This is a genomic window from Brevibacillus sp. JNUCC-41 (assembly GCF_014844095.1).
In the GTDB taxonomy this organism is placed as follows: Bacteria; Bacillota; Bacilli; order Bacillales; family DSM-1321; genus Peribacillus; species Peribacillus aracenensis.
Map to the genome: position 1 here is coordinate 3,675,590 of NZ_CP062163.1, position 115,343 is coordinate 3,790,932.

Here is a 115,343-nt window from a genome sequence, read left to right on the forward strand (position 1 = left end):
TTATGTGGCAGATATTCAAAGAGTATTAAAGCAATATGAAGAAAAGGGAGAAATCCGTTTTCAACTGACTCCCATGAATACAATCATTGAAGGCGACCTGCCTAAGTTGTTTGAAGTGATCCAAGCGATGCACGAAGTACCTTTTGAAAAAGGTCTTGCTAGAGTTTGTACGAATATCCGAATCGATGACCGTCGTGATAAAGAACGCAAAATGGAAGACAAAGTAAAGCGAGTGAAGGGCATGCTTGAGGAATAGTGAAATGTATAAAATGGCATAAGGTCAAGAAAATAGTTCAATTATACAAACACCTCGATTTTCGTCGATATAGTGCCGACGGAGATATATCTTGAATTTCGCAGATATATTGTGTTTTTCGGAGATATATCCTGAATTTCGTAAATATAGTGCTGTTCTTCTGAGATATTTCCCTAGTTTTGTGTGATTTTCAATTCAATGTAAATTTATTGATGGCTTTGAAGCCTTGGTATTACTGATTTATCAGTTCCCAAGGCTTTTTTTATTTGAAAGGAAGATTTCATACATTTGCATATTATATTTTGCATAGGTGATTAGGTCGTGATAAAAATAAGGTTCCAAAAAAGATACAAACAGTTGTCTAGATAATTTATAAACGTTCGCCATAAAGTTCTTTTTCTTCATTCGGATGAAAAAGAGTGAATCCTTTTGAACAAAAAACAAACCTTCTATCTATCTCGAATCCAGCCTTGTTCAAAATTTCAACAGTTCCGTTCGCACCAGTGCCAGCATACCCGCAACTACAACCCGATAGGTGTAGCTCATTTCCTTTTTTGTCTATAAGGATGAGATCACTATCGAGCAAAAGATTGTCTTTATTCATTTCTTTAACAATTTTCGCAATTTTAAAACGGTCAAAATGATGTTTAACTGCTTCGAATAACTCAATACTTTTATTAGTGATACCGCGGTCTTCACCGTAATCTTTTATGACGAATACTTCCCGATTGTATGGTTTCTTATATAGATTGTACTTTTGGTAAGTGACGTCATTAGTTTTATAAATAAGTGGACTATTACTTTCCAGTTTTTGATTAAACATTATACCCCTCCTAAATAGTTAGTTTATTAATTTTATTAGGAGAAAAAGAGATTAGTACCAAGAACGTGTTAAGAGGGCGAAATTTTTTCATTTTTGATACTCGTTTAATTGATATGGATGGGGCTGGTAGGAGGAAGTGAAATGGTGAAGTCAAATTAAAAAGCACCAAAATAGGTGCTTCCTAGTTATATATCTTCTTAAAGTAATGAACAAACATAATGTTCATGATAATTTCGACTATAGCATTAATGCCTACATCAATAATATTAGTTTCCTCAAGTGAATGATAAGGGGCAAATAAGACAATATAAATAGAGCCAAGGATAGTTAAATGTATGGTCCATAAGCTGTTACGTATAAATAGTGGTATATTAAGCCGAAAAAGGGCAAGAAGAAATCTAATTCTTTCCTACTTCTCTTCACTAGCGTAACAAATGCAAGTGAAAGTAACTTATTTCTAGCCCCTGCTCATAGGGCTAGAGAGGAAGCTATTTTAAAAACTGGTATTCCATACTCGTTTTTACGAAACAATTGGTATTTTGAAAATGAAATGGGGAGTATACAAGGTATGATGGCAAGAGCACCTTGGATTACATCTGCAGGAACAGGAAAGGTGGGCTGGGCACTTCAACAAGATTATGCGGAGGCAGCAGCAAATGTCTTAACCGGGAGCGGACATGAGAATACTGTATACGAGCTTTCCGACAAGCTTATGACTCAAGAGGAATTAACATCTGCTCTTGGAACTGTATTAGGAAAAGAAGTACCTGTACAACAAGTCGATGATGCGACGTATACCGATATTATGAAAGGTGCAGAGGTGCCGGAAACCTACATTTTCTATGCTCGTGAACATGCAAAAAGGCATTAGGGATGGTGAATTAGAAATACCGAGTAATGATTTGGAAATAATATTACTTGGTCGCCCTTCTACACCAAACGAGGCTTTGAGCCAAATTATTATTCAGAGCATCCAAACAGGAAAGTGAGTTTAATCAAAAAGGCCTCCTCATATTTAAGAAGCTTGTTATGCCCGATACTAACAGAAAGCAGTTTTATTAAATAAGTAAGTCATGATCCAGAGAATATGACAAGCCATCATTGTCATACCCTTTACCAATTCGTTATTTATGTAGTAAAAGGCTCAACAATTAAAAGGTTTTTAATCCTAGATCTAATTATTGGATCAGGAATTTTTTATGTGGTCAAATTCATTTCTTCAAGCTTATTAATTGCGAGTGCGAGCAGTTTAATTGGAACAGAAGGAATTAAAAAGGCACCGAAAGTTCTAAAAAATGCAATTGGGTTAATAACATAAGGACTAATTCATTCCACAAAATGGAGTGTTGTTTAACAAGAAGTAAAAGGAGAATGCATATTATAAACGTCCGATATGTATTCACCTTTTTATTCATTGGTGGTAGGATTGTAGGCTTCGTATTGTAAGTCCTTATCTTGAGATAGTAAACTTACAATAACTTTTTCGATAGCTGGCTTTTGTTAATAACCTACATAATGCTGTCCTGGTGCCGACATAATTGATTTACTACCCTGGTTCACTTTGATTCGGACCTTGGAAAAGCTGCTGAGTCGGCTCTATAAATTCCAAAGAATGCGTGGGATTCTGCTGATAAGAAGCAGGTAAAGTGAAGCTCAAAATAAATCAATAACCTAATTAAGCTGTAACAAACGTATACATCTAAATGATTCATTTTCATCAGGGGGAATTATTACAAATCCTCATAAAGTGAAACATTATTTATTGACTCGTAGTTTGCTGCCGGAAAACCAGGAGACACCGGTTCAATTTATCAATAATGATAGTATGTAAAACCACTTATTTTATAGAAGGAACCACTTTTCTTATCTGCCTCTTTCTTATTCAACCTATTGGCTACCTATAAATGATTTAGTATCCGCTCCTTTACTCCTGTCCATGCAAGACATTCTTCAATACCCATCTAAAACGCTGGAAGTTGTCCTTGAATGCTCGGGGAACAAGCGTAATCTATTCGAAACTAAAATATTTGGGGAACAATGGGGAAAGGGAGCTATTGGCCAAGGTAGGTGGAAAGATGTACCATTAGGACCTTACTTGAACTATCTGGACTAGGGTAAAAGAATTTGTCGTGGAGGGTTATGATTACGGAAATAGGACCGATCTAGATGAGGCTTACACCTACACCAGGAGTTTGCCTGTCGAGAAAGCACTGCATCCGGATACCATTATTGCATATGAGTATAATAATCGGTGAATTCCATTTAATAATGGTTATCCACTGAGGTTAATAGTTCCGTAGTGGTCTTTGAATTTAATTTAAGGAAAAGAAAACGGCTGAAAAGAGTTTTGTTACCCTGGTAGTTGTAATCAAGAAGAAATATAAGTTATCCAATCGAGACCAGGGATAGAATCAGCCCTGATTATCTTTGAAATTGGTTAAATCGATTGAGTTAATCCATGAAAAGAAAAATTAAAAGTAAACGTCGGCCAAAGAGTTGCTCGTTTCCTGTATAAATAAAATCCTTCATTGGATATCCGTGAAATAAAATGAGAAAAGTCGTTCGGGGATTTAGCCAAATAACGGTTTTGTGATTCAGAGAAAGACCCTTCCAAAAGAGTTATGGAGGGTTATTTGGCATGGCCAAATAAGTACTGAAAAAGGAAATGCATCTTATTTAGGTTGGGATGGGTGGTTGCCATTTGGTGTTTTTTCTTTTAGTCAAGGGAAAGTCTTGGACTACAGTTGTTACTGTAGTTTTTTTAGTAACTGTAATGGATTTCTAATGCTTTGTTAAAGAGAGCTAACTTTCAAAATATTAATTGACGGTTATTCGTAGAAATATTATGATAATTCTATTAACGACTATTTAGCGACGAGTCATTTGTTTTTAAATAGTCATCAAATAATAGAGTCATGAAAATTAATCACAAAGGGGATGCTTTATGAAAAAAGAAATGTCATTCGGTGTTGCAATAATACCGCTCTTCGTCATGATCGTAATGATGGCAATTACGGTGGTCTGGCTGGAACAGGGTCCGCATATTCCACTTATTGTAGGCACATCAGCTGCGGCTATTGTTGCTTGGAGTTCAGGTTATAAGTGGAACGAAATAGAAGAGTCTATGTACAAGGGAATACGTCTCGCCCTGCCAGCAGTTGTCATCATTATTCTAGTAGGGATGACAATCGGGGCTTGGATGGGCGGAGGAATTGTTGCCACCATGATATATTATGGTCTTAAAATCCTCACTCCTTCATTTTTTCTTGTTAGCATCTCCGTTATTTGTGCAGTGGTATCATTGGCAATCGGCAGTTCTTGGTCAACGATGGGGACAATCGGTGTTGCTGGGATGGGGATTGGTCTAAGTATGGGAATACCAGCACCAATGATTGCGGGGGCTATTATTTCAGGCTCATATTTTGGTGACAAAATGTCACCGCTTTCAGACACGACCAATCTTGCATCCGGACTTACAGGGACAGATTTATTCGTACATATTCGCCATATGCTTTACACGACGATTCCAGGATTTATCATTGCCTTGGTTATATACGCCATTCTTGGGAAGGATTTTGGTAAAGGAGATATGAATGCTGAGAATATTGAACAAACGATGCGTGTATTGCAGGATAGCTTTGTCATTTCTCCGTTTCTATTGATCATTCCGTTAATCGTCATTATTCTAGTTGCTAAAAAAGTTCCAGCCATTCCGGCGTTGATTATAGGGGTATTGCTCGGCTTCTTATCACAAATTTTCATTCAAGGAGGCAACATGGCTGATGCAATAGCAGCATTGCAAAGCGGCTTCGTGATTGATACGGGCAATAATATGGTCGACAAGCTGTTTAACGGCGGCGGATTGGATTCAATGATGTACACAGTGTCCATGACGATTGTTGCAATGACATTTGGTGGAATCCTTGAAAACACAGGCATGCTTCAAGCAATCGTAAAGCAAATATTAAGATTCGCAAAAACATCGAGAAGCGTCGTTGCATCAACAGTTTTATCATGTTTTGCGACGAATGTAACATGCTCAGAACAATATATTTCCATCGTCATTCCTTCACGTATGTATGTAAAAGCTTACCGAGATAAAGGACTTCATTCGAAGAACCTATCCCGTGCACTTGAGGATGGAGGAACATTGACTTCAGTATTTGTTCCTTGGAATACTTGCGGAGTATTTATCCTTGCAACACTTGGTGTGCATGCATTCGATTATGCACCATATGCGATTCTGAATTTCATCATCCCAGTTATTTCTATCATTTATGCGATGACTGGCTTTACCATTACGAAATTGACAGAAGCCGAAATTCAGAATATCAAGAAAGAAGAGGAAGCAACTTTACCTATATGAACAACTTGCCAAATTTAAATATGACCTGCAATAAAGCAAGAGACCTCTAGCGAAGAAAGGTTCCTTCCAAAAGAACCTTTCTTTACATTTAAATCTAGTATACTGGCAAATTAAGTTCATAAACAGCTCTGGGGCGTCCCTTCGAATAGGTCATTTCTTCGCCGACGATGGTGACATGCCCATGATCGGATAGCTTTTTTAAAATTCTTTCTGTAGTACGGCGGGTCACCTGTAAATAATCCTCTAGTTCAGCAGCCGTGAATTGGACGGATTGGCGGGAATGACTGAACTGGATGATTTTAGATATGTTTGCAGGACTCAATTTTGTCTGTTTGGCAACCTGAAGTAGTTCGGGATGATCGTTTTTCAAGCGTTGCTGTTTGGTTTGCTGTGGAAACGGTCCAAGCAAATCTTTGTCTTCCGTGAGAATGTATCCGCATTTGTACTCACTATGTTTTTCAGCAAATCCGAGGGCAATCTTTGCATGACGATCGGCATCCATAATGGTTGAACCATATCCGAAACCAACTTTACTCTTCTTCTTGAATTTGTCAAAAAAATAATTCAGGCCGTTTTTCTTTATTAACGATTCGATTTCACCACGAGTGCTGTACAGGATGAAGTGGAAGTCTTCAAGAAGCTGGACCGAGGCTTGTATTTCATGTGCTAAACCATCTACCAGTTCATGAGCGTTCACTTCATCCGATATGACATAGCAAACGGCAATCTGTGAAGATCTGCTTTTAATTAGTTCTGTATTGGCTTTAATATCCTGCAGCGCATTAAAGATGGAGCTTCGAGGATCAACCATGCGCATGGCAGGTACCCCAATAAGTTGCAGTTGATCAAATACAGAATGGATGCTTGTTAATGCAAGATCAATGAAACCCTCCTTCCAAAGTTCATGATGGTAAGAAGTGATCAGTGAAATATCAAATGAGTCATTCAGCATCTCCTGATAATCCATGATATAACTCGGGTCCATCTCGATTTCGAGGTCAGTTAATACGTTCTTTACGATCAAGGCGTTACTAACATCGATGGAAATTCGATGTGGAGAGATTTTTTTATGATAAAGCACGGATAGTATGGAAGAAGCGACCGACATTTCATCTTGTTCTAAATAAAAAGAAGGAATCGGAAGGTGCTCATGATATTTTTTTGAAAAGTAGTATGGCAACGCCCCGGAGAACAATACAGCATCACACGGCTTGAGTTTCTTAACAAGGATACCTGCCTCAGTAGGTTTCTCATATACATAGGCGTCGAAATCAATTCCAGCAATTTCGGATGTGATGGATTCAATTCTTTCGATAAATTCAGTGGAACCAATGACAGCAATTCTTGTATTCATTGTTAACCTCCAAGTGAAACAGCTAATGTATTAAATAACGGATTATTAACGACAACTATATCAAACTCGTACAATCTTGTGAATCGAAAGGGAGTAATAGAAATGAAAATTACAGCGATCCACCTATATGCAATCCATCTGCCTCTTAAAGAGCCCTTTGTGGTTAGTTACCATACTTACGAATTTATGCCATCGATCATTGTCAAAATTGAGACGGATGAAGGATTTGTTGGGTACGGGGAAGGTGTGGCAGACGAACATGTGACTGGTGAGATTCTGGAAGGGACCTACCAGGTGTTGAAAAATACGTTGGGACCCATACTGTTAGGCAAGAATCCATTTGAAATCGAAAGGCTTCATGATTTGATGGACAAAGCGATTTATGGAGCTCCTACAGCTAAGGCGGCCATTGACATTGCTTGCTTTGATATCATGGGAAAGAAGCTGGGGCAGCCAGTCTACCAGCTAATCGGGGGACGTTATCATGATGAGTTTCCAATTACCCATGTCTTAAGTATAGCTCCTCCTGAAAAAATGGCCGAAGAAGCGGCAGTTATGGTCGAGCAGGGCTATCAGTCATTTAAAATGAAGGTTGGCACCAATGTCAGTGAAGATGTGGCACGCATACAAGCTGTCCGCGACCGTGTAGGTGGTGATAGTATCGCTATACGTGCAGATGTTAATCAAGGATGGCGGAACAGTGCGGTAACTCTTGTAGCGATTGATCAATTGCTTGAATGCCAGCTTGATTGGCTTGAACAACCGGTAGCTGCCGATGACATCGATGGGATGGTTGAAATAAAATCGAAGTCTACGATTCCGCTGATGATTGATGAGGGATTGAAGGGTACACGGGAAATGCGCGAAATTATCCAGAAACGAGCAGCTGATAAATTGAATATTAAACTGATGAAATGCGGTGGTATATATCAGGCAATAAAGCTAGCCCACCAAGCAGAGCTTGCTGGGTTAGAATGTCAGATTGGCTCAATGGTAGAATCATCCATTGGTTCTGCAGCTGGCTTCCATGTTGCATTTTCAAAAAAGGTGATCACAAGCGTGGAACTCACTGGTCCATTGAAATTCTCCAAGGATGTAGGGAATCTTTATTATGATGTCCCATATATTAGGTTGAATGAAAAACCAGGATTAGGTGTAGAGATAAATGAAGAAACGCTAGTTGAATTAACAGTTTTTCAGGATGTCATCCAATAAAAGGGGGAGCAACTTTGGAATTGATTTATGAGGGTACCATCAGTAAGGATAAAAATCATAAACGCTATGAGGTCAGAAAATTAGTGTTGGAGGATTTAACCGATATTTTACAAGTTCAAGTACAGGTCGTTCACCATTTGACCGATAAAGGTGTACTTCAACCGCTTACTAAGGAAGAGTTTCAATATATTCTAGAAGGAAATGGGCTCATGATTGGAGCGTTCGTTGGTGAGGAACTCATTGCATTCCGGGCGTTGCTGGCTCCGCCTATTGATGAGGAACATCTAGGGAGAGATTTTGGAATGATGGAATACGAGCTGTCGGAAGTGATTTATCAGGAAATTTCAAACGTACTGCCTGCATACAGGGGAAACAAACTGCAACAAACACTTGCAACGTTGATCATGAAGGATTTGAACAAGCAGGAGTCGCCTTACCGATATGTATGCTGTACAGTTGCGCCTTTTAACATTCCCAGTTTAAAAGATAAATTTGCCCAAGGAATGGAAATTGTGGCGTTAAAAGAGAAATATGGCGGGCAATTGCGTTATATATTTGTCAAGGAATTGTCTGAAGTGGACGCATCTCCATGGCAGGAAATCCAGATCATTGAGATGAATGATATAGCATCCCAGCAAGGAATTATCGCAAATGGTTGGCGTGGATTTAAAATGGAAGAACAGGAAGGAAAACAGTTAGTCTTTTATGGTAGTAGGCATACGATTTAAATTTTAAAGATGTTTATCCTTGCAGTACTGGCATGATCGTAAGTGGTTTTGCCATGCCGAAAATGCTGATGGAGATAGATGTTGAAATTATGATTGCTGAAAGAAGCAATGAAAATTAATAGGTTAACGCTTTCAGCAAACCCATGAAACGTAAAGGTTTGCGTTTTATGCCTGTAATGGATGTACCCCCTAGGGGGAAGGCCCATATGCTGAAAGTATGTAATTTAATTGTTATGAAATTTTAGGATTATCATGCTTTAATAAAATTTATTGGGCATACGATATTCATAATTCTATTATCTGGAGGTACAGAAGAGAGGGGATTTAATCCCCTCTTTTTGTAATTGGTATATTAATAGGAAGAAATACGTCATTGTTACCAGAAAAAGATGTATATGCGGTTAAAAAGCTTGTTACAAAGTAATCAAAGTAGAAATTTCCCATACTGGAAAAAATAACTTCATTGTTTAATTATTGTTATTGAATTATAATTTGTTAGAAACATATGAAATGTTATGAATAGGAGAAAAGTATGAAAAAACTGTGGACCATTTTAGTTTCATTTACTTTGTTAATTAGCTTATTCCCGCAATTAGCATGGGCAGCACCAAAGAAAAATTTTGAGCAAGAACTCACAAAGTATTTAAAAGAGGTAAGCCTTGTCAGGGGGTTTGAAGTGACGAAGGATGATATTGAAACGTCTCTTTCTTTTTACGATGAGAGTATTGAAAACTTTGAATCCATTGATGATCTTAAAGATGCCTTGGGCGAAGTTATTAAAGCAGATTTAAGTAATTTAGATGCCATTTATGAAGATTATAATTTAACTAATGAGAGTCTAAATAAACTATTGCATGAGAATGGCGAAGAACTAGACGATTATATCTTTATCTGGGATCTCGATGAAGCTGTTTATTTCTATGCAGAAGAGGGCGATTTTGAACGAGATCCAAACTTTGACAAAGAATTTGTCAATTATTTAGCAAAGGTTAGCAAGGTAAGAGGCTTCGAAGTAACAAAAGAAGATATCGAAGCGGCATTGGAACTCTATGATTTTAGCACGGAAGAATTCGAATCTGTCGAAGAGCTTAGCGAATTCTTAGGTGACGTCATAAAGGCAGACCTAAGCAACTTAGATTATTTTAATAAGAATTATGGATTGGATAAACAAGCGTTGCTTCAATTGTTGGAAGAAAATGGTGAAAATATTAACGATTATATTTACATAGATGATCTTGAAGAAACTGTTTGGAACCTTACTGGTGGGGGGATAGATGGTGAAGTTGCCGAAGATCTCCTTCCTATTTTCGAGGAAGAACTCGGTTTAACGGAAGAGGAACTACAACGGCTTGAAGACCACTTAATGTCTTTGGAAGAGCATCTTTCCAATCCGGAAACAGTCAAGCAACTTGAAAAATTGGGCAACCGCATGATGGCTTTCGAGGAATTTGATGTAGCAACCGAGCTTACAGCTGAACAGATAGCTGAAATGGCATCAATCTATGAAGAATTACTTTCCATCTTTAAGCTTAAGGTATCCTATTCCCTTGTGAAAAGTGGCTCGGAATCACCTGTATCCCTTTTGGATTTAATGAAACTGGAAGAACTGAAAGGTGCTAACCTGAAAATATCGATATACTCTATTGACGGAAAGTTCTTGGCTGATCTTTTAATAACAGGTGATATGGTAGACTCTGACACTATTATTAATGCAGGCGGACAAATAAAGGAATCTGCTAAAGAGGTACAAAAGACCATTGAAAAGGCACCAGTTGCTAAACCAGTAAAACAAAAAATCAGCACTAATGCTAAATCGGAACATCAAACTGTAAAAGGGGCTAAACTACCAAATACCGCTTCAGATTATATCCCTAATGCCCTTTTAGGACTATGCATTGTCTTGTTCGGGAGCTTGATGTATCGAAAAATCAGGAAAGCTTAATATGAAACAATTAAAGAAAAGGCGGTTGCTTCTGCTTTCTTGCACAATTGCCATCATTTTATTAGGGGTTTGGTTTTCCACATCCAATATGTATAAGTTTGCAAAAGGTTACTTTCTTTACAAGACTCATACTCCAAGTAGCCAAGTGAATGAAACTGTACAGAAACCACCCAGCAGTGAGCCAATAAGTAAAAAAACAACAAAGAAAAAGCTATATCCTGTCCGCCCTGAAACGGGTGAAGAAATCGGGGAACTGTATATACCCAAACTAAAAGCCAAACTCCCTATTTTTCATGGCACAAATGAGGATGAATTGGAAAAAGGCGTTGGTCACTTTGCAGGAAGTGTACTACCAGGTGAAAATGACAATTCCGTTCTTTCCGGCCATAGAGATACGGTATTCCGTAAACTCGGGCAAGTTGGCGAAGGAGATTTGTTGATTGTAAGAACATCGGCAGGAGAGTTCACATACAAAGTCAACAAAGTTCGAATTGTGGATGAGGATGACCGAACCGTAATCGTACCAAAGCCACGGGCAACGCTAACCGTCAGTACCTGTTATCCCTTTGATTATATCGGGGCGGCACCTGAACGCTATATACTTGTCGCTTATTTGTCTTCAAAAAAAGTAAGTTAATAAGCAACTTTTTATGTTCTAAAAAAAGAGTTCCGATAAGGTAAACCTTATCGGGACTCTTTTAATTTCCAATTCTTCATATGAGACGAGTTTGTAGCCAATTTATTATATTGTTAAGCTATCTTTATTGCTCAAAGTACCAGATGAAACGGATTTTAATATTTTATGATGGTAAATATAAGAGCCGGCTATCAATATATATCCGATGATGAAAAGCAGCCATCCACTGGCAGGGTCGCCCACTGATATGCTTGAATACATAGCACCCGTCAAATCAAATACAAAACCGGCATAAGCCCATTCCTTAATTCTCGGAAAACCTGGAATGAGTATTGCCACGACACCTAATAATTTGGCTATACCAATAAAGGGCAGGAGGTAGGTAGGATAACCTAAATGATTAAATAAAGCGACTGCATCGGGAACAGACATTATATCCGGAATAGAACCCAAAACCATTAGTGCCACTAAAAGTCCTGTGAAAATCCAATATATAATTTTTATTTTTTTCATTTATACTCATTCCTCCCTTAAGTTGACAGTTTAATCATATTCCAATTTCCTTTTTTTAATACATCCTATATTATTGAACCTCAATGTCGTAACGCGATTCTTTAATAAGCATCGCGCCACAACTGTAGGCAAACCCGAAGAAAAACGAGTTTGCCTGCAGTGTTTTCTAAAATAATATTCAGTTGATTTCAGAAATCCGCTCCATTTCCAATGCCAATAGCAGTGGTGGTACTTCTTATTCGTCTGTTGAAGAATGGAAGAAATTATATCCCTTCTTATGTTTTAGACGGATATAGAGAAGGGATGAACTGTGTATTGAGCCAAACGATTTAAAACAAATTGTTTTATCTTAGAACCTAACTCATTTAATACAATGATCTTTTCTGGATGTAGGGACGAAAAAAACAAGAGAGGCCTTACTCTAGGTAGAGAAAGACCTCTCCCGTTACCTTAGGAAAGATATTCAGACATCTATCATCAATACTCTGATATAAATTAGCTTGCAGAAACATTTAAAAAATGTTCGATCACAATTGAAACAGCTCCTAATGCAGGTGCATTTCTTCCTAATGAAGAGGGCAATAGTTCACACGTACTTTCCAAATGAGAATATACCCTAGAAGAAACCTCATTCTTGATGGTATTTAACACAATCGGGTGAGATTCGATAATGCTATTTCTCAGAATAATAGCCTGTGCGTCAAATGTATTGAGAATATTAGTCAAGCCAATACTGACGTAGAAGCCAAAGTTCTGGAGTGCATTTAAGACGGCTACATCATTTTTATTTGCACGCTCAACAATTTCTTTTCGTAACATGTTCTTTTCGCCTAAAGAAAAAGAATCCAGTAATGCTTTTTCTGAAGCATATAATTCCCAACAGCCTCGGTTCCCACATCTGCATTTGGGACCGTTAAAATCTATCGTCATATGACCCATTTCTCCTGAAAAGCCATTTACTCCTTTATATAATTCATTATTAATAATAATCCCGACTCCAATTCCTACGTTAATACTGATGTAAATGATGTTTTCATAGTTTTTAGTAACCCCAAATACTTTTTCACCGCATGCGCCTGCATTAGCCTCATTTTCAACAAAAACAGGTACATTGAACTCGCTTTGAATTAAGAGTTGCAAATCTTCAATATACCATTCCAAGTTGGGCATAAAAATAATTTTTTGATTGCCATCCACAAAACCTGGTACACAAATACCTATTCCCACCAAACCGTAAGGAGAGTCGGGCATATGAATTATAAAATCATGAATAAGTGCAATCAGAATTTCCTTCACTTCACCAGCTGAAGGACTAGACAAGTCAGAAGCCTTTTCAAGGATAATGTTGCCTTCTAAATCGGTTAGAATTCCATTAAGGTAATCAACACCTATATCGATGCCTATTGAATAGCCTGCATTTTTATTAAAAACTAGCATCACAGGTCTTCTGCCACCTCTAGATTGTCCTGCTCCAATTTCAAAAATAAAATCTTTTTCAAGTAATGTATTTACTTGGGAAGAAACAGTAGATTTATTTAACCCCGTGATCTCAGAAAGGGTTGCTCTAGAGATTGGTGAGTTTTTTAAAATTTCATTTAATATCAACTTTTGATTCATTTTCTTTACTAAAGCTTGATCTGCTATCGGTATGATAATCGCTCCTTTGTTTTACCATTGAACTAAGTGTTGTTTTATCTTTTATAAAATCCAATCTAGAAATAGTATATTTAATATTATAACTGAATTTTATAAAAGAAAATATTGAAATAATCATTTATTTTGTATATCATGATATAAAGTTAGTTTATTGCCACAACAAACTTTCTTAGGTGGTATTTTTAATATTATTAATTAGGGAAGTTTTTCACTATTAAAGGGGGAAGTAGCACATGATTCAAACTGATACTAATAAAATTAATTATTTTGAAAGCGTAAACAAAGTTTCTTATGAGGGGAAAAATTCTAAAAATCCTTTTGCTTTTAAATACTACAACCCAGAAGAAATAGTAGGCGGTAAAACAATGAAGGAACAACTACGTTTCTCTGTTGCTTACTGGCATACATTTACAGCTGATGGGACAGATCCTTTTGGTGCAGCTACGATGCAAAGATCATGGAATAAATATGATGGAATGGACTTAGCAAAAGCTAGAGTAGAGGCAGCTTTTCAACTTTTTGAAAAATTAGACGTTCCTTTCTTTGCGTTTCATGACCGAGACATCGCACCTGAAGGAAACACATTAAAAGAAACCAATAAAAATCTTGATGTAATCGTTAGCATGATTCAAGAGTATATGAAAACAAGTAACGTAAAGTTATTGTGGAACACAGCTAATATGTTTACAAATTCTCGCTTCGTTCACGGTGCAGCTACTTCTTGTAATGCAGATGTATTTGCTTATGCAGCAGCTCAAGTAAAGAAAGGGCTCGAAACGGCTAAGGAATTAGGAGCAGAAAACTATGTGTTCTGGGGCGGTCGTGAAGGTTATGAAACACTGCTCAATACAAATTTAAAGTTAGAGTTAGATAACTTGGCTAGATTTATGCATATGGCTGTAGATTATGCTAAGGAAATTGGATATACAGGTCTATTCTTAATTGAGCCAAAACCAAAGGAACCAACAACGCATCAGTATGATACCGATGCAGCTACGACCATTTCGTTCCTAAGACAATACGGGTTAGATAAACATTTTAAACTAAACCTTGAAGCTAACCATGCTACTCTAGCTGGGCATACGTTTGAACATGAATTACGCGTAGCCAGAGTTCAGGGCTTCTTAGGATCAGTGGATGCAAACCAAGGTGATCCTCTTTTAGGATGGGATACCGATGAGTTCCCAACAGATTTATATTCTACAACTTTAGCAATGTATGAGATCCTGCAAAATGGAGGATTAGGTAGTGGAGGATTAAATTTTGATGCTAAAGTACGCAGAGGTTCCTTTGAACAAGAAGATTTAGTATATGCTCATGTGGCAGGGATGGATGCGTTCGCTAGAGGTTTAAAAGTGGCTCATAAATTATTAGAAGATCGTATTCTTGAAAACATCATTGATGAACGCTACAGCAGTTTCAAAGAAGGAATTGGTCTTGAGATTGTTGAAGGAAGAGCCAACTTCCATACACTAGAGCAGTATGCATTACAAAATACAAACATTACGAATAAGTCAGGAAGACAGGAACGATTAAAAGCCATCTTAAATCAATATATTTTAGAAGTTTAATGGATAAAAGAGAGTGGAAATAATTTCTGCTCTCTTTTATAAAAGTGGAGGAATCAAGATGAAATATATAATCGGAATTGATCTAGGAACGAGCGCTGTCAAAACTGTTTTAGTTAATACAAATGGTGAGATCTGTGCAGAAGCTTCTAAAAATTACCCTCTTCTGCATGAAAAAACAGGATATAGTGAACAAAATCCTGAGGAGTGGATTCAGCAGACTGCTCGTGCTTTAAATGAGTTAATCTCCAAATCCGATGTAAGACCAGAAGATATAGAGGGAATTAGTTATTCTGGACAAATGCACGGTCTAGTACTGTTGGATAAGAATCATAATCTTTTACGTCATTCTATTTTATGGAACGATACAAGGACGACAGCACAATGTCATCAGCTATATGAAATGATTGGAGAAAAGCGTCTTTTAGAAATAACAAAAAATCAAGCTTTGGAAGGGTTTACACTACCTAAGCTGCTATGGGTTAAAGAGCATGAGCCAGAGATATTTGATCAAACAGCTGTATTTATGTTGCCTAAAGACTATTTACGCTTCAAAATGACTGGCTTTATTCATAGTGAATATTCAGATGCTGCCGGTACATTATTGTTGGACGTGAGTGAGAAAAAATGGAGCGAAGAGATTTGCCGATTAGTGGGAATTGATATCAGCATTTGCCCATCGCTATTGGAATCTAGTGATTGCGTGGGAACAATTAATGAAGAATTCTCTCAAAAATCTGGGCTAGCATTATCGACTAAGGTATTTGCGGGTGGAGCTGATAATGCTTGTGGAGCAATTGGAGCTGGCATTCTATCATCGGGAGAAACGTTATGCAGCATCGGAACATCTGGTGTCGTACTTTCTTATGAGGAGCAAAATGATAGAGACTTTGGTGGGAAAGTGCATTATTTCAACCATGGAAAAGAAAATGCTTTTTATACGATGGGAGTTACATTATCTGCTGGCCACAGTTTAAGTTGGTTTAGAGATAATTTTGCTGAAAATGAGTCATTTGAAGAATTACTGGCTGATATAAACAATGTTCCAATTGGCTCAAATGGGCTTTTATTTACTCCATACTTAGTTGGGGAACGAACGCCACATGCAGATGCTACTATACGTGGAAGCTTTATAGGAATGGATGCTTCCCATAAAAGGAGTGATTTTACAAGGGCAGTTATTGAAGGAATTACCTTCTCATTAAATGAATCGATTGAAATTTTTCGGGAAACTGGAAAAGAAATTTCGTCTATTGTATCAATTGGCGGGGGAGCAAAAAATGATAGTTGGCTTCAGATTCAAGCAGACATTTTTAACACAAAAATTATAAAGCTATCTACTGAGCAAGGACCGGCGCTAGGGGCAGCCATGTTAGCCGCTTATGGATGTGGGTGGTACAACTCATTAGAAGAATGCGCAGATGTATTCATATCTACTTCAAAAACATATCAACCTAAATTAGAAAATGTTCCAGTGTATAAACAACTTTATGCTTTATATAAAGAGGTATATTACCAAACAAAAGACTTAAGCAAAAAGCTGAATCAATTTAGCAGAAAATAACAGGTTACATTCGAGTCATGCATCCCTTTCTTCGAAAAGGAGATTAACATGAAAATAGAAGAGGGAATATTCGGTGAAATAAATGGAGAAGTGGTAAAGTCTTATTCAATCATGAACAATCAAAACATAAAAGTAACCTGTATTGATTTTGGATGTACGATTACTAGAATCGATGTACCAGACAAAGAAGGAAATATAGAAAATATCGTGTTAGGGTTTGATTCTGTAGAAGATTATTTACATTATTCTCCTTATTTTGGTGCAGTAATCGGTCGAGTGGCAGGGAGAGTTAATCCACCAAGCGTTGATATAGAAGGGGTTACCTACCGGCTTCCTGAGAATGAAGGGGGAACTCATTTACATGGTGGACCTGATGGATTCCATAACGTGGTCTGGAAGTCTTCTACTAGTGAGAGTGTAGATGAGGCTAGTGTGACATTTACTTATATGAGTCCTGATGGAGAAGCTGGTTATCCTGGAAATCTTGAGGTAAGTGTCGTTTATACTCTCACTAATAATAATGAGCTTATAATCACCTATCATGGTATTTCAGATAAAAATACGTTATTAAATTTAACCAATCATACTTACTTTAATCTGAGTGGCAATTTAAAAGAAGATATCTTACAGCATGAATTAACTATGAAAAGTGATAAGTTTTTAGAGCTTGATCCGTCCTTACTCCCTACAGGCAATTTAATAGACGCTGAACATACACCTTTTGATTTTAGAAAAGGAAAGCGAATTATTGAAGGAGCAAATTCCACACATCAACAAAATGAAATAGTAGGAAATGGGTATGACCATCCATTCTTATTAAGTGAAAATCATCAAAAAGAAATTTGTTTGGTTAATCCTTCTAACGGACGGAAAATGATAGTGGAGACAGATGAGCCATATGTTGTTTTATATACTGGAAATATGCTAGAAGATACTTTTCGAATTAGAGGAATTCCTTGTCAAAAACATCTTGGCTTATGCCTTGAGACTCAACATCCGCCTAATGCCATTCATAATCAGCAATTACCTTCTATTTTATTAGAAAAAGATAAAGATAAAGAGTATCATTCTAAAACTCGTTTTACTTTTTCCGTCGATTAAAAACCTTTGGTTTTCATTGGTTTAATGTTTTTTAGTTAAATGAAATTCTACAATGGAAGGGAGGATAAAAGCAGTTAGTAGAATGGGTGATGGAAGAGAGGTCCTTCTTTTATTAATTTTGAAAGCGCAACCAAAAGTGTGCGCTGTTATAATAAATGGACTTTCACATAGCCCGTCATTCTTAACTGTTTTTAGTAAAACATGAAGCAAAAAAGAAACTCATTATATATCTTTTCTATTACCTTAGTTGCCGCAATTGGAGGGTTACTATTTGGATATGATACAGCTGTAATATCCGGAGCTGAAAAATCATTAAAGGTTTATTTTATCGATAGCTTAGGGTTAGGCTCTTTGGCACATGGCGTCACCGTATCAAGTGCTTTAATAGGATGTATTATCGGGGGATTAATATCCGGCTATTTTGGATCAAGACTAGGACGTAAAAAATCACTTTTACTTGCAGCGATTCTTTTTATAGTATCAGCATTAGGTGCTGCTTATCCTGAATTTTTATTTTTTACAAAAGGTGAACCAACACTTTCTTTATTACTAGCTTTTAACTTTTATCGAATTATCGGGGGAATTGGTGTTGGATTAGCGTCAGCTATTTGTCCAATCTATATAGGAGAAATTGCTCCGGCAGATATTCGCGGCAGATTGGTATCATTTAATCAGTTTATGATTATTTTTGGTATGTTAGTCGTTTACTTTGTAAATTGGGGTATTGCAAATGGTGAAACGTTAGAATGGATAAATGATGTAGGATGGAGATACATGTTTGCTTCAGGAGCTATACCAGCCTTACTCTTTGCTGTACTTTTGTTTTTAGTTCCTGAAACACCTCGCTATTTGGCAATACAGAATCAAAATCAAAAAGCTTTAGCAATACTTACAAAAATTAATGGATCTTCAGAAGCGAAAGCGATTCTGAGTGATATTAAACAAACGATTGCTATCAATATTACTTCGGAAAAATTATTCACATATGGAAAATTAGTTATTATTGTAGGTGTACTGCTTTCTGTATTTCAACAATTTGTAGGTATAAATGTAGCTTTATACTACGCTCCGCGTATCTTTGAAAGCATGGGAGCAGCTAAAGATTCTTCTATGCTGCAAACCATTATTATGGGATTAGTAAATGTTATCTTTACAGTCATCGCGATTTTAACAGTTGATCGATTGGGAAGAAAGCCTTTATTAATAGTAGGTTCCATAGGAATGGCAATTGGAATGTTTGGTGTAGCAAGCATGGCTTTTTCTAATATTATTGGAGTATGGACGCTTGTATTTATCATTATTTATACAGCTTCATTTATGATGTCGTGGGGTCCAATCTGCTGGGTGCTAATTTCAGAGATTTTCCCTAATAAAATTCGAGGTCGGGCTGTAGCCATTGCTGTAGCTGCACAATGGGCGGCTAACTATTTTATTTCTTCTACGTATCCTATGATGATGGAATATAGTGGCGGACTAACATACGGTTTTTATGGTTCAATGAGCGTACTATCTGCATTATTTGTATGGAAAATGGTTCCTGAAACCAAAGGAAAGACTCTTGAACAGCTGGAGAATATATGGAGAAGAAATGTCAAAAAATCAGAAGATAGTCAAATTATTTGAATAGTAAAATACACTTAAACTGGAGATAGGTATAATATAAAAGGATTCTTATTGTTGGGATAGTAAGTATTGTTATTTCAGGTGTTTTTATCGGAGCATGGACAGGTGGACAACAACAAAGAGCAAAGTTTCATTCAGAAACATCTGTTTGGGTATTTCTTGAATAATAATACTTTGCTCTTCAATAATAGGTCTCTTACTTTAAAAAGGAAGGTTGCTGAGGCAGCCTTTTTCTTATGGTACTAACGGGGTAGTTTTGTAGTGTTAAAGAACTGCACAGTAAAAACTATGGCATAACACCAGTAATTGTGAAGGAAGGGATTAATTTGAATATTGGTGAGATGTTATTTCAACTAGTTTTCCTTATTTTTATATTCGGATTATTTTCAGGTGTATTTTTTCTTGTTCGTTCTCTCGTTACTAAACAACCAAGAAAATCAGAAAGCATCGAACAAAAGCTTGATAAAATTATTGATTTACTTGAAAAGGATAAGAAAAATTAAACCTTTTCTCTTTTGGCATTAATCCTACCTGCACTATTTATTTCAACTTCACAATAAGTCTTAATGAACAAGCAGGAGTGTTAGTTCATCAAGAAGAAGTAAAAGAACTGCCCTCCAATTGTTAGTTGTGTCTAACGATTGGGGGGGCAGTTCAAATTTTACTGGCTGACCTTTTATTAATAGAATCCATTATAACAGTAGGAGGGTAGGGCGCACGGGGGCGTGAGAATTGATTCCGTGAACTAAACTGTCTGCCCCCTACTTGTATATGTTTGAGGCTGGGTAGGAAACTTCGACAGACGTGGCGCGATTCTTTATTATGAGTCGATTGACTATATGTAAACTTGAAGAATAGCGGGTTTGCCTGCAGTTTTTCCAAAGAAATATTCAGATGATTTCAGAAATCGCACCGAAGATTATACAGCCGAAATCATGGTTGCAACACAAATTCACGAGTAAATAGTCCAAACTGACGAGTAAAACAGCAAAACTTACGAGTAAAAGAAGCGAAATCACGAGTGAACGACGCGAAATCATGGGTGCAGCACGGGCAAAATATCCAAAGGCGGGATATACTTGATCAGAATCCCTGTTGCAGCACTGTAGATATGGTTTTATCGTATAAAAATGTTTATTGTCTTAAAAGAATTGATAAAAATGACGCATATGCCGACACAGGAAATCGTGAGGAGTGAATATATTAGCTTTAGGTCATTCAATATAATAATTCCCGCAATTACTATGAGTGAATCGATAATAAAAATAATAATTCCAGGGTTCGTTGCTGTGGTTTTAGAGATTAATAGTGCTAGTAAATCCACTCCACCGGGGCTAATATGCTGTCTCAGCATAAAACCCACACCAATCCCAATCGTCATTCCACCTATAATGGCACTCGTTATGATCGGTAGATGAACTAAACCGTTTAGTGGTGTTAGCCAATCAATAATGGTTGAAGTAAAAGCTAACCCAAGGATGGCATTGAAGAAATAAGACTTATCGTATAGAAGAGATAGAAGGTATATGGGAATGTTGATCATGATCATGGTATGTCCAACTTGGATTCCCCAAACATATTTGATTAACAGACTTATTCCAAATATCCCGCCATTTATTAGATGAATGGGGACAATGAACAGGTTAAGACCTACTCCAATGCAAAAACTTGAAAAAAGCAGAGTAACAAACTTTTTCATAAAAACATTCCCCTTGTCCAAATCATTATCTTAAAATATATGAGAGCAATGTAAATATATACTTAGCTGTTTTTGAAATTACGATTGCTATTTGTGTATTGGTGGCTTTCCTCCCCAAATGAAATTTTAGATGCATGTGAGTATGCAGCAGGATCAAAATGAATGCCTTACCTTGAGCACATGAAGTAATTTGACCAAAAAAGGAGACACTCATAATAAGTGTCTCTTTTTTTTTGCTTTAATGGGGCAAGTCAGTTTTATAGAATTTTTATTCTTTGGAAAATAGGTTGAGTTTAAGCCTTGTTTATTCAAGCTCTTTTTTTCGATAGGCGATTTGTAATGGTATCTTCTTGCGGTGAAGTTTGCCGTATATAAAAGGCCAGTATGAATGCAATTATGGTCAAACCTGTTGCAATCATGAATGCATCATCCACTCCCATTACGCTACCTTGTTTAATGGCCATGGCCATTTGTGATGTATTATCTGGTGATATGTTCCTATGAGATAAGATTTCCTGAACATGCTTCGTTCCCTGGTTTGTCATGATGGAAACAAAGAATGCCATGCCAACAGCACCTGCTACCATTCTCAATGTATTGACCATTGCTGTTCCATATTTATTTAGGCTAAGTGCCAATTCATTTAATCCAGCTGTGAAGATAGGCATCATCAGTATCGACATTCCGAACATTCTAATAGTATATACCCACACCACATAAGAATAGGACGTATCTGTTTCAAGCCGCGTTAAAAGATAGGTTGTAATGATAGTGATGGCAAGTCCGCTCACCGCAAGCCATCTCGCACCAAATCGATCAAACAGCTTACCTGTGATAGGAGACATGATCCCCATTAAAATCCCGCCAGGCAATAGCATGAGACCGGATTCCATCGGGGTAAACCCACGGATATTCTGCATATAGATTGGCATGATGATCATTCCAGAGAACATACCCATAGTTGCGATGATGTTGATAATTGTCGTTAAAGTGAACATCCGATACCGAAAAATTCTAAATTCCAAAATAGGATGAGATACAGTAAATTGCCTCCAGACAAATAAAACTAAACTGATTCCTCCAACAAGGAACATCGTCAGTACTTCGGGATTGCCCCAGCCCTTGGTACCCCCTGTAGCAAATCCATATAGAACTCCGCCGAATCCGATAGTGGATAGAATTACACCAATTTTATCGAGTTTAGGCCGACTCGTTTTTCCTACTTTTTTGATGATGAAAATGGCAAAGATGAAGTCAAGCAGTGCAAATGGGAAAATGACAAAAAACAGAACCCGCCAAGAGTAGTTTTGTATAATCCATCCTGATAACGTCGGTCCTACAGCAGGGGCAAAATTCATCGCAATACCAAATATACCCATTGCGAAACCGCGTCTGTTAGATGGAAATATAGTAAAAATCACATTTGTGATCAAAGGGAATAAAATCCCCGCCCCGGCGGCTTGAACCACACGTCCGATCAATAAGACGGAGAAGCTGGGGGCAATTCCACATAGGAAAGTTCCTAAAGCGAAGAGTCCCATCGAAGCAAGATATAGTTGTCTTGTATTGAAACGTTCCATTAAGAAAGCAGTGATAGGGATGACGATCCCATTGACCAATAGGAAGATTGTAGTAAGCCAGTTAGCTGTTGCAGCTGAGATTTCAAAGTGATTCATTAATTGAGGCAATGCGATATTAATTAAAGTCTGATTTAAGAAAGCGACTAGAGCCCCAGCCAGCATCACCGCAAACATGGGACCCGTACGAATTTTAGTGATGGCTGTTTTGTTGTGATTCATTATTATGGTACGTCCTTTCCGCTAAGGTAGTACGTATTGTACTGCCTGCTATTTTTAAAAATTATAGAAATTAAAGCGAATTCATTAAGAAACCAGCCTATATTTTCCAAAGATATACAACATCTTAAGGAGATTAACCTCAATTCACGGATTTTGGAGGCGTTATTCTTTATTAACAACTTACTTGACAATAACCAGGGTATATTCTTATTTTTAGGAAATCCCCCAGTTTAACAACCATTCTATAGGTATACCATACTTCAAACAATAATCACCAATATAATACTTACTACGTATCAGAAAAGTTGTTCCACTTAAGTTAAATACTTTAACATTCTATCATTCGTATTCACTAAAAAATAGTTAATTGATAAAAAGGTGTGATGGACAATAAAAAGAACTTTCTGAAACCTATAACGTAAGTTGCTTTACCATACGAAAAGGAATAGAGGAATTGGTGAAGGAAGGGACACTGACACGGATTCCGCGCAGGGGTACCTTTGGCATCTAAGAAGTTCCATAATGAATTGTTATCCATAAGTGGATTTTCGGAGTTTAGTCGATGAATCAACTTATAAAATCCATACAGAATTAGTCAGTAACGATAACATTATAGACGTGATTGGTGCTACAAAAAACTATGCTGAATTTTTAGAATGCGATATTAGTGCCAATTTATTTAGAATATTAAAGATCGCTTCCTATACAAACGACCGGCATGCAACTCACAACGTTCATGTGCGAAACCAACAAAGTCAATCTGACTGTTCATCGGGCAAAATAGGTCATGCCAAATTATTGGCATGACCTATTTTGGTGTATTACTCCTTTAACTCTCATCTTCCATTCTTTTTTCTTTGATCATTGCATATAAAATATCCTTACAATTAAAACATAAGATTTTCTTGTTATCTAATAGAATACCGTTCAGAAATCCAGCAGTACAATACATTACGTGCACAGCGAACACAAGTGCCAACTAGTTCGTCCATCGATACATCCCCTTATTCAGGAATCGGATATAGTTTGGTTTTTTATTTTGAATAAAGGTAAAGGCCAAAATCTTGCATAACGGAAGTGTGCCCCATTTGCCGCAACATGGTAGCAATATTGCCACGATGATATGATCCGTGAGTGACAACGTGTAATACCGATTCGGAAATGGAAGTTTCAAGAAAACCAGCATATGGGTTATCCACGATAATTACCTTTTCCATATCCGCTGTACTCAGTAGTGCTTTGTTTCTGTCGTATAAGTCCAGAAATATTATTTTCATTTCCTCAATACTTTTCTTTTCAACCTCTTCTCTTAATTGATTGGAAGATGCCATTGCTTCATCCATACTTTTACCTGTGATAATGTCAAACCACGCATAATCCGTGAGATAAATATGAGACAACACTTTTGATATGGACGAAAAACCACTCTGAATTTCCTTATGATAAATGTGCTGTGGAAGCTCATTTAACCGGTCGATGATGACCCCATTTGCCCACGAGTGATAGTTATACAAATCTAATACTGGCTCGGGATGTTTCATTAAAAAACCTCCATATACACTAGTTTTTTCGTCTTGAACAATTTATGCAGTAAAAACAAAAAAATTCTGGTGAATTCAATAAAGGATATTTATTAATAGGCTGTTCCTCCTAACGTGCGTGGCGCTCATCGCGTATTTCCAATGTATAAAGGTAATGAGAACTACTTATCATCCTGAGTATTTTTTCTTGCAGGAAAAAAGCTCCTTATATCGAACTGATAGTAAAGGAGATGGTATTTTTATGAATCTGAGGATCAAATATAGGCTTTATATCCATGTAGACGGAAAACTTATTCCAGAACAGTATGACCGATACGAGATACTAAACGTCAGGGAAGGTATAGATCCAAATGATACTAAGGATTACCAAGAGCTTATTAGTAAACTGAGTAAGTCGATTAATCGACCACTAAGTGAGTTTGAAATAAAAAACTATGAAACAATGTAAGTGCAGTTACGTATTCTAAAGTTTTCTCCTTCGTTAAAACGTAAATCAAAATATAGAAGTGAAAATATTTAAAGTGATGAACCTCTGGAAATATGTAATAGATACAGCATCCCCAAATAACGTCGGTGGTATTGGGTTGCTGCGGTAGAGGTCAAGGAGGCACAGACATGATTGAAGTGCATGATAAATAACGCCAATTAAGCGCGCCATTTCTTGGAGCGCTTAATTGGCGTTTACTCATTAAAATCAGATATTGGTCGAATCGCTTCATCTAAATGGGCTGGCATTTATATGTCTGAGATCTTAAAAATAAACAAAAATCAACCTTGACTTTGTAATATTTATTTCATATTATATTTTATAATGAAATGTTTATTTTAATAATTAGAAAATTCACTATGGGTACAACAGGAAGTGAGTGAGAAGTTTGGAATGATGGTTGGTGGAAGCAATTTCAAAGTGGATACTTAATCATCTTTTATCTTCTTATGTCGGGCTGGACCTGGTTGCTTAATCAAGGTTTGAAAAATATCTACATTTAATAGAAGTTTTGATTAAATTAAAAAAATCGCTTCTATTATTTATAAATACTTCGCATGAAAAAAATCTATATTAAGGGGAAATTCATTATGATACTACACGATAAGGGTTTATTATCAGAAAAAACGAAAAAATCAGCTGATTTATTTGAAAAAGCTTGTGACGTGATTCCGGGCGGTGTCACAGCACATATTAAATATTTTCCTCCACATCCAATAATGATGGAAAAAGGAAAAGGCAGTAAGTTATATGATGTAGATGGCAATGAATATATCGATTATTTATTATGTTATGGAGCTCTTATATTAGGGCATGGTCATCAACAAGTATTCGATGCCGTGACAAAACAAATGTTAGAGTCTGGAACGACCATATTCGGTACGCCTCACAAGATGGAAACAACAATGGCGGAAAAATTAGTAGGGTTATATCCTGGTATTGAAATGGTTCGTTATACGAATTCGGGCTTGGAAGCAACACTTCTTGCAATTCGTACCGCGGTTGCTTATACCGGAAAACCGAAATTGGCGAAGTTTGAAGGACATTATCATGGAGGGTATGATCAAGTATTAGTGAGTGTTAACCCTGATATGGATCAGGCAGGTATCGCAACAGCCCCTAAAGCGGTAGGAGAATCAAGAGGAATACCAGATTACTATATTGAAAATACCGTCATTCTTCCATTCAATGATTTAGAATCTACCGAGAAGATTTTACGTGCCCATGCACATGAATTAGCAGGTGTTATTTTAGAGCCAATTCAAGGAGGGTTCATACCTGCTGAACAAGAATTCATGGAAGGACTTCGTAGAATAACAGAAGAACTTAATATAGTGCTTATTTTCGATGAAGTAAAAACAGGTTTCAGGATATCGATTGGGGGAGCTCAAAAAGTATATGGCATTAAACCGGATATCACTACCTTAGGAAAAGTTCTGGGTGGCGGATTCCCAGTAGGGGCCATTGGAGGTAAAAAAGAAATAATGATGATTACCTCTGCTAGAGGCGGACGAGATATTTTAACAGCTGGAGCAGATAATGCAGATAAACAAAATCCGTTATATCATAGTGGAACATACAATGGTCATCCGACCATATTGGCTGCCGGTTTAGCAACTATTGACTTATTGGAACAAGAAGGAACAATGGAAGATTTGTTTGCTAAGACGCAATCTTTACGTAAGGAACTTGAGAATGTGTATAAAAAACATGGCTTAAACATGCAAACAGTCGGTATGGGCAGTATCTTTAACATTATCTTAGCTGAAGGCCCGATTAAAAATTATCGTGATATGAGCAGGGCAAATACGAAATTAAGAAAAGAGATTGACTATGAGTTATTAAAATTAGGTATTTATACAAAGCCGCTTAATCGTTATTCGATGTCTGTTGTACACACGGAGGAAGATATTCTTCGAACTGTGGAAGCGCATGACGAAGCCATTGGACGGATCCTGAAATAATTCAGCTTAACTGAGTGTCAGATGAGAAAGCAAAAGGCCCGATCAAAGCGATTTTAATTGATCAGGCCTTTTTAATTCCAGCATGGCACTTGCAATTACCTTGACAAAAAAGGATGAAAAAACCTATTGTTAAATTATAATCCTTCACAAAAAGGAAATAGATACTCCTACAATGCATAAATAAAATTAAAGGGGCGCTCTTTTTAATGTCAAACGTCTATCAAAACATCGCTGGACAAATAGGGGAAATGAGCAAGTCCCACGTGAAAATAGCTACATATATTTTAGAGAATCAAACGACCGTTCCTTTTTTTACAGTTGGGAAATTAGCAAAAATGGCAGGGGTCAGTGATGCCACCGTTGTGCGGTTTGCAACCTCGCTTGGCTATTCAGGCTATCCGGAGATGCAGCAGTATATGCAGAATTCCGTTAAGCAGCAGCTGACAACGACAGAGCGATTGAAGATGTCCCAAAAGGTATACAATAAAGAGTCTTCAGGGGTATACGAAGTTTTCCAAGATGACATCGCAAACATAAAATCCACAATGGAGAAATTGGATGAAGATGCATTCCATGAAGCAGTGAAATGCTTATTACAAGCGAGAAGGGTTTATGTTATCGCAAACCGCAGTGCCACATCATTAGGCGTGTTTTTGGAATATTATCTTCAAATTGTTCTCAATAATGTGGAACTTCTGCAGTCATTGGAGAATTCATCGGAAAAGTTATATAATTTAAGTGAAAAAGATGTAGTGATTGGTGTCAGTTTTGCACGATATACGAAAAGTACAATTCAAATGTTTTCTTTTGCAAAGGAAAAAAATGCCACAACAATAGCCATTACTGATAATCTACTCTCACCGCTTATTCCTCATGCGGACATTCCGTTGACAGCATCCAGTCAGATGCCTAGCTTCATTGACTCTTTCGTTGCACCATTAAGCTTGATTAATGCTTTGATCATGTTTGTCGGAAAAGAGAAGCAGGAAGATATACACGAGCGATTAGAAGTTTTGGAAGACATCTGGAGTCATTTTGATGTTTTTCAAAGAAAGAAAATGGAATAAAGAGAAGCCTTACTTTCCCAATGTGGAAGAGTAAGGCTTTTTAATTTATCACATAATGATATTCCGCCATAGCTTATTTCAATGGAGGCAAATTACTGGTTAGTTTACTTTTCTCCTCTGCGCTAATGATTTTCTTTTTTCCGAAAAAATGAGTCAACACAATGATTACCCCGGTTAGTAATAATGTTGAATATAGTTGGCTTCTTGTAGAATCGATAAAAGCCATGGAAATTAAAATGATGGAAATCCCCACGATGGTCGCATATGTTAAATATGGGAACAACCACATCTTCACTTTCAGGGCATCAGGATTCTCTCTTTCCAATCTATTTCTCATCCTCAACTGAGAAATGGAAATAACCAAATAAACTAGTAATATAATCGCTCCTGATGAATTAACGAGAAACAGAAAAACTAATTCAGGCGAAACATAACTCATCACTACAGCAATATAAGAAAATATGGTAGCTGCAAAAACAGCTCTGGCAGGTACTCCATTTTTATTCAACTTACTAAAATATTGTGGGGCATCCCCTTTTTTTGCTAAAGAGAAAAGCATTCGGGATGTTGTATATAATCCAGCATTTAGACATGATAAAACAGCAGTTAGTACGATGAAATTCATGAGGTGAGCTGCAAAAGGAATGCCTAGGTTTTCTAAAACGGCAACAAATGGACTTTGTAATACATTAGCAGAATTCCAAGGAAGTAATGTCACAACTACCGCTATTGATCCTACATAAAAGATCAAGACACGCCAAATTGTACTATTAATGGCTTTAGAGACGGACTTAACAGGATCCTTTGATTCAGCTGCTGCAATGGTCGCTACTTCTGTACCGGCAAAAGAGAAAAATACAGTGATGACTCCCACGAAGACGGAACTTACACCATTAGGGAAAAATCCCCCGTTTTGTACAAGGTTAGATATTCCAACCGTCGATTCTCCTGAAAATCCGAATATATAAGATACGCCTAAAATTAAAAAGGCGATGATGCTCGCTACTTTAATCATGGCAAACCAATATTCAAATTCTCCAAAGGATTTCACTGAATAGATATTTGTTAAAGTCAAAGCGATTGTCAAGGCCAAAGCAAGAAACCATAAAGGAATACCTGGGTACCACATATTGATGATGGCTGCACCTGCAATGGCTTCAATGGCAATAACGACAACCCATTGAAACCAATAAAGCCACCCAACCGTAGTACCTGCCCAAGGGCCAATTGCGTCCCGGGCATATTCTGAAAACGAACCACTTGATGGATTGGAAGTGGCCATTTCACCAAGGCTCTTCATAATCAAGAACACTAAAACACCGGCAATTACATAAGAGACCAAGATGCCAGGCCCGACCTTATGTATGGCAGCTCCACTACCTACAAAAAGACCTGCACCAATGACGCCTCCGATTGCAATCATTGACATGTGACGAGAACTGAGTGATTGTTCTAAATCATTCTGTGGTTTTTTCATGTAAGACCTCCCTGAAAAATGTTGTGTAAAAGCTTACAATTACCCTAACCGAAACTGGATTGATTATAGTTTACACAATTTTTAGATTTTTTGAAATAAAAAATTCAAAATTATATACTAAAAGAAATAATCGTTGCTTAATTAAATGAAATAAAATATTATTAAATTAAACACAGGTTTCTAAAAAATCTGATAATTTCCATTTGCAGAAAAGGATGTGCTTTTGTTGATTAAGGTTGCTGCAGTTCAAATACAAGCTATCCCTGGTGAAAGGGATAAAAATATTAAAAATTGTATAGAAATGGTTGAAGAGTCGGCTAAACAGGGAGCTGAATTAATCGTATTACCTGAACTTTGGGTGAGTGGTTACTATTTATCGAAGGAGCAATTCGAATCGTTGCAGGAGGTTTCGACTGGAGAGACTGTTTCATTATTTCAAAAGCTCGCTAAAGAGTTAAAAGTAATACTCATCGTCCCATTTGTTGAGGGGGAAAATGGAAGCCTTTACATATCTTTGGCTGTAATTGAGTCAACAGGGGAAGTCATTGCCACTTATCGAAAATCATTTTTATGGGGAAGAGAGAAGGAGATATTTACTCCTGGTGAGAAAGTCTATAATGCAATAGAAACATCGAAAGGGAAAATAGGTGTTCTTATTTGTGCAGATATTGAATTTCCTGAACCAAGCCGAATTCTAGCTCTTCAAGGTGCAGAACTTATTATTGTTCCTTCAGTATGGAGTTACGGAGCTGAAACAAGATGGGATATTCAACTTCCGGCACGTGCACTCGATAATACGGTTTATATTCTTGGCGTAAACACGGTTAATGAGGGAAGTTGCGGAAAGAGTAAACTTGTTGCTCCGACCGGTGAGGTTCTATGTGAAGCTTCAAGATCAGAGCAAAGTATTCTCATTCATGATGTGGATTTTTCAATTATATCAAAGGTACGAAATGAAGTTCCTTATCTGGATGATTTAGACAAGAAATTGTGGCCAAATGTTTCGTTATTTGCATTGGAAAAATAGATTTTTTCAAAATTCATTAAACGAATTATGTGGGTCTATAACTAGAATCTTATAAAAGTTTATTAAAATCCATTTTTCATTATTAAATGATTAATGGATTTTTTGATTTTAGGAAACATAAGCAAAATAATTTTTGAACCATGAACCATGAATCGGCTTTCTCGAATTATCGTTAAAGAACTTACTAGATTACAATATTTCCTATCAAAAGGTCAATGTGTTGATCTCGGTGCAACTACTGTTATCACAAGAATAATTATTATCGTGGGTAATTTTCAGAAAATTATTGTTTTTCCGAAAAAACCGCTATATAATTTACCTAATAAACGTTAGGTGGGGATGAATTGAAAAAGCAAGAATTGATAGATGCAGCCCTTTTGCATTATTCACTACATGGATATCAAGGAGCTACCATGAAGAAAATTGCGGATGAAGTGGGAATAAAACCAGCATCCATTTATTTTTTTTATAAAAACAAAGAGGAATTATTTATTGCCGCTTTTCAACAATTACTTGATAACCATTTAGCCGAAATGAAACGGATTTTAGCTAAAACAAGTTCACGATCAGTTGATCAGATTTTTAGTGAAATGCTTCATGGAATCGTCAAGTATCACAAAGATGATGAGCGAGGGACCATGGCGTATATATCTTTAGTTACGTCACCCATTCCGGAAATCAAACTATATTTACAAAAGTATTTGTTGCATTTTAATGACTGGATGGCGAGTTCACTTGAGGATCTATTGAGGCAGCGGTATCCGAGCATTTCCGCAGACGAAGTGGACCAAATCATTAAGCAATTTGTTTTACTCGGGAATGGATTGTTCTGGGGTATAAACTTGTATGAGGGCCAAGACTTAATGGAACAGGTTCATATTGCAGATCGATTCATCGGCTCCATGTTTAGTGATATAGAAAGGAAATATGCCCAAGAATAATAAAAAGGTGAAGTCATAATTATGGCAGGAATGGATTAGTTGCTAAAAGGGGGTGATATAAATAATGAAATCATGACAAAGAAATAAAAATGGTTAGCGGGTCTATTAAAAACAAAGGAGTGTATTCCAATGAAAATTAAAGTGATCATGCCGGTTATATCGGATATTTTTAATGAAGAAATTAGAAGAGAGATTAAATCTTATGTTTCTGAAAACACTGAAGTAGGAGTTTGCAACCTTGATTATGGACCTGAATCAATTGAAAGCGAATATGATGAAGCACTGTGTATACCTAATTTCCTAGAAAAAGCAAAGCAGGCTGAAGAAGATGGGTATGAGGGAGTAATTAGTGATTGTTTTGGAGATCCAGGTGTGAAGCCTGCAAGAGAAATATTGGATATTCCCGTTGTTGGGCCGTGTGAGTCTTCCATGCTTGTTGCGAGCTCATTAGCAAAATCCTTTTCGATTGTAACGGTGCTGCCTAATGTTGTGCCCATGATTGAGAACATAAGTAAAACTCTAGGTGTGGATGGGAATGTCGCCTCCATTCGATATGTAAATATTCCTGTTCTGGAAGTTCAAGACAAGGAAAAGTTAAAATGTGCGTTGTTTGAAGAAATGATAAAGGCGATTGAACATGACAATGCCCATGCTTTAGTGTTAGGGTGTACAGGATTTATGGGTGTTGCAGCGGAGCTTCAGGAACGATTATCGCAAAGAGGTTATGATGTTCCGGTTATTGATCCCGCATTTGCAGCTACAAAGATGCTTGAAATTTTAATTGCTATGGGGGTTAAACAAAGCCGCTTGACCTACATGACTCCACCTTCTAAACAGAGAGTAAAAAATCCATAAACTTTTTTAAAGAAAAAGAAAACCACTGACTCTTGCAAAGTGAATTAACGGAATATTCTTGATATTAAACTTAAAAAGGCAAGGAAATCTCCAAGTTGATCGATAAAGCTAAGGAGTAATTCATAGGGGGTGAATTTATGGAAGATCATACAAAGTTGGGTGACGATTACTCTCTATCGAGAGTTCCACAAAATGCGAGATTGCCAATGTGGGATATCATGATTGTCAGAGTCGGTGCTCTAGCTACACTTTCTCAATTTATGCTAGGAGCGGCATTAGGATACGGAATGACTTTTTGGCAGGCGTTTTGGGCCATGATGTTTGGAAGTGTCATTTTACAAGTTATAAGTTTTCTAATCGGTTATGCCGGTGCACGTGAAGGCCTTTCAACTAGTCTATTGTCGCGTTGGACAGGATTCGGCAGGTATGGTTCAAGTATCATTGGCGCAGTCATCGCTTTTTGTACAATTGGCTGGTTTGGAGTACAGAACACTGTTTTTGCTAATGGATTGGTTGAAGCCACCAACGGTAAATTGACCCTCCCAATTGCAGCTGCCATTACCGGATTAGGCGTAACTGTACTGGTTATATTTGGCTTTAAGCTATTAAGCATGACAGCCAAGATTACCGTTCCTGCTTTTCTATTGGTGGTAGGGATTGGCATCTATCAAGTTCTTAGTGATCATTCCATTTTCAGTTTAATGGGGACGCCGCCTCCGGGAGAGAGTCTTTCTTTGGGCGTGGGTGCAACAATGGTTGCTGGAGGATTCATTATAGGTGCCGTAATCACACCTGACTTCAGTCGGTTTGCCCGAAACGGTAAGGATGTTTTTTGGATGACTACCATTGGTACACTTGTGGGTGAACTTGGTGTAGGAATGATCGCTGTGTTAATGGCCCATGCAGCAAAAACGAGCGATGTTGTCAGCATCATGCTACAAACGTCTGGCTGGCTTGGTGCTGCAGTTGTCGTTTTTTCTACAGTGAAAATTAATAACGTAAATTTATATTCCTCTTCTCTTGGCTTTACTAATATTTTCGATTCAGTTTTTAAGGTCAAGATGAATCGAGGACTCGTTACACTTGTAATTGGTGCTATCGGTACTTTGCTTTCCATTATGGGCATTCTCGATAGATTTGTAGACTTCCTTGTTTTACTTGGAATCATGATACCTCCAATAGCCGGAATTATGGTGGTTGATTACTTCGTGCTTAGAACGTATCGAAAAGCCCTTGATGAAAGCAGGGAGAAAGGAACACTGCCATCTGAGCCTGAAAAATTGAATCCAGTTACATTAGTTGCCTGGGCAGCAGGATTTGCAAGCGGCTATTTCATTACAGTTGGCATACCATCTATCAATTCCCTACTAATAAGCGGCATTATCTATTACGCAGGTGTGTTATTTATTAAATCCATCAAAGGGAAAAAAGAGAATAGGGATCATATCGCATCATAATTTTTGAAAATAGGGGGTTTTGAGAATGAGGAGATTAGGTAAACAGGAAATTGAAGATATTGCAGTAGGTGCGGCTTTACTCGGAACGGGTGGAGGAGGAGATCCTTACATTGGTAAACTAATGGCTTTACAGGCAATTGAAGAATACGGGGAAATCACATTGTTGGATGTGGATGAAGTTCCTGATGACGCATTAGTAGTACCTTCCGCGATGATGGGAGCGCCGACGGTAATGTTGGAAAAAGCTCCAAGTGGTGAAGAAGCAACAGCCGCTTTCAAAAACCTCGAAGCTTATTTAGGAAAAAAGATTTTTGCAACGATGCCGATTGAAGCAGGCGGAGTGAATTCGATGGTGCCACTTGCACTTGCTGCCAAGCTTGGCTTGCCTGTAGTGGATGTTGATGGAATGGGAAGAGCATTCCCCGAATTGCAGATGGTCACTTTTTATTTGGATGGAATTGCAGCCACTCCGATGGTTCTTGCGGATGAAAAAGGCAATACGTCACTGCTCTCAACCATAAACAATGTCTGGACAGAAAGGATTGCCCGTGCAGCAACGATTGAAATGGGCGGTTCCACAATGACAGCCATCTATCCAATGACAGGAAAGAATATAAAGGAAAGCGGAATTAGAAATATACTAAGTTTAGAAGAACAAATCGGCAAGACAATAAGGCTTGCAAAGCAAAACAATGTTGATCCAATAAAAGAGGTGTTGAATAAGGCGGACGGGTTTGAATTGTTCCGTGGAAAAGTGAGTGATATCAACCGCAAGACAGAGGCCGGATTTGCTAGAGGTGTGGCAACATTCGAGGGAATCAATGAGTATAAGGGAGAAAACCTCGAGGTGCGATTCCAAAATGAACATTTAATTGCACAGACAGAGAAACGCTTGCTTTGTGTCACTCCAGATTTGATCGCCGTGCTTGATGCAGAAACAGGCTTGCCAATCACTACTGAAGGAATCAGATATGGAGCAAGGTGCGTGGTAATCGGAATGCCATGCCATCCTAAGTGGCGAACGGAAAAGGGAATTGAAGCTGTAGGCCCAAGATACTTTGGCTATGAAGTTGGTTATGTACCTGTTGAAGAACTAGTGAAAAAAGGGGGGATAGCATAATGGGTGTTTATCGAATAGGAATTGATGTCGGGGGAACCCATACAGATGCCGTGCTTTTAGATCAATATAATCAGGTCATTTCGGAAACAAAATCGCATACAACGGAGGATGTTTCCATTGGCATCTATACAGCAATGAGAAAAATAATCGATGATGCAAAGGTTCCGGTGGAGCAAATTAAATATGCAATGCTTGGTACGACACATTGTACAAATGCTATCGTTGAACGAAAGAGATTAAACAAAATCGCAGCAATCCGTATTGGTGCACCGGCTACTTTAGCAGTTAAACCGCTGATCGGCGTACCTGAAGACCTCTGCGCAGTACTCGGAAAATACGTATACCTAATCCGCGGCGGACATGAATATGATGGCCGTGAGATTGCTGAATTAGATGAAGCTCGTTTGTATCAAATTGCCGAGGAAATCAACGGGAAAGTGGATTCGATCGCGATTACTTCTGTCTTCTCACCTGTATCGCAAACACATGAACAAAGAGCAAGTGAAATTTTCAAAGAAGTGCTGGGAGAAGAAATTTCAATTTCTTTATCTTCAGAAATTGGTTCAGTCGGTTTACTGGAAAGGGAAAATGCGACGATTCTTAATGCTGCTGTCGTAAATGTCGCTAAAACGACTGCTGACGGATTCATCAATGCCCTGAAGAATGAAGGAATTGAGGCAAAAGTATTCTTTTGCCAAAACGATGGGACATTAATGTCAATTGAATATGCGGTTAAATACCCAATCTTCACTGTTGCTTGCGGTCCGACTAACTCATTAAGGGGAGCATCCTATTTGAGTGAGTTAACAGATGCAATCGTTGTTGATGTTGGGGGGACAACAACGGATATTGGTGTTCTGGTTCAATCGTTTCCAAGGGAATCTTCTTTGGCAGTAGAGATTGGAGGAGCCAGAACAAACTTCCGGATGCCTGATTTAATTTCGATTGGACTTGGCGGAGGGACAATAATCCGCATAGGAGATAATGGAGAGTTCACAATTGGACCGGACAGTGTCGGTTACCGACTGCCAGAAAAAGCCTTGATTTTCGGAGGTGATACTTTAACGACAACTGATGTTGCTGTGGCACTTGGAAAGGTGGAACTTGGTGATGCTTCAAAAGTGGCCAACCTTGATAAGGAATTATTAAATAGAGTCTATTTTAATATGGTCAATCTGGTCGAAGAAGCCATTGATAAGATGAAAACAAGTGCTGCACCAGTGCCTGTCATTCTCGTTGGAGGTGGAAGCATCCTTTTACCTGAGGAATTAACAGGTGCATCTGAAGTCATACGCCCATTACATTCAGGTGTAGCAAATGCCATTGGATCGGCTATCTCCCAGGTTAGCGGGCAGATTGAAAAAGTATATGCACTAGCTGAAATAGGAAGGGAAACAGCATTGGAACAGGCAAAGGGCATAGCGATGTCAGAAGCGATCAGCGCCGGAGCCGATCCCGAAACGCTTGTTATTGTCGACATAGAAGATGTACCTTTAGCATATATGCCTGGGAATGCAACCCGTATTCGTGTGAAAGCAGCTGGTGATTTAGCCCAGTCTGAATTGAATGAACTGGTGTAGCAGGCAGGGACTGTAATTTAGCTATCTATTGTACAGAAGAAGCTTTGTTTTTTCTAGTAAGTGGAAAAAGCGGGGCGCTATGAATAGTGGAGTTCACGAATTATTGTACTTGGTATTGAGATTAGATTACAAATTACCAACAACAAACCATGGCTGGCATCTCTGAAATAGTAGATATATGCTAACACAGATAAATAAGCTCATACACTAACTTGTTGCCGAATAAAAATGAATATAAATGTATTCGTTTGGCGATAATTATATTATTGTACTACCCCCTAAGTGGTACTCCTCCATTGTTAAAAGCCCCTCTCTTGATCGAGGGGCTTATTTTATGTTGGGGTTTGTTAAATGAATTTATAGGAGTTTTTTGGACTGTATTTAGATGGAATTGGATTTTTTATACTTCTGTCCAACCAAAAATATCAGCGGTGAACCTATAATGCTTGGAAGAAACCAAAAAATTAATGGGTTCCATTCATTCAAGATAGTTATATTGGGTACATTCACTACAAGAATTGCAGTACAAATAGCGATATAGGAACCGAGCATCCCACTAATATGAAATGCAATCCAGTTTTTCCATTTCTTCTTAGCAGCAAGATAGCCTATAAACGCGAAAGAATATGAAAATATCCCAATGAAAAATAAATATGCGCTGCTTTCCCAATTCAATATTGCCATTGTCAGGGAGGTGACAAAGAGTACAACATATGCACTGTGATAAATTTCACCGCAAATTGTATGCATACCTCTTTTTTTCTTTGAAGACATAGCACCTATTCCACTAATAAGACATATTGCTCCAGCGAAAATATGAATGAATAGGATGATCTTAAAGATAAGCATCTTTCCCTTCGTTAAATAATCATTATCATAACGTAACAGATTAAATATTTATTTTATTATAATACAAATATTTACCAAAAAAATGAATGTTAATTTGCAAAAAAACAAAATCAATTTAGTTAGGGAAGATGAGTTTCCATACTATGGAACATCCTTTGCAAAAATTCTTCAGGTGCTGTATGCTCTGCGGAAAACCGTCAGTCAATCTGTTTTTATTGAGTTGAAAGTGCAGTGCCCCTCAAAAAGGCAGTATGCGTAGTCCTTTTTAAGGATAAAGGAGGATTTTACGTTTCATTTGAAGAATGTTTTGACCAATGGGGGTGGAATAATTGCGACAACATATTGAACAGGACTTATCTAAAGATGACATTTTTAGAATGATTGTTAAGCACCTTGATGTATTTCCGTTGACTAGTCTAGAGGCTATTAGAGAAGTGATCAGAAGTTCATTAAAACAAAGAGGCTTGATAGGGGGGATGAATAAACAAACAGGAACCGCTAATGTAACATATAACCGGAAAATATCAGACCAGGATATCCAGTTATTAAATGATTGTATTTGTGACCTATTATATAGCCGCGTTATCCAACCTGGTATTGACGATGATAACCTGGATTTACCATGGATTCATGTTTCTGATAAAGAGAAACTTAAAACAATGGTGAACTCCCTTTCTTAACTTTTTACATATAAAAGCCCTTCTCTAATCGAGAGGGGCAATTTTTATTTGAATTTATTAATCCATAAAAGCAATTTTATAAAAACCATTATTTCTCTATATCCTTCATACTCAATTAATTGTATGTTTCACCTGTAAGGTGGGTTTCAAACATATCGATGATTTCAAGGAAACGTTCAGCTTCACGGAAAACGTGATCTGCCAATAAAGGATGGATAATGCTCTTGATTTTGCATTCTTCGATTAAATCTCTGGCGGTTTTCTTAAAGTCTCTAAGTGATACGACGGAAACACGGTTCTGATCTAGAAATTGATCCAAAAGAGGAGCGGTTTGAGATTGCGGTTTCATTGACTCTAAGTCTACAGCTTGAAAGACTAATTGATCGAAATCATTGCTAAAATTACGCGCCATATCCACCAGCTTTCTTTCCGACGGATCAAGGAGATGTCCGATGAATTTTGCATGATCCGCCATGATCCTTAAAAAGAAAACATTTTCTTTGATGATGGCGTCTGCAAGTGGTTTCAATTTACCCTCATTTAATTCTTTTAATCGTTTTCTGAAATAATTGGCTTCCCTGCTTGTATGGTCGACTAAAAGTGGGAAATTGTTTGCACCAGGCAATTTACAGGTGAGTATCAGCCCCAATACCTTCCTTTTGAATAAAAATATTCCTGTAGCAGCTTGTTGCACTTCCGAGTTAAATATCCTGATCTGTTCAGGATCAGCTTGATTTGTTAATGTATGGGATTGTTGTTCTATCCGTTCAAATAAATGATAAAACTGATTAGCCTCCTCAATTAGCTGCGTATCTTCACATCTAAAACCTAGTCTTAAAAATAGCGAGTGTTCCTTCATAATTCTTGACCAAAAACGAATCTCATCCAAAGAGCGTGCAACAAACATTCCCGATTTATCCCTCATAGTTTCCTGTATGTCCTCATTCATAACTAAAGCCCCCTTTTAAAACAAAACCATCATTAAATCTTATTAACAAAGGGACATTAGTATGCTGCTCAATTTGAATATAAATAAAATTTCTAATACCCCTTTAGCACCTCAAACCATTGGTACTTGATGGCGTTTTTTTGAGTTCTTATTGGAATCTCTTGAAGGGGAGTACCATTCCCTCCATGTTCTTGAAGAAAAACAAGCGGGTATATGTGATTTTTGCATTTTAGCGAAAAGGGGAAATGGATATTGAACATAGGATGGCACCAAAAGCATGTAACAATGGAGATTCAAAGGGGGAATCGTATACGATGGACTTTCTAAAAAAACTCGGCAACCATTCTGTATAAAAAACCCTTAGACTTTATCTAAGGGTTCTCGCATTTTAATCCAGCAGTTACATTAGGCTACAATGGATTAGTCATTTGTCACTAAGTTCATTTATTTTTTTCGTAAGCTCATTAAACTTCTGATCGAGTTCTGTGTAGGCTTTATCGTTTGGAGTCATAAAGCTAAGCTTTCCTAAAACTTCCTGTCTTTCTGTTTCAAGTGTTAATCGTAGTTCTTCCAGATCATCTCTTTTTGAGGGTGATTCATATAATTGCTTTTGTATGTGATTATTTGAAATGATAAGTTTGCTGCTTGTGATTTTTTCGAGAAAATATCGATCATGCGAAACGACGATTAGCGTTCCAGTATACTGTGCTAAGGTATCTTCAAGTTGTTCCCGTGAAGCTAAGTCCAGGTGATTTGTCGGTTCATCCAAAATAAGCACATCTTTTTCTTCCAGGATATATTCCATTAACTTACATTTTACTCGCTCACCCATACTCATGTTCTTAATGGGTTCTGTCCATTGAGATGCCGTGAAGCCTAAATGCTTCATTAAAGTTTGAACGTTCCCTCTCGACTCGAAAGTTTCTTTATGAAATAGCTGGGAGGGTGTTAGTTCAAGTGGTAAATCAAACACCTCTTGCGTCAAATAGCCAATTTTTGCAGATGGCGAAATCCAAACATTGCCCGCAAAATTTTCTCGTCCAAGAATTATTTTTAATAATGTCGTCTTTCCGCTGCCATTGGGACCTATTATGGAAACCTTCTCACCATGCTGTATCGTGAAATGGACGTTTTTAAATAGTGTGCGCTCGTTAAATGCCTTAGTTAAATTCTTGACTTCCAAAAAACGTTTTCCCGACTTGTTTTTTGCTTTAATTGAAAAGCGTACAGTATATTCGGATTCAACAGGTTCAGCTTTTACTTTTTCAAGCTCTTTTTCAAGACGCTTTTGTTTTGATTTTACCTGTGCATCCATTCGTTTTGCTTTTACGCGATAGTATTCCTTAACTCCTTCTTTTTTCGTCGATTGGGAATGGGCTTTTTTCGACCAAGAAGTGATTTCATTCATTTGTCCCTCAATCCGTTCAACTATTTTTTGCTGTTTTTCATATTCACGTTGTTGTGTAAGTCTTTTCTGTTTGCGAACTTCCATATAACTAGAATAATTCCCTCTGTGTTCAATTAGCTTTTTATCTTCAATCGACCAAATTTTCGTTGCAACAGCATCCAAAAAATAACGATCGTGCGAAACAAAAATGATGGTACCTCTATAATTTTTTATTTGTCCCTTAAGGAATTCTATACTGTCTTCATCAAGGTGGTTTGTCGGTTCATCTAATAGTAAAAGGTCTGCATCTTTAGAAAGTCCTTTTGCAAGGCGGGCTTTTAGTTTTTCTCCCCCGCTCAATTGTTGGAATTCATGGCCTGGTACATGCATTTTATCAAGTAATTTAACTTCGGAAGGGGTCTTATCTTCGGAAGGATGCGATACGACTTCTTGTTCAACCATAAAAACTTTCAAGTCTTGCTGCAGCCATTGGATTTGGCCGCGTACAGGCTCTAAAGTATTGTTAATTAATTGCAGCAACGTAGACTTACCGGCACCATTTTTTCCAATGATACCGATGATTTCCCCTTGTTGTACACTTGCATTTATATTTTCAAAAATGTTTACGTCCATTACTTCATAGCTAATATTGGTTAATTTTAATAATTCTTTCATATAATTCATCCCTCTCCTTAATGGGAGGATAAAAAAATCCTCCCAATTCATATGGAAGGATTAGCCGTACCTGTGCATTGTCAAATAAGAGCTATTTTGAGTATAGCTCTGTAATTTATAGAAAATGGGCAGACTAATCCTATTTCGTTTGATTTGAAATATGCGATTTCAAATTTTAAAAAATAAGATTAGTTAATCATCGGCCACCCATCATCCCTTCTGATATTAATAAAATCAGTATAGCATAAATTCATCTTTGAAAACAAAAGGAAACAGCATAATTTTTCCCATTCATTCCCAAAGATTTATTATTGTTTTAACTCCATCAAATATCTTATTATAAGGTGGGCAATAGGACTGCATTTTTCCTAAATGATGTGTCTTAGTTAAATTCAATAAACATTTACCGCCATAGGGTTGTTTCCGTAAGGAGGACATTAATATGGAATATATAAAGGGAATCGATGTTTCACATTGGCAAGGTGCCATCCGTTGGGGGGAAGTTGCAAAGGCAGACGTGAAGTTCGTGTTCATTAAAGCAACAGAGGGAACGAGTTATTCTAAGTTATCTTATTTCAAAGAAAACGCACCACAAGCATTGGCAGCGGGATTGAAAGTCGGGGCCTATCACTATGCAAAGTTTGCAACTGTTGCAGAAGCAAAGGCTGAGGCAGCTTATTTTTTGGATTCAATCAGATCTTTTGCTTTAAATTACCCTATTGTACTGGATCTTGAGGAAAATAAAAAAAAGGCAAAGAAAAAAACGTTGACCGATGCAGCAATAGCTTTCTTAGAAGCTATTGAAGAAGCTGGATACACGGCTATGCTGTATACCGGTAAATATTTTCTTGAAAATAGTTTAGATGAATCAAGGTTGACGAATTACGCTTTGTGGATTGCCAGATACAACAGCATGTTGGGACGTAGCGCAGATATTTGGCAGCATTCTGATTCGGGTAAAATAAGCGGCATCAGTACAAAGGTGGACTTGAATATAGCTTATAGGGATTTTACAAATACAATAAATACTATTAGGACACACAACACCCGTGCATGGGAAGCCGAAACTCCCACAACTTATACAGTAACAAAAGGCGACACACTTAGCTTCATTGCAAAAAAACATAATACAACGGTAAAATCTCTTGTTAGTCTTAACGGAATAAAAGACCCCGACAAAATTTATATCGGTCAAAAATTAAGGTTGAAATAAGTAAAGGCTCTTCTCATGACGAGAGGAGCTTATTTTTAAATATATTCCTTATATTTCTTTAAGTTCGCCAATTGCTACTTCTGATCTTTCCTCTAATGGTCCTCTCAAATGTACCGTAGCCGTTTTTCCATCTTCATTTAAATTATCAATCCATATTGAGGTGCCATTATATCTCACCTCAATGTCGGATGAAGAAGAAAGTATCTGTTTTACACGCTTAACATCCACATATATCCCTCCCTGCTGATTAGTCTACCTATTATTTGGGGAGAGGCTTAATTTTATTCGTTTATTCAGGGATTAATGTTGTAACTAAATCATTTAAGTACGATGATGTTTAACGCTTTTTAATTATGTTTGTTATGAAAGGTGAGAATTCTTAATCTTAAAAATAAGTATATCTGCCGAAATGGATAGGATTGTAAAAAGAATCTTGAGGTGATGAATTTGAAAAAAAGCAGACTGGAATCCCAGTTTATTTCAATGGGCTAAGAATAAGCAAAAAAGAATATATTATAAAGCTAACGGCTGCCTTGCTTTCAATAGGGGATTCGCCACCTACTCAAATGAAGTTAATGTGATGGAAGGGCTGAATAAGGAAGTAAATAAGATGGGACAATATTGGAGGAGAAGATATTGTTTGGTTTGAAGTCCATACGCATTCATATACATGCTTTTAGGGGGGTATCATGGAATTATCGTTATTATTGGAATATGGCTGGGTGTTAATTATTCTAATTTTTTTAGAAGGCTTATTATCTGCCGATAATGCATTGGTTTTAGCCATCATGTCAAAGCATTTACCAAAAGAACAGCAAAAAAAAGCGATTAATATTGGGTTGCTTTTGGCTTTTATATTTAGGATTGGTGCAATCTTTATTATTTCGTACCTTTTCCATGTCTGGCAAGTTCAAGCAATTGGGGCTGCATATTTGATTTTCATCTCATTAAAGCATTTACTTAAAAAGGACCACGGGGAGAATGAGGGAAAAGGGAAGAGCTACCGTATGACCGTTGCACAAATTGCATTGGCTGATATTGCTTTTGCTATCGATTCCATTTTAGCTGCAGTCGCCCTTGTCATTGCCTTGCCAGATACACCAATGGGTGAAATAGGAGGTATGGATGGGGCAAAATTCATTGTTATTTTAGTCGGGGCGATTGCAGGTTTAATTGTCATCCGGTTTGCAGCAGGATACTTTGTTAAGATACTGACGGAGCGACCTAGCCTCGAAACAGCAGCCATGTTAATCGTTGGTTGGGTAGGGGTTAAGTTATTAATGCATACCCTTGCACATCCAGCCGTGCACATTATCCCACACGATTTTGTTGAAGGACCGATTTGGAATATTATCTTTTGGTCAGTCATGCTTCTTATTGCTCTAGGCGGATGGTTTTTATCTGGAAAAACAGTGAAAAATGATAAGCAAAACGACTAACGTTATCCGAGTTGAAATACCTTATTGTTCATTTTTGTAAACCTTATGTTTGCTAAATAGGATTTTAAGACCGAATTCCAATTTCGGTCTTTTTGCCTCCAGGCACTTGCTTTCCGCGGTGGTCCGGGAGCCTCCTAGGCTCCTTTGCGCTTTTCTAAGCAGAAGTCAGGTACATCTGTTCCGATCAATTTTGAATTAACTTTAAGAACCCTTTTTCCTACAAACTGAGGAGACCACAATAAGTGATCTCTTTTATTATTGTTTTACAAATCCTGTTTGTAAATCATGTATGAAACAAATATCCTTGATTTATTTATCCACTGCTAAAAACTGTGTACTGTGCACCGATGATGAGGATGTTAGAAGATTTATGGGCAATGTCCAAAAAGACCAGATGGAGCACTGCCGAAATGTAAGAAAGGATATTACATCGTTTTTAAATCCAACCCGATGACCAGTTTGCGGCAGTATAGCCTTGTTTGCGATTATGATTATCACCCTTATTTTTCTTTTTGCTACACTGGACTCTTCATCATTCACATTAACAAGCGCTGCATCAAAAAAGTTGTCATTAGATCAAGAACCAGCCGATGGCACAAAATATTTTGGGCGTTGGTCATAGCGCTCGTAGCGTTTTCCATGATGTTCGGTGGGGGACTGCATGCTCTTCAATCAGTAGTAGTCATTACTTCCGTTCCACTCATCTTAATGATGGCGATGGCATCGATATCGCCAATTAAATGGATAAAAGAGGATCAGGCAAGAAGCAGCAGTATAGAAAAAAATGATAAATGAAGAACCTACAAAACTAACATCTTAAAAGTATCATTCAAACTGGGAGGATATTGTATAAGGGAATAAACGCCAGCAGGCATCAGCTAAAAAAACAGCTGGTGCCTGTTTGGCGTTCGATGAAACCGTACAATCGATTTGTTTAATAAACCTTAAATAATGAATGAGAATATCATAGATAGGGCGGTGTACCATGTACAAGGCATAATGGTCTCTGTGCGAATCCGTTCACACTCATGCCTGGTGGTATTGCAAGTGCATCACTAAGTGTAATGGATATAGCTAATAGGACTTTATTGAAAGCGGCATATGAAATTGAACAATGGTCCGAAGGTTGGGACATACTTCTGATTGTACCGGGGAAAACGTTACAACGTAATTGATTTGTAAACAAAAAATATCACCGAATTATTTATCGCAAAGTCGATGATAAATGGCAGATGATCCAGCGGAGCTTTTTGACGGTAGAAGACCTTCAAATACCTATCTGTCCATTAAAGAAATGATGACCATATGAATAAAAACAAAAATGCCTCCTCATATTAAAAGAGAGGGGATGTGTCACATGATAAAAAGTATATCAACTTTTCAAGCGACAATGGTGCTGATTCTATCCACTGGATTAATGAGCCATGTTATCGTTTTGCCTTCATTGCTTGGGGCATCCGGAAGAGATTCATGGATCAGTAATTTAATCACTGGGATGCTTTTTCTAATATGGCTTCCCATGGTTTATAGGATCATAAATAAAACAAAGCAACAGCATATCATTGGCTGGCTTCATACTCACAGTCACCCGCTCGCCGCCTGGTCCATAAAAATCCTTCTTTTCTTCTATATTTTAATAAACTTGTTTGTCACTTTATTTAGCACATTTTCCTGGGTAAACAGTACTTATATGATTCAAACGCCAGAATATGTATTATTTATACCTTTCATCATCCTATGTTTTATTGCTGCCGAGGCTGGAATCAAAACAATAGCGATTGCCGGGGGATTGGTTTTGCCCCTTGTTGTGGCGCTTGGGTTTATGATAATGACGGCGAATATACAGTTTAAGGATTACTCCTTGCTTTTTCCTGTTTTTGAAAATGGGATTACACCTGTTTGGGACGGGGTCGTAATACTAGGTGGAGGTTTTACAGAGATATTTCTACTCGTTTTGATTCAACAGTTTATAAAGACAGAAATAAAGTTCAGGAGTTTACTTTTTTTAAGTTTATTTCTTTTGTTTATCAGTATGGGACCCATAATAGGCTCCATTACAGAGTTTGGTCCGGTACAAGCTGCAAAAATAAGCAATCCGGCATACGCTCAATGGCGGTTACTAACCATGGGTAAATATTTGAACCGGCTGGATTTTTTATCAATATACCAATGGCTTTCAGGTGCATTTATCCGTGTATCGTTATCGATATTCCTAATGGGGGAACTGTTTCAATTTAAATCAAAGAAAATAAAAAATATTGTATTGCTTGCTATAACAGTCTCCTTAATCATTGCGCTTTGTATACCAATCGACATTCCAGCATACAGGGATTTTACGGAACGATATTATTTTAAATTCAGTGTGATTAGCATTTTGGTCATAACTTTTTTCATTAACATGGTCATTTTTCTAAAAGAAAGGGTGAAAAAGAATGAAGCCTCTATTGAACAAGGCAAATAAGGGGAGTTCTTCGGAGATCCAACTGAAGACGGAATATTTCATTGAATTATTCGGAATGAGCTCGGATGTAAAATTCAAAAAGCATACCATTACATCTGAAGGGAAAACAGATTCGCCCCTTATTTGCACTTTGATTTATTCAGAGGTGTTGGTCGATGTCAAAAAATTGTGGGAATCAGTAGCACGGCTTGATAGTGCATTCATAAATTCTAAACTGAAGGAAGAAGAGGTTATAGAGGATCCGCAAGAAGAATTTAAAGTCAGTAGGGTTTTCCCTTCCTCCACTTTAAAAGAAAATGTGGAGGAAAACGTATTTTCCGGGATGGTCCTGATGCTATTTGAAGAATTGGATTTATTATTGATGTTTTCCCTACCAAGCATCCCGAATCGAAGTCCCGAGGAAACAAGTAGTGAAACTTCCATCCGAGGTCCACGTGATGGATTTATCGAAGATATCTCTGTTAATTTAGGGTTGATCAGAAAAAGATATAAAACTGCATCACTCGAAAATCAAGCATTTACCATTGGGAATAGGAGCAAGACAAAAATCAATTTATTATATGTGAAGGATGTTGTAAATCCAGAAACCATTGAAAAAGTAAAAAGGAAAATCTCCTCAATAAACACAGATATTTTGTTGGGAACTGCTGAACTTGAAGAATTTTTATCAGGCAGTAAGTTCAACCTGATCCCGTTTTTTGATTATACAGGGAGGCCGGATTATGCTGTAGCCAGTTTAAACAATGGGCGCTTTGTCATTTTAGTGGATGGGTCACCAACTGCCTTAATTGGGCCAGGTAATATTACACTCTTGTTAAAAGCCGCGGAAGATCGTCATACTCCTTCTTACTATACAAATTTCGAATATTTCTTTCGCATTATCGGACTGCTAGTATCAATATTTCTGCCAGGTTTTTATATAGCACTAGTATCATTTCAATTAGACCAGCTCCCTTTCTCATTTTTGGCGACGATAACCGTATCTAGATTTGGATTGCCTATATCACCTCAACAAGAGGCTTTCTTGATTTTGGGTTTATTTGAGCTGTTTCGAGAGGCAGGGGTCACACTCCCAAAACCAATCGGTCAATCACTGGCTGTTGTGGGTGGGTTAATCATTGGTGATGCGGCAATTAGAGGCGGGATTACATCCCCGACGATGTTGGTGGTTGCAGGTACTACTGCGGTAGCCACCTATACATTAATCAATCAATCATTAGGTGGAATTGTAAGCATGGCCAGGTTTTATGTATTATTTCTCTCTTCTATTTTAGGTTTATTCGGATTTTTTCTCGGTGTTTTCTCTATTGTCCTTTATTTATCAAGGCTGCAGGTTTATGGTTTACCCTACTTAGCGCCTATTTCACCAATATCCTTGAAAGATCTAGGGGGCGGTGTCTTTGTTAAACCATATCTCTTTAAAAAGAAACGAGCCGAGACGCTGAATACCAGGGACAATACAAAAGGAAATCGCTAATGAAAGTGATCCTTAGAATTATACTATTTGTATTGAGCATCGCTCTTTTAAGTGGCTGCTGGGATACAAAGGATATTCAAGATATTCAATATATAAGTGCAATGGGAATAGATTATCAAAATGGTCAGTATGTCATTTATGTCCAGGTGACGTCTTTTGCCGGTGTTGCTAAACAAGAAGGTTTGGAACCAAAACCAACAACTGTTTGGGTCGCCAAAGGGCGAGGGGAAACAATGAACGAGGCCATGAATGACATTTATAAAAAGGCAAACCAATATATATATTGGGCCCATGTTAAAGTGATCATTTTCTCTGAAAGCTTACTAAAAAATGGATTGGTCAACGTAAACGATCCCATTTTAAGATTTCAGCAAATTAGGGAAACAACTTGGTTATATGGAACCGATGATTCCTTAGAAAAGATCCTTTTTGTCAATAGTCTATTCGGCTCATCGGTACAAACAAGCATTTTCAATCCGGATGATATTTATAAATTAAGGTCCTTTGTCGAACCCATCCGGATCCAAAGATTTTATACGCAAAATTATGAAACAGGAATGACAATAAAACTACCGAAGATTTCGTTGAGAAATGAGGTGTGGAAAGCAAAAGGAAAATCCCAGAACACCGTAAAACTATCAGGGTCCTACCTTATTAAAAATAATAAACTGATGGGGGAGGTAGCAAATAAACATCTAGGGGGATTGAGGTGGTTGACAAAATCAACAGAAAGGTCCCCAATTAGAATAAAAATCAACAACAACAAGAATATTCAATTATCGCTAATGAGGCCCAAATTCAATATAAAGCCAATCTATGTAAATGATGAAGTCGAATTTGATATTTCAATTGAAGTAGAAGGTGCCATAATGGATATGGAAGAAAACATCTCCTTTCCCCACCTTAAAGAAAAAATACAACGGGCATTGGAGAAAGAAATTAGGGATACTTACAAATATGCTCTTAAAAAAAATATAGACATTTATAATTTAGAAGGAGTTATCTACAGAAAGGATTTGAAAAAGTGGAAAGAAGTTTCCAAAGAGGGTTTTAGCCTTAATGAAGAATCCATTCGTAATATTCAGGTGGATGCTACGATTAAAATAACAGGCGATTATAAATATGAGTACATGAATTGATACCTTCAGTAGTGAATCGTAGGCTGCCATGACAGAATCTTCCTTCAAAGCCGTTTCCAATGATTATGATATGGCAGCTACTGTATATGGTATACCCAACAACTAACTATGTAAGGATTTATTTTAACTTACATAACGATTAAAGGAAACTCGATTTTACTTTAATAGACCTAAGCGAAATCCATAGACTACGACTTGTGTACGGTTCTTGGCTTTAAACTTTGTCATTAAACTGCTTATATAATCCCTTATAGTATGCTGGCTTAATTGCAATAATTCGGCCATCTTTTTATTGTTATGCCCCTCCGCCAGCAAATTTAAAATCATGGATTCCCGTTCCGTTAATTGTAGATCTGTATCAATGGATACCTCATCATCCTGTCTTGATAAATATAAGCCTAACCGTTTTCCGACCTGTTCAAGTAAAGTTAGTTCATCTTTTGAATAATCGAATTCCTCTCCTAATTGATCAAAGGTCAGCCAGCCGAAGACTTGTTGGTCATGAACAATCGGCACAAATATGACAGATGAAAGATTAAACAACGTAATATGTTCCTTTTTAATATAATGATTGGGATTCTTTAAAAAAACAGGCTTTTTTGAATTGAAAACAAAGGATTGCTTCAAGCTGAGTTGCCCTCTCATGCTTTGAACCTTGGGGAGCTCCTCTCCAATGGTGCCATAAAATTGATTGGACCAAGGAATATAAGCATAAAAAACACATCTTTTATAGTGAAAGAACTCTTCACATTTTTTTAGGATATGAGCAAAGTCCTTAATTCCTGATGAATTAATTAGAAGCTCATCTAACTGGTCTAATAGTTTCAGCCTTTTCAGTTCAGCATTTTCTTCCTGGGTTTTTGAAAGTTGCGTTGGCTCGACATCCATCCATTTGTTATAGCTATGGATGAGATGAGAGAAAATGGATAATAAGAAAAGTAGAATGGGAATGGTTTGGGCCTGTTTCAGGTTGGCCATTAAGGTAACGATGGACTTTTCAAAAATTAATCGGAACATGCTGAAATGTTTCACATTTAAAATGGGTAGATGTGATTGAAGCCAAGTTTCCAGATGCTTATCGTATGTTTCATTTATGTCTTCGATTTTTGGAGCGGATAAAAATAGTAGGAATGATTCAAGTAATGTTTGTATCACCTTACGTTCATTTTCTAATATAAGGGGCTCAAGATTCAAATAAATATTGAAATTTTCTTCAATTTGTTTGTTATGGCTTTTTATGAATAATATGAATTGCTGAAACGATATTTCTTCATAAGCATGTGAGGGCTGGATCATACGGGTCTCTTCTCCTTAAACAAAATACCCCTATATAAGGGGGATACTTACTCTATTATTATACAGCATATTATAGGATAGTATTTCAAATTACGAGGAGTAAAATAAAGGCATAGACAGACAATGAAGCTTTTTTTAGCGGCATTCCATATAAAGGGATGGACAATTGCTTAAAAGTCAGCTTTCATTACTTGTATAGGAATACTAGACTAGTGAGAACCTCTAAGGAAGAGGATTTCAGTATCAGAAAAATAAGAAAAGGAGATCTGGTGCAATCATGAGACTTGAAAACAAAGTGGCAATCATTACTGGTGGGGGTACAGGAATCGGGAAAGAAACAGCTTTGCTATTTGCCAGGGAGGGAGCAAAAATCGTCATCACTGACATAAACCAGGAATCCGGTGATCAAGCAGTGAAAGACATTAAGGCGATCGGCGGAGAGGCCCTATTCATTCGTCATGATGTCAGTAATGAAGAAGATTGGAAAAAGGTTGCAAAGGAAACGATCGATACTTTTGATAAGGTGGATGTTCTGTTCAACAATGCGGGCATTTATATCATTAAACCGGTTGCGGAGATTGAACTGGAGGAGTGGAATCGTCTCATGTCGATTAACGTGACCGGCGTATTCTTGGGAATGAAGCATATTATGCCACTGATGGCGCAACAAAATAAAGGTTCAGTCATAAACGCTTCTTCCATAGCAGGCTTGATTGGCGCCCCTGGTCATGTATTATACGGTGCAAGCAAGGGAGCGGTCCGGACAATGACTAAAGATGCTGCTATCGAGTATGCTTCAAAAGGGGTCCGTGTAAACTCGATTCATCCAGGATATATCGATACCGGGATGGCGGACTATGCATCTGAACAAACGGGCAGTTCAAAAGATGCATTAGGTAAAGAATTCCCATTGGGACATCTGGGCAGCGTCAACAATGTGGCGAATACAGTGCTTTTCATTGCCACGGACGAATCTTCCTATACTACGGGTACTGAATTTGTAATAGATGGCGGAGCTACTGCTCGCTAAAATCCCCTTCTAACGGATAGTAGAAACTAAAAACTAAGGAGTGTTTAAATATGAGATTGGAAAATAAAGTGGCGATCGTAACTGGGGGAGCAAGTGGGATTGGAGCAAGTACGGCTCAATTATTTGCAGAAGAAGGAGCAAAGGTGGTCATTGCTGATTTTGCTGATCATGGACAAGCTGTGTCAGAAGAGTTAAATGTAAAAGGGTATGATACTCTTTTTGTTAAAACTGACGTGACAAATGAAAATGACGTAAAGAATATGATCGAAGAGACGGTTAATAAATATGGAAAACTGGATATCATGTTCGCAAACGCAGGGATTGCAAGAGACGGAAACATCCATGAGTTAAGCTATGAACAATGGCAAAAAACAATTGATATTAATTTATCCGGTGTCTTCCTATCCGATAAATACGCGATAGAGCAAATGCGAAAACAATCTACAGGCGGCGCCATTGTCAATACAGGTTCCATCCATAGCCATGCAGGGAAACCGGGGGTAACAGCCTATTCTGCTGCGAAAGGCGGGGTCAAACTATTGACACAAACGTTAGGTTCGACTTATGCCAAAGATGGCATTCGTGTCAATGCAGTTTGCCCAGGATATATTGATACACCACTTATTGCAAAAGCACAAGGTGAGATCAGACAAGGTTTGATCGACTTACATCCAATCGGCCGTTTAGGCAGAGCGGAAGAAGTGGCGAAAGCTGTTCTCTTCCTTGCAAGTGACGATGCATCATTTGTTACAGGCACAAGCCTTATTGTAGACGGCGGTTATACGGCCGTATAATAAGGGCAAGTCCAATGATTATTCGCTAGTTCTCTCAAACAGTCAAGTTCGTTTGATGCGTAATTGCATGATAGAGCTTCTTCCGTATGATGTGGTGTTCATTTACCCAAATCATGCTGGAGGGCTCTTTTTTTTTGTATATAATGAAAAAATCCCCGGAATGCTAAAAACATTTCCTTGGAAGATGAAACGATACAATGTCTATCGAGGATACATTTAAACTCTTTTTGAGTATGCGGCGATAAATAAGGCCAAACGGATAATTCGATTACGATCTAGATCGCTGAATAGCTCTCTATAACTTTTATATACGTCCGGGTATCTTCCAGCAGGTATATACACCATTTCCTTCCTCTTTATATAAATTATATTAAGTTCAATAATATAAGTGGAAGTAAATCCAATTACTAGTATTTTTATGATAAAGTTATAAAGTTGATATTTTATTACTTAATTTCATTACAAAATCTGTTGATAAAGGAAGGGTTAAATGGCGAAAAGAATATTGGGTAGTATGTTGCTTTTATTACTAGGCATGGTTAGTTTCTCTTTTTTATCTGGCTTAAAAGTTGAAGCGGCAGATCGAGTGCATACTGTATCCTCTCAAGAAACGGTAGAATCGATTGCAGCGATCTATGATATATCGACAGAGCAATTAATGAATATGAATGGTTTACCGGATGATAAGTTATATATTGGCCAGAAGTTAACCATTCAGACTGCTTATACTCCTTCGAACTATCAGTGGTCAGAGAGAGGGAAACAAATTGGGAATTATGCGAAATCTTTTACAGGATTTAAAAAAACGGCTGGAGAAGAGACACCAATCAAAGGTTTTGATTCTAGCGGATTGATTCATTGGGTACTCTCCCGACAAAGGGTGCCTATCGACCGTTTGTCAGTTGAAGGCTATTATAAGCAAGGAATGGATACAAATACGCCTAAGGCTGGAGATATTATATTTTTTCTGGAAAAGGGAAGTTCAAAAGCCGTGACCGCTGGGATCTATCTGGGGGGAAATCAGTTCATTAATTCTGGATACGGAGCAGAGACAGTTCAGGTGAGATCTACCACAGAAAAATATTTTGCACAATACCAAGTCGAGTATAAAACGTATACACCAAAAGGAGAGCATGTCGTTCAAAATAATGAAACACTTAAAAGTATCTCGGATCATTACGGTGTATCGGTGGATACAATCAAAAAGCGTAACGCATTACCAACTGATAGCTTGATGCAGGGACAGTATCTTCAAATATACAGCAATCCCTTGTATCCATTTTATACAAATCAAGAGGCTTCCTATGATAAAGCTTATGATGTCATAAAGTATGCCTATACTCTACGTGGATTTACCTATGTTTTTGGAGAATATGATCCGATGATTGGAATGGATTGCAGCGGTTTTATCTATTGGGCCATGAAGGAGCAGGGCATTTCCCTTAAACGTGGTTCGGCAGAGGACTACTATTCCACGCTGCCGAAACTCAGCGATCCAAAGGCAGGGGACTTAGTATTTTTCAGAGATACAGACTTAAGTCAAGAGATAACCCACGTCGGTATTTATCTAGGGGATGGTCGCTTTATTCATACAACAAGGAATACTGGAGTTCATATATCTGATCTTACTTCAAGTTATTTTACTCAGAAGTTCGAAAGTTTTGGGCAAGTCCAAGTCAATATGGACTAAGATAGCCACGAGAGTTAGACTATTGGAATTTTCTAGTCATATTATTCATTTAAGGTTAACCTTAAACACAAATCCCGTATACTTTATTGAATACGGGATTTGTGTTTGATCTTCTTCTCCTTTAGTTGAAGAAGGGGGCACCATTAACGAACGTTTATGGTGAGAGCGTTTTTAAAAGTTTTCACATTATGACAGGTTAATTGAAGTAATAATTATCTAGATGAGTTTTGGTTTATGTGTACTCTCATCATACTGAGGGGCTCCGTTTTTTTAAATCCGATAAATAATGCTCTACAGGATTGCTAACGGGGCAGAATAGCTCAATAAAAATAGTAAATCCAATTGCACCCTTCCATTTTATTAGCATTCTTACAAAAATAAAAAGTCCCATAAGGTTTTTTTGAAATTAACTGAAAATTCAATATATCCTCTTTAAATACTAATTTATAATTGTTATACAATTGTAAAATTATACAGTTTCATTTTTGGTATAATGGTAATTATTAGAAAATTATTATGGTGTATGAATATTTACCAATAGGGAGCCTCCACCATACAAGGCTATTGAATCTTTAGCTTGGTAATTGATCGTCCTTTGAACAGATCTACTTTTTTGGCCAGTTCTGGAGAGCTTTTGGAGACAAAGAGTGTTGTCAATTCCTGTGAACTACCCCTTAAATAAATGTCGAATGTAGTTATGATACCCTCAAAAGAATCAACTATTAGAAGTAATGTTTGAGGGAAAAGGTATTAAAAGGGAGGCGAATTGTTTTTGACTATAATAGATATTGACCAATTGCTTTTAGCTACTGAAGAACTTGCTGAAGAGTCAATTCCATTTCATCTCGATGCATTTGATATTGATCAATTATTAGATAAAACGGATAACTGGTAAAGAAAAGCATACCCGAATGAAGTGAACCCCAAAAGATGATCCCGGCAATATCGTCGGTTATGTACTGGATAAAATGAAAGTTCGTCGGGAAAATTGGATAAGGGGCTTTAGTGGCCTAGGTCTAGCATTATTCGTTTATCTCATGTTTCATGCAGAAACGGTAACGGGAGTTATCATCTTCAAACCATTTAACCTATATTTCCGCAGTCTTTTTAGTCTGTTGCTGAAGTATTTACCGAAGCAATAGGAGGTTCGGCAGTGGGTGTGGTCAATTTAGGGATGCAAGTGGCTGGCTTCATCGCTCCTTTGACGATTGGCTTTGTCATAGACGCTTTCGATGGTTCATTAAATGGAGCAGTTTGGTTATTGGTTTCATCATTCGGAGTCGTATGTTTTATCGTTTTTATGGCCTCGAAATTGGGAAAGGAAAGTTTCATGAATGAAAATCCCCAAACGATTCCTCTGTGAAATAGATTGAAATAAATGCAGGTTAATAGTGGAGTTCACATAAAATGAAATACTTCATTTTATTACTAATTATAAAAGTTTGTTAGTTAAAACAACGCGTATATAGAGAGTGGAATAAGTCTTCTTGTAAGCCTGATGTTACTGAATTTCAGTAAACAGGGCTTTTTATTTTTTTATACGACTTTAGCAATAATGTGCTGCAATTAATCTAAATGGTGGAGTGTTAAGCCCTATATCCGGAAAAAGGGAAATGCATGTACCAGTATCGTGCAGAAAGCACTGAAAAAAAAATATTCAGTCGAACCTATCCGTATTGATGGGTTTACAGGAAAAAGGTTTACTTTTTTTGTGATTCAGATGATTTGCCTCCTTTGATGGGAGGGTAAAACTTCAAGAATTGAAGTTGATTTCAATAGATGAATACGAAGATTTAAAGAAGTTGGGCAATTAAACGATAAGGATTCCAGGATGTGTAGATACTATTTAATTTATCTCCACTTGTATTCCATATTTCGATGATAACTGAAATAATCACCAGCTATAATATCTGTAGATAGTTTAAATATGTCAGGAGATAAAAAAATGAATGTTTACAAATTTACACTGTTGATACTTTTAACGACATTTTTAATGGGCTCTTCTTTTGCGGTGGTTAAAATGGGTCTGCCTTATTCATCGCCATTATTATTAGCAGCATTACGCTTCACACTTGCCGGATCCATAATGGCCATGATCGTAATCTTATTAAAAAGACCGCATCCAAACTCTAGAGGGGATTGGATAAAAATGCTCATTATCGGCACTTTTCAAACAGCCGGAGTCATGGGGTGCATTTTCCTGAGTTTACGCACGATTACAGCAAGTGAATCCTCCATACTTACATTCACGAACCCGCTACTTGTTGTTGTTTTCGGTACCATCTTTTCACAAACACGCTATAAACTATATCAATGGATTGGAGTTTCATTAGGAATAGTTGGAGTAATTATAACGATGGGAGCTCAACTTGAATTTAAGGTTGGTATTCTTTTCGGCATTCTTTCTGCTGTTTTCTGGGCCATTTCCACTTTATTGGCGAAAAAATGGGGAGCGATTTCCGATACATGGGTATTATCTGCTTATCAGATGCTTTTTGGCGGTTTACTGCTTTTACTTGGCAGCTTAATTCTTGAAAAACCATTTTTCATAATGAATGGTCATTCGTTGTCCATTTTATTATGGTTAAGTATCATGTCATCGATCGTGCAATTCGCTGTTTGGTATTACCTTTTACAAAAGAGTGATCCAGGAAAAACAAGTGCCTTTTTATTTTTGGCACCTTTTTTCGGAGTATTATCAGGGTGGGCACTATTAGGTGAACCGATATACACTTCACTCCTAATTGGCGGACTGTTTATTATCATTGGCATCTATCTTGTAAATAGCAATTTCCAAAAGGAAAATAAATTTGTTAAAAGGGCTTTATAGTAATCGTATGGATCGTCCTAAGCTGCTAAGGACAGAAAATCCCTCGTGAAAAAGAAAAGAGCATCTTTACTTTTTCACGAGGGATGATTAAATTATACCTCTATGCAAAAAACTTCCTTAAATCCTTCTTTCCCTTTAGCCGTTACTTTTACTGCGCGAATAGATGGAACACGGACTATCCAGCCTAAATCAAAAAAATGTGTAAGGAGTCCTTTACCTAAAGCACCGCCAAGATGATGGTGACGTTCACTCCAGTCTAAACATGAGTGGGAAAAGGAACGGCGTTTTTTTCTTAATTCAAGTAAATCTATGCCGAACTCAGAAAAAAAACGATCTCCTTTGGGTGTGACTGTAAACTCTCTCTCTTCTTCTTTCAAATATCCGGCTTTCAACATCGATTCAGTTAATTGGACTCCTAGTTTTCCTGCCAAATGATCATAGCAAGTCCTGGCTTCCTTAAGGAATTTGACTTGGCTTGATTGTTTCAGCGACCGAACTTCAGGAGGTGGGGAAATGGCCAGAAATGATTCTAAAATGCGCGCAATTTCTCCATTTGCTAGCTGATAGTAACGATGTCTTCCGTGCTTTTCAACTTTAACAAGATTTCCTTCCACTAATTTAGAAAGGTGAAAGCTGGCGGTTTGTGGTGTTATTACAGCCATCAATGCTAATTCACCTGCCGTATGAAAACGCCCATCCAGTAAACTTGCAAGAATTGTTGCACGTGACTTTTCCCCAAGAAGGGAAGCTATCTCCACCATATTTGGATGTATACTCAAAATAGTTACCAACCTTTCTACCGATGTTTTAGTTTGAATAAACTGAACGCAAAAGTAAATGGCAAAAAAATGTGTAAACTTATTTTTCTATTATACAGTACCGCTGCCCTGCTGTATGTTCACGATTCCCGCTTTAAATATTTTTGAAAAGGCTGATAAAATGACCATATCGCCAGCGCAGGGAGAAATTATAGATTTTAAGAGAATGGACCTTGAAGCCTTAAAATCCTTGCGCACCCCCGTTTGAATTTCACTTCAACGAAAAGCTTGGACGGGTAATTATATAGATTCAATTGTTTCCTGAATACTGGAAGGTTTTTTATTGATGTTAAAGGGGCATCCGTAAAATTGGATGCTTTTTTTATTGGGGGGAGATTATGAAATCAGGAGAGGTTATTAAGAAGACTGTAAAGAAGAAAGACTGTCTATCCTTTGGATAAGCGGTTTTTAATGAAGTATATTCTTTGTGAACTAGGCATACATTTTTACATGTTCACTAACAGGAAACGTTCCTTAATAGTCTTGGAATAAATATCGGTGAATAGTCCCTTTTGTCGAATTTTAGTAGTCAAATAGGAGGGAATGGAGAGTATGAAAATATCAGACATTGGATTTAAAGGCCAAGTTTTTGGATTTATAAAGTTCACACCTTTTGTGAAAAGTTTCTTATCCGGAGATTTATATATGAATAATTTCAAAAAGTATATTGATATGGAAAGTGCTTCAGGAGAAAAAGGTGTAGGGGACAAATTTGAAGCAGCACATGTTTTTACGGAATTAACAATGAATTTCTTTACTCAAGATGCCCATGAATTAATCATGTCGGGGCGAACTAAAAAATTGAATTTCAGAAAAAATATAAATGAAAAAAGGCCATTATACTGTATGTTTGCAATTGTCGGCGAAATGTTAAAAGTGGTTAAGGAGGATGAAAAGTATTACTATACCAAATTTGATTTACCTAAAGAACAAATCGATAAAATGATCAGGGAGTTCGGAGATAGCTTGATTTTTGTTACCCCATCACAATTTATTGACAGAATTACTAGAACACTCAATGAAAAAGGATATGCTTACAGAGGGGGCTTGGTAAAATATGATGATTATAACATCAATTCCTCAGCTAGGATGAGCTCTTATAAAAATCAAGGGACTGATATTTATTTTTGGAAAGATAAATATTTTGAAAATCAATATGAATATCGCATAGTCCTCACAGATCAAGAAGTTGACGAAGCTTTAATCGTGAACGTAGGTGATATTTCAGACATTAGTACTATATTTAATGCAAATGAATTTTTCAGTGATAAATTTGAAATAAGATTACGAAAGAAAGGAAATCTAAGCATCCATTAAATTGGGTGCTTTTTATTTATAGGAGGAAAAATATTTGAACTTTTAAAAGATTAAGGAGTTAAATTAACCGGGAATTCCAGGATTATCGCATATACAAAGGGGTTAATACTTCATTTATATTCACTAGTATTGGTCTTGTCTGTTTGGTTTATATCAGTTTCAGAGAGGTTTTTGTTGAATGTTGGAATCTATAGAATGGCGCTCTCTTAAAAGATCCATATATGGTTTAAAGTCAAAACGCGGAAAACATACTATAAGAATGTTTTGATGTCTACTGCGGCTATTTGATCTGCCCTTATAGAGGAGTGACTTTTGAAGGTGCTTCCGTATTTGGCTCAACCGCAACCTGTTTTCTAAAGGGAATTCCTTTTTTTGTAGGGAAAGTAATGATTTAATGCCGACTTTATTTCTTTTTTTAAACAGCAAATAACTGGATATCTGATGTAAATTATTGTAATCTACAAAAGTATGTTTTTCCTAATCGTAAAGGGGGACCATAATTGAGTTCAACAAATAGTAAACAGACAACGATTGTTGCCCTTTTGCTTGCGGGTACATTTATTGCGATCTTGAACCAAACATTAATGATTACCGCGATTCCTCCTGTAATGGAAGAAATGAATATAACGGCAAATAGTGCACAATGGCTAACAACCGTTTTTATGCTGGTTAATGGGATCATGATTCCTGTGAGCGCGTTTTTACTGGAGCGCTTTACCACCAGACAGCTCTTCCTTTCAGCCATGGGGATTTTTGCTACCGGTACATTGGTTGCGGGGCTAGCTCCTAATTTTGGAATGCTGCTGCTTGGAAGGATGATTCAGTCGGGCGGAGCCGGAATTATGCTCCCGTTAATGCAAACAGTCTTCCTAATGATTTTCCCTGTTCATAAACGGGGTGCAGCCATGGGACTGGTCGGACTGGTCATTTCCTTCGCGCCGGCTATTGGGCCCGCTTTGTCGGGCTGGGTTACGGAGACCTACTCATGGAGGGTATTATTCTTTATCATTCTTCCAATTGCCATTATTGATATCATAGTTGCGTTCTTCGCTTTAAAAAATGTAACAGAAGTTACACGGCCAAAAGTGGATGTGCTTTCGATTGTTTTATCTTCCGTAGGTTTCGGTGGATTATTGTATGGATTTACAGCTGCAGGTAATTATGGCTGGACAGACGGGAGTACCATCTATCCCTAGGCATTGGAACAATTTCACTTGTTTGGTTTATCAAAAGGCAATTGCGATTGAAGCATCCAATGCTGGAGTTCCGTGTGTTCACGTATTCATTATTCCCGATTGCTATTATTATAGGTGCCATTACCTTTATGGGTCTGATAGGTGCCGAAACGCTCATCCCGCTATTTATGCAAAACATGCGGGGATTTACTGCGTTTGAAGCTGGATTGGCGATACTCCCTGGAGCACTTATTACCGGGTTAATGTCCCCGTTCATCGGACGTATTTTTGACCGGATTGGGGCCAGGTGGCTGGTTATTGGCGGATTACTCCTCATAACCGCTTCATCCTTTACTTTTATAGATGTTGGTCCTTCGACAAGTTTTACATTTATAATGATCATGTACAGTATTCGGATGTTCGGATTAGCCATGGTTATGATGCCCGTTTCAATGGCCGCCTTAAACCAGCTGCCTAAACGGTTAATCGCCCATGGTGCAGCAATGGATAATACGATGAAAATGATTGCCGCTTCTGTAGGTACCGCAATACTTGTTACTGTGATGACATCAGCTACAGAAAATGCTCAGCAGCGTCCCGAGATCGTCCATCCTGATATGTATGGCGCGCAAATCTCATTTATTGTCATCGCTGTACTTTCGTTAATTAGCTTCCTCATTTCTTTTAAAATAAAGGACCAAAAATCAGCAGGAAAAGAGTTCGGAGATAAGAATTAAATATTTGAATCCGATTTTTTAGAATAAAATCTTTTTTTCACCGCCAGAGTCGCTCAACTTATTGAACTCCTTCAGTTTAAACGTTTTTCTCGTAAAAACCACCTTATTCGCAGGGGTTCATTTTGAATGTATGTTAACGGATAAATGAAGTAACTTAGGGGCATTAAGGCATCGTGAATAAAAGAACAATGGAATTTTATTTTTTACCATGTTATGAACGTTTTCCAACGCCGCCCCTGAAGGCTTGCCCTTCCATGTCCTATCATTCCTACTTCAAGCCTATCTAAGGGATTCTAAAAAAGAGGGAGAACAAGTCATCCAGATGATTTGTTCTCCTCTTTTATCATTTTCTTTATTTAACCATTTCGAAACTGGATTTTTTAAGAGCGCACCATTCAATAAAGTACAAAATCAGCAAAAACCCCTCTGAAAACCACAAATGAATCGCATGGCCTCTTTTTCAAAAACTTTCTCTAAAATATATTTCTGAATTGAAAAACTGTTCAAGGCTAGACTTCTTAATAATCTGAGAGGCATCCACTCCATTTAAGTGAGAAATGATTGAAAAAGCATGCCTAAAGGTATGAGGACCTAAATAAATCCTATCTTTATTTATATGATATATAATTAGTATAAAAATAGATTCTAAAATTAGAATAATTTTGTTTGATTCAAATATTAAATCTTTAATGATTATATAAGAGAAATTTATTATTATACTTATTTAAGACAATAAATGAATAAACTAAACCATGTAAAAAACATTCAGACTGAATCTTTTGAAATAGGGGAAACGGTTTATGTTCTCCAAACATGTACGGAAGAAGAAGACCCAGAGAGTTTTTACTACTTTAAACAATTTGAAAAAAAGAAGGCGTGATTTTGGAAGTAATTGAACACCCACGTCTTTAAAGAATTACTTATGTAATATCGGAAACAGCCTATCATGAAGCAGAGAAATCACTCAAACCAACTGAAACACAGCGACCGAAAAAATATGAATATTATGATTCGAAAAATGACATTGCTTTGTATCAAAGATTTCATTCGTCTAAAATACCAGAGGCACGTGTGGTTCGTAATGAAGAAAATGTATTTGGTTTCTACCTACCCAATATCCAAAAGTGGTTGACGTATGAAGAAGGAATGAAAACTTATACATTAAAGCCATCATACTCGATCCATCAACCTCCTTTGGATTATAAAGGATATGTTGAGCTTCAGGTACCAAAAAATGAAATAGTATTTTATCCCTTCATTGACTATTTATATGAAATTTGGGGGGTGGAAAATATTCGACTTAGAGAACAAAGTGATTCAGTTTTACTCTACGTAAGGGCAGGGGAAAAGCCGATAATATCCGAGGTGTTTGGTATTGTTGATATCTTACCATATCTAACCAATGGAGAAATACATGATGAAGATGATACCTTGATATTGCGTAGTTCCAATAGAAAAACTAGTTTTGAGTTACCTATCGAATTGTTAGAAACAATTTCAGACTTAGCTGAACAAGAAGGGATTAGTATCAGTAAATGGGTTGAGCAAAAATTATCTTCGATAATAAAATAACTATATAAAATTTTTTTTATGGCGAAAATGGTGCAAAGGCAATCTCACCTGGATTCTAAAGGTATACTTTTTCGGCCCTGAATGATTAAATTCTGTCTTCGGAAAAGGTACAGAGTCGGCATTATCGTACGGGCAACATTGTAGTGTCGGTTGGACCCTAACCACTGGTATATGAAACTAGCATTTATAAAGGATTGTGAGTTCAGTATCCACTGAGCACGCAATCCTTTTTTTGTTTATGTCGTCTTCGTGTTATGAGATAAGAAAGAGAAATGTACATAATGGTGAAAGAGGGGCGGTCGTTTACATTCTAAATAGTCGAAAATCAAAAAACGAATCCTTTCTGGTCACCAGGTATATTTTACAAAAAATCAACCTTCGAGTAAACTCGTACACGGACCTCACACTCGGTTCGAATAATATCGGGTATAGCCGTAATCGTCCCTGGTAGCTTGTTCTAATTACTGAAGCTCTAATCTAAGCATCAATTTATGTTTGGTGTTCGAATAACGGCCTTGAATTGTTACTGGTTGAATGTGTCGGTAACATTCTGTAAGACGACACTTATAAAGGGAGGGGGTACTTTGAAAAAACAGCATAATAAAAACCCCTAGATTAAAGGGGCCTTCGTAAAAAATTAATACTCTTTTTCCTGACGAGTCAACTGGTACATAGCAGCACCTAAGTAAATAATAAGCGCTAATAATTGACTGTAGAATAATCCAAGAAGGAACCATTTCGTTAACACATCATCATATATTTTTTCTTCTTCAGGATAAGGCAATAGCGTTGAAGGATAAACAATTCCAACTATACATGCATACACAAGAATCAATAAGCCACTCCATACCCATTTAGGCTTGCCGTAATCATTATATATTTTCAAGTTATCTTCAAGCTGAAGGTCCAATACTCTGATGTCATCAATCAAACGATCTCGTTCTTTTTTGGTATCCTTATAATCGGTATTTATATTCGGAGGAGAAAGAGGTCTTAATTTAAAGCCAGCAAAAGGACCTGTCGCTTCAGGTTGGGCCATTTCATCAATTACCTCGAATATCCTTTCATACCAATCCATGCGATCAGGATATTTATATTCTGTGAAAAATTTCTTAAATACGCTAAACTCTTCGTAATAGTCATCTGTAGATCTGTGCAGCTCCAATAATTCATTAGACATTTCCTTTACTTGTTTGTAATAAGGTTCTAACTGCTCTTTGGATAATAAAGTGTATTCAGCTTCTTCAATAACTTCTTCAAGTGTTTTACCACGTATTATTCGTTTGATGTTATCTTCTGAAACGAAGTCATTTAAATCATCTTCGAATAAAAACTCAATCGCGTTTGCGAGCATATCTTTTTTAGCTATCCGGTCATTATCGATTTCTTTGATTCTGCGTTTAATGCCGTTCTGCTCACTAGCTATAGCAATTACCCTGCTGACCAGGAACCCTCCTATGATTGCAACCAAACCAGCTGTTGCAGCAATGATAGTTGTAATTAAATCGTTCAACCTTTCCATCTCCCCCTTACTGTTGATTCAATTATATATCCAAGAAATGAATGAAGTCGATTATTAAAGGAGGAAAATATCTCCTTTCGTCGAAATAATAGATGAAGGGAGATAAGTATATGAAAAAAATAACTGTAATGAAGATATTTACTCAAGAGTGCGCTAGTCGACCAAGGAAAAATGATACTCATTCAAGAAGTTAAGGATCGTATTGAAGAGGGTAACCTAGTAAATTGGTTGATGAGTATATGACAGATAAATCATTTTATAATGGAACAAATTCGTTTTCCGACGAAGACATTGAATTTGTGAATAGAGAATACAATAACATGCTTTTAGGTTACTATGATGATGAATTCAGAAAATGGGGAATTAAAAACAATGGTCTGAATTTGTTGGTTAGCTGGGGTATTGAATTAATTAGGGACATCGGTAAAATGGAAAGTGTATAAAGGAGTAATCTTATGAGAAGAGCTATTATCAAAAGTCCGTCCAATAACGATGAAAAAGTTGCAGCATCAGATTTCTCTATAGAAATTAAACATAAAGGAAGAGGGGTAAATAAGTTTTCAATTGTTAATTACACATACGAAGATGTGTTTGAGTATATAAAGGAACAATATGAACACGATTTAGATTTCATAGAAAAAGTAACTATTGAAGTAAACAAATGAAACATCCTTCGGGGTGTTTTTTCGTTGTCGGTATATAAGATACTATAACACCAAAGTGAAAATTTGGAGGATTGTATGGATATTAAATTATGGTCTGTTTTCATCTCGGCTACAGTGGCTCTAATAACTTTCTTAATAGTGCATTCTTAAGATGACTGATAAATATCTTGCCATTTGGGGCACAGCATTAAGGGAACAAAATGAAAATTTTATCCACTTAGTAATAGAGATAATAGTTTACCAAACAATTTTGATATTGAATAAATGATAAAATAAGGATTATGGATGTTAGGAGTTGATATAGTGGATGAACTCTCCATTTGAAGCACAACATAATAAAGCTAAAGAGAAAGACAAAAATTTATTTGTGCCAGTAAGAGAAATTAAAATCTTGAAAGATGCAGCTGTAATTGTAGTTTTATTAACTGCTTTATCTTATTTTATTACTTATAGTTTTAGAAGTGGATATTGGAGCTATTATCAACTAGAAGATATCACACCAATTGATATAGGACCTTCAGATATTTCTATGGCTATCTCCAATGTAGCTATGGCTATTGTATTTGGTTTGATCGTCTATGTTGTTATTACACTCGTATTATGGATGTCAAAAGTTATTATTAGTGAACTAATTAACCCAATTGCCATCACGTTTGCTGCAGCTACGACAATTAGCATGATTTATACTGGAAGTATAGAATTATACATTACTTTCGAAATTTGTATAATTGTTGCAGTTTTTGTTGGTCTTAAAAAGTTTACTGAATCTAAATCGTTTAAATATATACCTTTGTTACCAAGAGTATATAATTATTTACTAAGTGAAGTAAAACAATTATTTTCGATTTGGAGTGCGTTCATTCCGTTGAAATGGATAATTATACCGATTATTTTATTTTTAATATATGCAACATATAAAACATGTTATTATCTAGGAAGCAGAATTGCAGAAGATAAGGAAAGCTACTTAATAATAAATCATGATAGTACAGTTTACGTTGTTATAGGGGAGAAAAAAGACAATTTAATTATTGCACCTGTGAATTTAAATAAAAGAATCATAGAACCTAAATACTCTATTATTGAGTCGAAGTCTAATATAACAAGTCCACTTGTATTAGAAAGAACCGTAATAAAAGGTGGATTTAAAATGAAAAATGACAAATAAATGCCTTTTGGTTCTTCTTTAGGTAATTTTTAATTGTATAAAGATTTCTTCAAGAAGTTTTTTCTAAAGGGATTCTCATTTGTATACACTTCTTTATATTTTATTAACTACAATCGTTTTATTATCAATCTTAAATACATATTTATCGTCAGTGTTTTCTAGTAAATTAACTTCTCCGTAATGTAGCTGCCTATGATGATTAGCACATACAGTTATGAGATTATTCGCAGATAAAGAACCAGCCTGTAATTCTGAAACAGGAATTACATGATGTGTTTCTACATAATATTCACCGTTTGGTTTTTTGAAAGAGTAGGGTTCTAGGTTTAAAGCTTCACAAACCTGACATTTAAACCCTATTCTTCTTTTATATTCCTGCGCAATCGATCCTCTTTCAATATACCTGCTAACTCTTTCTTTAACCTCAGGAACAGCGGCATAATATTTTTTCTCTAATTTTGAAATGCTATCGCTATCTTCATTTGATTCATTAAAAACCAACTCTAAATTATCCGATCCACCCACAATATCTATTATTTTCTTGAAAGCTAGACGGCTTAATGGCATTGATGAACCTTGTTGTCCTTCAATTAAGTATTTATCATATTCTTCCGCTGAAAGGTCTAAGTTATCTAAAAGGATGGGTTTCCTTAATAATGTTTTTATATACCGTATTGGCACTCTATATCTAACTATATTTGCATCACCTTCGTCTTCCCAATATTCCTTCTCTGTACCTTTCATTGGTTCAGCTGAACCTAATATTTTTACCACTGCATAAATACCTCTAACCAGCTTCGGCTTACCAGCAAGTTGTTTCTTTGTTCTTCTGTCATGGCCAACCCTTATAACACCTAATTGTCCTGGCTTAAAGTCTTCCTTATGGTATTCAGAAACAGCAAAACTATCTTCAATTTTCCCAGATAATATAAATTCATCAATATACCACTTCTTGGGATTACAGAAAAAAGTCCAATAGCCAGTGGGTTTTACTTTTTCAGATTTATTTCCTTCAACAGAGAATCGTTTATCCATGATTTCACCTTCTAAATGTATGATTCTTATATTATATAATAAAGTATCTTTACTAAATTTATAAATCATTTGTTTTGTTATAGAATATATATAAAATGGAGATTATAGGAGAATGTTATAAGAACTTTTGTGAAACTACCAATCAGCAAGAATCTTTTGAACTTAGAACAAACTTTTATGTATATGAGTATTTTATTAAAGATTCCGGAGATGTTTTTTATGTTGGAAAAGGTGTTACTAAGCGTGCTTGGAAAGACACTCGAAACGCTGCCTGTGAACAAATAAAAAAAGATATGATTGGGATATTCGGATAGTCCAAGAAAATTTAACTGAAGAAGCTGCTTTAGAGTTGGAAAAAAGCCTTATAGGTAAAGTATAGGGAAGAAGGAGATTTGTTAACCAATATACTTCCTGGTGGAATAAAAGCTACAGATACGGAAATAGTAGCAAATGTAAAGTATCTACTTTTTCTTTTGGAAAAGAAAGTGATAAATATAAGTTTAAGTGAACTAGCTAATCTCTTTTTGATGAGTAGTTCTACTGTGTGGCACATTGCAAATGAGGGGCAATATAGCGAAGTCGAACCAACAATCCCAGAAAAAATAAACGAAATTATCAAACAATATCTTTCTAATGCTTACAATGAAGAACGCACACGTGCTGGAAATGCAAAGTATGTCTTATCACTTCTTGAAAAAGGTGTAATTAGATGTAGCCAAGCTAGAATTGCAGAACACTTTGGTATGACTCCATCAAATATTAGTAGTATAAAAAAAGGGCAGACGCATAATGATGTTCCACCTCTTATTCCTGACAATATTGGTGTTATTTTAGGGAAATTTAACCCCTTTTATTTATCAGAAGAAGAAAAACTAAAAGGTAGAATAGCTTTTATAGTCAGATTAAGAAATGAAGGTATTATTTCGATCACTAATACAGATATAGCTACACTTCTTAGCACCACTTCCTATTTAGTCGCTGAATTCACTCGTACTAACGAAGAACGAAAATATACCTATAAAGAAGTACGACCAACTAATGAGATAATGCAAAAACTTATACCATACTTTATATTAAAATCTTAGCTTTACTTAATTTTATAAGTATAAACAGAATTAACATTAAGTTGATTTAAAAGGCTATTAAAATGAAAGATGAACAGATACAAAAGCAATAGAAGAAATGGACAACGGGGAAAGAATAAAACCCATATCTGTTGGATAGAGAAAGAGAATAGGCCTTATGGGGAGTAGAATGGTAAAGGGGAGGAAAGTGAATGAGGCTTTATAACAACCCCATTCTTGTCACGTTAGCTAGCTTGGTGCAAGCCTCGTCTAAATATAACTTGTTAGGTTCAGCTTTAATTGATAAGAACTTATCGTTAAAGATCATCTTTTCCCAATAAACAGAACCGTCAACAAATGTTACTTTACAATTCTGCACAGTTGGTTTTCTGTATAAATACAATGCCATATTACTACCTTCCATAGACATTGGCATTCTCATTATGTTTGTATATCGTTCATTAGTATAATATTCCATAGAAACCTACATTTACATACGACTTGTTAGCTCAGTGGGCGAGCACTTCCTTGACAGGGAAGGGGTCGTGCGGTTCGAATCCCTCACAGGTCATCTTATAGTAGAAACCCTTGCTATGACTTTTTTTGAGCATTTTCCTTACTTTTGACAGTATGCAGTACCCGCGCAATATCAAGAAAACATAATGTGAAAAAAGACGGATTTAAATAGTGTTTCTGATGTCCTTGATGATCTAATAAGAGAAGTATTTGATACAAACTTTATGTCTGTGGATAAAAAAGTATCAAGTGCAAATAAAATAACTGAACTGAAGGTGAATACAGTAATAATGTTGAAGTGAAAGAATCAATCACCGATTATAAATTCGACAGCTATAAAAAATATTCCCTTATTGTATCAACTGTAACAATGTCAACTTTATTAGCAGTAATGAGCTCATTTTTTGTACTTATTATTAAGCAGGATAATGATTTATTTGTGAGTGAAATTAATAATTCTTTTCTTTTGATGATGGCAATTATACTTACAACATAGGGAGTAGTTATGAATTTTCTGAGTATATTATCAGTTCAAAAAAGAAAAGAACAGTTAATAAATTTTAGAAAACCTAAAATTCAAGATGAAAAGAGAGAGAAAGAAGTAAAAATGTTAGAGTAACTTAGTGGCAGACACACGGAAGATAAATTACTTAAAAACTTGTAATAATGATTTAAAACTTATTTTTTGCTTAAAATTGAGGTTTATAAGAATTAGGACAGTTCTATTTTCTAAAAAGGGGAATTTGATTTAATGAATATTACAGTTATCGCAGCAATAATTGGAGCTCTTTCCGCTATAGTTGGTTCGACTATAACTCAGGTAGCAAATTGGTTTCTAACTTCTCAAAATTATAAAAGGGAACTAGAAAAAGAATACCAACTAAACAAAGTAAATGCCTACGTCAAGTTATTTACAGCTATTAGTGAGCTTATTTATGATATAAATACTGCAAAAAAAGAAATTTAGAAGTAGAAGCACTGCTATTTAATCATGTTTTAATTATCGATGATCTATTACTTCGTGATGGAATATGGTTAGATGATGAGGAAATTAATATTACAAATGCAATAATAAAAGATCAAGGCGCTATTATTATTGATGAAAAAGAAAGAAAATTAAATTTACCATTATCCAATTTCGATTCAAATTTAATAGGGAATATTGAAAACCTAAAGGGGATTTGTCGAACAAAATCAAGAAAGGCTTTCTTTCAAAAATAAGTTTCAATAAAACTTTATAAGGATAGAGAGAGAAGCACCCATTATAATAGATGGGTGCTTTATATTTTATTTATAGATGAAGGGGTGTAAGGTTTGAGTAGTAAAAAAGTAACAGTCTGTTTCTTAATATTTTTCTATCGCCAAATTATACTTCTGGAGTTAACAGCAACAAGGTAGTACACGTAATAACTAGTGACTATCTAGAAACATTTGTTAACGAACGTAAAGAATTATTAAGTACTTTTTTGACGATTTAATTAATAACGATATCCATTAAAAAGTTTTTCAGACAAACGGCAGATATTTGGCAGAATAACGGCAGAGCAGTAGGTTTTAACCGTGGTAATATGCTATTAACGAAATATATCAAGAAGGCATTCACTGATTGTGGGTGTCTTTTTCTATGCCTTAAATGAGGTGATTGCATGAAGCTAAGTGATCATTTAAACAAAGATCAAAGATACATATTTATCCGATACATAAAGTGGAGGTGTAAATATGGATGATGTAGACATCAGCCCTTTGACTGAGGGGCTTAATAATATAGCGATGCAGTTTGTTTTTTGGATGGCTATTTGTTGGGCTGCTTATGTTATTGTAATTATAATTTTACGTATTATTAAGGTGCCAGATAAAATAGCTCATTTCTTTGCAACAGCTGCATTCTTAATTGCATTGTATTATTCATTTGTTAATGGCTATGTACCAGGAATTCAATGAAATTACAGTGGAAAATGGGAGGGAGGGCGTCGCGGCAGATTATAAACTGCTTCCTCTATTTTGGTGAAATCTTTTAGGAATGAAGAGGCTTATTAGAGTGCTAGCCTAGTGAAGAGTGTGTTCTTTTAAAGACTTTTCGGTCATATAGTGTGATAAACATTCATGTATAATTTGTAAAATATACAAAATTGCCCTTTCTATTGTATGATTGAGATGGAAAGGGGAAAATAAATGAGAAAAATATTATTCTTTTTATTACTAATAGGATTTCCAATAGTACTAACATTATTATTGAGATTATCCATTTTTCGATTTGCTCCTGGACAGGTAGATTCGTGGATTGCCTTTTGGGGAAGTTATGTTGGTGCAATAATAGGTGCGAGCGTAGTATACTTTGTGGCCAAGTTGCAAATTGGGAAACAATATGAACAGCAAATTAAAAGTATTAAATTAGAAAATGAGCATTCAATCAGTCGTGAAATGGAACAGTTTTTAATTACAACAAGGCTAGGTAAGTATGAAAAAACAATAAAAGTTTGTGAGAAACTGTCAAATTTAACAATTGAATTAAATAATGAATTTGTAAAGTATGTAACTTATACTGATATTATAAATAATAAAGAGGATCCGGATAGGGAAAATGATTTTAAGGAAAAAATTTATGCAATAAGAACCAAACATAGTGAGTTCCACGCTTTAATAATATTAAATACTACAGAATTAATGACATTATCTAATTACTCTCCAGATATTAAAGATTATTGTACAAAATTAACTTGGAAGTTAAATGGCCTTTGGGCTGAAGCGAAGGGATGTTACTACAGTAAGGATGAGTATAAGAACTACCTTAAACCGAACGAACAATATCTTTTAAAAGATGCGGAATTCATATTGAGTACATTATTGGAGTTAATCAAGGAACTAAATAATAAAATAAATAGTGAATTAATTAAAATCGAGAAGAAAATTTTATAATTAGTTAATAAGTAAGGATGAAGCACCTATAAAGGGTGCTTTCAGTTTGTAGACAAAAGGGGTTCGGAATTATAAAATTCCGGATCCCTTTTGAAATTCCCCTTTGATTTTTACCTAAAGTTAAGAGATTGGTGCTCTACAAGCTCACCATGTTAGACCATTTTTGGACCTTTCCATGTCCAATTGGCCATCTTCTTTATATTCATGACAGCGAAAGTCCCCTTAAAGTAGTCCAACGCATCCCATGCTTTTCCTTTGCATCTGCGAATACACGCTCAATCGTCTCTTTACTTTTCGCATAGATAGGTTTACATCTTAATGATGACGCAGATGATCTGCTTCTTCCACATGTGTTTGCCAGGTATGCCGTGTCTTCATCATGTGTGCCTTTTGGCATTTATGACTGAAGGCTAAGGACCACTCATGGCTATTAAGTAGATTCTAGTCCAGATTAAATTACAAATACTGTTTGTATTTCTTTAACTTATAGATGACTGTTGGCTGGCTGATGCCCAAATGTTCTGCCATCTCGTATGTGGTTTTACATTTTTTCCATGCTTTTGCAATCAGTTGCCTTTCAACCCTTTCCAGAGTTTTCTTTAAATCGAAATTCTCTTCACAATCCTGTTCGATTGCAAGGAAGGTGGAGTCTTCAGGCTGTTCAATTTGCCCTGTGATGGATTGCGGAAGGTGTTCCGGAAATATAATTGGTTCTTCGATGGTCAGGATTAACCGTTCAATCAAGTTTTCTAATTCCCGTATATTTCCGGGCCAATGATAATGAGTCAAAACTTCATACGTCGATGGATGGATTTTTTTGAATTTCTGGTATTTATCACTGGTTTTCTGTAAGTAATGCTGAATTAAGAGAGGGATATCTTCTTTACGTTCATGTAATGCCGGAATCTGGATGGGAATCACATTCAAACGATAGAATAAGTCCAATCTAAACTTACCTTGACTTACCATCTCCTTCAAGTCTTGATTAGTTGCTGCAACCAGGCGGAAGTTAATATGGCTTTCTTTTTTTCCACCGATGCGCTTTATCTTTTTTTCCTGTAATACTTTCAGTAATTTAGCTTGCATGGCAAGTGGGAGTTCCCCGATTTCATCTAAAAAAAGAGTACCACTGTCAGCTTGTTCAATCAGACCCTGCCTTCCTTGTTTGTTGGCTCCTGTAAAAGAACCTGGTTCATAGCCAAATATCTCTGATTCAAACAAACTTTCCGGTATTGTGCTGCAATTCACCTCAATAAAGGGTTCTTTCTTTCGATTGCTTTGATTATGAACCGAGCGTGCAAATGTACTTTTCCCTACCCCTGATGGTCCTAATAAAAGAATCGTGGCATCGGTTTTAGCAACATTATGGATTGTTTTTAAAATCTGCTTGGTTGCATTACTTCTAGCAATCAAATAATGGGAATCCAGTTCCTTTTCTCTTAAATCCTCGACTTCCGTTTGATAGCCTTTTACTTTTCGTTGTAATTGTTCAAATTGATCCTGCAATTGCAGGATCTCGGTTTGATCCTGACCATAGCTGATTACCCTAACAAGAAGTCCTTCCTTATTAAAAATGGGATAGCCAGTCGACATGACAACATGACCCGTTTTCGTTTCCTGCATGATACGCTTCGCTTTCTTCCCTTTTATAACAATCGCATTGATGGAAGGTGAGAGAAGGCCCTCTCTTTCTAATTGATAGACGGAGGTACCGATATAAGAGTCACTTTCCATACCAAATACCCCCCAAAGCTTTGGGTTGGAATATAAAATGATTCCATCTTGATCGGTAATGAGAATGTTATTATTCGATGTTTCAATAATCTTATTTAATTCTTCCTCCAGCATGTCGTCGTACATACATTCCACTCCTTTCGGTTTTGGGATGCTGTTTAATTAAAATATAAATCAAATAGTCTAAATAATCAAAAAATAAATCAAAAATAAGAAAATGATTAAGTTTTTAATCATTTGATGAAACAAAAATAATGAAAAGCCTTATATACCGCAGCGAAATAGTTGGCCTGAATCTTGCTATGTAAAAGGTAAGAAGGAAATTTCCAAACAAGGTGTTATATATGTCCATTCTATTTGAAAAGATGGAAGTTTGTATGACATCTGCCATTGCAGTGGAGTAAAAAATAATAATAGCAAAATTAGAATTTAGGAGGATGTTACATGATGAAGTATCAACCGAAAGACTCATTCAAATCACCCCGTTTTTGTGGAGTGCGTACGTTTATGAGGCTCCCATTTGTTGAACGGGTAGATGAACATATGGATTTTGTCATTACGGGTATTCCATTTGATTCAGGACAATCATTTAGAACGGGGGCCAGATTTGGCCCAGAAGCTATTCGCGATTTTTCGATTCTTTTGCGTCCTTATAACCCTGAACAGAAGATTAACATTTTTGATTATATATCAGGGATTGATTATGGGGATATTCCAATCATTCCGGGCTATATTTCTGAAACATATAAAAAGATTGAAGAAGAGCTTACTCCTATCATTGAAAAAGGGATCATTCCTATTTCATTAGGAGGCGATCATTCCATTACGCTAGGAGAGTTACGTGCAATCGTAAAAAAACATGGGCCAGTTGCACTGCTTCAATTCGATGCCCACTCTGATACTTGGGATAGTTATTTTGATCAAAAGTATAATCACGGAACCGTTTTTCGCCGCGCAATAGAAGAGGGTCTCATCGATGTATCACGATCTCTTCAAATTGGTATGAGGGGAGGTCTATATGGACCGGAAGATCTTCAGGATGCCCGGGATTTAGGTTTGGGCGTTTATACGACAAACGATTATAAACGTATCGGGGTCGAAAAGATGCTAAGGGTCATTCATGAGCGTGTTGCGGATGGTCCGGTGTTTTTATCCTTTGACATTGATTTCTTAGATCCGGTCTATGCTCCAGGAACGGGTACCCCTGAAGTTTCCGGAGCCAGCATTGATGATGCTTTAGCCTTAGTGAGAGGATTGACGAATATAGATTTTGTTGGATTCGACCTTGTTGAGGTGTTACCATCATACGATCACGGACAAATCACGGCTGCCGCAGCCGCTAATATTGTCTATGAATTCATCACACTCATCGCTCTCGCAAAAAAAGGGAAACTGGAGAAAAAAGAGAGAGCCGGAGAGTTGGAAACCCAGCTTAACAAGTAATTCCTCATTTTACTGTAAAGAAGGAAGGTATCGGTGAAATCCCTTCCTTCCCTCTTTATAAAGCGATAAAACATAACAAGCCCAAAAGGAGATGCATAAATGCATATTTTAGATATATCGATCATGATTCTATATTTTTCTGTTTTAATCATTGTGGGAGTAATCGGATCCAAACGGGCAAAAACAGCAGATGATTTCATTGTGGCAGGACGTAATCTTGGTCATTTTATGTATTTATCCTGTTTAGCTGCTGTGATATTAGGGGGAGCTTCTACTCTAGGAACAGCAAAGTTAGGTTATCAGTTTGGGATATCCGGTATTTGGCTAGTGGTGATGATTGGGCTCGGCATTATCGCCATCGGGTTGTTTTTAACAAATAAGATATTTAATTTAAAAGTATTGACGATCAGTGAAATGCTTGAGAAGCGCTACAACTCTCAGACAAGATTGATCAGTGCCCTTGTCTCTATTATCTATACATTCATGACGACTGTAACGCAAGTGATTGGGATGGGGACGATGTTACATGTTTTGGCTGGCTGGAATTTAACGGTCTCTATGATAGTCGGGGGTGGGATCGTTGTATTTTATACGATATTAGGAGGTATGTGGTCAGTCACCATGACTGATGTCATACAATTCGTCATCATGACGATCGGTATTTTCTTTATCATGCTTCCGATGAGCATCTCTAAGGCAGGAGGGTGGGACTCGCTTAAGGAAAATCTCCCTGCATCACATTTCGAGCTAGGCAACATTGGCGGAGAGACAATTTTTCAATATTTCCTACTATTCACTCTAGGGATAGTTGTTGCCCAAGATATTTGGCAGCGTCTTTTTACCGCACGAACCAAAGCTGTTTCTCGTGGCGGAACGGTTGGAGCGGGACTATATAGTGTTTTTTATGCGATAGCAATCAGTATCATTGGAATGTGCGCTTTTATTATCCTTCCCGATTTAGGAGATCCACAAAATGCATTTACCAGCATAGCGATGGTAACTTTACCTGCTGGTCTATTGGGGGTTGTCATTGCGAGCGTGGTATCTGCCCTAATGTCCACAGCTTCAGGAACATTGCTAGCTTCATCCACTTTAGTTGTTAATGACATCATTAAAAAATATATCGGTTCAGAAATGAGTGAACGTCAATTTTTAAAAACATCTCGGATTACAACTTTAACGATTGGTGTATTGACCATAATCGTTTCGATATGGATTCAAGACTTTTTAGTTGCATTAGATGTAGCTTACGCCATTTTAGCCGGTGCTGTGTTCTTTCCGATCATTCTTGGCTTCTTTTGGAAGAGAGTCACGGCTACAGCTGCATTTTACTCCATTCTAGCTAGCATGATCGTTATTATTGTGGGATTGGTGATTAATGGACCTTCCTCCACTCAACCAATTCTGTACGGGCTCACTACTAGTTTTGTGGTTATCACTACGATTACCTTCCTAAGTTCCAATAATGATCACAAGAACGAAAGTGAAGTAAAGCAAGAGGTAAAGGATAAAGCTGACATGGACACCATGGCTAATTGATGGTAGGCAAAAAATGAGGAAAAAGAATCGAGGATGAAAGAAAAATGACAAAGGCAATTTCCCTGCAACCCGCAACATTCAATACAATGAAAGAGGAACGCACTCACCGGAAGGAACGTTTGGCAGCTTCATTCCGCCTTTTTTCAAAGTTCGGTTTCGATGAAGGGATAGCTGGCCATATTACCGTCCGTGATCCTAAATATACAGACCATTTCTGGGTCAATCCGTTTGGGATGCATTTTAGTCAAATTTCCGTTTCGGATCTTATATTGGTTAATCATAAAGGTGATATTGTAGAGGGTGAACATTCTGTGAATGGTGCTGCCTTTGCCATTCATTCTGAAATCCATAAAGCGCGACCAGAAGCGATTGCTGCGGCACATGCTCATTCGGTCTATGGAAAGACATGGTCTTCCTTAGGAAGACTGCTAGATCCGATTACGCAAGATGCCTGCCAATTTTACAATGACCATGCATTATTTGATGATTTTACTGGTGTGGTTTATGCATCCGAAGAAGGAAAGCGCATTGCTAAGGCTTTAGGTCAATACAAAGCTATCATCCTCCGCAATCATGGATTGTTAACGGTCGGCCAATCTGTAGATTCAGCTGCTTGGTGGTTCATAACGATGGAACGGTCATGTCAAGCACAGATAATGGCTGAATCTGTAGGTAAGCCGATTTTTATAGAAGAAGAGTATGCAAAATTAACGGCAGAACAAACGGGAACGGAATATGAAGGATGGCTGAGTTTTCAGCCTCTTTGGGACAGAATCAGAAAAGAGCAACCAGATTTCTTGAAATGATCATAAAGCACGGCATGGTATAATCGCAACGGATTTCCTTCCCATAAAAGTGGGAAAGGGAATCGGAGGTTCTTGAGGAGGTTTTATAATGTCTGGTTCTAAGAAAATGGCACCTTCACTTTATAACAGGGTCGATATACCGGAAAAATACATTGTCGAGCCATGGAAATTCGGCAAGCCTGAACCATGAAATAAAGTTCCTTAACCTAATAGAACTAACGGGTGCATTCGTATTATAAGGTTAGCCAGTTTTTACTGGTTGACCTTTTTTTAATAGAATCTATTATATCAGTAGCCAGGGTAGGACGTACGGGTGCGTGGGACTTGATCCCGTGAACTAAACTGTCCGCCCCCTACTTGTAGAAACATGTTTGAGGCTGGTTGGGACGCAGATCTCGTATAACAAGCGAAGCTATGATACTACATGGAAGACTAGGGGGACTGGTTAATAAGTAGAGGAGGTAAAGATAATGAATCCAGTTGTTGGTCTGGATGTGGCAAAAGGAGAGAGCCAAGTTCAGGCATTCTTAGATCAATCTAAACCGTATGGGAAGAGCTTTTCAATGAAGCATACCAAAGAGGAGTTAGATCATTTTTTAGAATTTCTAAAAGAAATTGAAGAGGTGACAGGGCAGATGCCTATGGTCATTTTAGAATCTACAGGGCATTACCATTCTCCCGTTATTCAATACCTGGAGGATCAAGAGATTCTATATATCTTACTAAATCCGATTATTTCTTATCAGGCAAAGAAGTCCAGTTTACGGAAGGTAAAAACAGACGCTATCGATGCGTACCAGTTGTGTGTGCTGTATTACAAAGAGGATTTAGAACCTCATAAAATGAGAGGAATTCAGCTATTAGACCTTCGGAATTTGTCCAGACAACAGGAAATTGTAACGAATATGTATGTGGAAGCTAAACTTCAGTTTCACACCATTTTAGATCAAGTGTTTCCTGAATACCGGAAGGTTTTTGGGGATCTATATTCGAAGGTTTCTTTATTGATGTTAAAGGAATATCCTACTTCAGAGGCGGTATTAACAGCCGGAGAAAGTAGACTAGCAGAGAGTGTTATAGAGTTCTGTCCTAGCCGATCGGGTCAATGGGCATGGGAAAAAGCAAAAAAAAATAATGGACTCCGCATCTCGAAATCCATTCCAAAAAAACGTGTATGAAAGTCACGTAATCATCTTCGTATGTATATTGAGTTGCTTTTTCATTACCAGGGACACCTCTCTGATTTGGAAGATCGTATAGTAGCCCTGGCAAATGAACTGGAAGAATATAAGATCATCCAATCGATTCCCGGTATAGGAGAAAAAATCGCAGCCAAGATTATCTCTGAAATTGGTGAAATCGATCGGTTTAATCATCCGAAAAAACTGGTTGCCTTCGCTGGAGTAGATCCAAGTGTTCACTCTTTCGGTAAGTTTACGGCAACCATTAACCGTATCACTAAAAGAGGTTCGAGCAGATTACTTCATTCTCTGTATCTTGCCGTACTATGCGGCATAAGAAGTTCAAGGAACAAAAAGTTTAAAGCCTTCTATGATAAGAAAAAATCAGAAGGAAAACCGGCCAAAGTGTCAATCGTTGCCTGTATGAATAAGTTGCTTCATTGGATTTACGCTCTATTGGAGAGAAAAGAAACGCTCCTAGATTTAGCCTGATTAACGGTTTTGTGAAACAGAGAAAAATCCTTCCAAAAGGGTTTTGGAGGGTTATTTGGCATGGCCAAAAATAGTATATCATAAGGGAAATGAAAATTTTAGAGAAAGATATTGACATCCTATTAGCTGGTTAGTTCATTAAGGATTAAACAGCTGTATTATTCTTATTTGAAGCCAGACACATTTAAATGGATAGAAATTAATCAACTTTAAAGAGCCTTACTTCAAAAAATGTAGCAAGGCTTTTATATATTTGAATAACCCTGTATAAATTAATACAGGGTTATCAGACTTTTTATAAATGATCAAACTTTCTACCTCGTTACGTTGTCATTTCTGTTTCTTATTCTGACCATGGTGAATGTAAAATACATTGACAGAAATTCTTATTTTTATATTCCGGTCTAAAATGTTTAATAACATCTTCTTTCATATTGCCAAAAGTAGTTTCTGGCTTATGCTTAAAGCCATCATAAAACGCTGGAATAATTTCCTGTTTGAAATTGTTACGAGGGAAAGCTTTTATAATTTCTTCACGCAAGTCGTTAGGGAATTGTTCAAAGCCATCTCCCATCACATCTAAACCAACACCTGAAAAGAGTAGTGCTACTTCAGACTCTTTATGTTCTGCAACACCGGGTGTCGTATGCAATGCAATAGCATCCCATACAAGACGAATCGACTCATCTGGAATTTGATACTGCTGTAAAAAACTTCTTGCTGCATTTGCACCGTCTACTTCAAACCGTAAATCTGGACTAATGTACTTTTTTGTTAAGCCTAAATCGTGGAATAAAGCACTGACATATAGCAATTCTAAATCATAATTCTGCTTCGCTTTTTTTCCGTTGACTGCACCAAATAAAAAAACACGATTTGAATGGTTCCATAATAAATCATTTCCGTGTTCTCTCAAAATATCTCGTGCATCCTTTGCTAATATAGAATCCGGAATTTTAATACCTGCTACTTCTTGAAACATAATTACATCCCCTTTACAATTTAATAGTTCTCATTTACATGAACTTATATTCATTGTAAAGAGGAATTCACCATCGTTCAATCTGATTAATTCTATGATAACGATAGATAAAACCTATAATATAGAACTTTGCAAAGAAGTAATCGAATCTTTATCTGTATGAAAATGAAGCTTTTCGATTTCACGTACTAATAACTTAATATATTTACGTGCTGCATAATTAATAAAACAATTCTTTTTCATTGTAAGATAAACTTCTCCATTTAAAGATGGTTTTTCAATATGTTGGAAAAATATATCCTCTGTATTATAAAATTCATATAATGTACGCGAAACAACACTACGACCAACACCACTTCGAACTAGATTCAAAATAGATTCAATACTAGACGTTTCAACAATAGGCTCTAATTGTTTGCCAACCTGCTCGCTAGTCTTATCAAGTATTTTTCTACATTGATGCATACTTGGAAATAAAATAAGAGGACTATCTAAAACAGAGGAAAATGAAACCCTCTGCTCTCCATTACTTTGATTACTAATTAGGTAAAACTCTTCATCATACAACTTCGTCACTTGCAACAGATCATATTGATTAAGATGAAAACCAATACCAAAATCAGCACGATTTTCTAGAACGGCCTTTTCCACTTGATCAGTAGTTTGAATGAACACTTTAATGTTCGGATATAAATGGTTAAATTGAATACACAAAGTAGATACCAAATCAGTTATTTCCCCTGGTAACACAGCAATTTTCAATTCCCCGATTTCCAATTTCGTAAATGCTGCAATTTGAGAGGACATACTTTGTATGGAACCTTGAATATTCAATGCTTCTTGTTGCACAATTTCTCCTACCTGAGTAAGCTCAATTTTCTTGCCAACACGGTTAAAAAGTGGATATCCTATTTCTTGTTCGAGCATCTTAATTTGATGACTTAAAGTGGGTTGCGAGATTCCTAATTTTTCAGCTGCTTTTGTAAAATGTAGTTCTTTGCTCACCATTAAAAAATATTCTAAATGTCGTAATTCGATACTATTTCAATCCTTTCTAATGAAATATCTATCACTATTTACATACTTCTTTAATCAGATAATCTAGTTATTAAGTTACTTTATTTAAAGGAATTATTCCACAATTTGGCCTTTTTGTTGAACAAGTAGGAAACAGAGTACTCTTAGATTTTTTTATAAACCTCTGCATAAGCAAATTTTAGTTGCTCACGTAGTTCTTTATTTTCTTCATCCAATTTCTTAATTTTCCATTTTAAAGATGCTATAAAGATCGAGGAGAATTACCGAATGGTGCTGAACGTTTACCTGGATGGTTCTCCTGTCACTTCTAACGTTGTCTGGTTGCATAGAATCGGGAGATAATCTAACTGATAAAGCAGAGATGATGAAGCAGGTGTTAATGAACAAAATAGCCTTACTACACAGTTAACAAAAGTAAAACGAATACTATACTAGATAAGTCCAGTACTATACTGAACTGTTTTAGAATAAGAGCCATCTTTTCTTAACTTAAGGCAGTTTGTTAGCAATTAGCTCCCATACATCTTCAAAAGTCTCCTTATAAAACTCATTATCCCAACGGTCTGCAAAGTATGGATTATGGAAATATACAAATGCTGTAATAATAGCAGAGCCAGATTCTTTTAATCCACTAATGGATTCTGCTTTTTGCGCTAATAGTTTTAAGTGATCTTTAACGAGGATTTGAGTACCTTCTAAATAATCCGTATATAACCGAAACATACGTTTATCATCATGATAAAGATTTTTCTTTGTAGTAGCCAGAAGCCAAAGCCAATCGTGAAGTGCAACAGCAGAACTTACACCGTTTGGGGCTTCCCATTCTAATAATTCCTTTGAAGTAATTTTTAACCACCTTAGTGCAAGTTGCTGCAATAGGTCCTCTTTATTTTTGTAATGTTTATAAAATGCGGCATGAGTAACTCCAAGTTCTTTTGCAATATCAGAAAGAGTGGTTTTTTGTACTCCCTTTCTCATTATGATTTCTTCTGTAACAGAAAAAATTTTCTCTTTTGTAAGTATTGCCATTGTGGATCCCCCTAGTTTTTTTCTAAGTTTTATTATACAGGATACACCACTTAGTTACAAAGTGTTGATTTTGTAACTAAGTGGTGTATAATGATGTTGTCGAAAGGTTACAAAATAAAAAAATTGTAACTATATTATTTTATAACAAAGGAGAAATATCATGACAAAAACAACTACTGAAACACTTGATTTGCGAGTTGCACTTGTTACAGGCGGTTCTGGCGGTATTGGACAAGCCATAGTAAAAAAATTAGCCGATAATGGATTTGCTGTTGCTGTACATTATTCTGGCAATAAGCTTAGAGCAGATACTATAGTGAATGAGATTGTAAAGCAAGGCGGAAAAGCAATTAGTATAGGTGGAGATGTTGCAGATGAAAAAGTTATGCAAGAAGCTTTCGATATAATTGAAGAAAAATTTGGTGGTATTGATGTCGTAATCAATACAGCAGGTATTATGTTACTCAGCTCTATCGCAGAGATGAACTTAGCTGATTTAGATAAAATGCACCGCACAAATATACGAGGAACTTTTGTAATATCCCAACAAGCGGCGCGACGTGTTCGCAAAGGTGGTGCAATTATCAATTTTTCTACTTCTGTTACACGCACGCAATTTCCAACATACGGTGCTTACGTAGCAAGTAAAGCGGCGGTTGAATCAATGACAATGATATTGGCTCGCGAATTGCGTGGTAAAGATATCACCGTTAATGCAGTGGCTCCAGGCCCAACTGCAACACCATTATTCTTAGATGGAAAAGATGAAGAAACAATCGATAATCTCTCTAAAGCAACACCACTTGAACGTTTAGGTACACCAGAAGATATTGCCGAAACAGTAATATATTTAGCAACTTCCGGACGTTGGATTAATGGACAGGTTATATTTTCAAATGGTGGCCTTGCATAGTTTAAATTAGGAGGAATGGATAATGAATAGTGAAGAAAAAAAAGTCATAGTTATAACAGGAGCTTCAAGTGGATTTGGTGCTCTTACCGCTCGAACACTTTCAAGAGCTGGACATATTGTATATGCGGGTATGCGGGAAACAGATGGACGCAATGCTCCTCAAGTAAAAGCGGTTAACGATTATGCGTCCGATCATATGGTAAATATTAAAGGGATTGAAATGGATGTGAATTCACAGGATTCTGTTGATTCTGCAGTGAGAGATATTTTAGCAGAACACAATCATATTGATGTCTTGATCCATAATGCAGGACATATGGTCGTTGGTCCAGCAGAGGCATTTACGCCTGAACAACTAGCCGATATGTACAATATTAATGTGTTATCGACTCAACGTGTTAATCGTTCTGTGCTTCCTAACATGCGGAAACGTGGACAAGGCTTGATTATTTGGGTGTCTAGCTCAAGTGTAAAAGGTGGAACACCACCTTACTTAGCGCCTTATTTTGCTGCAAAGGCTGGTATGGAATCATTAGCAGTATCATATGCGGCTGAATTGGCCCGTTTTGGAATAGAAACTTCAATCGTAGTACCAGGTTCATTTACTAGTGGAACGAATCATTTTCTTAACGCTGGTCAGCCACAAGACAAACATATACAAGAAGAATATGATGCTAAGTACAGTGGTTTAATAGATCAAATAAGTGAAAAGCTCGCTGCTATTTCTCCAGAGGACGCTGATGTATCCATGGTATCTGATGAAATTGCACGTATTGTTTCTCTACCAAAAGGTGAAAGACCATATCGAGTACACATTGATCCAGCGGATGATGGCTCAGAAGAGGTCTCAATAGTTGCTGATCGAATTCGAACAGAATTCCTCACTAGAGTAGGATTAGATGATCTACTTCCAAAAACGAGTGAACGAGCTGCTGATATAAAATAATTAGAATTGTAGGTTGGAACGAGAAAATAGTACCAAATAATGAGCAGAATAAATCAAAACAACATTTGCAATACTATTGAGAGAAGAATTACCTCCCTTGAAAGGAACGGTATATATTGAATTACGACATTTAAAATACTTTTTATTGGTGAGCAACGAACTACATTAAGCTGCAGAAAAATTAGGGATTACACAACCAACTCTAAGTCATCAAATCAAGATTCTTGAACAAGATTTGAACAGAGACTTTAATGTTTGGATATAAATGGTTCAATTTAATACACAAAGATTTTTACTTTAGTAAATGCTTCAATCTGTGAGGATATATTTTGTAAGGAAATTTGAATATTCACAGTTTCTTGTTGTACAATTTCTCCAACCTTAGTAAGTAGTACTGACCAAGTGGAGAAGGCTGTTTTAGAAAATCAAGCTGTTCTTGGTATTGGTTTTCACTTTAAACAACTCGATTTGTTGCAAGTTATTAAATTATATTAAGAGTTTTATCTGATTAGTAATAGTAAAGGTAGTCACAAGAGTATTTCATTCACTACTGTATTAGATAGACCTCTTATCCTATTTCCAAAAATGCATCAATGTAGAAAAATACTTGATAAGACTAGCGAGCAGATTGGTAAACCTTTAGAACCTATTATTGAAACGTCTAGTATTGAATCTATTTTGAATCTAGTTCGAAGGGGTGTTGATCGTAGTGTTGTTTCACGTACACTATACGAATTTCATGAGACAGGTGATTTATATTTTCAACGAATTGAAAAGCCATCTTTAAATGGGGAAGTTTATCTTACAATGAAAAAGAACAGTTTTATAAATTATGCAACACGTGGTTTTATGGAGTTGTTAATAAATGAAATAGAGAAGCTGCAATTTAATGTAGAAAAGTATTCCATCGATACTTTAAAAAGCCTCATTAGATAGATAATATCTATAATTATTATAGATATAATTCGATAGATGAATGATAAATACTATTTTACAATAAAGAAATCCTTTTGTACAAAGGACTTTTAAATAAGAAAGGTGTTTTAGATTATGCTTAATGAAGTAGCGGGTATTAAAATTCCGGATTCTATATTAGCAAAGAATGCAAGAGATATTTTGAGGGAGCACGGAAATGATTTATTATGGAATCATTCAAATCGTGCATTTCTATTTGGTGCCATTGCGGGAAAAAAGGCAAATAAGAAATATGATTTAGAGTTACTATATATCAGTGCATTATTCCATGATTTAGGGTTAACAAAAGAGTATAGCAGTCCAGATTTACGATTTGAAGTAGATGGAGCAAATGCTGCAAGAAGCTTTTTGCAACAATATCACGTTCCAGATGAGTCGATTCGTCTTGTATGGGATGCAGTAGCATTGCATACAACAGTTGGTATAGCAGAACATAAAGAATCTGAAGTATCATTACTGAACTCAGGTGTTTCTTTAGATGTTATAGGGAAAGGTTTTGAACAATTTCCAGCTGACTTGAGAGAAGAAATTGTAAAAGCATTCCCACGTAATAATTTCAAACAGGATATTATTCCAGCTTTTAATGAAGGTTTTAAGCACAAACCAGAAACTACTTTTGGCAATATGAACGAAGATGTTATTAAACATTATAGGCCGGAATATAAAAATAAGAATTTCTGTGAGTGTATATTACATTCACCTTGGAAAAATTAATCAAACAATAAAACACAATTGTTTGATTATCTAGGTTAATACCACCAGTTTTAATCCAAGGGAGATATTAAAGGAATTCTTTTAATAAGTTAATTAAATAAACATTTAAAGAATTATAGTGCATAACCATTTTGTTTAGTTTGTCTTGCTTTTGACATAAAAGCAAGACAAACTAACAATTATTAAAGTAAAAACACACACAAATTTGTGGATAAGAGTCAATATTTTGAACACTAATAAGTTAAATCACAAGCTGGTCAAGTTAGTTAAACGGCTGATCGCTTGTGGGGCTAGGCACTCAACCCCTTATTTAATATAAAATGTCGGACTTCCTTATCTTTTTGACAAAGAAATCATTCCTGATTACTGAAATCAGCTTCTTGCAATGGAATCATTTTTGTTCGCTTTACGATTTTATAGCCTAGAAAAGCCAGGAGAAATAAAGGAAGCCCGATATAAGAAATTAAAATTCCATACCAGTCAATCTCAGGGCCGAAAAAAGCAGAGTAATTTTGTCCCAGGATAGCCGTAGCACATAAAATTGTGGCTAATATCGGACCGAATGGATACCATTTTGATACATAAGGCAAATCTTTCAAATCTCTTCCTTGTGCAATAAAAGCCTTCCGGAAACGATAATGTGTAATCGAAATTCCTAACCAGGATATAAAACCGGATAATCCTGCAGCGTTTAATAACCAGGTATAAATACTGCCTGCACCGAAAAGAGAGGTTAAAAAAGCTGCCATCCCAACGACGGTAGAAAAATACACAGCGTTCACTGGAATGCCGCCTGCATTCACTCTTTTTAGAAACGAAGGGGCTTTTCCTTCTTTCGCCAGCACCCAAAGGACGCGAGAAGCTCCGTACATGGCGGAATTGCCTGCTGAAAGAACAGAAGTAAGAATGACCACATTCATAACGGAGGCAGCAAAGGCAAGCCCTGCGTTTTGAAAAACTAGAGTGAAAGGGCTTACCGCAATATCGTCAATATCCGAGTTTAACAAACGCGGATCGTCATAGCTGATTAAAAATCCAATCACAATGATCGCCAATACATAAAACAAGAGGAGTCTCCAGAAGATTTGCTTAATAGCCTTGGGAATATTTTTTCTCGGGTTTTCACTCTCCCCGGCTGCAATTCCTACTAACTCGGTGCCTTGAAAAGCAAATCCAACCACCATAAAGACACTTATAATGGATAAAAAGCCACCTTTAAACGGTGCTTCCCCTTTGGTGAAATTTTCAAAACCTACAGCATGACCGCCCATTATTCCAAAAATCATTGATAATCCTAGTGCTATAAAAATGATAATCGTCAAAACCTTGATAATGGCAAACCAGAATTCTGATTCTCCATACCCTTTTACCGATAAAATATTCAGGCCAAATATGAGCGCAAGAAATAATGCGCTCCAAATGATACCAGGGACAGACGGCAGCCAAAATTTCATGATCAGGGAGGAAGCTGCTAATTCCAGGGCGACTACGATTGCATTGGTATACCAATAGTTCCATCCGATCGCAAATCCCAAAGCCGGATCGACAAACCTTGATGTATAGGTGCTAAAAGAGCCTGTAATAGGAATAAAGGCGGCCATCTCCGCTAAGCTTGTCATCAGAAAGAAAACCATGATTCCGGCAATTATATAGGCAGCTACAGCTCCTCCAGGACCCGCAGTATGAATGATGGAACCGCTCGCTAGAAATAGTCCCGTTCCGATGGTTCCGCCGATTGCAATCATGGAAAGATGCCTTGGTTTGAGCTTGCGCTCCAGTTGTTTTCCATCAGAAGCTGCTTGGACATCTGTTTGTGATGCGAGTGCGGTATTTTTCATGAAACACCTCTTCATTAGATTTTTTACTGAAAGTTTACATTGCATGTAGCACACTGGTGATATAAGCCTTAAAGATGATTCTCATTGCTTCGCTATAGAGAGTGACTTCGCTTATTATTTTTATAGTTTTAAGGAAGAATCGAGAAATTTTCAAACGCACAGTACGACTTAGTTGCATAAAGAAAAAGCTGCCTTAAAGACAGCTCCGTTCTTCAGCTAACGCACCCGTGTTAGTTAATTTAGGATTAATCTATTTTGATATGTTCATTTGAAATTTGTACAACAACTTATCTAACTCTTGACTAGATTTAATAGTTTCGGGGTGAGAAAGGCCTAGTAACATACCGATTTCAATTAAACGAGTTCTCAAGTAATCAATCTTACTTATCATTTCGTTAAGTGATAACATTAATATTCATATCCTTTTTCTTGTTAATTTAAAAATTTGCTTAATAAGTAACATTTTATTCAGGGATAGCGTTTAATGCTGAGGAATTGGGCTTTTAATATTGTAATTTTCCTTAACGTTGTAATATACCAGAAGCATAAACACCAAAATGATTATTTATTTCTTTTACATCTGTTTATGCAAGGTGGAATCTCACTCCGCAATTTCGCGATTAACGGTAATAATCATACATCTTTTAAAATGCCTTTTTGATTCTATTTCCAAACAATCTATTCAACTGTTAGTAGCTGCTCGAAGAAAGCACCGATTTCCAGTTCCCGATCAATAAAATGTATCTCCAGAATCCAATCTCGCGGTTGTCCGTTCTTATCAGGTTCTCTCATCGAAACATTATTGTCAGGATGAATATAGTTTTCAACTTCTTCTCCTTGGACTCGTTCGTGAGGAAACTCACCAATCAGATGACCAGCATGTGGACCTCCATATTCCCATCCATATTTTTTGGCAAGATCACAAGCAAATGAGAAGAGTTCACTGCCTGTGATAGTAGGATTGGATTGAAAGAAGGCTTTTCCCTCTTCCCAAGCCTGTTCAATATCATTACGTAGTTTTAATTTGACTGGATCTCCTCCAAGGACGTATGTCCGGCCAAAATCAGCTTCCCAATCTTCAAAGATGGGACCAAAGTCAAGAAAGATTATATCTTCATCCGACACGGTTAAATCTGGTGGATTTTCTCTATAAGGATATAATGTATTCCTTCCAGCTCGCACAATGCGTTTATGCCAATATTTCTTGATTCCATACATTTGAAAGGCCAATTCATAAATTTCTCGATTGATTTGTTTTTCAGTTACACCACCACGTAGTATCCCTTTTTCTTCAATGGCTCTGAATAGTTCTTCAGCCTTCCTTTCAGCTTTTCGTAATGCTAAATGTCTCTTATCTAGGGAATGATTCAAAACAATCTCTCACCTTTCATAATAATATCTTGTGAAATTATCATACAAAAATAACACATTTTTTCTTTTCTCCTGTAAATGTATGGTCTGAAATTTTAATCGAATCTGTAGGGCAACCTTCAAGAGCATCATTTAAATCATCCAATAGCTCATCTGGTACTTCACAATCCCTTTGATTTTCGTCTAGGATCACGTAAGCTAACCCTTCATCGTTATAATCAAAAATTTCTGGTGCAGCCGCTCCACATGCGCCACACGCGATACAGGTGTCTTGATCTACCCATGTGAACTTCGTCATATTAAATACCTCCATAAATCCAAGATTCTTTTCAAACTCGTACTTTATCTTTTTTGTTTTCCATTAAGCTTGTGCTATGCAGGGTCTGCACTTTAGCTGAAGGTTCTACATAAACTTTTGCATTGCTCACTGCTGTAGTTGCTTCACCGAATCCAGTTGCAATCAATTTTACTTTTCCCTCATACGTACAAATGTCTCCTGCAGCATAAATTCCTTCAATATTGGTTTCCATTTTCGAATTAACTAATATAGAATTGCTTTCAATTACGAGATCCCAATTTTTAATTGGTCCCAATAATGAAACAAATCCATAATTGACTAAAACATCATCAACTTCGATTTCTAATTCGCTTTTCCCTTTAACATCTTCAAGCACTACTTTTTCCACTGCGTTATTGCCAACTAGACGAATAGGAACATATGGTGTAACTATATCAACTTTCGATTCTTCTAGCAGAGTCACACTATGCTCATGTGCACGAAACTTTTCACGTCGATGAACAAGTGTAACCTTTTCAGCAATCGATTCTAACATTAGAGCCCAATCAACAGCAGAGTCGCCTCCACCAAATACGACCACTCTTTTCCCAGCAAATCGACTTAAATCATTTACAAAATAGTGAACATTCAAACTTTCCTGTTTTTCTGACGTTTTTATGGGTAACTTTCTTGCTTGAAAAGCCCCATTTCCAGCAGTAATAATAATAGCTTTTGAATAATGAGTTTCATTCTCTGTTTTGATCGTAAAGATTCCATCCTTTTTTTCAATCTGTAGAACAGATTGTCCAAGGCAAATGGTTGTATTATCTTTAAATAGACTCATTTGTTCAATTAAGTTATCCACTAATTCCTGAGCGCGCACTTTTGGAAATCCAGCTATATCGTAAATATACTTCTCGGGATATAAAGCAGAAAGCTGGCCTCCTAAGTGAGGCAAACTCTCGATGACTTTAACAGATGCTTGTCTCATCCCTGCATAAAAAGCTGTAAATAACCCGACCGGTCCTCCACCAATAATGGTAATATCTAATATCTTTTCTTCCATCTCATTTCACCTCTGCTCATTTTGGATCCCGTAAATAATTACTTTTTATTCGCAACTGCCTCTTTTTTAACCGGTACCTGATAATACAAATAAAGCTCTTTTCTATTGGAGAAGATACCACTGCTTTCATATGCATATTGTTCAACTTATAAAGATCTAGACTCCATTTTTGTGGGATTAAAATAATTAGATGATGCATTTCATATCAACTCACTCCTTTTTTGCCACTTGCTTTTTTTCTATTAACTTGACTATAATGCTTATAATCAAATTAGTAAAACGCATGTTTTTCATTATATTAATTAGAATCTTTCATGAAAAGAGAGTGAATAGTAATATGATTATTACTCAATACGAAGCCTTTTTGAAAACCATAGAGTTGAAAAGCTTAACAAGGGCAGCCGAGGTACTAGGTTATACCCAATCTGGTATCAGCCATATGCTCAACGCCTTAGAAACAAGTTGTGGTTTTAAATTACTTACCCGTGACCGTTCAGGGGTTCGCATCACCTCAGAAGGACAGCAATTATTTCCGTATTTTCAGTCAGTTTGTAATAGTCATAAAATTCTATCTGAAAAAATTAATGAAATGCACAGACTGGAATCAGGGCTCATCAGAATTGGTACGTTCACAAGCGTGTCGGTACAATGGCTGCCCAGTATTATCAAGAAGTTCAGGACCGATTATCCTAAAATACAATTCGAATTATTACACGGCACTAACGAGGAAATTGAAGAATGGATTATTCAAGGACGTGTTGATTGTGCTTTTATACTGCTACCTTCAACCAAGCAATTAGAAACTATATTCCTTAAGAGAGATCCTTTTGTCGCTGTTTTACCAGAAAATCACCCACATGCCAAAAATGCCTTTTTCCCCATTTCATCATTATCAAAATATCCGTATATTAAGATAGATGAAAGAGATGATGATAAAATTTCAGAGATATTTAAAATTCATCAAATTAATCCAGATGTTCATTTTGTTGAAGATGATGTTTACGCAATCATTGCAATGGTTGAAAACGGATTGGGAATAAGTATATTACCGGAATTAGTACTGAAAAATACATCACAAAAAATAATCAGCAAGGAATTGGAAAACCCCGCATACAGAGACTTAGCGATTGCATTTAAGGACAAAAGTTTAATTTCGGACTCAGCACAGAAATTCTTAACGTATATACAATTATGGATTTCCGAAGAGTATGGATTGCAAACCTTATCTGATAATAATCTTTAACTATATTGACTGTTAAATAAGATTATAGTAACTACTCAAATAAACAAATCGATTTAAATAGGATATTTGACACCAGCTGAGGTCATGCTAAAAAAGTAGAATTAATAATAAATTGAAAAAGAGAAAAATGAACCTCCATGTGAAGTGAACCCAAAAAGGTAGAGACTTTATATACTTAGGCAGCCTTGAGGGCATGAACCCGGTAATTTACCGGGCTCATGCCTTTCTTACGATTAGTCAATGTCTTTGTTTGGATTAATTTATTAGTATTTAGAATGTACAGAGTGTTCAGGGTTACTAATAAGAATTGGGTGACGAATTTTACAACTTGGATTTTTTTACTAGGTCATTTGATTATGTTATTATTTATAAAACTATGATTTGGAGGCCAACCCGTAATCATAGTTCATATTGTGTGAAATAAGAAAGAAGATGTTCTTCAAAAGCTTATTCACACAGGCGATGGACGCATCTTTATGACATTTGTTATAGGGTTGCGTTTTTAATTTGTCGTAATACTCAACGATATGATTCTGTCCGTAACGTCTCTGCTTAATCATGTTCTGAATTATTAGGAACAACAGTTTTCGTAAGTGTTTATTACCACGCTTATTAATTTTGTCCTTAAAATAGGTTTTTCCTGATTGGAATCGGCGTATGTCAATACCCGCATAAGCATTTAATTGTTTGTTATTCTCAAAACGGTGGTTGTCTCCGATTTCTGCTATTAAGCGAACGGCTGTATTGGGGCCAATGCCAGGAAAACTCAAGATCACCTTGTATTCGCTGCGTTTTTCTGCTAATTGGACCATATCATTAATACATTGTTTCTTCTGTTGGAGAAGTTCTTGATAACGTCTAGCATATGACCGTAGTTGCTCGCACAAAACATTCGATGAAGAAACAGCTGGATAGGACTGCAATGCCTTGGTCCGCACTACTAATCTTAGTATGTTTTAATTTTACCTTGATTCGTTGATGATTGTAGTAATGGATATATTCTTCTAGTTTTGCCCTCTTGGGTAAAGGGAATCAATTAAAAAAAAAGAGAAAATCAACATAAAGCTCTAGAAAAAATTACAAAATACTAAAATGTAATTATAATCATATTATTCAGTTAATTTTTTCACACTCACCCTGAATTGCTACGGGCATTGGTTATCGTCTATGAACGTAGCAACGGACCGTGGAAACATTTTTAAAAAGTATTGAACTTGGGGAAAGCAGTCTATAAAAGGCCTTAATCCCTTAAGGAGGAGAAAAAGTGAGTCGAACGAAAAGCATCATTTCACTTAAAAACATTATCTGGAGACGAAATGGAAAGCTGTTATTGAATGGGGTTTCATGGGAGGTCCAAAAAGGGGAACATTGGGCTCTTCTAGGACTAAATGGATCAGGGAAAACATCTCTTTTAAAAATGATTACAGGTTATCAATGGCCGAATAGTGGTGAAGTGTCCGTTTTAGGAAATCTTTTTGGAAAAACGAATATTCCTGAACTGCGGAAATCCATCGGCTGGGTCAGTTCCTCATTAGATCAGGAATATCAGTCACGCCCAAATGATACAGCACTTGAAGTAGTCCTAAGCGGAAAATTTGCTTCAATTGGATTATATGAGGAAATTACAGAGGAAGATGTAAAGAAAGCAAAAGCATTACTTGACCAATTCAGAATCAAACTTTTATCTAACCAATTTATCCACACACTCTCTCAAGGTGAAAAAAGAAAAGTAATGATTGCAAGGGCCCTCATGTCTTCACCGCAATTATTAATCTTAGATGAGCCTTGCAATGGACTGGATATTTACTCTAAAGAAGAGCTATTAACATCTATTGAAGATATGACTGCTGTACCAAACGGCCCAACCATTTTATATGTTACACATCATATTGAAGAAATTGTACCATCTATAACCCATGCTATGTTAATCAATTCGGGGAACGTTATGGATAAAGGAGAAAAAAGGGACGTATTAACCGAATCATTATTGGAAAAGACCTTTCATGTCCCAGTCAAAGTAGAATGGGAGAATGAGCGTCCCTGGATCCGGATAAAATCCCTGTTATTAAATGAAAAAAAATAAACCTATTATGTTGAAGAGTAAAGTAAAGCAATCGTAATACTAAAACTTCAAGATGAATATAGATTACTTTCCATTGGAGGGCCTAATTAAATAACTTAATTTAGTGAGTCATAATCATACTCGTTAGGACATCATTTATCACAATAATGGTAGGTATCTCTATAAGGGAGTACTATACTTGGCATTGTTATGTGCTCTCAAACTAAAAGGCGAAGACTAGAAATCTTCTCCTTTTTTTAATCCTTTTCACGATAATTGGTTCTTCTCTCTCCCAGCAGTTTCGCAGCCTTTTTAGCCTTCTCCTGTTCAGGGTTTGTATAGAGGGCAGCCGTTGTGGTTGAAGTATGACCGAGTTGAGTCATCAGCAAATGAATATCTCCTGATGCTCCATTAAGTTCGCCCCATAGGTATGCCTCAGTTTGTGTGGGGAATGGATTTATTGGACTTAAAGGCCTTCGTGTATTTCTTTACTAAAGCCTCAATGGCGCGGTTGGAAAGGGGGGCTCCATCATTCACCCTCGTCAAGAATACATAGGCCGCATCATCGTTTGATCCCCTATAACGTTCCAATCGCACAGCTAGGTAATCTTTTATGTCCTGCATGGACGGAGGAGAGACTTCCACTACATCCTTTTTTCCACCCTTACGTAATACATGTATCTGTTTTTCCTCGAAATCCAAGTCTCGTAGCCTTAAGTCGGATAAATCATTCACCCGATGACGGATATTCTGTTTAACCAAAGCTAGCAGAGAATGACATTAACCGGAAATCGTTGATTTAAGGGATAATGTGTAGCCTAACACTGAATTAGCGGCAAAAGAAATGGATGTAACTTATTCCGGCATGTTTCTTATATGAAGGAATTAAATCGAAACAAAAATGCCGAACTTGTACCAGTGGAACCAATCTATTTTGCCAATTATGGTGTATATTCCAAAGAATACAATCGATAAATTTTCAGAGAGTGCCGCCATTGCGATTGCAAATGATGTATCGAACATTGATCGTTCATTATCATTGCTGGCAAAGCATAAAATGATCACGCTAAAGGAAAAAAAGAGTCCATACTATACAATATATGATATTACGGAGAACCCTAAAAATTATAAATTTAAAGAAGTGGATTTTTTATGCTGGAGAGAACGTATGATGAAGCAGATGCTATCGTGATAATCCTGCTTACGTGCACCAGTGGGTTTGACAAAAAAATGACGCTCTTCTCATAAAGGATGATGAAAATCAATGGTAGCGCGCTAGGATAACGTTGATTCTGGGCCAGTTCAAAAGCTGGCAAAGGCTCTGACAAGCCCAGAGGTACGCAAATATTCAGAAGAAAAGTGAAAGGGCCATGTTAACATGACAGCCTGCGAAAATTCAACCAAGACTAACTCTGAATAGAAGCAGGAGCCGAAAATCCAATATCCACCTATCAATTGAAAACTATACAAAGGCTGAATGCGGTACAGTAGGGGAGATCTGTTTAGTTGACAAGATCATAAGCTCCTCGGGCAGGTACGTTCTACCCCGGCTACCGTAATTATATTTGGATAATTAAAAATGGTCAACCAGACATTAAAAAAAGGTTGTTAACCTATAGTGATTAAATCATATTTAGCACCCACAGGATTTTCTAATCATTAGTGATGCAGGAATTTGAATGTGTCTGGAGTAAGATGGGTTATTTATTTTATTTAAGAGTACATCAAAGGCGGTTTGACCAACTGTTTCTGAAGACATACTAATATTAGTAATCGGAGGGCAAGTGATATTTGCTGCTGGAAAATCTCCAAAACCTATTAGAGCTATATCCTCAGGGCATTTAAGTGAAAGGGCCGTTAATCCTTGTATAGCACCAACTGTCATTAAGTCGTTTAATATAAATAATGAGGTAATTTGTTTTTCACGATTAATTAAATATTTAGTTGCTTTCAGCCCGCCTTCCACCGTAGCATTTCCAAGTTCTAGGTAACTTTCATTATAAGTAAAATTGTAATCCTTTAAGGCAGCCTTATAGCCTTCAATTCTTCCAGTAGTAGAAGTGACATCTGCTTTGGCATAGATTAACCCTATATGGTGATGACCGTGTTGTAATAAATGAACAGTTGCATCATACCCAGCTTGAAAATCATCCATCGTCACTTTTGGGATTAGCGGCAAATTTGGATCATATCGAAGCACTTGAATAATTGGAATATTTTGTTCTATGTACTTTTTTAAATATTGTGAGTCCATCTTAGAAGGAGTGATAATAATCCCATCTACCATATGGGAGCTGAGAAGTTTAATTGTTTCCTTCTCGTATTCTTGATCTTCAATTGTGTTGATAAAAAGCATCTGATAGCCTAATTCCCGAGCTCGTTTTCCTACTCCATTCACAATTCCTGATACATGAGAGTCCGGAAATGATGAAACAACTAAACCAGCCGTTTTAGTTTTTAGATTTCTTAAGTTCTTCGCTCTGATATCAGGGACATAATTATATTTATCAATTATTCCTTTGATTAGTTTAGTCTTATCTTCCGAGATATTCTTTGTCCCATTCATGACATGGGACACTGTAGCGGTAGAAACCCCAGCTTCTCTTGCAATATCTTTTATTGTTATTTTCATTTAATCTCCCTACCATCTTCCATAAAGTTAATCGTTTTTCTCTGTAGACAATTATTAATTAGTAATTTACCATATATTTTTTGGGAAAACAACGAAACGATCAATAAAATACAGTTATTCGTATAAAATTTTCAATAAAATGAAATATTTGTATTGAATTATCCGAATATTTTTGTTATTTTTTTATAAATAAGGTTAATCGTTTAACTTTATCAACAAATTTAGGGATTTATTTTCGATTTGAGGAGCTTTTATTAAATATATAGAAAAATAATTGAAATCAATGTTTATTTGTTAAATTTGAAAGAAGGTTTCTTAGTTTATCATTTTGAGTTGAAGTATTGTGATTCTTCAGAAAAATAGTGTGAATATTTAGAAAATATATTGTTTCGAAAAAGGAAGTGTGGTTTAATATAATTATTGGTTGGGTCACCCAACCAATCAAGGGGGTGGAAGCTGATTTTGATAATAATATTTAATGATTGAAATAGTGATTGGTTTTCTTTTCGCAATTGTAAGCGCTTTAAATGGTAGGGGGAGTAAACATCAATAGTATAAGGAGAATGATGTGATGAGTAGTAATGAAACCTCGATGAAGAGGGTAGCAGGTGCTAGCTTTGTAGGTGCATTGATGGAATGGTACGACTTCTTCCTTTATGGGACTGCTTCGGCAATTGTATTAAACAAGTTATTTTTCCCGGATTTAGATCCAACGGTTGGTACTATAGCCGCTTTTGCATCATTTGCTATTGGTTTCTTAGCAAGGCCTCTTGGAGGACTAGTGTTTGGGCACTTTGGCGATAAAATAGGAAGGAAATCTATTCTTGTTATTACCCTTTTAATGATGGGCGGATCTACATTTGCAATAGGTTTATTACCAACGTATGATTCAATCGGAGTATGGGCGCCAATCTTGTTAGTAGCCCTGCGTCTATTTCAAGGGTTTGCGCTCGGTGGAGAGTATGGAGGAGCTTCCTTGTTAATGATAGAACATGCCCCAAGAAATCAAAGAGGATTTTGGGGAGCATTATTACAATCCGCTACTCCTCTAGGTTTGTTGTTAGCTTCCGGTACTTTTACATTAGTAACTTTATTACCTGAAGCACAATTTCTAGCTTGGGGATGGCGGATTCCATTCGTCATCAGCATTATACTTTTGGGTGTAGGTACATTTATACGATTTAGCGTAAAGGAGACTCCTGCTTTTCAAGAACTAAAAGAGACTGGCAAGGAAGTAAAACTGCCAATAGTAGAATTGTTTAGGGCATATCCGAAAAGTATTTTAATTGCATTTGGGGCAAGGATAGGTGAAACCGTAAGTTTTAATTTGTTCAACGTTTTTGTCATCTCTTATGTTAACACAAAATTAGGACTTTCAAGCAATGTAGCATTAACAGGAGTATTCGTAGCATCAGCAGTTGCAGTAGTCGTTTCACCCTTATTTGGTGCTTTATCTGATCGAATAGGTAGGAAACCAGTATATCTATTTGGGACATCCTTTTTAGTACTCTTCGCTTTCCCATTTTTCTCCTTAGTCAACTCAGGGGTTGCGGTTATCATTTATCTAGCTATTACGCTAGGTTACGTTCTTGGTACAACAGCTTTATTTAGTATCCAATCGGTCTTTTTTACAGAAATGTTTGGTACCCATGTACGTTATAGTGGCTTGTCATTCGTATATCAAGTATCAGGTATTATTGGAGGGTTTACACCTCTAATTGCTTCATCATTATTGCTATGGGAAGGCGGAGTTTTATACATTTCACTTTTCTTAGTATGTGCTTCGCTTATTTCTTTGATAGCTACTCTCTTTTCAAAAGAAACATTTAAAAAAGATATTTCAGAAATTGAAAAACTAAAAAGTGAAGTTCATATAGAAGATGAAATTAAAATTTTAAAGTGAAAAATTATTTGAATATTCTACCATTAACTTTATTTAAAGGGGCGGAAAATCTTGAACAATAGTATAAAAACAAAAGCAAAAAAACTTTTTATCAATGGCGAGTGGACTGAAGCTTTTTCTGGTAAAACGTTTGATGTTTTGAATCCTGCTACTAAAAAAGTTGTAGCAACAGTTTTTTACGGTTCTACAGAAGAAGCTAGGCTGGCAATTAAATCTGCGAATGACGCTTTTCCAAAATGGGCTGCATTAACTGCTAAAGAACGTGGGGACTATTTAACGAAGTTATATGAATTAATGCTTAAAGAAAAAGAAAGTTTAGCTGAATTGATCACACTTGAAATGGGCAAGCCGATTAAAGAAGCTAGGGGAGAAATTGAGTTAGCGGCAGAATACTTATTATGGAACGCGGAAGAAGGAAAACGAATATACGGTGAAAGCATACCTGCAACAAGTCCGTCTAAACGCTTGCAGGTATTAAAACAACCCATTGGACCAGTAGGAGCAATCACGCCATGGAATTTTCCTGTTTCGATGTTAACAAGAAAACTGGGGCCAGCATTGGCTGCAGGTTGTACATTTGTTGTAAAGCCAGCCAGTAAAACTCCTAGCAGTGCTATTCGTCTTTTTGAACTGATTGAACAAGTTAAATTTCCGAAAGGCGTACTCAATTTAGTCATTGGAAGTTCTAAACATATCGGAAATGAAATGATGGAAAATCCAGCTATCAAAAAAATTACATTTACTGGATCAACCGCTGTTGGGAAAAAGCTTATTGAAGGATCAGCTCAGCAAGTTAAGAAGGTATCAATGGAATTGGGAGGACATGCTCCATTTATTGTTTTTGAAGATGCAAACCTTGAGGAAGCAGCTGAAGGAGTTATCATAAGTAAATATAGAAATAGCGGTCAGACTTGTATCTGTTTAAACCGTCTCTATGTGCAAAAATCTGTAAAAAGTCAATTTGAAGTTCTGTTAACTGAAAAGGTGAAAAGTTTAAAAATGGGAAATGGTATCGAGGAATCAACCGAAGTAGGACCACTTGTAGATGAAGAAGCTTTAAAAAGGGTAGAATTTCAAGTGGAAGATGCCTTGGAAAAAGGGGCGATCATCCTAACTGGGGGAAAGCGGAAGGCTGTTAATGAATTATTTTTTGAACCAACACTCTTATCAAATGCCACTTCAGATATGGAGATATCTTATGAAGAAACTTTCGGTCCCGTTGCACCAATTTATACTTTTGAGTCAGAAGAAGAAGTGATCGAGGCGGCAAATAAAACTGATTATGGACTCGCAGCATATTTTTACACAAATGATTTAGGAAGAAGCATCAGGGTAGCTGAAAAATTAGAGTATGGAATAGTTGGCGTGAATGATGCCACACCAACTGTGGTTCAAGCACCCTTTGGAGGAGTAAAACAAAGTGGCCTCGGAAGAGAAGGTGGACATCAGGGAGTAGAGGAATATCTTGAGACTAAATTTATTTCTATTAAAATCTAAGGGGGAAAAATGATATGAAAATCGGGTTTATTGGACTAGGCAAAATGGGGAGTGGACTTGCAAAGAATCTTATTCGTTCAGGTTTCGAAGTAATGTTATTCGATATTAACCATGAAGCTATAAAAGCAGTAACGAAATTAGGGGGCAGAAGTGCTTCTTCTCCGATTGAAATAGCTTCAAATGCAGATGTAGTTTTTACAAGTTTGCCTTTGCCAAAACATTTACTTCAATTGTTAATTGAAAACGATAAACTTCTCCAAGAGATGAAACCAGGGTCTGTACTGATTGACGTTAGTACCATTGACCCTAATACGGCAAGAGTGATTGCGGATGAGGCAGAAAAAAATAGTGTGGAATTTTTAGCCTGTCCTCTAGGCAAGGGGCCTGCTCAAGCGGAAGAAGGTACAGAACCCATTTTTGCTGGGGGCAAAGAAGTTGTTTTTAACTGTTACAAAGAAATGTTAGAACAAATTGGGCGACCTGTTTCATACTTGGGAGATGTTGAACAATCAACGGCTTTTAAACTGATCAGTAATATGGTAGGAATGGCAAATTTATCAGTAATGAGTGAAGGGTTTCAATTGGCTATCCAAGCAGGAATCGATCCATCACAATTCAAAGAGTTATTGCATGATACTGGGGCAAATTCAGCCCAATTAAATTTGAGAGGGCCGTTAATTTTGGAAAATGATTATACGCCAATGTTTTCTGTAGATTTGGCCGAAAAAGATGTACGACTTGGTGTAGAGATGGCAGAAACCATAAATTATACTGCCCAGTTTAGTAAATTGGCCTTGGATCATCTTCAAGAAGCACAAAATATGGATTTAGGAAACAAAGATGCTGCAGCCGTATATCAGACATTTCAAAAAAGAGTAGAGTCAAAGTCGTAAGGGGACGAAAAGGGGGCGAGGTGAGTGAAGCTGTCGTTTTTATGAAAAGCCATATTATAAGGTTGTTTGTTTCTATCTTAATATTTATAAGAGTTATTTGTAGTAATACGATCTATAAATTAAGAGATATTTAAGTTATGTACAAGCCTTTGGAACACATATAAGAGAGGGGTTAGTTATGAAAATATTAATTACAGAACTGATTTGGGAAGAAGGAATAAAGAAACTGGCGGACAAAGGTTTTGAGATTGAATATGATGAAACCTTATGGAGTAAGAGGGAACAATTACTTGAGATTATTCCTCGTTTCGATGCTGTGATTGTAAGAAACCAAACAAATGTAGATCACGATTTATTGACTTCGGGAATTAATTTAAAAGCAGTAGGTAGACTTGGTGTGGGCCTGGATAATATAGATTTAAAAATAGCTAAAGAAAAAAACATAAAAGTTGTTTATGCTAAACATGCCAATGCAACATCTGTGGCTGAATACGTTATCACTGCAATGTTAAACGTTCAGAGACCTCTTCATTTAGCTGAATTAGATGTAAGAGAAGGAAATTGGAACAGAAAGAAGTATACTTGCGGGGAATTGTATCAGAAAACAATTGGTTTAGTTGGCTTGGGTGAGATTTCTCATCGGGTGTCAAAAAGGGCTAAAGCTTTTGGAATGAATGTGATAGGCTATGATCCGTTTGTGACCGAATATGACCATATTTTATCTGAGACAGGTGTTGAAATCAAATCATTGCTTAATGACGTATTGTCTAAATCAGATTTTGTTTCACTTCATGTTCCATTGACACCTCAAACTTATTCTTTGATTGGACAAAATGAGCTGAAATTAATGAAGCCAACCTCTTATATTATTAATACTGCCCGAGGAGGAATCATAGATGAAAATGCTCTTGCAGAAGCATTAAATCACAACATGATATCCGGTGCTTTTTTGGATGTTCTTGAAGTAGAACCTCTTGATCTTGGACACCCACTACTTGAGTGTAAAAATGCTTTTATCACACCACACATCGCTGGCCTAACTAATGAGTCTCAAATCCGTACTTCTTCATTAGTGGCTAAAGAAATAATTAAAGTACTGAGTGGAAAAGTGTCCTTATGCGTTGTTTAATCATGAATTAAATTTTAAAAGTGAAAAGATAAAGATAAAATTCAGAAAATTTAAAAATGTTATTGACTATACCATTTATTGGTGGTTAAATAAGTATATAAATATTGGTTGGGTCACCATACCAATTCAAAGGAGGAAAATTAATGAGCAAGAATAGTCATACGGAAACACCCGTGAAAAATAATGCTGAAGCTCAACCATTGTTATCCACTCACAAATTTCTGATTCACCACCAAGGTGATCATGTAGGTGTGGCTACAACTCCGATTCAAAAAGGGGAGAAAGTAGTTGGTATCTATATGGATGATAATACGGAGGTGGAAGTGGAAGCACTAGATGATATCCCCCTAGGGCACAAAATCTCTCTTGTTAAGCTAAATGCAGCAGAACCTGTACTGAAATATGGTGTTCAAATTGGGCTAACAACGAAATCATGTATGGTGGGCGATTACGTCCATACTCACAATATTAAAACGGCGAGGTGGTAAAGATGGAACAACAAATTTATGGATATCGAAGAGAAAACGGTAAAGTAGGCGTTCGTAATCATGTAATTCTTCTACCTGTAGACGACATTTCGAATGCAGCATGTGAAGCAGTAGCAAATCAAATTCAAGGAACTTTAGCTCTTCCACATGCTTATGGAAGATTGCAGTATGGTCCGGATTTGGACCTGCATTTTAGAACAATGATTGGAATCGGATCTAATCCAAATGTTGCAGCTGTTATAGTAATTGGTATCGAAGAAAATTGGTCCAAGAAAATCGCAGATGGTATTGCTGAAACAGGAAAGCCTGTATCATACTTTTCTATAGAAGGTAATGGAGATTTAGAGACCATTCGTAAAGCTTCTTGGAAAGCCAAAGAGTATTCACAGTGGGCTTCTGAGCTTCAAAGAGTACCAGTTGAATTAAAAGATTTGACTATCAGTATCAAATGCGGTGAGTCAGATACCACAACAGGATTAGGATCTTGTCCAACCGTTTCACAAGCAGTTGATCGCCTTGTGGATGCCGGAGCTACAGTATTCTTTGGTGAAACATCGGAGCTAACTGGAGGAGAGCACATCATTTATAATCGGATGGCCACTCCTGAATTGAAAGAAAAGTTCACATCCATTTATGAGGATTACGTAGGGGAAATTGAATCAAAAGGTGTAGATCTTCTAGGCTCACAGCCAACACAAGGAAATATCGCTGGCGGCCTATCCACAATTGAGGAAAAAGCTCTTGGCAATATTGCTAAAACGGGAACAAAGCAAATAATAGGAGTACTTGAACCAGCTGAAAGCCCTGAGAATGGAAATGGATTATACTTCATGGATACTTCATCTGCAGCAGCTGAATGTATTACTCTAATGGCCGCTGGCGGAGCTGTCCTTCATCTTTTCCCAACCGGGCAGGGAAATATTATTGGTAATCCAGTTGAACCAGTAGTGAAAATCACAGCAAATCCAATTACGGCAGGTACCATGAGTGAACATATTGATGTAGATGTACAAGGTTTACTATCTCGCCAAATTTCACTTGAAGAAGCGGGTGACCAATTGATGGAAATGATTTGCAGAACTGTGAATGGACGACTGACAAGTGCAGAAGCACTTGGACATAAAGAGTTTGTAATGACAAAACTATATCGAAGTGCATAACTTAAAGCAGTCTCCCTACACATTTCTAGTAGGGAGATTCTTTTTAGAAGATTGAGATAAATAAAAGTCGATTTCAGAGGAGGATCTTAATGAAAAGGTATAATGAATCAGCGTTAAAGAGTTTTTGTGAAGAACTATTGGGGAAAATAGGAATGTCAACATTGGATTCTGGTGTAGTGGCAGATTCGTTAGTTACAGCGAATATGGAAGGGGTAGACAGCCATGGCATTAGTAGACTTCCAATTTATTCTAAAAGATTTTTAGATAACAGAATAAATATAACACCTAATATTCACCTTCAGGAAAAAGGCCCTTCTGTATTGGTAGTTGATGGAGACAATGGTCTCGGGCACGTAATCAGTTACCATTCTATTTTAAAAGGTATTGAAATGGCTAAAAGTACAGGTACAGCTGCCATCGCTATTAAAAATAGTAATCATTTTGGTACAGCTTCATATTTTTGTAAGTTAGCGGCTGAGCAAAACCTAGTATGTATCGGATTTACTAATTCACCTCCAGGCATTGCTCCTTGGGGAGGAAAAAAAGCATTTTTTGGTACAAACCCTATCGCTTTTGGATTTCCAACAGATGATGATAAGCCGGTAATCATTGATTTATCTACAAGTATAGTAGCAAGGGGAAAAATTATCTTAGCTGCCAATCAAGGAAAGGAAATACCTGAAGGCTGGGCAATAGATAGTGAAGGTCAGCCGACTACTAGCGCAGAAGCTGCTCTTGATGGGTCGGTATTACCTCTGGGCGGAGCTAAAGGAGCGGCTTTAGCCTTAGCTGTAGAGATTTTGACAGGTGTACTATCAGGGGCTGCCTTTGGGCCAAAAGTAAAAAATTTATATGATGAAAAAGAGATTGAACCTGCAAATGTCGGGCACTTTTTTATTTTATTGGACATTGAAAAATTTATTGACCTTGAGGTATTTTTTCTATCTATTAATATGCTATTAAAAGAAATGAAAGCGGTTCCTAAAGCGTTGGGAAGTAGTGAGATACGATATCCTGGGGAACGAAGGAGACAGGAGGCTCTAAATAGTTTAAAAGAAGGAATTCAATTGCCGGACAGTGTTTTAGGAGAACTGGTTAGATTGGGTGAACAGTTTGACATCCCTTTTCCACACCCCATGAAAACAGACCTTCTGACTTAATAATATAAAGGCTGTTCATTTAAAACCTTTACCATGCTTTTAATGACGTACATGTCATAATCCAATGATCAAGTGTCTTAAAATGAACAGCCTATTAAATTAATTGTTCTCGGTAATGGACTTCTCAACACTTTCTAAATGCTCTTTCATGTACCTTTGTGCCAATACGATATCCTTTTGCTTAATGGCTTCAAGGATTTTGCTATGTTCCTGTACGGATTGTATAGCACGTCCTGGGATCTGAATCGTTTTCATTCGAGATTCAGACAATAAGTCGATGAGAAAATGCATAATCCTAATAAGTACCATATTTTTAGAGTTATTGGCCAGAGTTAAGTGGAATTTATGGTCCAATTCTGCTAGCCTTTCAAAGTTTGTGTTAGTTTTTGCGACTTCTTTTGCTTCATTAATAATTCGATCTAATTGATCAACTTGTTCTAAATCAGAGTTTTCAATGGACCACTTTACTGTGGATTCTTCTAAAACTTTTCGAACTGAAAAAAAATCTTTTACCTGATCGGAAGATACAAAAAAAGCCTCTGTCATTTTTTGTATTTGATATTCTGGTGAAGAAATAAAAACACCTGTGCCATGTTTGACAGTCAAGTACCCATAAGCTTCAAGAATTTTATAAGCTTCTCTAACCGTGTTTCTACTTACTTGAAGTTCTAAGGCCATATCTCTTTCACCCAGGATTTTTTCACCTTCTTTATATACCCCATCTTGGATTCTTTTTTTTATATTATCTGCAACCTGTTCCGAGACCCCTTTTCTATTGACAATCATTGCATATCTCTCCTATCTTTTTTGATACAGACAGTATTTGCCTATATAAAGGTGGTTAAAGAGATTCCATGACCCAACCTTTATTTTATTTAAACATGCCCTTATTTAGTAAGCAATCCATATTTCGGCTCGCATTATGGGAAACGCATTAATTTATCGTTGTGATATAAAAAATGCTCGCAGAAATCTCTTTGTTAAAGAATCATCTGCAAGCTGAATTGTTCCCAACTCATACTCATATTAAATTTTGGTAAGAAAAAATCCTAAAATGATTAAGGCAAGAGAGCCAATTGAGCCTGTTAGTAAAACATTGCGATTCAACTTTTTAAATTCTTTGAAGTTGACACTTAAACCAAGACCAGCCATAGCCATGGATAATAGATAAATGCTTAAAGTAATTAAAATTTTTGTAATGGACTCTGAAAAAAACCCCCATGTATTCAAAATACACATTGCTAAAAAGCCAAAAATGAACCAAGGTATGGGTAATTCCTTCAAGCCTCTTTTCTTAATATTTACAGGGTGACTTTTTTTGAAAAAAATACCGAAAAGAATCGCTACAGGAATTAGAAGGGTTACTCGCCCTAGCTTTACAAGAATCGCTGTATCACTGCTTGCATCTCCACCTGGAGCTGCAGCGGCAATTACATGAGCTAACTCATGAAGAGTTGAGCCAGCTAATACACCATATTTATAACTAGTTAAATCAAGGACAGGATATATAAAAGTGTATACAATCGTTACTACTGTTCCTAGAATTGCGATAAAGGCAACAGATATGGCCGTCGTTTCTTTCTTAGCTCCTATTAATGGTGCGATAGCGACAATGGCTGCTGCTCCACATACTGCAGTTCCGACTGCGATTAGGGCTGATAAATGCCGGTCAATAGAAAGCAGTTTTCCTAAATACAACATAAAACCCAGTGTAAAAGAAATTACTATTACATCAATCAAAACTATGGAAAAGCCTGCTGAAATAATCTGTTGTAGATCTAATCTTAAACCCATTAAAATAATTCCGGCACGCAGTAATATTTTACTGCTAAATGTTATCCCAGTTGTTGAACCTTGTGGAACATCTATTGTTGCTTTCCATGCCATACCCAAAATGATCGATATAATCATGCTCCCCATTACCGAAAAAAAAGGAATCTTTATAACAAACCCAGCGATAAAGGCAATTGCAGCTGTTAATAAAAGTCCCTTTATAAAACCTCTATATTTTAAGTAAGGTTTGGGGTTAGGACTAGGAGGCGGTATGGACTTTTCATTTACTTTTCCCCTTGCTAAGCTACTCAAATTTTCTCCTCCTTTAAATTGGAAATTTAGCAACCATGTGGCTCAGTGACCCAACCAATAATATAATTAAATCATTTTCTGCAATCTTTATCAACGAATTTTTTGAAAAATTTATTATTTTTTGAAAATTCAATAAATGGTTAAAAAGTTATTGATTTATTTGGAAATTATCAATAAAATGAGTTTAATGGTTGGGTGACCGAACAACTTGATTGGAATGATATTTTAGTTTTACATGTACGGAATTAGGCAAGTCAAGCTTATTAATGAAAGGGCTTACAAAATGTTAGGAGGATGTTACATGAAGAGATATGCTTCCATTCTTATTGTTTTAATTTTCATTCTTGGTGGTTGCTCCAATGCTGTAACAAGTAAGGAGAAAGGTGCCGAATATGTGTTAAGGTTAGGACATTTACAGACTGAGGTTCACCCTTATCACAAAGGTGCCTTAAAGTTCAAAGAGGAAGTAGAAAAAAGATCTGAAGGGAGAATAAAAGTTGACATTTTTCCTAGTAGTCAATTAGGAAATGGAAGGGATCAGATCGAAGGAGCTCAAATAGGGTCCATTCATTTCCACATTGGTTCAGTGGCTCCTGTTACAAACTTTGCCCCTAAGTTTAATCTACTTAATTTACCTTATTTATTTGAAAGTCGTGAACATGCTTTCAGAGTTTTAGATGGGGAGATTGGAAAAGAAATTGCAGCCGATTTGGAAAATAGAGGTTTAATCAATTTAGGTTATATGGAAAACGGTTGGAGACATATGACAAACAATAAAAAGCCAATAAAAACAAGTAACGATGCCTCCAATTTAAAACTAAGAGTACAGGAATCCCCACCATATCTTTCTTTTATTAAGGCTCTCGACTCTAATCCAGTACCTGTACCATTTGGGGAACTTTATACTGCATTAGAACAAAAGGTTGTGGACGGGCAGGAGAATCCACTCGCACAAATTTATTTGAATAAATTGAATGAAGTTCAAAAATATCTAACATTAACTTCTCATAATTATGATGCAGCTGTTTTTATCATGAGTAAAACCACGTTTGATACCTTACCCCTGGATTTACAAGAAATCGTAAAAGAATCTTCACAAGAGGCTATCCAATATGAGAGAAAAGTAGCGATAAAGGATGAAAAAAAGATATTGGGAGAGTTAAGAAAAAGCGGAATTCAAATTGAAGAAAACCCTGATTTAAAGTCTTTTAGGGAGGCAGTTAAGCCTGTTTATAAGGAATTTGAGTCTTCTTTAGGCAAAGACTTATATTCGAAAGTTGAAAGGCTTAAATAAAGTTAAGGGGGATTTAGATTGAAAGTACTAATGTGGAATTTGAGTGAGAAAATTAATCAAACAAGTCGTTTTTTTCTAATTTTTTTCTTTGTCATTGCCTTTATATCGACAGTTTATCAAGTGATTTCACGTTTTATTTTACAGAGTATGATGATGAAAAAAGCACTTCCTATGGTCGATTTTTCTGTATTTAATTTAACCTGGATCGAAGAGCTCATTCGATATTTGTTTGTTTGGATTGTCTTTTTAGGAATTGGGATAGTTTACAAGAACAAAGGGCACGCACAAGTGGAAATATTACACCATTATTTACCGGAAGTATTCAAAAATAAGTTATTGGCGTTTATTGAAATAGTAAATTCGGTCCTGTTTCTATTTTTAATTGTATATGGATGGAGTATATTGAAGTTTACTAGTCAACAAATTTCACCGTCGTTAGGAATAAATATGACTTTTATTTACGGAGCTGTCCTAATCTGTTCCTTGACCTGTCTGATTCACTCTTCGGTTCATTTACTTGATTTGGTATCGATGAAAAATGTAATAAAAGAAGATGTTTATGAAGAAACCCATAAAAATACCAATATATGAAATTGAGGTGAAGTATCAATGACAGTAGCTATTATCGTCCTTTTTGTATTATTCTTCTTAATGATCATCGGCGTTCCCATTGCCATTTCCCTTATTTTGGCTTCAGTTGCCGGGTTTATGTCCAGCATCTATTATATTCCATTAGAAGTAATTCCTCAAAGACTGATAACTTCAGTAGATTCATTTCCACTACTAGCCATTCCTTTTTTCATGCTCACAGGTGAATTCATGATGTCAGGTAGCATGGGGCGTAGAATAGCAGGCTTTGCATTTGCCACCGTTGGTTGGGTAAGAGCTGGATTGGCGCAAGTTTCTACGCTAACCAGTATGTTTTTTGCCGGTATTTCAGGTTCAGGGGCAGCTGACACAGCGGCTGTTGGGAAAATGATGATTCCAATGATGGAGGAGAAAGGATATGATAAAGGTTTTGCAGCTGCTACCGTTGCGAGTGCAGGGACGATTGCGGTAGTTATTCCACCCTCCATACCAATGATTGTTTATGGAGTAACTGCGGGAGTCTCTATTGGGGATTTATTTACTGCAGGAATAATCCCTGGGATATTAATCGGAATGTCTATAATGATGTTAAACTATTGGCTCACAAAAAAGAATGGGTATTCTGAAGAGGTAGGTTCATTTGAATTTGCCTCCTTCAAAAAAACCTTTTTTGAAGGAATATTGGCTTTAGTTTTACCTCTAATTATTATTTTTGGGATACGTGGAGGGATTTTCACCCCGACTGAAGCTGCTGCTATAGCTGCAGCGTATGCTTTTATAATAAATAAATTTGTCTACAAAGATATGGACTGGAAAGACATTCCGATTGCATTTCTTAATGCAGGGAAAATGACAGCGATGGTTGTCTTCATCATAGCAGGTGCCAACTTATTTGGTTGGCTTTTAACAGCAGAGCAAATCCCACAACTTCTGACCCAGCTTGTTACAAGCTTTTCTGAAAACAAATATATTTTACTAATTATGTTTAATATTATTTTCTTTATCGCTGGATGCTTTTTGAACGCATCTGCCGCTATTACTATTCTAACGCCTTTACTTCTACCTATCGCAGTGGGGGTTGGAATCGATCCAATATTTTTTGGTTTGATTATGGTTGTCAATCTTTCAATAGGTCTTATAACTCCCCCAGTAGGGTTAGATCTTTTTATTGTAAAAGGGATAGCCAATGTATCATATGATAATTTAGTTCAATCAATTGTGCCTTTCATTATTGTAATGGTCTGTGATCTATTAATTATTACTTATTTTCCAGCACTCTCAATGTTCTTAACTACCTTATAACTTCCTCAGATGTATAATAAAAGTCTTCGGTTGTGCGTGTTCATCCTCTGATTTGACATTCATCTTTGCCGTTCTTAACTTTTTTCACCATGAAATCCTCGTCGAATACCTGGACACACAAAGAAAGGAAAAGCAAGAGCCTGGTATTATAGAAGAAAGCAATGAAATATGAGGTGTTTTTTAATAAAAATTGCTTCTCCTGACTTTACAACCGGGCGCTATTGTAGAGTAACAATTAGATTTAATCATCTTTATTGTTGGGATTCCACCGACATTTTGACATAAACATACGAAATGATATTTTTTGAAATTGAAAAGATGATTTTCCCTAAATTAAGAAATTGTCTCTAACTAAATAAATACTCTAGTTGAATAACTTTAAAAATATAATTTGCTTAAACAGTGTTAATTTCTCCATTTCACCAAGTTACACTTCTAATCCATTTGGACGATTGATAGCGCATTTTTAAAAGTATTGCTCTGAAATAATTGTCTAGTACAATGGCAACCCCTTTAATGTTTTTCTTCTTGCTTTTACTCAACCTTGTTTGGATTTTTCAAGAGAAGTTATAGCTAACCAATAAAAAAGAGAAGACTAGAAACATCTTCTCTTTTAATCCTTTTCACGATAATTGGTTCTTCTCTCACCCAGCTTTTTCGCAGCCTTTTTAGCCTTCTCCTGTTCAGGGTTTGTATAGAGGGCGGCCGTTGCCGTAGACGTATGACCCAGTTGAGTCATCAGCAAATGAATATCTCCTGACTACTCCATTAAATTCGTCCAATAGGTATGCCTCAGTTTATGTGGAGACATGGATTTATTGGACTTAAAGGCCTTCGTGTATTTCTTTACGAAAGTCGATGGCGCGGTTGGAGTGGGGGGTGGCTCCATCATTTACCCTCGTCAAGAATACATAGGCCGCATCATCGTTTGATCCCCTATAACGTTACGTTCGTACGGCTAGGTAATCTTTTATGTCCTGCATGGACGGAGGAGAGACTGCCACAACATCCTTTTTTCCACCCTTACGTAAAACGTGTATTTGTTTTTCTTCGAAATCCAAGTCACGTAGCCTTAAGTTGGATAACTCGTTCACCCGGATACCGCTTCCTAAGAAGAGGGATAAGATTGCAAAATCACGTTCCTTGTCCATTTTAAAATAAATGAGTTTCCTGACCTTTTCAGGTAGCTCCTTTTCATAGTCATGCTTCACGAATTCAAGAAACCGAGCATCCTCATCATAGTGGAAAATCTTTGTCGATATTCTGAATGCACGCGATCCCAATGTTTCTTTCACTTTATTCACTTCAATTTTCAACATGACGTTTCGATAGAAGTAAGGTTCACCATCTTCATTTTCGGTCTGGGTCGTTAAATACTTGAAAAGGGAACGTAATGCTGAAATTTTCTGATTGACAGATACCTTTTCCGCTTTTTTCAATGAAATCGGACAAATCGAAAGAGGAATTCAAAAAGTTTCTTAGAGACAAGTCGGATGGAAATGAATAGAGCTAAACAATTCTTTAAAAAAGGGGTGCAACCATTGCACCCCTTTTTTTTGTAGATACCATGCTCATGTCCCTTCCCAAGGGAGCTATTCGATTGATGGCATCCTGGAATCTTTCTTAAGATTTGTGAGTTAATATCTCATAAAGAATAAAAAGAGGGTTTCTCCTCTTTTTTTCAATATAGAAATATTACATAATACGTGTGATAAAAAATTGCACTAGTAAAAGGTTTACACGATTTCAATTAAAAGGATATATTCGACTTGAAATAACGAAGAACCTTTTATAGAAATGTAAAATAAAAAAAAGTGGAGGAACTTTCTTGATTGATTTGACAAGGAAATAATTAAATGGAGCAATATGTTGTAATATATAGCATAAAGAGCTAAATAAATGCTGTGTTCTTGTTGAGATCACATGAAGGCTTAAGTAACTAGGAGGGGTTTGGTGAACGAAAAGGACTGCATGATGCTTCAATACATATTGGAAGAACAGAATATTACCAAAGCAGCAGAACGCCTTTATATAACACAGCCTGCGCTGACCTATCGGCTTCGACAAATAGAGAAAGAATTCGGAGTACCCGTTATAATGAAAAGCGGAAAAGGTATAAAGCTTACTCAAGAAGGTGAGTACTTGGTTTCTTACTCACAAAAAGTACTCTTAGATTTGAGAAAAACAAAAGATTATGTCGTTAACATGAAAAATGAAGTAGAAGGCCATCTAAGAATAGGAGTTTCCAGCTATTACGGACTATATAAACTTCCTCCCATTTTAAAATGTTTTATTAGTACCTACCCGAAAGTGCAGATTAACGTTGACACTGGGTGGAGTAGTGAGATTTATGAATTGCTACTCCATGAGGATATACACGTGGGGATTGTTAAAGGAGATTATCAATGGTATGACCAGAAATATCTGATTAATGAAGAGAGCATATGCATTATCTCTCAAGAGGAAATAACTTTGGACAGTTTGCCAAAGATACCGAGAATCAACTTCAAGATTTCCAAACAAGCAGGAAGTTATCGTTACTCATCGTTGAGTCAAACCATTGATTATTGGTGGTATGAGAGATTTAATGAGTCACCTCTGATAACCATGCAAGTTGACAGCTATGAAACCTGTAAAGAGATGGTGAAAAATGGGTTGGGATACGCAATTATTCCTAGTAGCTTTTTGAACCCTAGTGATGAACTGTATAGGATAGATATGATTCGAAAAAATGGCCAAGCAATTAAAAGGAATACATGGATGTTATATAAAGAAACGTCATTGCAATTCACGATCGTTGAGAGGTTTGTTAATTACATAAAAAGCCTGAAATAAATAAAGTAAAGGGGGATTCCGGTTATAGGGGTACCCCTTACTATTTGGATTAATGATAAAAATTTTTTATTAAAATATATTAAATTAATTAATTTCACTTATTGATATATGTTATATAAAATAAATTCAGAAGATACAAAAAATATTTTAATCTAAAAGGAGAATTTCAAAATGATTAGTGAAAAGCTAAATCAAAAAGAACGAATAGAACAGGCTATTGAGGAACGTGATGCAGAGCTGGGCGAAATAGCTTTGAAGATACATGCTAACCCAGAGTTGAGTTTTCAGGAACAAAAGGCTGTTGAATGGTTAACAGCTCCTCTTATTCAAGCAGGCTTTCAGGTTGAAAAAGGTATTGTTAACCTTGAAACCGCTTTCCGTGCTACATGGGAGGGAACCCAGGGTGGCCCTACCATTGCTCTATTGGCGGAGTATGACGCTCTCCCTGAAATCGGACATGCTTGTGGACACAATCTTATCGGAACGGCAGCAGTTGGTGCTGCACTTGCTCTAAAAGATTCCTGTCCTGATCTGCCAGGACGGATTGTCGTACTTGGTACTCCAGCGGAAGAGGATGGTGGTGGGAAGATCATCATGTGTCAAAAGGGAATCTTTGATGACATAGATGCTGTTATGCTTTGCCATCCGCATAAGAAGACGATGGTACTTCGTGGAGGATTAGCCTGCGTTGATACAACCTTCCAATTTTTCGGAAAAGAGTCCCATGCTTCCTCGGCGCCAGAAAAAGGGATTAGTGCACTCGATGCGTTAATTAACTCCTTCGTAGCGATTAATACTCTACGGCAGTTTTTCAAAGAAGATGTAAAAATTCACGGAATTATCAGCCAAGGTGGGGGTGCTCCAAATGTTGTTCCAGGATACTGTGAAGCAAAATTTATATTACGCGCTTCAACAGTGAAAGAACTTGATGTAGTACGAGATAAGGTGTTTACGGCTGTGAGGCATTCGGCGGAGGCAGTAGGGGCACGAGTTGAAGTGAGCGAGGGTCTTATTTATGCAGAACGAAACAACAACAAAGAAATGGCAATGTTGTTTCAAAGAAATTTAGAGTTAATGGGAATCGAAGTCAGTGATCCTCCAAAGAAAGGCGGTATTGGATCTTCTGATATAGGTAACGTAGGACAGGTGACCGCAACAATACATCCTTATATTGAAATTGGAGATGTTTCCGCACATACGGCTGAGTTTTGTCAAGCTGCTGGTTCGGAGAAAGGGTTAAAGGCTCTAAATCATGCAGCGAAAGCTTTGGCCATGACAGCGTTTGATTTATGTGTTGATTCCGATGCATTGCAAAGAGTTCGTGAAGAGTTCGAAAACTGGAAGAAAAAACGAAACGTGGAGGTATGATGATGCATGATGTTCAAGAAAGGCCCGACATGCAGCAAGATAGGAAGCGAGCTTTCCGCCTGAAACAAGTACTTAAAATGCCCCATACTTTTGTCATACTGGTCATGCTAATTTTCTTTGCCGCTGCTTTAACATACTTAATTCCTGCAGGCGAATTGGACCGAATAGAGGATAAAACCACCGGGAAAGAACTCGTGGTTGAAGGGTCTTATCATCATGTTGAAAAGAATCCTGTTGGAATTTTTGACATTCCGTTGGCAATCGTTCATGGGTTAATAGATGCTAGTGACGTTATATTCTCTATATTAATTGTTGGAGGAGCATTTCAGGTTATTATGGCCACCGGAACCGTTGAAGCTGCAACTGCAAGAGTGGCGAGGCGGTTCTCAAAAAATGAAAAATGGGTTATCCCAATTTTTCTTTCCCTTTTTTCCATTGGTGGATTTACGATGGGGATGGCTACAGAGGGCATAGTATTTGTCCCAATAGGCATAGCCATTGCAAGATCTCTTGGATATGACGCCATAACTGGAACCGCAATGGTCGCACTAGGGGCTTCTTGTGGATTTACAGCGGGTCTGCTAAATCCCTTCAATGTAGGAATTGCACAAGCGATTGCTGGAGTTCCTCTGTTTTCTGGGTTGTGGCTAAGGGCTATTTTACTGGTCGTTTTCCTAGTTATTACAAGCATATACCTCATTCGTTATGCGACCAGGGTGAAAGAAGACCCCTCCAAGAGCGTTGTTTATGACTTGGAAAAAAATTCCGCAGAAAAGAAGGTCGATTTTTCGCATTTACCTTCCATGGAGATTAAACACTACCTTACAATCTTGACAATGATACTTAGTTTTTCCCTTTTAATCTGGGGTGTTTCTAATAAAAACTGGGGAATAGAAGAAATATCTGCACTTTTTTTGACGATGGGCGTTGCATCAGGGCTTTGCGGAGGATTTGGTCCGAGCAAAATCTCAAACGAATTAGTAAAGGGAGCTACTGCAATTACATTTGGAGCGCTCATTATTGGCGTAGCAAGAGCTATCGTTGTTGTATTGGAACAGGGAGATATTATCGACACTATTGTAAGTAGCTTAGCAATGATAGTGGGGGAGTTACCTAGTTCTATGCAAGTTCTAGGAATGTATGCCTTCCAGACCCTTATGAATGTGATGATAACATCGGGATCAGGGATAGCAGCTACAACAATGCCAATCATGGCACCTCTTTCTGATCTGCTTGGCATATCAAGACAAACTGCTATTCTGGCCTATCAATTAGGAGATGGTATTTCTAACCTTATCTTACCCGTATCCGCTACACTAATGGGAACCCTTGCTGTTGCTGGTATCCCCTATCAAAAATGGGTGAAATTCATGTGGCCGTTAATGTTGATTTGGATGGGCACGGGAGCCGTCTTTCTGTTGTTTGCGAATATTATAGACTATTGATATTGCAATAGGGGAGGGGAACAACCATGGATAGAAATGAGTCCCGCAATGAAATGGATTATAAATTGTTAACACGATAAAAGACTGGAGTGGAGGAACATCTAAAAGTCTTTTGCCAGATGAACCGACTAACCGGAGAAAAAGAAAAAAAGAAGCAGAAGTACCCGTCGATTATATCGTTAAAAAGCTTGAAGAATACGGTTACGTATCATGAGGGGATCAAACTGATGGAACAGGCGGTTGCTGACCAATTGAAAGTGGTAATGACAACGAAACTGAATATAGGGATTAAACATGTAAGTTTACCCGTTGCTTATTTACCAGGTGATACCGAAGAATTTATATTGTTGTCTGGTCATAACCACTCGTGGTACAAGGGAGCCACAGACAATGCGGGTGGCAATAGAAATATAGTATAAATACCGATCCTTTTAGATAGTTTTTATCATAAAAGTTTACCATAATAAATTAAATTCAGAATAAAACAGAAGTGCTCATAATTTAATGTTCATAAGATTTTAACCTATTAATTAGTAGCAATTCTTATCAAAGTTGTCCTACTGGCAAGAATAATTGTGAAGAGCTATGTTTAAAAAATTATGGAGTGCCTATTGTTAAGGTCGTTTATATAGTAACAGTATTATTTCTCTATTACAAAGAGAAAGTTATATAAATTCAATTTGGTTTTCTACATGTCTTTAAATAGGTTTGATGCTCTTGAAGGAGGTTAACGATGATTCATATGTTAAGTAATCAATTTTTGATAGATACTTATGTTAAAGTAAAGGGGTTCAACCTTGATTCTGGCTTTATTTCTTTATTAGAGGAAGAAATGCAAAGAAGAAATTTAACATTAATTGGCATGAGCCAAATTAATGTCAACATGTCATTTGAATGATTTCATGTCCGAATTAATAAACTGAATTTATATAATACTCAGAAATTTTTATAGGTAGATAGAATAATATTGATTTTTGAAGGCTGTCCATCAGAAAAACTAATCCTCAGCTTGTTGATTCACTCACTTTACAAAAAGCAAAGATATTATGGAAAATTTAGAAGGTGAAAGGAAATGGGAAAACGATGAGTATTGCAATCAACAGCTAGAAGATATTTGTAATATTTAGTATCGATTATGGAA

The 115,343-nt window shown here is 36.7% G+C and carries 103 protein-coding genes, 1 tRNA gene and 9 pseudogenes (1 of these 113 cut by a window edge); 77 read left to right on the forward strand and 36 right to left on the reverse strand.

Annotation, left to right across the window (positions count from 1 at the left end; all coding sequences use genetic code 11):
• Positions 1–256, forward strand: partial view of an MTH1187 family thiamine-binding protein gene (locus tag JNUCC41_RS17980; protein ID WP_192204175.1) — the 3' portion only. 59 nt of this gene lie to the left of the window's left edge; only the last 256 of its 315 coding nucleotides appear in the window; the start codon falls outside the window, past its left edge; the stop codon is at positions 254–256.
• A 370-nt stretch (positions 257–626) separates the two neighbouring features.
• On the opposite strand, the gene JNUCC41_RS17985 is transcribed toward JNUCC41_RS17980, so the two are convergent.
• On the reverse strand, positions 627–1,079 hold the full coding sequence (locus JNUCC41_RS17985; RefSeq protein WP_192204176.1) for a hypothetical protein: 453 nt from the start codon (positions 1,077–1,079) through the stop codon (positions 627–629).
• 421 nt (positions 1,080–1,500) lie between these two features.
• Between JNUCC41_RS17985 and JNUCC41_RS17990 the strand changes: the two are divergent.
• The 3 genes and pseudogenes from JNUCC41_RS17990 to nhaC all read left to right on the forward strand — a co-directional run.
• Positions 1,501–2,068: pseudogene (locus JNUCC41_RS17990) on the forward strand (SDR family NAD(P)-dependent oxidoreductase); the annotation flags it as partial.
• 947 nt (positions 2,069–3,015) lie between these two features.
• Positions 3,016–3,192, forward strand: coding sequence for a molybdopterin-dependent oxidoreductase (locus JNUCC41_RS27330; RefSeq protein WP_353618270.1), 177 nt, complete (start codon positions 3,016–3,018; stop codon positions 3,190–3,192).
• Positions 3,193–4,023: 831 nt separating this feature from the next.
• Positions 4,024–5,445, forward strand: a complete 1,422-nt coding sequence (gene nhaC / locus JNUCC41_RS18005) for a Na+/H+ antiporter NhaC (protein WP_192204178.1) — start codon at positions 4,024–4,026, stop codon at positions 5,443–5,445.
• A gap of 94 nt (positions 5,446–5,539) precedes the next feature.
• Here the strand turns inward: nhaC and JNUCC41_RS18010 are convergent, their stop codons facing one another.
• Positions 5,540–6,799 (reverse strand): TroA family protein, encoded by a 1,260-nt coding sequence (locus tag JNUCC41_RS18010; protein WP_192204179.1) that lies wholly within the window; start codon positions 6,797–6,799, stop codon positions 5,540–5,542.
• A 102-nt stretch (positions 6,800–6,901) separates the two neighbouring features.
• Here JNUCC41_RS18010 and JNUCC41_RS18015 point away from each other — a divergent pair, with 102 nt between their 5' ends.
• The 4 genes from JNUCC41_RS18015 to JNUCC41_RS18030 all read left to right on the forward strand — a co-directional run bounded on the left by JNUCC41_RS18015 (position 6,902) and on the right by JNUCC41_RS18030 (position 11,321).
• Positions 6,902–8,014 (forward strand): mandelate racemase/muconate lactonizing enzyme family protein, encoded by a 1,113-nt coding sequence (locus JNUCC41_RS18015; RefSeq protein WP_192204180.1) that lies wholly within the window; start codon positions 6,902–6,904, stop codon positions 8,012–8,014.
• Between the two features lie 14 nt (positions 8,015–8,028).
• Entirely contained in the window at positions 8,029–8,742 is a 714-nt protein-coding gene (locus tag JNUCC41_RS18020) for a GNAT family N-acetyltransferase (RefSeq protein ID WP_192204181.1), read from the forward strand.
• A gap of 532 nt (positions 8,743–9,274) precedes the next feature.
• Entirely contained in the window at positions 9,275–10,684 is a 1,410-nt protein-coding gene (locus JNUCC41_RS18025; protein ID WP_192204182.1) for a processed acidic surface protein, read from the forward strand.
• 1 nt (position 10,685) lies between these two features.
• On the forward strand, positions 10,686–11,321 hold the full coding sequence (locus tag JNUCC41_RS18030; protein WP_192204183.1) for a class D sortase: 636 nt from the start codon (positions 10,686–10,688) through the stop codon (positions 11,319–11,321).
• A gap of 105 nt (positions 11,322–11,426) precedes the next feature.
• Here the strand turns inward: JNUCC41_RS18030 and JNUCC41_RS18035 are convergent, their stop codons facing one another.
• Together JNUCC41_RS18035 and xylR are read right to left on the reverse strand one after the other, a co-directional pair.
• On the reverse strand, positions 11,427–11,834 hold the full coding sequence (locus JNUCC41_RS18035; protein WP_192204184.1) for a DoxX family protein: 408 nt from the start codon (positions 11,832–11,834) through the stop codon (positions 11,427–11,429).
• A gap of 495 nt (positions 11,835–12,329) precedes the next feature.
• Complete coding sequence (xylR, locus tag JNUCC41_RS18040; protein WP_228467672.1) at positions 12,330–13,484, reverse strand: transcriptional repressor XylR; 1,155 nt, start codon at positions 13,482–13,484, stop codon at positions 12,330–12,332.
• Between the two features lie 239 nt (positions 13,485–13,723).
• Here xylR and xylA point away from each other — a divergent pair, with 239 nt between their 5' ends.
• The 6 genes from xylA (at position 13,724) to JNUCC41_RS18065 (ending at position 19,849) form a co-directional block, all read left to right on the forward strand.
• Complete coding sequence (gene xylA, locus JNUCC41_RS18045) at positions 13,724–15,061, forward strand: xylose isomerase (protein ID WP_192204186.1); 1,338 nt, start codon at positions 13,724–13,726, stop codon at positions 15,059–15,061.
• A 58-nt stretch (positions 15,062–15,119) separates the two neighbouring features.
• Positions 15,120–16,622, forward strand: coding sequence for a xylulokinase (gene xylB / locus JNUCC41_RS18050; protein WP_192204187.1), 1,503 nt, complete (start codon positions 15,120–15,122; stop codon positions 16,620–16,622).
• A gap of 48 nt (positions 16,623–16,670) precedes the next feature.
• Complete coding sequence (locus JNUCC41_RS18055) at positions 16,671–17,723, forward strand: aldose epimerase family protein (RefSeq protein ID WP_192204188.1); 1,053 nt, start codon at positions 16,671–16,673, stop codon at positions 17,721–17,723.
• A gap of 201 nt (positions 17,724–17,924) precedes the next feature.
• A complete protein-coding gene (gene xylE / locus JNUCC41_RS18060; protein ID WP_192204189.1) occupies positions 17,925–19,346 on the forward strand; it encodes a D-xylose transporter XylE in 1,422 nt (473 codons plus the stop codon).
• Positions 19,347–19,405: 59 nt separating this feature from the next.
• Positions 19,406–19,513 (forward strand): hypothetical protein, encoded by a 108-nt coding sequence (locus JNUCC41_RS27335; protein ID WP_353618335.1) that lies wholly within the window; start codon positions 19,406–19,408, stop codon positions 19,511–19,513.
• A 159-nt stretch (positions 19,514–19,672) separates the two neighbouring features.
• Positions 19,673–19,849 carry a DUF4083 family protein gene (locus JNUCC41_RS18065; protein ID WP_192204190.1) on the forward strand — a complete coding sequence of 59 codons (177 nt, stop codon included), beginning with the start codon at positions 19,673–19,675 and terminating at the stop codon, positions 19,847–19,849.
• 614 nt (positions 19,850–20,463) lie between these two features.
• Here JNUCC41_RS18065 and JNUCC41_RS18070 read toward each other — a convergent pair.
• Complete coding sequence (locus JNUCC41_RS18070) at positions 20,464–21,045, reverse strand: YitT family protein (protein ID WP_192204191.1); 582 nt, start codon at positions 21,043–21,045, stop codon at positions 20,464–20,466.
• Between the two features lie 308 nt (positions 21,046–21,353).
• Positions 21,354–22,844 carry a DHA2 family efflux MFS transporter permease subunit gene (locus tag JNUCC41_RS18075; protein ID WP_192204192.1) on the reverse strand — a complete coding sequence of 497 codons (1,491 nt, stop codon included), beginning with the start codon at positions 22,842–22,844 and terminating at the stop codon, positions 21,354–21,356.
• 406 nt (positions 22,845–23,250) lie between these two features.
• Here JNUCC41_RS18075 and JNUCC41_RS26810 point away from each other — a divergent pair.
• Positions 23,251–23,355, forward strand: a pseudogene (locus tag JNUCC41_RS26810) (GntR family transcriptional regulator); the annotation flags it as partial.
• 523 nt (positions 23,356–23,878) lie between these two features.
• On the opposite strand, the gene JNUCC41_RS18085 reads toward JNUCC41_RS26810, so the two are convergent.
• Positions 23,879–24,385, reverse strand: a complete 507-nt coding sequence (locus JNUCC41_RS18085) for a DinB family protein (protein ID WP_192204193.1) — start codon at positions 24,383–24,385, stop codon at positions 23,879–23,881.
• A 241-nt stretch (positions 24,386–24,626) separates the two neighbouring features.
• On the opposite strand from JNUCC41_RS18085, the gene JNUCC41_RS18090 reads away from it, so the two are divergent.
• The 3 genes from JNUCC41_RS18090 to JNUCC41_RS18100 all read left to right on the forward strand — a co-directional run bounded on the left by JNUCC41_RS18090 (position 24,627) and on the right by JNUCC41_RS18100 (position 27,903).
• Positions 24,627–24,833, forward strand: coding sequence for a hypothetical protein (locus JNUCC41_RS18090; RefSeq protein WP_076368693.1), 207 nt, complete (start codon positions 24,627–24,629; stop codon positions 24,831–24,833).
• A gap of 629 nt (positions 24,834–25,462) precedes the next feature.
• Positions 25,463–26,836, forward strand: coding sequence for an aspartate aminotransferase family protein (locus JNUCC41_RS18095; protein ID WP_192204194.1), 1,374 nt, complete (start codon positions 25,463–25,465; stop codon positions 26,834–26,836).
• Positions 26,837–27,042: 206 nt separating this feature from the next.
• On the forward strand, positions 27,043–27,903 hold the full coding sequence (locus JNUCC41_RS18100; protein ID WP_192204195.1) for a MurR/RpiR family transcriptional regulator: 861 nt from the start codon (positions 27,043–27,045) through the stop codon (positions 27,901–27,903).
• Between the two features lie 73 nt (positions 27,904–27,976).
• On the opposite strand, the gene JNUCC41_RS18105 is transcribed toward JNUCC41_RS18100, so the two are convergent.
• The gene (locus JNUCC41_RS18105; RefSeq protein ID WP_192204196.1) at positions 27,977–29,380 is read right to left on the reverse strand and encodes an amino acid permease; all 1,404 of its coding nucleotides are present in this window, start codon (positions 29,378–29,380) and stop codon (positions 27,977–27,979) included.
• 217 nt (positions 29,381–29,597) lie between these two features.
• On the opposite strand from JNUCC41_RS18105, the gene JNUCC41_RS18110 reads away from it, so the two are divergent.
• The 6 genes from JNUCC41_RS18110 to JNUCC41_RS18135 all read left to right on the forward strand — a co-directional run bounded on the left by JNUCC41_RS18110 (position 29,598) and on the right by JNUCC41_RS18135 (position 36,360).
• The gene (locus tag JNUCC41_RS18110) at positions 29,598–30,407 is read left to right on the forward strand and encodes a nitrilase-related carbon-nitrogen hydrolase (RefSeq protein ID WP_228467360.1); all 810 of its coding nucleotides are present in this window, start codon (positions 29,598–29,600) and stop codon (positions 30,405–30,407) included.
• Positions 30,408–30,751: 344 nt separating this feature from the next.
• Positions 30,752–31,348, forward strand: coding sequence for a TetR/AcrR family transcriptional regulator (locus JNUCC41_RS18115; protein WP_192204198.1), 597 nt, complete (start codon positions 30,752–30,754; stop codon positions 31,346–31,348).
• Positions 31,349–31,477: 129 nt separating this feature from the next.
• Positions 31,478–32,203 (forward strand): aspartate/glutamate racemase family protein, encoded by a 726-nt coding sequence (locus JNUCC41_RS18120; protein WP_192204199.1) that lies wholly within the window; start codon positions 31,478–31,480, stop codon positions 32,201–32,203.
• Between the two features lie 137 nt (positions 32,204–32,340).
• Positions 32,341–33,660, forward strand: a complete 1,320-nt coding sequence (locus tag JNUCC41_RS18125; RefSeq protein ID WP_192204200.1) for a purine-cytosine permease family protein — start codon at positions 32,341–32,343, stop codon at positions 33,658–33,660.
• Positions 33,661–33,685: 25 nt separating this feature from the next.
• A complete protein-coding gene (locus JNUCC41_RS18130) occupies positions 33,686–34,780 on the forward strand; it encodes an S-methyl thiohydantoin desulfurase family protein (protein WP_192204201.1) in 1,095 nt (364 codons plus the stop codon).
• Positions 34,780–36,360, forward strand: coding sequence for a hydantoinase/oxoprolinase N-terminal domain-containing protein (locus JNUCC41_RS18135; protein WP_192204202.1), 1,581 nt, complete (start codon positions 34,780–34,782; stop codon positions 36,358–36,360). Before JNUCC41_RS18130 ends, JNUCC41_RS18135 begins: the two co-directional genes overlap by 1 nt.
• Before the next feature lie 381 nt (positions 36,361–36,741).
• Here the strand turns inward: JNUCC41_RS18135 and JNUCC41_RS18140 are convergent, their stop codons facing one another.
• Complete coding sequence (locus tag JNUCC41_RS18140; RefSeq protein WP_192204203.1) at positions 36,742–37,209, reverse strand: DUF2306 domain-containing protein; 468 nt, start codon at positions 37,207–37,209, stop codon at positions 36,742–36,744.
• 329 nt (positions 37,210–37,538) lie between these two features.
• Between JNUCC41_RS18140 and JNUCC41_RS18145 the strand changes: the two genes are divergently transcribed.
• The gene (locus JNUCC41_RS18145) at positions 37,539–37,889 is read left to right on the forward strand and encodes a hypothetical protein (RefSeq protein ID WP_192204204.1); all 351 of its coding nucleotides are present in this window, start codon (positions 37,539–37,541) and stop codon (positions 37,887–37,889) included.
• Positions 37,890–38,004: 115 nt separating this feature from the next.
• Here JNUCC41_RS18145 and JNUCC41_RS18150 read toward each other — a convergent pair whose 3' ends face one another.
• A complete protein-coding gene (locus JNUCC41_RS18150) occupies positions 38,005–38,838 on the reverse strand; it encodes a DUF2935 domain-containing protein (protein WP_228467361.1) in 834 nt (277 codons plus the stop codon).
• 424 nt (positions 38,839–39,262) lie between these two features.
• Positions 39,263–40,900 (reverse strand): ribosomal protection-like ABC-F family protein, encoded by a 1,638-nt coding sequence (abc-f, locus tag JNUCC41_RS18155; RefSeq protein ID WP_192204205.1) that lies wholly within the window; start codon positions 40,898–40,900, stop codon positions 39,263–39,265.
• A gap of 442 nt (positions 40,901–41,342) precedes the next feature.
• Between abc-f and JNUCC41_RS18160 the strand changes: the two genes are divergently transcribed.
• Positions 41,343–42,113 (forward strand): GH25 family lysozyme, encoded by a 771-nt coding sequence (locus JNUCC41_RS18160; RefSeq protein ID WP_192204206.1) that lies wholly within the window; start codon positions 41,343–41,345, stop codon positions 42,111–42,113.
• 48 nt (positions 42,114–42,161) lie between these two features.
• On the opposite strand, the gene JNUCC41_RS18165 is transcribed toward JNUCC41_RS18160, so the two are convergent.
• A complete protein-coding gene (locus tag JNUCC41_RS18165; RefSeq protein WP_192204207.1) occupies positions 42,162–42,341 on the reverse strand; it encodes an H-type small acid-soluble spore protein in 180 nt (59 codons plus the stop codon).
• 461 nt (positions 42,342–42,802) lie between these two features.
• Here JNUCC41_RS18165 and JNUCC41_RS18170 point away from each other — a divergent pair, with 461 nt between their 5' ends.
• From JNUCC41_RS18170 to JNUCC41_RS18190, 5 genes are all read left to right on the forward strand, one after another.
• Positions 42,803–43,552, forward strand: coding sequence for a TerC family protein (locus JNUCC41_RS18170; RefSeq protein ID WP_192204208.1), 750 nt, complete (start codon positions 42,803–42,805; stop codon positions 43,550–43,552).
• 450 nt (positions 43,553–44,002) lie between these two features.
• The gene (locus JNUCC41_RS26815) at positions 44,003–44,347 is read left to right on the forward strand and encodes a BCCT family transporter (RefSeq protein ID WP_228467362.1); all 345 of its coding nucleotides are present in this window, start codon (positions 44,003–44,005) and stop codon (positions 44,345–44,347) included.
• A 562-nt stretch (positions 44,348–44,909) separates the two neighbouring features.
• Positions 44,910–46,013, forward strand: coding sequence for an endospore germination permease (locus JNUCC41_RS18180; RefSeq protein ID WP_192204210.1), 1,104 nt, complete (start codon positions 44,910–44,912; stop codon positions 46,011–46,013).
• Positions 45,985–47,490 (forward strand): spore germination protein, encoded by a 1,506-nt coding sequence (locus JNUCC41_RS18185; RefSeq protein WP_192204211.1) that lies wholly within the window; start codon positions 45,985–45,987, stop codon positions 47,488–47,490. Before JNUCC41_RS18180 ends, JNUCC41_RS18185 begins: the two co-directional genes overlap by 29 nt.
• The gene (locus JNUCC41_RS18190) at positions 47,490–48,629 is read left to right on the forward strand and encodes a Ger(x)C family spore germination protein (RefSeq protein ID WP_192204212.1); all 1,140 of its coding nucleotides are present in this window, start codon (positions 47,490–47,492) and stop codon (positions 48,627–48,629) included. The genes JNUCC41_RS18185 and JNUCC41_RS18190 overlap by 1 nt, the downstream gene beginning before the upstream one ends.
• Positions 48,630–48,785: 156 nt before the next feature.
• Here JNUCC41_RS18190 and JNUCC41_RS18195 read toward each other — a convergent pair whose 3' ends face one another.
• Positions 48,786–49,925, reverse strand: coding sequence for a LuxR C-terminal-related transcriptional regulator (locus tag JNUCC41_RS18195; protein WP_192204213.1), 1,140 nt, complete (start codon positions 49,923–49,925; stop codon positions 48,786–48,788).
• A gap of 277 nt (positions 49,926–50,202) precedes the next feature.
• Here JNUCC41_RS18195 and JNUCC41_RS18200 point away from each other — a divergent pair, with 277 nt between their 5' ends.
• The 6 genes from JNUCC41_RS18200 (at position 50,203) to JNUCC41_RS18220 (ending at position 56,269) form a co-directional block, all read left to right on the forward strand.
• A complete protein-coding gene (locus JNUCC41_RS18200; RefSeq protein WP_192204214.1) occupies positions 50,203–50,955 on the forward strand; it encodes an SDR family NAD(P)-dependent oxidoreductase in 753 nt (250 codons plus the stop codon).
• Between the two features lie 50 nt (positions 50,956–51,005).
• Positions 51,006–51,749 carry an SDR family NAD(P)-dependent oxidoreductase gene (locus tag JNUCC41_RS18205; RefSeq protein ID WP_192204215.1) on the forward strand — a complete coding sequence of 248 codons (744 nt, stop codon included), beginning with the start codon at positions 51,006–51,008 and terminating at the stop codon, positions 51,747–51,749.
• A 490-nt stretch (positions 51,750–52,239) separates the two neighbouring features.
• Positions 52,240–53,439 (forward strand): C40 family peptidase, encoded by a 1,200-nt coding sequence (locus JNUCC41_RS18210; RefSeq protein ID WP_192204216.1) that lies wholly within the window; start codon positions 52,240–52,242, stop codon positions 53,437–53,439.
• A gap of 772 nt (positions 53,440–54,211) precedes the next feature.
• The gene (locus JNUCC41_RS27105) at positions 54,212–54,334 is read left to right on the forward strand and encodes a hypothetical protein (RefSeq protein WP_260320863.1); all 123 of its coding nucleotides are present in this window, start codon (positions 54,212–54,214) and stop codon (positions 54,332–54,334) included.
• A gap of 258 nt (positions 54,335–54,592) precedes the next feature.
• Positions 54,593–54,802: a hypothetical protein gene (locus tag JNUCC41_RS18215; RefSeq protein ID WP_192204217.1), complete on the forward strand. Its 210-nt coding sequence runs from the start codon at positions 54,593–54,595 to the stop codon at positions 54,800–54,802.
• Positions 54,803–55,384: 582 nt separating this feature from the next.
• Positions 55,385–56,269, forward strand: a complete 885-nt coding sequence (locus tag JNUCC41_RS18220) for a DMT family transporter (RefSeq protein ID WP_192204218.1) — start codon at positions 55,385–55,387, stop codon at positions 56,267–56,269.
• A 92-nt stretch (positions 56,270–56,361) separates the two neighbouring features.
• On the opposite strand, the gene JNUCC41_RS18225 is transcribed toward JNUCC41_RS18220, so the two are convergent.
• Entirely contained in the window at positions 56,362–57,048 is a 687-nt protein-coding gene (locus JNUCC41_RS18225; RefSeq protein WP_192204219.1) for an ArsR/SmtB family transcription factor, read from the reverse strand.
• 591 nt (positions 57,049–57,639) lie between these two features.
• On the opposite strand from JNUCC41_RS18225, the gene JNUCC41_RS18230 reads away from it, so the two are divergent.
• The 3 genes and pseudogenes from JNUCC41_RS18230 to JNUCC41_RS18240 all read left to right on the forward strand — a co-directional run bounded on the left by JNUCC41_RS18230 (position 57,640) and on the right by JNUCC41_RS18240 (position 61,888).
• Positions 57,640–58,404 (forward strand): hypothetical protein, encoded by a 765-nt coding sequence (locus tag JNUCC41_RS18230; RefSeq protein WP_192204220.1) that lies wholly within the window; start codon positions 57,640–57,642, stop codon positions 58,402–58,404.
• A gap of 500 nt (positions 58,405–58,904) precedes the next feature.
• Positions 58,905–60,316, forward strand: a pseudogene (locus JNUCC41_RS18235) (DHA2 family efflux MFS transporter permease subunit).
• A 1,071-nt stretch (positions 60,317–61,387) separates the two neighbouring features.
• Positions 61,388–61,888, forward strand: coding sequence for a hypothetical protein (locus tag JNUCC41_RS18240; protein WP_192204221.1), 501 nt, complete (start codon positions 61,388–61,390; stop codon positions 61,886–61,888).
• Positions 61,889–62,525: 637 nt separating this feature from the next.
• Here JNUCC41_RS18240 and JNUCC41_RS18245 read toward each other — a convergent pair.
• On the reverse strand, positions 62,526–63,401 hold the full coding sequence (locus JNUCC41_RS18245) for a hypothetical protein (RefSeq protein ID WP_192204222.1): 876 nt from the start codon (positions 63,399–63,401) through the stop codon (positions 62,526–62,528).
• A gap of 248 nt (positions 63,402–63,649) precedes the next feature.
• Here JNUCC41_RS18245 and JNUCC41_RS18250 point away from each other — a divergent pair, with 248 nt between their 5' ends.
• From JNUCC41_RS18250 to JNUCC41_RS18260, 3 genes are all read left to right on the forward strand, one after another.
• On the forward strand, positions 63,650–63,853 hold the full coding sequence (locus JNUCC41_RS18250; protein WP_192204223.1) for a hypothetical protein: 204 nt from the start codon (positions 63,650–63,652) through the stop codon (positions 63,851–63,853).
• Positions 63,854–63,865: 12 nt separating this feature from the next.
• A complete protein-coding gene (locus JNUCC41_RS18255; RefSeq protein WP_192204224.1) occupies positions 63,866–64,075 on the forward strand; it encodes a hypothetical protein in 210 nt (69 codons plus the stop codon).
• A 307-nt stretch (positions 64,076–64,382) separates the two neighbouring features.
• Positions 64,383–65,243: a hypothetical protein gene (locus JNUCC41_RS18260; protein WP_192204225.1), complete on the forward strand. Its 861-nt coding sequence runs from the start codon at positions 64,383–64,385 to the stop codon at positions 65,241–65,243.
• A 93-nt stretch (positions 65,244–65,336) separates the two neighbouring features.
• Here the strand turns inward: JNUCC41_RS18260 and JNUCC41_RS26820 are convergent, their stop codons facing one another.
• Positions 65,337–66,278 (reverse strand): HNH endonuclease, encoded by a 942-nt coding sequence (locus tag JNUCC41_RS26820; RefSeq protein ID WP_228467363.1) that lies wholly within the window; start codon positions 66,276–66,278, stop codon positions 65,337–65,339.
• Positions 66,279–66,373: 95 nt separating this feature from the next.
• Here JNUCC41_RS26820 and JNUCC41_RS18270 point away from each other — a divergent pair, with 95 nt between their 5' ends.
• The 7 genes from JNUCC41_RS18270 to JNUCC41_RS18295 all read left to right on the forward strand — a co-directional run bounded on the left by JNUCC41_RS18270 (position 66,374) and on the right by JNUCC41_RS18295 (position 70,774).
• On the forward strand, positions 66,374–66,592 hold the full coding sequence (locus tag JNUCC41_RS18270; RefSeq protein ID WP_192204226.1) for a GIY-YIG nuclease family protein: 219 nt from the start codon (positions 66,374–66,376) through the stop codon (positions 66,590–66,592).
• Between the two features lie 78 nt (positions 66,593–66,670).
• The gene (locus JNUCC41_RS18275) at positions 66,671–67,363 is read left to right on the forward strand and encodes a GIY-YIG nuclease family protein (RefSeq protein WP_192204227.1); all 693 of its coding nucleotides are present in this window, start codon (positions 66,671–66,673) and stop codon (positions 67,361–67,363) included.
• 191 nt (positions 67,364–67,554) lie between these two features.
• Positions 67,555–67,683 carry a hypothetical protein gene (locus tag JNUCC41_RS27110; protein ID WP_286182145.1) on the forward strand — a complete coding sequence of 43 codons (129 nt, stop codon included), beginning with the start codon at positions 67,555–67,557 and terminating at the stop codon, positions 67,681–67,683.
• Between the two features lie 157 nt (positions 67,684–67,840).
• Positions 67,841–67,913 (forward strand) — tRNA-Val (locus tag JNUCC41_RS18280).
• 696 nt (positions 67,914–68,609) lie between these two features.
• The gene (locus JNUCC41_RS18285) at positions 68,610–68,825 is read left to right on the forward strand and encodes a hypothetical protein (protein WP_192204228.1); all 216 of its coding nucleotides are present in this window, start codon (positions 68,610–68,612) and stop codon (positions 68,823–68,825) included.
• Positions 68,826–69,577: 752 nt separating this feature from the next.
• Positions 69,578–69,799, forward strand: a complete 222-nt coding sequence (locus JNUCC41_RS18290) for a hypothetical protein (RefSeq protein WP_192204229.1) — start codon at positions 69,578–69,580, stop codon at positions 69,797–69,799.
• A 231-nt stretch (positions 69,800–70,030) separates the two neighbouring features.
• Positions 70,031–70,774 (forward strand): hypothetical protein, encoded by a 744-nt coding sequence (locus JNUCC41_RS18295; protein WP_192204230.1) that lies wholly within the window; start codon positions 70,031–70,033, stop codon positions 70,772–70,774.
• A 152-nt stretch (positions 70,775–70,926) separates the two neighbouring features.
• Here the strand turns inward: JNUCC41_RS18295 and JNUCC41_RS18300 are convergent.
• Positions 70,927–71,143: pseudogene (locus tag JNUCC41_RS18300) on the reverse strand (transposase); the annotation flags it as partial.
• A gap of 87 nt (positions 71,144–71,230) precedes the next feature.
• Entirely contained in the window at positions 71,231–72,634 is a 1,404-nt protein-coding gene (locus JNUCC41_RS18305; RefSeq protein ID WP_228467364.1) for a sigma-54 interaction domain-containing protein, read from the reverse strand.
• A gap of 318 nt (positions 72,635–72,952) precedes the next feature.
• Between JNUCC41_RS18305 and speB the strand changes: the two genes are divergently transcribed.
• The 4 genes and pseudogenes from speB to JNUCC41_RS18325 all read left to right on the forward strand — a co-directional run bounded on the left by speB (position 72,953) and on the right by JNUCC41_RS18325 (position 77,969).
• Positions 72,953–73,951, forward strand: coding sequence for an agmatinase (gene speB, locus JNUCC41_RS18310; RefSeq protein ID WP_192204231.1), 999 nt, complete (start codon positions 72,953–72,955; stop codon positions 73,949–73,951).
• A 99-nt stretch (positions 73,952–74,050) separates the two neighbouring features.
• Positions 74,051–75,490: a sodium:solute symporter family protein gene (locus JNUCC41_RS18315; RefSeq protein ID WP_192204232.1), complete on the forward strand. Its 1,440-nt coding sequence runs from the start codon at positions 74,051–74,053 to the stop codon at positions 75,488–75,490.
• 44 nt (positions 75,491–75,534) lie between these two features.
• Positions 75,535–76,296: a class II aldolase/adducin family protein gene (locus JNUCC41_RS18320; protein WP_192204233.1), complete on the forward strand. Its 762-nt coding sequence runs from the start codon at positions 75,535–75,537 to the stop codon at positions 76,294–76,296.
• Positions 76,297–76,766: 470 nt separating this feature from the next.
• A pseudogene (locus tag JNUCC41_RS18325) lies at positions 76,767–77,969 on the forward strand (IS110 family transposase).
• Between the two features lie 343 nt (positions 77,970–78,312).
• On the opposite strand, the gene JNUCC41_RS18330 reads toward JNUCC41_RS18325, so the two are convergent.
• The 4 genes and pseudogenes from JNUCC41_RS18330 to JNUCC41_RS18340 all read right to left on the reverse strand — a co-directional run bounded on the left by JNUCC41_RS18330 (position 78,313) and on the right by JNUCC41_RS18340 (position 81,018).
• Positions 78,313–78,951 (reverse strand): HD domain-containing protein, encoded by a 639-nt coding sequence (locus JNUCC41_RS18330; RefSeq protein ID WP_192204234.1) that lies wholly within the window; start codon positions 78,949–78,951, stop codon positions 78,313–78,315.
• Between the two features lie 114 nt (positions 78,952–79,065).
• On the reverse strand, positions 79,066–79,989 hold the full coding sequence (locus tag JNUCC41_RS18335) for a LysR family transcriptional regulator (RefSeq protein ID WP_228467673.1): 924 nt from the start codon (positions 79,987–79,989) through the stop codon (positions 79,066–79,068).
• 143 nt (positions 79,990–80,132) lie between these two features.
• Positions 80,133–80,234, reverse strand: a pseudogene (locus JNUCC41_RS26825) (DUF6262 family protein); the annotation flags it as partial.
• A gap of 244 nt (positions 80,235–80,478) precedes the next feature.
• Complete coding sequence (locus tag JNUCC41_RS18340) at positions 80,479–81,018, reverse strand: TetR/AcrR family transcriptional regulator (RefSeq protein ID WP_192204236.1); 540 nt, start codon at positions 81,016–81,018, stop codon at positions 80,479–80,481.
• 160 nt (positions 81,019–81,178) lie between these two features.
• Between JNUCC41_RS18340 and JNUCC41_RS18345 the strand changes: the two genes are divergently transcribed.
• From JNUCC41_RS18345 to JNUCC41_RS18365, 5 genes are all read left to right on the forward strand, one after another.
• Positions 81,179–81,931, forward strand: coding sequence for an SDR family oxidoreductase (locus tag JNUCC41_RS18345; protein ID WP_192204237.1), 753 nt, complete (start codon positions 81,179–81,181; stop codon positions 81,929–81,931).
• 22 nt (positions 81,932–81,953) lie between these two features.
• Positions 81,954–82,877 carry an SDR family oxidoreductase gene (locus JNUCC41_RS18350; RefSeq protein WP_192204238.1) on the forward strand — a complete coding sequence of 308 codons (924 nt, stop codon included), beginning with the start codon at positions 81,954–81,956 and terminating at the stop codon, positions 82,875–82,877.
• Positions 82,878–83,064: 187 nt separating this feature from the next.
• Positions 83,065–83,142 (forward strand): hypothetical protein, encoded by a 78-nt coding sequence (locus JNUCC41_RS27450; protein ID WP_430624079.1) that lies wholly within the window; start codon positions 83,065–83,067, stop codon positions 83,140–83,142.
• 320 nt (positions 83,143–83,462) lie between these two features.
• Positions 83,463–83,813 carry a LysR family transcriptional regulator substrate-binding protein gene (locus JNUCC41_RS27340; protein WP_430624069.1) on the forward strand — a complete coding sequence of 117 codons (351 nt, stop codon included), beginning with the start codon at positions 83,463–83,465 and terminating at the stop codon, positions 83,811–83,813.
• Between the two features lie 114 nt (positions 83,814–83,927).
• Positions 83,928–84,566, forward strand: a complete 639-nt coding sequence (locus tag JNUCC41_RS18365) for an HD domain-containing protein (protein WP_192204239.1) — start codon at positions 83,928–83,930, stop codon at positions 84,564–84,566.
• Between the two features lie 353 nt (positions 84,567–84,919).
• Here the strand turns inward: JNUCC41_RS18365 and JNUCC41_RS18370 are convergent, their stop codons facing one another.
• The 5 genes from JNUCC41_RS18370 to JNUCC41_RS18390 all read right to left on the reverse strand — a co-directional run bounded on the left by JNUCC41_RS18370 (position 84,920) and on the right by JNUCC41_RS18390 (position 89,118).
• Positions 84,920–86,404, reverse strand: a complete 1,485-nt coding sequence (locus JNUCC41_RS18370; RefSeq protein WP_192204240.1) for an amino acid permease — start codon at positions 86,402–86,404, stop codon at positions 84,920–84,922.
• A 250-nt stretch (positions 86,405–86,654) separates the two neighbouring features.
• Positions 86,655–86,813, reverse strand: coding sequence for an aspartyl-phosphate phosphatase Spo0E family protein (locus JNUCC41_RS18375; RefSeq protein WP_192204241.1), 159 nt, complete (start codon positions 86,811–86,813; stop codon positions 86,655–86,657).
• Positions 86,814–87,082: 269 nt separating this feature from the next.
• Positions 87,083–87,775 (reverse strand): M24 family metallopeptidase, encoded by a 693-nt coding sequence (locus JNUCC41_RS18380; RefSeq protein ID WP_192204242.1) that lies wholly within the window; start codon positions 87,773–87,775, stop codon positions 87,083–87,085.
• Between the two features lie 40 nt (positions 87,776–87,815).
• Complete coding sequence (locus JNUCC41_RS18385; RefSeq protein WP_192204243.1) at positions 87,816–88,073, reverse strand: ferredoxin; 258 nt, start codon at positions 88,071–88,073, stop codon at positions 87,816–87,818.
• Positions 88,074–88,104: 31 nt separating this feature from the next.
• A complete protein-coding gene (locus JNUCC41_RS18390) occupies positions 88,105–89,118 on the reverse strand; it encodes an NAD(P)/FAD-dependent oxidoreductase (protein WP_192204244.1) in 1,014 nt (337 codons plus the stop codon).
• 337 nt (positions 89,119–89,455) lie between these two features.
• On the opposite strand from JNUCC41_RS18390, the gene JNUCC41_RS18395 reads away from it, so the two are divergent.
• Positions 89,456–90,361: a LysR family transcriptional regulator gene (locus JNUCC41_RS18395; RefSeq protein ID WP_192204245.1), complete on the forward strand. Its 906-nt coding sequence runs from the start codon at positions 89,456–89,458 to the stop codon at positions 90,359–90,361.
• Positions 90,362–90,735: 374 nt separating this feature from the next.
• Here the strand turns inward: JNUCC41_RS18395 and JNUCC41_RS18400 are convergent.
• Positions 90,736–91,287, reverse strand: a pseudogene (locus JNUCC41_RS18400) (transposase); the annotation flags it as partial.
• Positions 91,220–91,369 (reverse strand): annotated as a pseudogene (locus JNUCC41_RS27345) (IS3 family transposase); the annotation flags it as partial. The pseudogenes JNUCC41_RS27345 and JNUCC41_RS18400, both read right to left, overlap by 68 nt.
• Before the next feature lie 256 nt (positions 91,370–91,625).
• Between JNUCC41_RS27345 and JNUCC41_RS18410 the strand changes: the two are divergent.
• The gene (locus tag JNUCC41_RS18410; protein ID WP_192204246.1) at positions 91,626–92,444 is read left to right on the forward strand and encodes an ABC transporter ATP-binding protein; all 819 of its coding nucleotides are present in this window, start codon (positions 91,626–91,628) and stop codon (positions 92,442–92,444) included.
• A 236-nt stretch (positions 92,445–92,680) separates the two neighbouring features.
• On the opposite strand, the gene JNUCC41_RS27115 is transcribed toward JNUCC41_RS18410, so the two are convergent.
• Both JNUCC41_RS27115 and JNUCC41_RS18415 read right to left on the reverse strand, forming a co-directional pair.
• The gene (locus JNUCC41_RS27115; protein ID WP_286182147.1) at positions 92,681–92,812 is read right to left on the reverse strand and encodes a hypothetical protein; all 132 of its coding nucleotides are present in this window, start codon (positions 92,810–92,812) and stop codon (positions 92,681–92,683) included.
• A gap of 46 nt (positions 92,813–92,858) precedes the next feature.
• Positions 92,859–93,125 carry a site-specific integrase gene (locus tag JNUCC41_RS18415; protein WP_192204247.1) on the reverse strand — a complete coding sequence of 89 codons (267 nt, stop codon included), beginning with the start codon at positions 93,123–93,125 and terminating at the stop codon, positions 92,859–92,861.
• Positions 93,126–93,299: 174 nt separating this feature from the next.
• Here JNUCC41_RS18415 and JNUCC41_RS26830 point away from each other — a divergent pair.
• Positions 93,300–93,615: pseudogene (locus tag JNUCC41_RS26830) on the forward strand (MetQ/NlpA family ABC transporter substrate-binding protein).
• A gap of 441 nt (positions 93,616–94,056) precedes the next feature.
• Here JNUCC41_RS26830 and JNUCC41_RS18425 read toward each other — a convergent pair.
• Positions 94,057–95,055: a LacI family DNA-binding transcriptional regulator gene (locus JNUCC41_RS18425; RefSeq protein WP_192204248.1), complete on the reverse strand. Its 999-nt coding sequence runs from the start codon at positions 95,053–95,055 to the stop codon at positions 94,057–94,059.
• A 571-nt stretch (positions 95,056–95,626) separates the two neighbouring features.
• Between JNUCC41_RS18425 and JNUCC41_RS18430 the strand changes: the two genes are divergently transcribed.
• The 7 genes from JNUCC41_RS18430 to JNUCC41_RS18460 all read left to right on the forward strand — a co-directional run bounded on the left by JNUCC41_RS18430 (position 95,627) and on the right by JNUCC41_RS18460 (position 103,285).
• The gene (locus JNUCC41_RS18430; RefSeq protein WP_192204249.1) at positions 95,627–96,958 is read left to right on the forward strand and encodes an MFS transporter; all 1,332 of its coding nucleotides are present in this window, start codon (positions 95,627–95,629) and stop codon (positions 96,956–96,958) included.
• 51 nt (positions 96,959–97,009) lie between these two features.
• The gene (locus JNUCC41_RS18435) at positions 97,010–98,455 is read left to right on the forward strand and encodes an NAD-dependent succinate-semialdehyde dehydrogenase (protein WP_192204250.1); all 1,446 of its coding nucleotides are present in this window, start codon (positions 97,010–97,012) and stop codon (positions 98,453–98,455) included.
• A gap of 14 nt (positions 98,456–98,469) precedes the next feature.
• Positions 98,470–99,348: an NAD(P)-dependent oxidoreductase gene (locus tag JNUCC41_RS18440; RefSeq protein ID WP_192204251.1), complete on the forward strand. Its 879-nt coding sequence runs from the start codon at positions 98,470–98,472 to the stop codon at positions 99,346–99,348.
• 178 nt (positions 99,349–99,526) lie between these two features.
• The gene (locus tag JNUCC41_RS18445) at positions 99,527–100,477 is read left to right on the forward strand and encodes a hydroxyacid dehydrogenase (protein ID WP_192204252.1); all 951 of its coding nucleotides are present in this window, start codon (positions 99,527–99,529) and stop codon (positions 100,475–100,477) included.
• 143 nt (positions 100,478–100,620) lie between these two features.
• Positions 100,621–100,965 (forward strand): UxaA family hydrolase, encoded by a 345-nt coding sequence (locus JNUCC41_RS18450; protein ID WP_192204253.1) that lies wholly within the window; start codon positions 100,621–100,623, stop codon positions 100,963–100,965.
• Positions 100,966–100,967: 2 nt separating this feature from the next.
• Complete coding sequence (locus JNUCC41_RS18455) at positions 100,968–102,125, forward strand: UxaA family hydrolase (RefSeq protein ID WP_192204254.1); 1,158 nt, start codon at positions 100,968–100,970, stop codon at positions 102,123–102,125.
• Positions 102,126–102,214: 89 nt separating this feature from the next.
• Positions 102,215–103,285: an Ldh family oxidoreductase gene (locus JNUCC41_RS18460; RefSeq protein ID WP_192204255.1), complete on the forward strand. Its 1,071-nt coding sequence runs from the start codon at positions 102,215–102,217 to the stop codon at positions 103,283–103,285.
• Between the two features lie 99 nt (positions 103,286–103,384).
• Here the strand turns inward: JNUCC41_RS18460 and JNUCC41_RS18465 are convergent, their stop codons facing one another.
• A complete protein-coding gene (locus tag JNUCC41_RS18465) occupies positions 103,385–104,071 on the reverse strand; it encodes a FadR/GntR family transcriptional regulator (RefSeq protein ID WP_192204256.1) in 687 nt (228 codons plus the stop codon).
• A gap of 240 nt (positions 104,072–104,311) precedes the next feature.
• Positions 104,312–105,370, reverse strand: coding sequence for a YeiH family protein (locus tag JNUCC41_RS18470; protein ID WP_192204257.1), 1,059 nt, complete (start codon positions 105,368–105,370; stop codon positions 104,312–104,314).
• A 301-nt stretch (positions 105,371–105,671) separates the two neighbouring features.
• Here JNUCC41_RS18470 and JNUCC41_RS18475 point away from each other — a divergent pair, with 301 nt between their 5' ends.
• The 3 genes from JNUCC41_RS18475 to JNUCC41_RS18485 are packed head-to-tail and all read left to right on the forward strand — an operon-like array spanning position 105,672 to position 108,554.
• A complete protein-coding gene (locus tag JNUCC41_RS18475; protein ID WP_192204258.1) occupies positions 105,672–106,664 on the forward strand; it encodes a TRAP transporter substrate-binding protein in 993 nt (330 codons plus the stop codon).
• 18 nt (positions 106,665–106,682) lie between these two features.
• Positions 106,683–107,255, forward strand: a complete 573-nt coding sequence (locus tag JNUCC41_RS18480) for a TRAP transporter small permease (RefSeq protein ID WP_228467366.1) — start codon at positions 106,683–106,685, stop codon at positions 107,253–107,255.
• 18 nt (positions 107,256–107,273) lie between these two features.
• Complete coding sequence (locus JNUCC41_RS18485; protein WP_192204259.1) at positions 107,274–108,554, forward strand: TRAP transporter large permease; 1,281 nt, start codon at positions 107,274–107,276, stop codon at positions 108,552–108,554.
• A gap of 613 nt (positions 108,555–109,167) precedes the next feature.
• Here the strand turns inward: JNUCC41_RS18485 and JNUCC41_RS27120 are convergent.
• Positions 109,168–109,299, reverse strand: coding sequence for a hypothetical protein (locus JNUCC41_RS27120; RefSeq protein WP_286182148.1), 132 nt, complete (start codon positions 109,297–109,299; stop codon positions 109,168–109,170).
• A gap of 199 nt (positions 109,300–109,498) precedes the next feature.
• Entirely contained in the window at positions 109,499–109,993 is a 495-nt protein-coding gene (locus tag JNUCC41_RS18490; RefSeq protein WP_192204260.1) for a tyrosine-type recombinase/integrase, read from the reverse strand.
• 514 nt (positions 109,994–110,507) lie between these two features.
• On the opposite strand from JNUCC41_RS18490, the gene JNUCC41_RS18495 reads away from it, so the two are divergent.
• The 5 genes from JNUCC41_RS18495 (at position 110,508) to JNUCC41_RS18515 (ending at position 115,100) form a co-directional block, all read left to right on the forward strand.
• Positions 110,508–111,389: a LysR family transcriptional regulator gene (locus tag JNUCC41_RS18495; RefSeq protein ID WP_192204261.1), complete on the forward strand. Its 882-nt coding sequence runs from the start codon at positions 110,508–110,510 to the stop codon at positions 111,387–111,389.
• Between the two features lie 171 nt (positions 111,390–111,560).
• On the forward strand, positions 111,561–112,757 hold the full coding sequence (locus JNUCC41_RS18500; protein WP_192204262.1) for a M20 family metallopeptidase: 1,197 nt from the start codon (positions 111,561–111,563) through the stop codon (positions 112,755–112,757).
• Between the two features lie 2 nt (positions 112,758–112,759).
• Entirely contained in the window at positions 112,760–114,202 is a 1,443-nt protein-coding gene (locus tag JNUCC41_RS18505; protein ID WP_228467367.1) for a YfcC family protein, read from the forward strand.
• Positions 114,203–114,291: 89 nt separating this feature from the next.
• Positions 114,292–114,621 (forward strand): hypothetical protein, encoded by a 330-nt coding sequence (locus JNUCC41_RS18510; protein WP_192204263.1) that lies wholly within the window; start codon positions 114,292–114,294, stop codon positions 114,619–114,621.
• Positions 114,622–114,935: 314 nt separating this feature from the next.
• The gene (locus JNUCC41_RS18515) at positions 114,936–115,100 is read left to right on the forward strand and encodes a sporulation histidine kinase inhibitor Sda (protein WP_192204264.1); all 165 of its coding nucleotides are present in this window, start codon (positions 114,936–114,938) and stop codon (positions 115,098–115,100) included.
• Positions 115,101–115,343: the final 243 nt, after the last annotated feature.

Bases quoted from the DNA above. Each gene is read 5' to 3' on its own strand.
- JNUCC41_RS18260 (WP_192204225.1), top strand. From the start codon at position 64,383: ATGAACTCTCCATTTGAAGCACAACATAATAAAGCTAAAGAGAAAGAC.
- JNUCC41_RS18200 (WP_192204214.1), top strand. From the start codon at position 50,203: ATGAGACTTGAAAACAAAGTGGCAATCATTACTGGTGGGGGTACAGGA.
- JNUCC41_RS18375 (WP_192204241.1), bottom strand. From the start codon at position 86,813: ATGTTATCACTTAACGAAATGATAAGTAAGATTGATTACTTGAGAACT.
- JNUCC41_RS18160 (WP_192204206.1), top strand. From the start codon at position 41,343: ATGGAATATATAAAGGGAATCGATGTTTCACATTGGCAAGGTGCCATC.
- JNUCC41_RS18395 (WP_192204245.1), top strand. From the start codon at position 89,456: ATGATTATTACTCAATACGAAGCCTTTTTGAAAACCATAGAGTTGAAA.
- JNUCC41_RS17985 (WP_192204176.1), bottom strand. From the start codon at position 1,079: ATGTTTAATCAAAAACTGGAAAGTAATAGTCCACTTATTTATAAAACT.
- JNUCC41_RS18450 (WP_192204253.1), top strand. From the start codon at position 100,621: ATGAGCAAGAATAGTCATACGGAAACACCCGTGAAAAATAATGCTGAA.
- JNUCC41_RS18445 (WP_192204252.1), top strand. From the start codon at position 99,527: ATGAAAATATTAATTACAGAACTGATTTGGGAAGAAGGAATAAAGAAA.
- JNUCC41_RS18475 (WP_192204258.1), top strand. From the start codon at position 105,672: ATGAAGAGATATGCTTCCATTCTTATTGTTTTAATTTTCATTCTTGGT.
- JNUCC41_RS27110 (WP_286182145.1), top strand. From the start codon at position 67,555: ATGAGGCTTTATAACAACCCCATTCTTGTCACGTTAGCTAGCTTGGTG.
- JNUCC41_RS18125 (WP_192204200.1), top strand. From the start codon at position 32,341: ATGGAAGATCATACAAAGTTGGGTGACGATTACTCTCTATCGAGAGTT.
- JNUCC41_RS27340 (WP_430624069.1), top strand. From the start codon at position 83,463: ATGCATCAATGTAGAAAAATACTTGATAAGACTAGCGAGCAGATTGGT.
- JNUCC41_RS18105 (WP_192204196.1), bottom strand. From the start codon at position 29,380: ATGAAAAAACCACAGAATGATTTAGAACAATCACTCAGTTCTCGTCAC.
- JNUCC41_RS18320 (WP_192204233.1), top strand. From the start codon at position 75,535: ATGACAAAGGCAATTTCCCTGCAACCCGCAACATTCAATACAATGAAA.
- JNUCC41_RS18010 (WP_192204179.1), bottom strand. From the start codon at position 6,799: ATGAATACAAGAATTGCTGTCATTGGTTCCACTGAATTTATCGAAAGA.
- JNUCC41_RS18440 (WP_192204251.1), top strand. From the start codon at position 98,470: ATGAAAATCGGGTTTATTGGACTAGGCAAAATGGGGAGTGGACTTGCA.
- JNUCC41_RS26815 (WP_228467362.1), top strand. From the start codon at position 44,003: ATGACCAGTTTGCGGCAGTATAGCCTTGTTTGCGATTATGATTATCAC.
- JNUCC41_RS18195 (WP_192204213.1), bottom strand. From the start codon at position 49,925: ATGATCCAGCCCTCACATGCTTATGAAGAAATATCGTTTCAGCAATTC.
- JNUCC41_RS18230 (WP_192204220.1), top strand. From the start codon at position 57,640: ATGAAAATATCAGACATTGGATTTAAAGGCCAAGTTTTTGGATTTATA.
- JNUCC41_RS18390 (WP_192204244.1), bottom strand. From the start codon at position 89,118: ATGGAAGAAAAGATATTAGATATTACCATTATTGGTGGAGGACCGGTC.
- JNUCC41_RS18345 (WP_192204237.1), top strand. From the start codon at position 81,179: ATGACAAAAACAACTACTGAAACACTTGATTTGCGAGTTGCACTTGTT.
- JNUCC41_RS18270 (WP_192204226.1), top strand. From the start codon at position 66,374: ATGGAGATTATAGGAGAATGTTATAAGAACTTTTGTGAAACTACCAAT.
- JNUCC41_RS18150 (WP_228467361.1), bottom strand. From the start codon at position 38,838: ATGAATGAGGACATACAGGAAACTATGAGGGATAAATCGGGAATGTTT.
- JNUCC41_RS18455 (WP_192204254.1), top strand. From the start codon at position 100,968: ATGGAACAACAAATTTATGGATATCGAAGAGAAAACGGTAAAGTAGGC.
- speB (WP_192204231.1), top strand. From the start codon at position 72,953: ATGATGAAGTATCAACCGAAAGACTCATTCAAATCACCCCGTTTTTGT.
- JNUCC41_RS18350 (WP_192204238.1), top strand. From the start codon at position 81,954: ATGAATAGTGAAGAAAAAAAAGTCATAGTTATAACAGGAGCTTCAAGT.
- JNUCC41_RS18035 (WP_192204184.1), bottom strand. From the start codon at position 11,834: ATGAAAAAAATAAAAATTATATATTGGATTTTCACAGGACTTTTAGTG.
- JNUCC41_RS18505 (WP_228467367.1), top strand. From the start codon at position 112,760: ATGCATGATGTTCAAGAAAGGCCCGACATGCAGCAAGATAGGAAGCGA.
- JNUCC41_RS18250 (WP_192204223.1), top strand. From the start codon at position 63,650: ATGACAGATAAATCATTTTATAATGGAACAAATTCGTTTTCCGACGAA.
- JNUCC41_RS18255 (WP_192204224.1), top strand. From the start codon at position 63,866: ATGAGAAGAGCTATTATCAAAAGTCCGTCCAATAACGATGAAAAAGTT.
- JNUCC41_RS18285 (WP_192204228.1), top strand. From the start codon at position 68,610: ATGAATATTACAGTTATCGCAGCAATAATTGGAGCTCTTTCCGCTATA.
- JNUCC41_RS18365 (WP_192204239.1), top strand. From the start codon at position 83,928: ATGCTTAATGAAGTAGCGGGTATTAAAATTCCGGATTCTATATTAGCA.
- JNUCC41_RS27330 (WP_353618270.1), top strand. From the start codon at position 3,016: ATGCAAGACATTCTTCAATACCCATCTAAAACGCTGGAAGTTGTCCTT.
- JNUCC41_RS18180 (WP_192204210.1), top strand. From the start codon at position 44,910: ATGATAAAAAGTATATCAACTTTTCAAGCGACAATGGTGCTGATTCTA.
- JNUCC41_RS18130 (WP_192204201.1), top strand. From the start codon at position 33,686: ATGAGGAGATTAGGTAAACAGGAAATTGAAGATATTGCAGTAGGTGCG.
- JNUCC41_RS18140 (WP_192204203.1), bottom strand. From the start codon at position 37,209: ATGCTTATCTTTAAGATCATCCTATTCATTCATATTTTCGCTGGAGCA.
- JNUCC41_RS18210 (WP_192204216.1), top strand. From the start codon at position 52,240: ATGGCGAAAAGAATATTGGGTAGTATGTTGCTTTTATTACTAGGCATG.
- JNUCC41_RS18075 (WP_192204192.1), bottom strand. From the start codon at position 22,844: ATGAATCACAACAAAACAGCCATCACTAAAATTCGTACGGGTCCCATG.
- JNUCC41_RS18500 (WP_192204262.1), top strand. From the start codon at position 111,561: ATGATTAGTGAAAAGCTAAATCAAAAAGAACGAATAGAACAGGCTATT.
- JNUCC41_RS18315 (WP_192204232.1), top strand. From the start codon at position 74,051: ATGCATATTTTAGATATATCGATCATGATTCTATATTTTTCTGTTTTA.
- JNUCC41_RS18015 (WP_192204180.1), top strand. From the start codon at position 6,902: ATGAAAATTACAGCGATCCACCTATATGCAATCCATCTGCCTCTTAAA.
- JNUCC41_RS18425 (WP_192204248.1), bottom strand. From the start codon at position 95,055: ATGAAAATAACAATAAAAGATATTGCAAGAGAAGCTGGGGTTTCTACC.
- JNUCC41_RS18170 (WP_192204208.1), top strand. From the start codon at position 42,803: ATGGAATTATCGTTATTATTGGAATATGGCTGGGTGTTAATTATTCTA.
- JNUCC41_RS18185 (WP_192204211.1), top strand. From the start codon at position 45,985: ATGAAGCCTCTATTGAACAAGGCAAATAAGGGGAGTTCTTCGGAGATC.
- JNUCC41_RS18465 (WP_192204256.1), bottom strand. From the start codon at position 104,071: ATGATTGTCAATAGAAAAGGGGTCTCGGAACAGGTTGCAGATAATATA.
- JNUCC41_RS18295 (WP_192204230.1), top strand. From the start codon at position 70,031: ATGAGAAAAATATTATTCTTTTTATTACTAATAGGATTTCCAATAGTA.
- JNUCC41_RS18100 (WP_192204195.1), top strand. From the start codon at position 27,043: ATGTCAAACGTCTATCAAAACATCGCTGGACAAATAGGGGAAATGAGC.
- JNUCC41_RS18430 (WP_192204249.1), top strand. From the start codon at position 95,627: ATGAGTAGTAATGAAACCTCGATGAAGAGGGTAGCAGGTGCTAGCTTT.
- JNUCC41_RS26820 (WP_228467363.1), bottom strand. From the start codon at position 66,278: ATGGATAAACGATTCTCTGTTGAAGGAAATAAATCTGAAAAAGTAAAA.
- JNUCC41_RS18305 (WP_228467364.1), bottom strand. From the start codon at position 72,634: ATGTACGACGACATGCTGGAGGAAGAATTAAATAAGATTATTGAAACA.
- xylB (WP_192204187.1), top strand. From the start codon at position 15,120: ATGAAATATATAATCGGAATTGATCTAGGAACGAGCGCTGTCAAAACT.
- JNUCC41_RS18370 (WP_192204240.1), bottom strand. From the start codon at position 86,404: ATGAAAAATACCGCACTCGCATCACAAACAGATGTCCAAGCAGCTTCT.
- JNUCC41_RS18205 (WP_192204215.1), top strand. From the start codon at position 51,006: ATGAGATTGGAAAATAAAGTGGCGATCGTAACTGGGGGAGCAAGTGGG.
- JNUCC41_RS18485 (WP_192204259.1), top strand. From the start codon at position 107,274: ATGACAGTAGCTATTATCGTCCTTTTTGTATTATTCTTCTTAATGATC.
- JNUCC41_RS18190 (WP_192204212.1), top strand. From the start codon at position 47,490: ATGAAAGTGATCCTTAGAATTATACTATTTGTATTGAGCATCGCTCTT.
- nhaC (WP_192204178.1), top strand. From the start codon at position 4,024: ATGAAAAAAGAAATGTCATTCGGTGTTGCAATAATACCGCTCTTCGTC.
- JNUCC41_RS18095 (WP_192204194.1), top strand. From the start codon at position 25,463: ATGATACTACACGATAAGGGTTTATTATCAGAAAAAACGAAAAAATCA.
- JNUCC41_RS18090 (WP_076368693.1), top strand. From the start codon at position 24,627: ATGAATCTGAGGATCAAATATAGGCTTTATATCCATGTAGACGGAAAA.
- JNUCC41_RS18085 (WP_192204193.1), bottom strand. From the start codon at position 24,385: ATGAAACATCCCGAGCCAGTATTAGATTTGTATAACTATCACTCGTGG.
- JNUCC41_RS18515 (WP_192204264.1), top strand. From the start codon at position 114,936: ATGATTCATATGTTAAGTAATCAATTTTTGATAGATACTTATGTTAAA.
- xylE (WP_192204189.1), top strand. From the start codon at position 17,925: ATGAAGCAAAAAAGAAACTCATTATATATCTTTTCTATTACCTTAGTT.
- JNUCC41_RS18460 (WP_192204255.1), top strand. From the start codon at position 102,215: ATGAAAAGGTATAATGAATCAGCGTTAAAGAGTTTTTGTGAAGAACTA.
- JNUCC41_RS18030 (WP_192204183.1), top strand. From the start codon at position 10,686: ATGAAACAATTAAAGAAAAGGCGGTTGCTTCTGCTTTCTTGCACAATT.
- JNUCC41_RS18340 (WP_192204236.1), bottom strand. From the start codon at position 81,018: ATGGCAATACTTACAAAAGAGAAAATTTTTTCTGTTACAGAAGAAATC.
- JNUCC41_RS18135 (WP_192204202.1), top strand. From the start codon at position 34,780: ATGGGTGTTTATCGAATAGGAATTGATGTCGGGGGAACCCATACAGAT.
- xylA (WP_192204186.1), top strand. From the start codon at position 13,724: ATGATTCAAACTGATACTAATAAAATTAATTATTTTGAAAGCGTAAAC.
- JNUCC41_RS18120 (WP_192204199.1), top strand. From the start codon at position 31,478: ATGAAAATTAAAGTGATCATGCCGGTTATATCGGATATTTTTAATGAA.
- JNUCC41_RS18220 (WP_192204218.1), top strand. From the start codon at position 55,385: ATGAATGTTTACAAATTTACACTGTTGATACTTTTAACGACATTTTTA.
- JNUCC41_RS18070 (WP_192204191.1), bottom strand. From the start codon at position 21,045: ATGAAAAAGTTTGTTACTCTGCTTTTTTCAAGTTTTTGCATTGGAGTA.
- JNUCC41_RS18330 (WP_192204234.1), bottom strand. From the start codon at position 78,951: ATGTTTCAAGAAGTAGCAGGTATTAAAATTCCGGATTCTATATTAGCA.
- JNUCC41_RS18290 (WP_192204229.1), top strand. From the start codon at position 69,578: ATGGATGATGTAGACATCAGCCCTTTGACTGAGGGGCTTAATAATATA.
- JNUCC41_RS18025 (WP_192204182.1), top strand. From the start codon at position 9,275: ATGAAAAAACTGTGGACCATTTTAGTTTCATTTACTTTGTTAATTAGC.
- JNUCC41_RS18055 (WP_192204188.1), top strand. From the start codon at position 16,671: ATGAAAATAGAAGAGGGAATATTCGGTGAAATAAATGGAGAAGTGGTA.
- abc-f (WP_192204205.1), bottom strand. From the start codon at position 40,900: ATGAAAGAATTATTAAAATTAACCAATATTAGCTATGAAGTAATGGAC.
- JNUCC41_RS18385 (WP_192204243.1), bottom strand. From the start codon at position 88,073: ATGACGAAGTTCACATGGGTAGATCAAGACACCTGTATCGCGTGTGGC.